Origin of the sequence: Haloechinothrix salitolerans (assembly GCF_042662605.1) — a bacterium.
Lineage (GTDB): Bacteria > Actinomycetota > Actinomycetes > Mycobacteriales > Pseudonocardiaceae > Haloechinothrix_A > Haloechinothrix_A salitolerans.
The window spans coordinates 3,818,568-3,932,239 of the sequence record NZ_JBHSXX010000001.1 but is presented as its reverse complement, the minus strand read 5'-3'; the positions used below and the strand labels follow the sequence as shown (position 1 = coordinate 3,932,239).

Here is a 113,672-nt window from a genome sequence, read left to right as displayed (position 1 = left end):
GCCGGGTGAACCATTTGCCCAACCCCTTGCCCGCCAGGATCGGTGTCGACCGGGGCAGCCTGCGGATGGTTGGCCAGTCCAGGTGGTCGTAGTGGTCGTGGCTGATCAGCACCGCGTCGACGTCGGGCAGTTCGGACCACGCGACGCCCGGTGGGGTCAACCGGGGCGGTGTGCCGAGGATCTTGTCTGACCACACCGGGTCGATGAGCACGCACGCTCCGCCGATGCGTACCACGTATGTCGCGTGTCCCACCCAGGTCCACGCTGTCGCGCCAGGCGGCACCGGAGGCAGGCCGGTTCGCAGTACCGGAATCCGGTCGCGGTTTTCCGTCGAACCTCGGAAGCCGCCTTCCAGCGCGATCCGGAGCATGTCGCGGGGGCCCGGGAGGGGCGCGGTGAGTCGGTCACGGAAATCGAACCTGCGCATAAGCCCAGTTTCCAGGTGGATGAGCGGTCGCGCACCTGACGACGTCAGAACAACGGCCAGGGAATCGCTCGGATGGTGTCGTGCGGCGCGGGAAACGCCCCTGTGTCGAGGAGGTCACGGGTGCGGGCGCGCAGCGCGTCGATCTCGGCGTCGGTCAGATGCTCGGTCAGCGTGTCGCCAAGCGAGTGGTCGAGGAGGTCGAGCAGCCGCTCTAGTTTGCGCGCCGACTCCGGCGGCACCGGCTTGCCCGCCCAGCCCCACAGCACCGTCCGCAACTTGGGGTCGGCATGCAGGCAGATGCCGTGGTCGACGCCGTAAACCTGGCCGTCGGCGCCGAGCAGTACATGCCCACCCTTGCGGTCCGTGTTGTTGACGATGACGTCCAGCAGCGCGAGTTCCGCGACATCGTGCCTGGCGGAGTGGGCCAGCACCACGGGCGTGCCGAACCGGTCGTGGGCGTGCAGCACCACGTGCCAGCCCTCTGGGACGTCATCCGGCGCGACGACGTCGACCAGTTCCGTGGGCCCTGAGTCGATCCAGAGCTGCACCATGCCCTCGCCGAGAGGGCCGTCGCGCAACACCGTCGGCGGCACCCGGCCCAGGCCACTCGCGGTCGCGATCGCGTACGTGGCCACTTCGCGTCCGGCGAGCGTTCCGTCGGGGAAATCCCACAGTGGACGCTCCCCCGCGATGGGTTTGTAGACCGCGTTGGCAGTGCGGCCGTCGAGTCGCAGCGAGCAGTACAGCGTGGCGTTGGACGCGTCGAGCAGACGCCCCTCCACCTCAAGCTCGCCGTGCGTGACGAGGTCGACGTCGGCGGTGTCCATGGCGCAACAGTAGCGGGCTCAGCCCTCGAGGAGACCCGACTCACGGCGGTAGCCGTTCTGCCTTGGGCAGATGTGGCCTTCCGGGTCGAGCGGCTCGCCGCACAGCGGGCAGGGCTTGCGGCCCGCGTTGACGACGCGCTCGGCGCGTTCGGCGAAGGCTCGCGCGTAGCCGGGCGAGAGGAACACCCGAACGGCGTCCGGCCCCTCCTCGGTGTCGTCGAGCACGACGGTCTCGTCGACCTCCTCGTCGGTGACGGCGAGCAGTTCGATCACGATGGAGCTGGACTCGGCGTCCCAGCCGAGTCCCATGGTGCCCACCCGGAACTCCTCGTCGACCGGGACCTCCAACGGGTCGTTGTCGACCATCTCGGCGGGTGCCTCGTCGGGCACCTCGGTGTCGAACCGGCTGGCCACCTCTTCCAGCAGCGAGTTCAGGCGCTCGGAGAGCACCTGCAGCTGTTGTTTTTCGAGCGTGACGCTGATCAGCCTGGGCGCCTCGCTCGCCTGCAGGTAGAACGTGCGGTCGCCAGGTTCGCCGACCGTGCCGGAGACGAACCGATCGGGATGACGGAAAACGTGAATCACACGAGCCATGACATCAACGACCCTAAGCCACGGTGTCTTGTTCCGCGCGACCGGCATGGCCGAGGTGTTTCACACTATCCTCGCCCGGGTGAGCAGCACCGCACCGTATGGCACCTGGACATCCCCGATCACGGCCGAGATCGCCGCCGCGGCGAGTGGCGCGGCCCACTGGACGGATTTCGTCGAGAGCGAAATCGTCTGGGCACAGCCGCTGACGAGCGAGGGCGGCCGAACCACGCTGATGCGCGAGACGCCGTCCGGGGTCGAGGAGCTGGTACCGACCCCATACAACGTGCGTAACCGTGTGCACGAGTACGGCGGCAGGCCATGGGTGGCCATCGGTGACACGATCGTGTTCACCAACTGGGACGACCAGCGCCTCTACCTGCGCCGATCCGACGGCAGCATCGCCCCGCTGAGCCCGGCGCCGGACCGGCCGCAGGGCCTGCGGTACGCCGACCTCACCGCGGGTCCCGGCGGCGAGGTGTGGGCGGTGCGGGAGACGATCACCGGACCGAAGCCCACGGACGTCGCCCGCGACCACGTCGCCGTCAGCCTGGATGGTCACGTTCGAGTACTCGGCGCGAGCCACCACTTCCTGACCGCGCCGAAGCCGTCGCCGGACGGGCGTAGGGCCGTGTGGCTGGGCTGGGACCATCCGGACATGCCGTGGGATACCGCCCAGCTGTGTGTCGCTGAGATCCATGCCGACGGCGCGTTCGCGGAACACAGCGTCCTGAGCGGGGGACACGACGTCGGGAAGGCGGGACACGACGTCGGGAAGGCGGGACACGACGTCGCGGTGTGCCAGGTCGAGTGGGAGTCCGACGACACCCTGCTCGCACTCGTCGATCCTGACGGCTGGTGGAACCTGTTCCGCATCGAGCTCGACGGCAGCGGCACGAACCTCGCGCCGGTCGCCCAGGAAATCGGCGGGCCGCTGTGGCAACTGGGCTACCGCTGGTTCCAACCGCTCGGGGACGGCCGCCATGCCGTGCTGCGTTCCGGAAGGCTGGCGGTGCTGGACGAACGCGACGGCAGCGTCACCGACGTCGAGGCCACGGCCGACCTGCCCGCCTGGTCGGCCACCCTGGCCGTCCGGGACGGCGTCGTCGCCGGAGTCGCCGCGGGACCCCGCACCCAGCCGACCGTGGTCGCCGTCGATCCTCGGCTCGGCACCGTGCGGGAGGTCAGTGAGCCACGCGGCGAGCAGGTGCCCACCGGGTACCTACCGGTGCCGAGCGAACGCACCTTCCGAAGCCAGGATGGCGTGGACATCCCCGCCTACGTCTATCCGCCCACGAATCCTGACTACACCGCGCCGGACGGCGAACTCCCGCCGTATGTCGTGCACGTCCACGGCGGCCCAACCAGCGGCGTCTCCCCTGCGCTGAGCATGCAGCTGGCGTACTTCACCAGCAGGGGCATCGGAATCGTGGCCGTCAACTATGGCGGCTCGACCGGCTACGGCAGGCAGTACCGGGAACGGCTGCGCGAGCAGTGGGGCGTGGTCGACGTCGCCGACTGCGCCACTGTCGCCGAGGCGCTGGCCGCCGAGGGCACGGCCGACCCGCGACGCCTCGCGATCCGGGGCGGTAGCGCGGGCGGGTACACCGGCGCGTTGTCGGCGGCCACGACGACGACCTACGCCGCCGCGACGATCATGTTCCCGGTCATCGACATGCTGACCTTCGCCAGCGGCGAGACGCACGACTTCGAGTCGCGCTACCTGGACAGCCTGGTCGGGCCGCTCCCTGAGCAGCGGCAGCGTTACATCGACCGTTCCCCGATCACCCACGTCTCGTCGCTGGCGTGCCCGGTGCTGCTGTTGCAAGGTGCCGAGGACGAGATCTGCCCGCCCGCGCAGGCGGAGAGCTTCGTCGAGCCGTTGGCCGGATCCGGCGTCGGTCACGCCTACCGGCTCTTCGACGGCGAGCAGCACGGTTTCCGCCGCGCCGAGACGATTATCGAGGCGCTGGAGTCGGAGCTGTCGTTCTACGGCCAGACGCTCGGCTTCGACCCGCCCGGTGTGCCGACGTTGCCACTGCGGCGGTGACGGCCGTGCGGCTCGACAGCGCGCGAGCGCGGCTGCTGTTCGCCGAGGCGGCGGCGGCGCGACTGGCCACCGCCGACGCCGAGGCGGTGCCGCACATCGTGCCGGTCACCTTCGCGGTGGACGGCGACGTCATCGTGTTCGCCGTGGACCACAAGCCGAAGACGACGACCGCGCTGCGTCGGCTGCGCAACATCGCGGCCAACCCAGCCGTGAGCCTGCTGGTGGATCACTACGAGGACGACTGGACCCGGCTGTGGTGGGCGCGGGCGGATGGGCACGCCGAGGTGCACGACGAGGACGCGTCCGCCGTGGCGCTGCTGACCGCGAAGTATCCGGCCTACGCCGAGCGGCCGCCAGAGGGACCGGTGGTGCGGATCGACGTCACCCGGTGGAGCGGCTGGTCGGCTGCCCCGAGTTGACCGTCACCGGCTCCGCGGGGCCGACCGGGACGTCGTTGGGGACGTCGTCGGCGGGCGCGGGTTCCTCGCGGCCGGTGAACGCACGCACGATGCCCAGCGGGTCGGGCCGCAGCAGGCACCAGGCCGCGTAGCCGCTGACCAGGAATACCGCCACCATCGACGGGTCGTGGAGCGCCTGCTCCCCTGTCGGGTAGTACACCAGCACCAGGAACACCGACACGCCGACGACGATGGCGAGGTGCCTCACCTGCCAGGCGAAGCAGGCGGCGATGACGAAACCCCAGGTGAAGTACCACGGCAGCGTGGGGGGCGCGAGCATCGCGGTCGCGATGAGCGTGACGGCGAGGTGGTAGACCGCCGTCGTCCCCCCGTTCCGGGCTTTCCACCACTGCCAGATGCCGAAGCCCGCGAGCACTACCCACCCGGCACCACGGGCGCCCGTGATGAACGGCGACTGCGTCACCGGCGTGAACAGGTTCGTGATGACGTGTGTCAGCTGGCCGATGCCGGTCGGGAAGTTCAGCCAGTTCTTGATCAGCTGCGGGCCTTCCAACCCGCCGAGCCAGCCGAGGTTGACCGAGCCGAGCGCGGCGAACGTCCCCGCCACGTAGACCGCGACGAACACCGACACGGACGCGGTGCCCGCGCGGAGGAAGTTGGCCAGTTTGCCGCGGGTCTCCGGTAGGTGGTTGGTCCAGATCCAGACGATGAACGGCAGCGCGATCGCCGCCGTCGGTTTGATCAGCATCGCCACGGTGCCGACGACGATGGCGAGTACGTGCTTGCGTTCCAGCGCCAGCAGCACGCCGAGCAGTAGCGGGCCGAGCATCAGCAGTTCGTTGTGCGGCCCGCCGATCAGGTGGATGACCGTCATCGGGCTGGCGACGGCCAGCCACATCGTGATCGCGGGATTGCCGCCGAGATGCCGCACCAGCCGGGTGAGCGCCCACACCAGCAGCGCCAGGCCCGGCAGTAGCGCGATCCGGGTGACGATGACCCCCGCGATCGGATTGTCCCCGGTCAGCGTCACGATGCCTTTCGCGAACGCCAGGAACACCGGCCCGTACGGCGACGGGGTGCTCTGCCACGCCGAGTACACGTTCTCCACGATCGTGGGGATCTCGGTGAGGACGTTGGGCGCGTTGGTGTACGGGTCGTGGTCGTAGAGCAGCGCGCCTTGGGCCAGGTACGCGAAGACGTCGCGGGTGAACAGCGGCGGCGCGAACAGTAGCGGCGCCATCCAGCAGCCTGCCGCCACCAGTACCGGCCGGACTCCGACGCGGTGCATGAGCACGTAGCGGCCTAGCCGTACCCACGCCCACACCACCAGGCCGAACCCGATGTACAGCACGGCGGTGGCGAGGTTGCGGCCGTGTCCGTAGCGAAGCCAGGACCACTGGCCGGTCCCGATCACCGGGTCGGAGACGAGGATGCCGCCCGCGCCGATCGATGCGGCGAGCATCAGCACCGCACCAATGGTGCCCAGCGCGATCGTGCGACGCGGAAACGGCGAGGACACCGCGCCATCCCCTGTCGCGAATCGCCGCCAGCGCGGTGTCGTGGCGGATGCTCGGCTCAACGGCCGAGCGGGCACGGTGTCGGGGCTGGTAGAGGTGTCCATGTCACCGACAAAGGCTACACACCCGACAGATCCACCTCAGCGCGAACCAACGCTGGACCAGCGGGTGAGGTCGAGCGTGCGCACGTACGACCGAATGCGTGACGGAAACCATGCCTACACACTCTTTCCTCCCGAGAATGGGGGGATAGCATCCTTCTCCGACGCCATCTGTCCCCGAGCAGGAGAAACGCAATGACCCACGCTCCCGTCAACGTCACCGTCACCGGCGCTGCCGGTCAGATTGGCTACGCGCTGCTGTTCCGCATCGCGTCCGGCCAGCTGCTCGGTACGGACACGCCAGTCAAGCTGCGCCTGCTGGAGATCCCACAGGCCGTCAAGGCCGCGGAGGGCACGGCGCTGGAACTGCAGGACGGCGCGTTCCCGCTGCTCGCTGGCGTTGACATCTTCGACGACGCCAAACAGGCCTTCGAGGGCACGAACGTGGCGCTGCTGGTCGGCGCACGCCCGAGGACGAAGGGCATGGAGCGCGGCGACCTGCTCGAAGCCAACGGCGGCATCTTCAAGCCGCAGGGTGAGGCGATCAACGCGGGCGCAGCGGACGACATCAAGGTTCTCGTCGTAGGCAACCCCGCCAACACCAACGCGCTCATCGCACAGGCACACGCGCCCGACGTGCCCGCCGAGCGGTTCACCGCGATGACCCGCCTGGACCACAACCGGGCGCTCGCGCAGCTCGCGGGCAAGCTCGGCGTCTCGGTCGCCGACATCAAGAAGCTCACGATCTGGGGTAACCACTCCGCCACGCAGTACCCGGACATCTTCCACGCCGAGGTCAACGGCAAGAACGCCGCCGAAGCCGTGAACGACCAGAACTGGCTGGAGAACGAGTTCATCCCGCGCGTGGCCAAGCGCGGCGCGGAGATCATCGAGGCGCGGGGCGCGTCTTCGGCGGCGTCGGCGGCGTCCGCCGCGATCGACCATGTCCACGACTGGGTCAATGGCACCCCCGCCGGGGACTGGACGTCGATGGCGATCCCGTCCGACGGTTCTTACGGGGTTCCAGAGGGCCTGATCGCGTCGTTCCCGGTCACCTGCTCGGGTGGTTCCTACGAGATCGTGCAGGGCTTGGAGATCAACGACTTCTCCCGCGCCAAGATCGACGCCTCGGTGCAGGAGCTCTCCGATGAGCGCGAGGCGGTGCGCAAGCTCGGCTTGGTCTGACCGCGTGCTCTGATCACACTGTCGGCAGGTCGTGGGACGCCGAAGGTGGCTTTTGGTATGCGTTGTGTACCGAAAGCCACCTTCGGCTCGCTGGAGCGGGGCGTTCGGCGTCGGGCGTCAGGCCCCGGTCGTGCCCCCGACGGGGTTGTCGGAGCTGGGCTTCTCCGCGCCGCTCTCCTGCTGCTTGGGCACGATCTCGCCAAGGTCTCCCCCGCTGTCGTTGAGGCGCAACAGCATCGGCCGCAGCTCCGTGTAGCGCACCACCGACATCGAGCCGGGATCGACGACGATGCGCTGGAAGGCGTCTAGATGCTGGCCGAGGGCATCCGCCAGCACGGACTTGATCACGTCGCCGTGGCTGCACAGCAACCACACCGCCGTCTCGCCGTGCTCGGCGGTGATGCGCCGGTCGTGCCTGCGCACGGCGGCGACCGCACGCGCCTGCACCTCGGCGAGCCCTTCGCCGTCAGGGAACACCGCACCAGACGGGTGTGTCTGCACCACCCGCCACAGCGGCTCGTCGACCAGCTCGCTGAGCTCCTTGCCCGTCCACGAGCCGTAGTCCACCTCGGCCAGGTCGTCTTCCACGACCGGCTCGACGCCGGTGGCGTGTACCAGCGGGGCGAGCGTCTGCTCGCAGCGCAGCAGCGGGGAGCGCACCAGCCCGGCCAGAGGTACGGCGGCAAGACGCCCCACCAGGTCGGCAGCCTGGGCCCGACCGGTCTCGTCCAGCTCGATGCCGGGCGTACGGCCCGCGAGGGTTTTCGCACCATTGGCGATCGAGCGCGCGTGCCGCAGTAAGATCACCGTTCCCACGGCCTCAGCGTAAACGCGGTACCGCCTCGCACACAGTGTGCTCGGACACGCAACCGCCGTGTCCCACACTCACGACGCCGTGTCCTGCGCTCCGAACGTTGTGTTCGTCACTCACGACGCTGTGTGGCGCGTTCCCGGCTCAGCTCGCCGGGCCTGCCTGCGGGTCGAGGACGCCCGTGAACACCAGCGCCAGCAGCACCGTGCCGAGCACGATCCGATAGATCACGAACGGCATGAAGCTGCGGCGGCGGATGTAGGACATCAGCCACGCGATGATGGCGTAGCCGACGATGAACGAGATCATCGTCGCCAGCAGCGTCGGTCCCCACGCGGGCGACGCCCCATTGCCGATGTCCTTCAGCTCGTAAATCCCGGAACCGAGCACGGCGGGCACGGCGAGCAGAAAGGCGTACTCGGCGGCGTCCGGGCGCTTGTAGCCGAGCGCGAGACCCGCGGTGATGGTGCCGCCGGAACGGGACACCCCAGGGACAAGCGCGAGGGACTGCGCGAGGCCGTAGCCGAGGCCGTGCGGCACGTTCAGGTGATCCAGATCGCGGTACTTGCGGCCGTAGTGATCCGCCAGCGCGAGCAGGATGCCGAACACGATCAGCACCGTCGCGGTCAGCCGCAGGTCGCGGAATGCCGACTTGATGTATTCCTGGAACAGCAGTCCGAGAATCACGATCGGCAGCGTGCCGACGATGATCAGCCAGCCCATGCGCGCCTCGGGGTGGTGCCGGTATTCCGGCTTGTACAGCGAGAAGAACCACGCGGTGAGGACGTTACCGATCTTCTTGCCGAAGTACAGAATCACCGCCAGCTCGGTGCCGATTTGCGTGACGGCGGTGAACGCCGCGCCCGGGTCCTCCCAACCGGCGAACGCCGCCGTGATCCGCACGTGTGCGCTCGACGAGATCGGCAGGAACTCGGTCAGCCCCTGCACGATGCCGAGTACGACGGCTTCCAGCCAGCCCATGTTCGGTGATCCCGCCCTTTCGTGTCATTACGTTGCCCACACTCGGGGCGGCTAGCATCCGGCCCCTTCGATCGGGTGACTTTATCCAGCGATGATCACGGGTTCCTGCCGGGGTCACTCCCCGCGCTGTCCGGCTCTGCCCACCGCGCGGACGTGCGACACCGTGCACCTCGTGCGGCGCTGCCGCGCGCGGCACGGGTAATCTCGGCGCCCATGGAGCAGCGACGGCTTGGGGGCTCGGGACTGCGAGTGTCCCGACTGGCGCTCGGCACGATGACCTGGGGCGAGGACACCGACGCCGAGGAGGCGGCCAACCAGCTCGTCGCGTTCATCGACGCGGGCGGCACACTGGTCGACACCGCCGACGTCTACCAGGATGGCGAGAGCGAACGGGTGCTTGGCTCGCTGCTCGGTGACTTGGTCCCCCGCGAGGACATCGTGCTCGCCACGAAGGCGGTCGCGCGGCGCACCGAGGGGCCGTTCGGCGGCGGAGCGTCGCGAGGCGCGCTGCTGACCGCGCTGGACGGCTCGCTGCGTCGGCTCGGCGTCGACCACATCGACCTGTGGCAGCTGCACGCCTGGGATGAGCGCGTACCAATCGAGGAAACACTCGCCGCGTTGGACACCGCCGTGAGCTCGGGCAAGGTGCGCTATGTCGGGGTGTCGAACTACACCGGCTGGCAGCTCGCCACCGCCGCGTCGCGGCAGCGCCACGCCTCGCCCACGAACCCGATCGTGTCCATCCAGTCGGAGTACTCGCTGCTGGAGCGCGGCATCGAACGCGAAGTCGTGCCCGCCGCCGAGCACCACGGCGTCGGCGTGCTGCCCTGGGCACCGCTCGGCAGGGGCGTGCTGACCGGCAAGTACCGCAACAGCACCCCGGCCGACTCGCGCGGTGCGTCGTCGCACTACGCGCCCTACGTCGAGCACCATCGCACCGAGCGGGCGTCGCGGATCGTGAAAGCGGTCGTCACCGCCGCCGAAGGCCTGGGCTCGTCGCCGTTGGCGGTGGCGCTGGCGTGGGTGCGCGACCAACCCGGCGTGACGGCGCCGGTCGTGGGCGCGCGCGACACCGCGCAGCTCACCGGCTCGCTAGCGGCGGAGGAGATCACGCTGCCCGCGGAGATCAAGGGTGCGTTGGACGATGTCAGCGCGCTGGAGCTGGGCTATCCGGAGCGCAGGCTCGGATGAGGGGCGCGTCCAACGCAGTGAAAGCGTCTTTCGCCGCGGCTGTCCTGCTGCTGGTCACCGCGTGCAGCGACGACGGCGCGCCGAGGGATGAACTCCAGCTCGTGGAGAACCCCACGGCCGCGTCCCCGGCCAGTTCTCCGGAGCAGGAGGACACGCCCGACGGCAGGCTGCTGGATGTCGATGGCGACGTCACCTGCGTCGCGGTCAATCAGGGCACTCTCGCGGCGGCGGTGACAGGGGACGACGGCGACACCGAGGTCCTGTTCTACCGCTTGGCCCAGCCCACCAAGGCGCCGAAACGGGTTGACGTCGACGGCCCGGTGGAGCGGCTGACGGTTAGTGACGACCAGTTCGCCGCGACCGTGCCCAGCGAGAACACGGTGTTGTACCTGACGCTGGGCGGTGTCGTCGGGAAGACGTCGATCGGCGGTGCGCCGACGTCGATCGCGGAGCTGGACGGCACGACGCTGGTCGGGCTGCGCAAGGCGAAGGCGGTCGCTGTTCTGGAGCATGAGCAGCAGACCTCGCGGACGTCGGGTGAGCTGGCGAGCGCGGATCAGGTGCTGGTCAGCAGCGGGGGTGCCGCCGTGGTGCTGGACCGGCTGCGCAGTGCGCTGTTCGAGGTGCAAACCGGCGAGGCCGATATCGGGCTCGGGCTAAGGGCTGGACAGGGTGCCACGAACGCCGTCACGGATGCCTACAACCGCGTGCTGGTGGTCGACACGCGTGAGGAGTACCTGCTGGCGTTCTCGCTCGATCCGCTGGTGTTGCGGCAGCGCTATCCGGTGCCAGGCGGTCCGTATGGCATCGCCTACGACCCGAAGCAGGACCTCGCGTGGGTGACGTTGACGGCGCGGAACGAGGTCGTGGCCTTCGACGTCGCGGGCGGCGAACCTGAAGAAGCCGCTCGATTTTCCACGGTTCGGCAGCCGAATGCGGTTACGACGGACCCAACGACCGGTACCGTAGTGGTTGCCTCTGGAGACGGTGAAGGAATACAGGTGATCGAACCGTGAACAGCACCGAGGCGGTGGCCGACGAGGATTCTCTAACCGATGGCGGGTCGGTGGTCGACGAGAAGTGGGAGTACCGCCCGCTGCGTCTTCCACCGGGTATCTCCCGGCCCTCCGCGGCCACGCAGCTCGCCATCCACGCCGAGTTTTCCGGGTGGGAACTGTCGACCGTGCGACTGTACGCCGACGGTACCCGCAGGGTGTGGCTCCGCCGACGGTACCGACCAACACCAACAGGGCTGCCCGGGGTAATCACCTAGCCTCTCGCAGCCGCCGCTGAACCGCGTGCACCACGGCGGTGACACGCGGCAAGATCAGCGCGGGCGCTTCCAGCGGCACCAGATGTCCCGTGCCCGGCAACACGAACGTCGTGGCGTCCGCGATCCCGTCCAGCAGCGCGGCGACTTGCTGCTCCGGCACGAGCCGATCCCGCTCGCCCGCCACCCCGATCACCGGTGTCCCCTCGGGTAGGGACAGCCGGGCGCGTCGCACGTAGTCGTCCAGCGCCGTCCGGAACAGCGCCATCGTCTTCGGCCAGTGGTGCCGGATCATCCGTAGCGTCAACAGGACGTCGTCCTGGCGCGGATCATCACCGAACAATGACCAGCGCATCGACGTCACCATCGCCTTGTGGGAGCGGTCGGTGACGAAGTCGACTAACGCGGGGCCGAGTAACGACTCCAGGTCCCACATCAATTTGTTGATCACGGCCGGGATGCGAGACGTCGATGACTCGACGGCGAGTCCGGTGGCCGCGCGCGCCTCTGCCGCTCGCTCCCCCGAGCCGGTGGCGAGCAGCACAAGGCCCGCGACCTTGGGCGGGACGTCGTCGGTGGGTTCGAACAGTTCCGGGTGTCGTTCCCGCAGGGCCAGCGCGGTGAGTCCGCCCATGCTGTGCCCGACGACCACGACGGAACCGACCGCGAGCTGCTCGATCAGTTCCGCGAGGTCGTCTCCCAGTTGCTCCACCGTCGCGGTGTGTGAGGTGGCCGTCGACGACGCGCCGTGTCCGCGCTGGTCGTAGGCCACGACCTGGACAGGGTGTTCGACGGCGGCGGGCAGATCAGCGACCAGGTACTGCCAGCAACGGTGGTCGAGGGCGTAGCCGTGGACGAACACGACCGTGACGTCCGCGGCGGGCGGGCCGTCGCGGACCACGTGGAGCGCGGTGCCGTCAGACAGCCGCACGGTGTCGTCGCTCAAGAGCTACGGAGGAACCGGTCGAGCACTCTGGTGCCGAACTTGAGGGCGTCGACGGGGACACGCTCGTCGACGCCGTGGAACAGGGCGGCGAAGTCCAGATCGGGTGGCAGGCGCAGCGGGCAGAAGCCGAAGCTGCGAATGCCGAGCTTGTCGAACGCCTTGGCGTCGGTGCCGCCGGAGAGCATGTACGGCAGCGTGTGCGCGTCGGGATCCTCGGCGAGCAGCGAGGTGCGCATCGCGTCCACCAAGGCGCCGTCGAAGGTGGTCTCGACGGGTGGCAACTCCAGCCACTCGCGCTCGATGTCCGGGCCGAGGATCTCGTCCAGTTCGGCGTTGAACGCCGCCATCCGGCCCGGGAGGATGCGGCAGTCGACGGTGGCCTCGGCCACCGAGGGGATGACGTTGGCCTTGTAGCCAGCGTCGAGCATCGTGGGGGTGGCGGTGTCGCGCAGGGTCGCGCCCACGAGGCGGGCGATGCCACCCAGCTTGGCGACGGCGCCGTCGAGGTCATCCTCGGGGAACTCCAGCCCGGTGAGCTCGCTCACCCCGGCGAAGAACTCCCGCACGCTGTCGGTGAGTACGAGCGGGAACTGGTGATTGCCCAGTTTGGCGACCGCCTCGGCCAACTTGGTGACGGCGTTGTCGTTGTTGATCATCGAACCGTGGCCCGCCGTGCCACGCACCCGCAGCTTCATCCAGCGGATACCCTTCTCGGCGGTCTCGATGAGGTAGGCGCGGACGTCCTCGGACAGCGCTAACGAGAAGCCGCCGACCTCGCTGATGGCCTCGGTCGCGCCCTCGAACAACTCCGGGCGGTGGGTGACGAGCCACTGCGCGCCGTACTGGCCGCCAGCCTCCTCATCGGCGAGGAACGCGAAGATCAGCTCGCGAGGCGGCATGATGTTGTTGCGTTTGTAGTGGCGCGCGAGGGCCAGGGTCATGCCGAGCATGTCCTTCATGTCGACCGCTCCCCTGCCCCAGACATAGCCGTCCCGAATGGCGCCGGAGAACGGGTGCACCGACCACTCCGAAGCGTCGGCGGGGACGACGTCGAGATGCCCGTGGATCAGCAGTGCGTCCCTGGTCGGATCGGCTCCCGGCAGCCGTGCGATGACGTTGTGCCGGTCCTTGGCACCGGACTCGACGTAGTCGATCTCGTAGCCGACCTCGGTGAGCTTCGCCGCGACGTACTCCGCGGCGGCCCGCTCGCCGACCACCGTGTCCGGGTCGCCGGTGTTGGTGGTGTCGATCTGGATCAGCTCGCTGACCAGCGTCACCGCCTCCTCGGCGACGGCGGCGATGTCCGGGCTGGGTGTGGTGTCTGGGTGCTCGGTCACAGACGTCTTCCTACCATTAAGCCGGGGCTCGATGGAGTACCTGGACGATGCTGGTGTCGGCTGGCGTTGGCGTGGGAAGGATCTTTCAACCGGCTGCGCCCAAAGTTGCGGTTACGTGTCGACGCTTACGTGCTGCACACTGATGACCTCGCGTCCTTCATGCACGGTGACCGTGTACCAGATTGTCACCGCGTCACCAGGGAGGTGCAGTTCATAGGCACCCGGCAGCGGGTCATCATCAGGAAAAGGGGTGGCGAGAGTCGGGACTGGTTCGTCCAGCAAGTGGAAGATGGTCCGCTGTACCGTCCATCGCAGCGGCTGCGGTAAGGCCTCAATCTCATCCCAAGACGCGCCGGGGAAGCGGACGAGGCGATCACTCATTGATTCCCCACGCTGACGCCAGTTCCTCACGAGTGAAGGTCGGCGCGCCATCGCCTGGACCATCATCGACGTGAGCACGGCGCTTGGCGACGCTCCGTCCGACCTCGCGCCGTAGTCTCCTGACTTCGGCCTTCAACGCATCCAGCTCGGCACGGGGGATGGTGATCATGTCAGACGATTCGATGCCCACACTTACCTCCCTCAGTTCGGTCTCGCTGGCTTCGAGTCTAGACCGCCGAGTCGAGCCGGACGGGTTCCGCCGCACCCGTGACTGCCTCAACCTCCGTTTGGCCGCCACCCCTCTGGCGCTATTACCGTCGGCGGAGTTGGCCGCAGAGCACGAACGACGGTGGGCGCCGCTGCCGTGGCAGTCAGTAAACGGGTGGCACCCCGGGTGCAAGGGGTTCTGGCGATCAGATACGCTGTGAGCCAGCAACAACAAAGCGAGTCAACAAAGCGAGTCCGAGTGGCGGAATGGCAGACGCGCTAGCTTGAGGTGCTAGTGCCCGTAAAGGGCGTGGGGGTTCAAGTCCCCCCTCGGACACCAGTTTTGGTGAACCATCACCACTTGCGTGCGCCGTCACTCCACTCCCACGAGTGACGGCGGTACTCGATCGACAGAAGCAGGGCTACGTGCCGTAGCCCTGCGCGGTGTGCGCCGACCGGGTGCGGTTGCGATGCGGCAATCGAGCGCGACGATAACGACATGGCCGACCTTCGCTCGCCCCCGCGAGAACGCTTGATCGCGGCGCTGGTGCCGGACACGGCCGCGCGGAGGCCGCCACCCGCGCGGCTGCCGACGCTGCCCGCGTCACCCCTGCCGGACCGGACGGGGCCGGAGCTGCTCATCGAGACGTCCCGCATTGATCGCGCCGGCCGGGTCCATGCCCGCGCGCTGCTGCGCGCGCTCGGCTGGCAGCCAGGTCAGCGGCTGGCGCTGGACACGGTCGGCGGCATGATCGTGCTCGCCCCCGATGAGCTGGGCTGGTACCGCATCGATGGCCGCTGCGGCGTGACGCTGCCCGCCGCGGCCCGCCGGATGTGCGGCATCGACCCCGGCCCGCCGCTGGTGCTCGCCGCCGCCGTGGCCGACCAACTGCTCGTGGTCCACCCCGTCGGGACCGTCGCACGCCTGCTGGCCGGCCACTACCGCGACCTGATCGGTGCGCGGGCGTGACCGCCGACGCGTCGCGGGTCGCCGCCGCCCGCCGAGCGCTGGCCCAGCTCGGCGTCACCGTCGCCGACCTGCACGCCACTGACGACCGTGCCCCGTGCCCGGTCCCGACGCTGGCCGACTACCTGCCGGCCGTGCGCGCCGCGGCCGGCCCTGGCGCGAACCGCACCTACGGCAGCTACTGGGACCGCATGCTCACCGTGTGGGGCACCCGCCGCCTGGATGAGATCGCCGCCAGCGACATCGAAGCGATGCAGCACGCCGTGGCCGCCACCGCACGCTTGCGGCGCAACAGCCGCCATGGCCGCCACGCCGGTGAACACGTCATCGCCGCCGCCCGCGCGATCTACACGCGCGCCATCGCCGACGAACTGCTCGCCCCGGGCACCAGCCCGGCGCACCGGGTCACCAAACCCCGCCGGCTGCCCAGCACCCGACGCGCGCTGACCCCGTTCGAACTCAACCAGATCAACACCGTCACCCGCGCCACCGGCAACGACGTCGTCCTCGACGCGCTGCTGCTGCGCCTGCACACCGAGACCGCCTGCCGCCGCGGCGGCGCCCTCGCCCTGCGCCTGGGCGGCCTCGACACCGACCACTGCCTGATCCGCCTCGAGGAGAAGGGCGGCACCGTCCGCTGGCAACCCGTCAGCCCTGTGCTGGCGACGAGCCTGGCCGAGCACGCCGCCTGCCGTGGCGCGGTCCATCCCGCCGATCCGCTGCTGCGCTACCGGGACGGGCGCGCGCTCACCAGCCGTCGCTACGATCACCTCTGGGCCCGACTCGGCCGCCACCTGCCGTGGGTCGCCGCCCAGGGCATCACGACCCACTGGCTGCGTCACACCACCCTGACCTGGGTCGAGCGCCACTTCGGCTACGGCATCGCCCGCGCCTACGCCGGCCACACCGACAAGACCGGCCCGCCCACGACCACCTACATCAAAGCCGACCTCGAAGCCGTCGCCACCGCCCTCGCGGCCCTGACCGGACACCCCCACCCACTGGCCCGCCCGTAACTGCCCTCCACCGGGCAAAGCGCCAGCCATCACTCGACCTGATGACGGACGAAACCGATGCCAGCCTGCTGCACGCACCATCGGGCTTCAGCGGCCGTTAGCCGATCTGGACCCGCATACAACACGTCGACGAGCTGATCGATGTCGGCGCACCGATCCGGCCAGGTGGACAGCTCTGGATAGCCCCCGATATCCCAATGGCGGTGACCGGAGTCGGCGAGCACGATCCGCAGCGCAGCGACGGTGCCTGGCCAGGCGGGGGTGAGCCACCACTGTTGGCTGGTTCCCGCGATCGCCTTGAGGTACAAGGCCGCACGGAGGCCGTACGTCTCGGTGACGTACGCAAACGTGTCCAGCTCCTGCGCGACGTGGTCGTCGAGCTCGTCGAAGAACTCGCCGGTTGCTTCGGCAACGGTATGCCCACACGGCAACACACGCCGAACCAGCGCCACATGCAGGGGGCCGAGCAACTCCTCGACCAACAGATCGGCGTCATCGAACTCGTCAAGATCCTCTGAGGCGAGCGCATCGGCATCGGCCACGGTGTCGTGGACGGCGAGCGGCGCACTGGACGTTGGCCGTGGAACAGAGACGTCGAGGGCGTTGGCGAGGAACGTCATGAGGAATTCCCGCACCACGCGCGTCGTCGCGGCGTTGGTGCGCATCATTTCGCCATCACTGAGCGGGCACCAATCCGAGGCATGGGCATCCTCCAACGGGCTGTTGCGCCACGCGTGCAACACGATGCCCACCGAGGCAAGGTCCAGTAACTCGGACAGGGAGCGCGCGGGCGCGGGCTGGCCCAATACCCACCGCACCGCATCCTCCAGGGTCGGTACCCTGCTGCCCACCGCGTCGCCTTCCCCGCTCGCCTTGTCCACGGCTCCCCTCCTGCTCACAGGCTTTTCGACGGTAACACGCTGCACGGCCAATGGTCTTCGTGCTAAAGGCGCGCTGCCTGGATTTTTGAGCTGTCGTGGCAGCCCAACTCCGCCCTCCCGAGTGCAATTCATAATCGACCAGGAACGAACCCTGGCAGCCGAGGGTGAACCACAGCTAACCCGAAGCGCGGGAATGACCCGCCTGCGGGGTCGCTTGAGCTGCCGTCATTCACCTGCCAGGTGGTGACGTGGATTCGCTGCGACTACGTCGGCGTCGGCGAGGAAGACCGGATGGTCAACCAGATGGCTGTAAAAGTTCGTCGAGAGCGCAGCTGGGTTGCCAAGACCGGCTTCGGCAGCGCTTTCGGTGCGGATTCACCAGATTCGCCGTTTCCTATACTGTTTAAACGTGGGTCTTGAGCGGGGATGGGCGCGTGAACGGGATGGACGTCAGCCGACGTGGCGAGCAGTTGTTCGAGCGGTACCTAAATGAGCGGGGCTACCGTTGGGAGCCTCACCCAGATCTTGGCATCGGCAAGCGGCCGGATTACCTTGTTGACGCTGCGGGTGCCCGGATCGTGTGCGAAGTGAAGTCGTTCAACAGCGATGGGCTCTTCTCCGCACCTGGGCTCAAGATCGGTAGCCGATCGATGGACGCCGTTCTCGCGCCTCACCGGGATGACATCAAGAAGGCGGCTAGCCAGTTGAAGCGCCTCAAGGACCGCGGTTGGCCGCTGATGGTGGTCCTGTCGAACCCAGCTGGATACGCCGTCCCGACGGATCCCAGCCTGGTTGCGGCGGCGATGTACGGCGATCCCATCCTGACTGCCCCAGCGTTCGATGACGGCTCCCTCGGTGAGTTCACCATGTCAGGCGGGCAGAACGGTCGGCTACGAATCCATCACACGTACATCAGCGCGGTCGCCGTGCTCCGCCAGACCTCACACGCAGCCGAATGGGCGCGGCGATGGATTGCCGAGAACCACGAACGCTACAGCGACCCGGAATGTCTTGTCGCCGACCTGCTGGCGGCAGAGAAGATCCAGGCACCTGATGGAGGCGATGTCTTCCTTGACGTCATTGAGACGATGAGCGAGTCCGCCACCCCGTTGCCACGAGATGTTTTCGACGGACCGCGGGATAGGCGGTTCGGGCCGAACGCATCTAGGACCGCGATCGTGGAACTCGCCGACTGACGACACAGGCCAAGCAACGTAGTCATCGCATGCGTTTGATGCGTGTTGTCGCCTGATGTGGTCCGATTGTGGAGTGGCGTCGGCAACGGCGGCAAACCGTCCGGTGGTGCACCGAGTTGACTCGGCAGGTCGATCAGATTCTTGCCTGCGACGGGCAAACTGGTAAGGCGCTCACGATCAAATGGTGGTTATCGTTCGGCCACACACGATGACGGGCTTCGGGTGTGCCCTGGGTGCGTAGGTGAGCCGCGATCTGATCACGAGTGGTGGTTGAACGATAGCGCCGAGATCTGGACGACGAGCCCTAAGCTCGGCGCTCGTTGCGCCACGCCGGTTCGGATGCTCGGACCTCGCCGTCCGGTTCGGGATAATGTGACCGTGACCGCCCGCGCTACCAGGCAAGAGCCTGCCGAACATCGTGCACCAACGTCGAGTACGGTTCGGCAGCTTTACGGCACCGCGTTCGCCTGCGGCAAACCAGGATGCGATGCTGACCTCTACTTGGTACACGAGGGCACCGGTCAACAAGTCCTCAACAGTCGTGTCGCGCATATCCACGCGCGTAGGAAAGGCGGTCCTCGCTGGAATCCCAAGATGAGCGAGGCGGAGAACCGCGATGCCAGCAACCTGCTTCTTCTGTGCCTGTTCCACGCCTGGGAGGTCGACGACGTACCTGAGCAGTACCCTGCGGAAGTGCTGCGGGAGTGGAAGCGCGCTCAGTTAGCCAAATACGAGAGTGCCCGCAGAGGGTGGACGATCACCGACGCTGACGCTCGGGAAGCTGTCGCCCCGCCCGATCTGCTCACTGCGATCGAGGCGATAGGCGACGTGGTGCCGTTCAACCCGCGGATGCGGAGTCGTGCGGAGGCATGGCAACTCGCCGTGCGCAGAGGCCATGCCCGGCGGGTGGCTCGCCTGACCCCGCTCGTGAGCTCAGAGCGTCGGGATTCGGTGCTGGCGTGGATGGCAGTACTCGACGCGCCCATCGTCGATGTTCCAGCGGGCCAGGTCCGGGTCCTGGTCGCTCGTCTCGGCGCCGGGAAGTCCGAACAGGCCGACCGGTGGTGGGAGCAAGGATTGTCGGCAGCCGCCCACGATCCTGATACCGATATTCCGCTGTACTTCACCGCTCGCCAGATCGTGACAACCCTGGAACAGGCGGTCGTCGCCGAACTCGGTAATGACCCGGCCCGCTACTGCCGCATAGTGATCGATGACCTCGACAGCGTGCCCACCCAGAAAGCGGATTGCCTACTCTCGGAGGCGCGCCAACTCGTCCAGGTGTGGCCCAAAGTCAGCGTGCTGGCAACCGCGCGCCCAAGGATTGCGGCAACCGCAGAGGAGAAGATCGACGTCGCCCCCTGGCCAGCCGAGCGCGGAGCGAAGCTTGTCGAAGTGGCGACGGGCGAGCAACTCTCCCCGTATTTGCGGGCCACCGAGCCAGACGACCTACTGACGAGCCCGCTCACCGCACTAGCTCTAGCACATCGCGTCCGGACCGGTCGCGACACTCAGGTCTCTCGCGCCCAACTGTTGTCCGAGCTCGCCCCCATGGTGATCCAGTCGCACCACATTGATGTGCCTGATGAAACTTGGTACGACCTGGCCCGGCTCGCCGTCGCACTCCTTGAACGGCCCGAGTCGTCGACCGCTGCCTCGTTTTCCCCGCTGCCTCGCCTGCAGCGCCTCCTCGCGACCGATCTTGTCGTCCAAGACGAGGACACGTTGGCGTTCGCCCTTCCTGTATTCGAGCACTACTTCGGGGCGGAAGCGATCAGGTTCGATTTGGTGAGCCTCAACGAAATAGCTGCGGCCAGCTCCTTTCCGCAGTGGCGGTATGCGCTTGCCTTTGCCGTCGTGCGTGCCACGGCCCCGGAGCAGGAGACGCTGCTGATCAAACTGGCGAGGATCAATCCAGCAGCTGTGTTCTGGATCCTTGACGAGACCGCCGAAACCGCAGAGCGCGAGACACTGGGTGGTCCATCCGATGAGGAACTCGCAGCGCTGATCCAGCGCCGCGCCCCACGCGGCGCCCCGACTGAACCTGACCTGGCGATCCGAGCAGGCTTGTGGCTGCGGGAGGCGGAGCAGGCGCTGCTGACCGGGCTCGGGCCGCTCGCAGAGTCGCTAGTCCGGCACCGCGACGGGAATCCGGTCCAGTGGGGCGTCTGGTTGCAAAGCGGTTATCTCACCCTTGCTCGTGCACGCCACACCGCCGCGCCACCGGACGTCGTCAAGCTGGCCGAAATCCGCCCGAGCCTTGCGGACGGATGGCACCGCGTGACGCAGTTCTGCTTTCCCACCACGGACTTCGGTCGTTGGCTTCTCGCCCAACAGGAACTGCAAGAACAACTCCAGATCGCGATCGAGCGAAAAACCCTGCTGGTGCCGCGCACGTCCTGGCTGGCGCGTGAGCGCACCTACGATCTTGCGGCCTTTGTTCAGGACTTCGCCTCCGCGCGACGTCGACGCCCTATCGTCCTCGCCGAACTTTGCGAGACGGTCGGTTCCCGGTTGGAAAGCGTGAACGCATCCCAACGGTCCACGTGGTGGTCGTCAGCAGGCCGCGACGTCGACTCCGACGACATCCGCTGGCTCTCCACGCAACTTGCTTTGGAGGACAGCGATGCGCTGGAGGCGCCGTGGCCCGATGGCGATCAACCCCACACAGGCAAGTGGATCTGGCAAGCGTACTCACCTGAGCTGACGCTGACCATAGCTACGGCCATCGTGCGCGAAGCCCTCGTCGGTTACCGCCAGCTCGTCGAGCTCAACTTTCCCGCCTTCGGCGATGTCATGGGCCTGTATAGCATGCTGCCCGTGCGCGTCGAAGGACTCGTCGGTAGACCCGCTGATCATGACGACGACACCAGCAGTGTCGAAATGCTTCTCATGCTCCATCCCGACCCGAATCAGCGCAATCCCGATAATCCCATCGTTGACCTGCGTCTTATCACCCCTGACCATGACCGTACCTTCTGGGAGTTCGGCCGGAGTCATCAGAACTCTGCCCGGACCAGGTTCGGGCCGAACCCGTTGCAAGAACTCCAGTTGCCGCTGCACGCCACCTGCCCGGCCACGAGCCTGGCGTACAGGTGGCTGGCCCGCGACCTCGCCGCAGTCGGATGGCTCGAAGACCGCCACCGTGGAGGGACCTGATCTTCAAAAGTCCAGACGGCACCGGGGCACAATGGTGGGACGAGGTGACACTGCGTGTGCCCGCGCGGCACGCTTCAACTATCCCAGCCAGCGGAAGTTCGGTCGACTCCGTGCCTCAATCGCAACTTCTTGCGGCACGTCCCAGGTTGTTGACCCTTGCGTGCAGGCCAGCGTCAAGCGTAACGGGGTACCGTCATACTCACGATGCCACGACGACGCATCCGGATTCCAGGGCGGGGCGAAGCTCGGCTCAAGGGTGTAGTACAACGCCTCGCCCCGCTTGAGCGGCACGGGTGGAACAGCCCGCCCGGTGACATCAGCGCCATCGACTCCCGGCCGAAACCGGTATGGCCCCCAGATGTGCCTGCGGATCTCTTCGATGGATGGCCCGCCCGCGATCTGCGGTCTCCTATCCACGATATCGTCCCGAATAGCGACAGCGACGCTGTCCAACTCCGATAGGCCAACTGGGCCGACAAGCTCGACCCTCAGTCGAACCGTGCCTTCTCCCTGGTGTTGATAGTTCAGATCGAACTCCGGGTTAGTTCGTCATGCCGACGCTGCTGCTCGAGATTCTGGACCGTGTCGCTCACTTCGTTGGCTGCGTTTTGCAGTCTGATCTGTCGCCAACCGACGAAGGCAGACACGAGTAACGCCAGTGCACCGATGATCAATCCGACCAAGTCCATGGCGCGAGCATAACCAGAACCACCGACAGTTCACTGTCCGTGAATCAGAGGGCGGGCATCCAGCAGTGGATTCGGGCCGCACTCGCCACCAACGCCCTTGGTCCTCCGCCGTTATTCAATGCGCGCGATTTCTGCGCACCAGGACTACTCGGACGTCGTCAGGAGCTTCTTGAACTGGTGCGCTGCCCACTGGATCTTCGGATGATCGAGTGCGCGCCGTTGCACCTCAGGACTCAGCCCGAGCTTGGACATCGCGACGAGGCACAAAAGCGCGTATGTGATTTCCAGCAGCCAGAACGCAGACGATGAGTCCGTGCTTTGTCCCGACCGCTCATTCGCATGAGCGAGGTCATGCCGAGCGTTCTTGAGCCTTGCCGCCCACTTGGCGCGGTCGGTGAGGAGCTGGTCCACAACGTCTGCATCAGGCAGGGACGCCAACTCCAACATCCGTTCGTTGTAGGTGGGATCGTTGCGCAGACCCCGCTTCACGAACTCGCGGAGGTGTACTGGTTCGTCCGGGATGGCATCCAAGAGTTTCGCCTTCAGCTCTCTGTAGGTTGCCTTAGGAAGCGGCGTCGACGTTGGGCAGAGCGCCCTGTGAATGCTCTCGGCTGCGGTAGCCACGCCGAGGAGGCGTGTGCCAACGTAGCCGGTGCTGATGTAGCGCAAGCCGAACAAAATGTTGAAACCGAGGCGCGCGCTGTCCTTGAGCGCGAGCCACCGAGGAACCAGCTCGGGGAAGTCGAGGTCGCGTAGCGTGAACAAGAAATTGCGGTGCGGACCTTCCGTTTTCTCGATATCGGATTGGAACACCTGGCGGCCGACAACTTCGGTTTCCTTAGTATCGAACGGTCCTGGATGGGCCTCGGAAGTGGGAAGGATTAAGGACCGTCCGCGCGAGCCGCAAGGCTCGTACGCGCTGAGGGTGAGAAGGTCTTGTATGTCCTTGCTGACTGTGTCGAAGGCGCCGAAGGGCACCGGCTCCGGCGCGTCAAAGTCCAGAATGGCCCGCTCGACCGTCTCCATCGAGCTCCTGTTCGCGACAGGGCTGTGGGCGATGTTGAACTCCGTGCTTCGGACTCGCAGCACAATCGTCATACCGTTATAGGTCGCGGTCACCGGTGGGACTGGATGGGTTGTGGCCTGCTGCTCGCGGATGCCGGTTCCGCCTTCACCCAATTGGACGTGCAGATCGAAGGTACTTCGGGTAGACCAGTGCAGGAGCCGCTCGAGCTGCAAACGGGCTCGAACGAACACTGGTTCGTCAAGACTCCGCAGGTGGATGCCACGCAGAACGCGGTTGGGACTGAGGTCTTGTTCGACGACGTCCTGAAACAGGCCCCCGCTCGTGTGGGTGGCATGGGTATCGATCAGGGTGAAGCGCTCGCTGCCGGAGGTGCCGTGAATTAGCGGGAAGTCGCGAGAGTCGATACTGACCGTGTAGCCGTTGCCGCCTGGTAGAGCCTGGCGAATCTCCGTGTCAAATCCGCCGACCAGCTCAAGCCTTGCACGGCCGTCATCGGCGCAATACAGAGTGCCGGGAACAACGACCTCGGGATCTTCTGGCACCCGCCAGTGGCCTCGCCAACTTCGCTCGCTCACGGAACCACGATAGCTACGCAGTTTGCATACTATGGCTCGCACCGGGAAAGCCCGTGTAGTAGGGACCACGGTCGGCCCGTTGACCATCAAGCATCGCGGTCGGAACCTCGTCCGCCAGTGTCGTAGTCGAGCAGCGTCGTCCTCGGTTCCTCGGTTTCCTTCTGGGCAGCGTCGAGCGGGATGGGCGTGGGGCAACGGCGTCGCGGTCGCCGCTGCTTGAGGCCCTGGTCGTGATGGCACGGTCGTCCGGTCGTGCCGCTTCCTTAGATTGGGACACAAACGCGTCGGCGGCGCCGCACAGGAGCGCTCCAGCCCGCCGTGCGCGGCATTGACGCTCGTTTCGTGTCAAGTCGGCACCAGCCACTCTGGGACGTCCCAGTTTTCGCAATGCCGAATGTTGCGCCACCCGTCGGATGATGCTGTTTCCGCATCTCCTTGATCGGACCGGCCTGGCAGTGTGGAGACACGGTTCGCCGACCGCGTGCGGGCCCGTGGCCGGGTCGGCGGCGAAACGATGCATGCTCGGGAAGGTTCGTCGCGGCGCGGGAAGACGACATTGTCGGTGCCGTAGGCCACACTGGACCGTGTCGATCGCGTCAGGGAGGTCGAGGTGGGGACAGGGACATCGTTTTTGTGGTTGGAGATCACCGGGCGGTGTCAGTTGGAATGCGGTCACTGCTACGCCGAAAGTGGTCCGTCCGGCACTCACGGGGTGATGACGGCCTCGGATTGGCTGCGAGTGCTGGACGAGGCATCGGAGCTCGGTGTGGGGATGGTGCAATTCATCGGCGGGGAGCCGACGCTGCACCCGGACCTGGTTCAACTGCTCAGGCACGCGGCGCGGCTTGGGCTGGAGGTCGAGGTGTTTTCCAATCTGGTGCATGTTACGTCGTCGCAGTGGGAAGCTTTCGAGCTGCCAGGGGTGCGACTGGCGTGTTCGTACTATTCGGACAGTCCCGCTGAGCATTCAGCGGTGACCGGGCGCGCAGGCAGTCACGCACGTACCAGGGCGAACATCGCGGAGGCCGTGCGGCGCTCGATCCCGCTGCGTGTTGGCGTGGTGGACACCTTCAATGGTCAGCGCGTTCAGGAGGCTGTGGCAGACCTCGCGAGCGTGGGCGTCACCGATGTCGGCCACGACCGCCTACGGCAAGTTGGTCGCGGCATTCGCGAGGCCGAACCGGGCGTGGACCAGCTGTGCGGCAATTGCGCGAATGGCGTGCTGGCTGTCTCCCCCAGTGGAGAGGCATGGCCGTGCGTGTTCTCGCGGTGGCTTCCGGTCGGCAACGTTCGGGACACATCACTGTCCGAGATTGCCTCCGGGCCGCGGCTCGCGGAAGTCCGTGAACATCTGGATGGCCGGTTCGCCACTGCCGGGATCTGCGTCCCGGAGATGTGCGACCCGCAGTGCGGACCTCGATGCGGCCCGGCATGCATGCCGCAGGGCACCCGGCACCCGTGCGCACCTCGGGGTGGCTGCCGACCGAACTACGGCCGGTAACGACGTTCACCGCTCGGCTGGGGTGCGTCGAGCGCGGCGATGTGCTCACGGAGCGGGTGTTCGAGTTCGGGGTAGTCTCCGTTCTCGATGCGCCCCAGCATCCGGGCGGCGACGGCTAGTTGCGCGATGCGACCATCGGGGCCGTCGAGCACGTCGGCGAAGGTGGAGCGGACCTGGTTCGCCACCGCCGGTACGAGCAGGCTGTGGCAGTACAGAGTCGCGGCGTCGGTACCGACGGGCCCCTGACCCCAGAGTTCCCAATCGAGGATTCCGAGCTTCGGCGACAGCAGGTTGGCCCAATGCAGGTCGCCATGCACCGTCACCCAGCGCTGGACACGCAGATCCGCGCCGAATGCCGCCGCGCTGCGCCGGGACACGATCTGTTGATCGGCGTTGATGCGCCCGGTGGGTGTGTTCCGGAGCTTCTCGAGGTTCGCTCGTAGCTGATGCCACCAGCTTTCCGGCAGGTGTACTGGGCGGTGCAGGACCTCGGTGGTCGACACCGGCGTGCCGGGTAGCAGGGTGAACAACTCGGCCCGTTGCCGCCTGCCGTCGTCGTCCCACTCACACACATCGAGCAGTTGCGGTTTGGCGATGCCGAGCAGCGCGTTGGCGTCGGCGTTCCCCGTCCAGCCATCGCCGCTGGCCCACTGCGGATAGTCGGAGACGACGCGCAACCAGCACCACGCGCCTGCCCGCGATCCCCGCACGCCGATGCTGCGCAACCGCCACCCGAACACGAGTTCGCCATCCACAGCCACATCGAAATGACGAGCGGCCGTCGCGAGGTTGGCTCGCATCCACTCAGCGAACCTCTCGTCCGAGACTTCCATCTCCAGCACGGGCACTTCCTCGCTCATCCCGTCAGGCTTCGTCCTCGTCGAGCAGGTGCCGCAGGTACCGCTGAGGGGAGGCGAGGAAATCCCTGGTCAGCCGGACCGGTAGCGCATGGTCGTAGTCGGTCGGTGAGATTTCGCCGTCGTCGTCGATCTCATAGATCGTGGCGCCAGGCAACGCGAGCAGGATCGGCGAATGCGTGGCCGCAACGACCTGGCAGCCTTGGTCGGCCAACTCGGCCAGACGAGCGAGCAAGGCCATGCAGCCGCGCACCGACAGCGCCGCCTCGGGCTCGTCCAGCACGTACAGCCCGTCGGGCCGGAACCGATGGATCACAAGATCAAGAAACGACTCGCCGTGCGAGCGTTCGTGCGGTGAGATGCCACCGTAGGCGGGCAGCAACGGGCCCGCGACCCCGTCTTCGTCCAAGCGCTCGATCTCGGTGGCCACGTTGTAGAAGGACTCTGCGCGCAAGAAGAAGCCCGAACGCGGTTTACGGCCCTCCCAGCTCAGCACCAGTTGATCCCCCAGCGAAGACTCCGAGGCCCGCGTCACGAACCGGAAGTGCTGGCTGCCGCCCTCCGGGTTGAACCCAGCGGCCACTGCGATCGCCTCGACGAGGGTGGACTTGCCGCTGCCGTTCTCGCCCACCAGGAAGGTCACCCCGGGTGCCAGCGATAGTCCGTCAGAGTGGATCAGCGACGCGACCGCAGGCAACGTGAACGGGTACCGACCCGTGTCGGCCCCGGGCGCGAGTCGAACATGACGCACGAACCGGGCCGCGGCGGTCTCCGACGCGGACGTTCCAGCTCGGTTCATCGCACACCTCGATCCATACCCGCAGTGTAGAGAAAGGCCCACCGAACGGCCGTGAGGAAGGTGGTACCTCTCGGCACTTCCGTGGCAAGGTCGTCATCCCGCCCAGCGCAACGGCGAAACGAACTGCGCGGTGAGGTATCGAACTGGTGGCATAGCACCCGCCGTTGCACCTTACCTGGCCACCTGCTCAACCAGGTCAGTGATGTCGACATCCGCCTCGCCACAAAACGATGGCGCTCGATGTAGTGATGCATCCCTCGGCCCCAGTGATTGATGAGCCATGGGCACACTCCGCGCGTGCCTTCGGTTCGACTATGCCTTGGACACCCCGGCTGGACGGCCGACATCGCCAGAGCTAGGATCTTCGGCCATGGAGTCGAATCCCCGAAACGGCGATTCCTCCCACGTGTGCGGGGCCGAATCCCCTCGGACACGTCATTACCACATGCGCTGTTGGAACAGTGCATCGTCTGGAGCGCCGAGGTCGTGGGTGCCCTGCTCGTGGGTGACGGTCGATCCTGTCGCCCGGCAGATGATCGTGATGTTGCGGTCGCGGATCTCGGCGGCGATAGCGTGCAGCGTACCCGTGAGGCTGTACCGCTCGGCGAGGTCGGCGAGCAGGTGATCCTCGCGGACATAGCGAATCTTCAGGCGGCCTGGTTCGCGTGATCGGCTGCTGGTCTGTCCGTGGCGGCAGCGGTAACCGGCGCGACGGTTGACCCAGTGGGCTTCCATTCGTCGTTCGCACACCCCGCACAGCACGAGCCCGGTGAGCAGGTAGGTGCGAGTGCTGCCGTCGGCGGTGGGTCGGGCGGCGCGGATGGCCTGGGCGGCGACGAAGTCATGCTCGGAGATCAGCGGCGGGTGCGCGACCGTCTGCGAGATCACCCACTCCCCCGCCAGTTTCTGCTGCTCGTCACCATCGAGGCTCGCCGCGCTGTTGTCGTCGGTGCCGTGGCGGTTCCACACCTGTCGTCCGGTGTAGCGCGGGTTGGCCAGGATGCACGCCACCGTGCGTAGCGTCCACGCCTCGCCGGTGCGGTGCCGGTTGCGACGCCGATCGACGCGCGACGGGCACGGTACACCGCGGTCGTTGAGTGCGCGGGCGATCCCGGCGACGCTGCGCCCAGCCAGCCGCTGGGCGAAGATCCACCGCACATGCTCGGCGGTGGCCGGGTCGGGGGCCAAGCGATGCGCCCGGCGTCCCCAGCTGGCGTGCGCGGGATTCGGGTGCGGACCCGCATCGGCCAGCCGATACCCATACGGTGGACGCCCGCCGAGATAACGGCCCTGCACGCGCGCCTGGCCGCGCATCGCGGTCAGCACACGATGGCGAGACCGCAACACCTCACGCTTCGACTGCGCGCCCAACAGCAGCATCAACGCCTGATGCGTCGCGCTGGTGAGATCAACCGGGCCGCCCGCCTCCGGCAGCCACAACCGCACCCCGTGCCGATCCAGCACCGCGGCGACCGCGGCGGCCTGGTCGTCCTGAAACGCCCGCTCGTACTCGCCGACCACCACCGCATCGACCCCACGCTCCGGCTCCGCGACCGCGGATAGCAGCGCGGCGGCTTGCGGGCGCTCCGGCCACGGCAGTCGCCGCGAGATGCCGATATCGAAGAACTCCGCCACGATCACCCCACGGCCCGCGATCACGCCCTCGGCGACCTCGCGCTGCCACCGCGACGACGACTCCCGCTCCTGATACGTCCGCGTCGACATCCGCCCGTACAGCGCGAACCGCAACCCCGCCCCGTGCGCGAGTCGTGGCTTGGTCGTCGCCCTCGACTGGCGAGACCGAGCCCGCTCGGCCCACCCCTCCAGTGAATCCTCACCGACCCGAGCCATATCAGCCGCCATGCCCTTACTCCCTTCCTCCAGACCCGGAAGGAGACGCACCACCAGGTGCGGAATGACCCCGTAGAGCCGTGAGAGCTGCCCCATTCATCGCGAGGTCGGGTCGGAGCAAGAATCCGACCGATGGTCAGGCCACGAGAGACAAGAGGCATCGCTCGGATCGACCCCATCTACGCGGTGGCGGCTGCTGGGCCCCGGACCCGGTTGGCAGGATCCCGGGCAGCCCAGGCGTCGCTGCTGGTCGCGCCTGCCGAAAGGGGTCAGACTGGGTGCATGAGCCAGCAACCGTCACGTGGGCCCGCCGACGGGGTGACGTCCTGGGAGACGCAGTGCGCCGTGCCGAGGGTGGTGTCATGAGCCGGTCTCGCCGCTCCCCCACGCCGTCTGGGGCAGTTCGTCGGGCGGGTGGGTTCGTGCGAAGCGTGTCGGTTGAGCCGGGCGCGGATACCGGCCGGTATCCGTTCACGTTGCCGGCGGTGCGGTCGGTGATCCAGGCAGATGGTCTGGAGTTGGATCCTGGGGTGACGTTGCTGGTCGGTGACAATGGCACCGGCAAGTCCACCCTGGTTGAGGCGCTGGCTGTCGCGGCGGGGTTCAACCCGGAGGGTGGGTCGCAGTCGTTCCGGTTCGCCACTCGCGCCAGCGAGTCCAGCCTGGGCGAGGCGCTCGTGCTGCGTTGGGGCACATCAAGCCGCGCACCGGGTACTTCCTGCGGGCGGAGTCGTTCTACAACGTCGCTACCGAGATTGAGAACCTCGAACGCGCCGATCCCGGCCTGCTCGCCGCCTATGGTGGCCAGTCGCTGCACGAGCGTTCGCATGGCGAGTCGTTCCTGGACCTGGTGGTGCATCGCTTCGGCCCCCACGGCTTGTATCTGCTGGACGAGCCGGAAGCGGCCTTGTCGGTGCGGGGCTGCTTGGCGATGCTGACCCGGATCACTGACCTCGTCGAGCAGGGAAGCCAGTTCGTGGTGGCGACCCACTCACCGATTCTGCTCGCCGTCCCCGGCGCCCGCATCCTGCAGATCGAGCCCGACGGCACCATCGCCCAGGTCACCTACGACGAGGCCGAACCGGTCTCTCTTACCCGCGCGTTCCTGACCGAGCCTGATCGGTTCCTGCATCACCTGTTCAGCGACGACTGAGTTCAGCAATGATCCCATCGGCCTGGTGGTGCAGCGGCACGGCCAGGTCCGGGTAGTCGCCGGCGTTGACGCGCAGCAACATCCGCCCAACCACATACAGCTGCGACAACAGGCCGTCGCGGCTGTCCAGCTCCGCGGCCAGTTCGACGCGCACCCGCTCGGCCATCTCCGGCACCAGCAGCGAGTGCAGATACAGGCAGGCCGCGTCGAACCCGGCCGGGGCCACGCCCCAGCCCTCCCAGTCCGCCAGGGCGCATTCCGGGGCCAGCAGGTTCGCCCAGTGCAGATCGGTATGCGCCGCGGCCCACTCCGAGACGCGCGTGTCGGCGACGCGATCGCCGAAAAACACCGTTAGTCGTCGGGAGATGTCCTCCTGCCGTAGATGCACGCGCATGGTGTCGACCTCGCGCAGCGCCGCCAGTGACGCACGTAGCTCGCGCCACCAGTCGTGCGGCAGCTCCAACCGGTGGCGCAGCTCCGGGGTGGACGAGCACACCCGCCCGGGCAGCAGGGTCATCAGCTCCGCACGTAGCCGCATCGTGCCGTCGTCCCAGTCCCAATGGCGCAGCACCTGTGGCTTCGCCACGCCGACGATGGCGCTGGCATCGACGTTGCCGCAGTATCGAAGAGGCCAAGCGCATGGCGCCGGATCTGGTCGCGGCGATGCTTGATGTGCCGATTGAGGACGTGGAGGTGGATGTCGACTTCCACCTGCCCGGTGGTCTCGATGACGAGATCGCCGCCGCCCGTGACGCGACGTTCAAGGCAGTGAAGGCTCAACGACTGGCCGCCGAACAGCAGCGGAGCGTGGTGCGGCAGCTAAAGCAGGTGGGGTTGAAGAACAGGGACATCGCTGCCGTGCTCAAGGTCTCGAACCAGCGTGTCAGCCAACTCGCAGCGAAGTCGACCGCCCGTAATCCGGCCAACACGGGGAAGTTGGTTACGTCGGCGGCGGCGAAAGGCCGCTCAGTGAAGGCGAAGTTCCGAACCGGGGTAAAACGGCGCGGGTAGCCCCTGTTTGGTATGGATCTAGGCCGTTCGTGAGGCTGCCGCTTCCCGGAGGGTGCCGACATCGACGGCGGTGCCTAGGGCGGCGCGCTCGAAGGCGTCGTCATACGCGCCGGTCTGACGCAATCGCCGTCTACACCGGGCTCAGGACAGCGGCAGCGACGATCGTCGCGGCGCTCGTTCCACCAATCTCACCGGCTGGCGCTTCAGTGTCGCGGTGATCTGCTGGTTTGTTGCGACGATCACGTCGCTCACCACGGTGGTGCCGAAGTACGTCATGCTTCATAATGACGCGCGCTGATTGATCTCCGTGTGCTGTCGGCTGCTTCGGCGCTCAGTCGGGAAGCGACGGTTCGTCGCCCCAGATTGCGGACACGGCGCCGTTGGCCATGGCTGATCCCGCGCGCGCCGCGCTCACGGTAGGGCTACCGATCGAGGCGCTATCGGTCGAGCGGTAGACGACGCGGTCGCCCACAATCGTCCCGAGGTAGCGTCCATTCGCGCCGTAGATCTTGTTCCCGCTGATCCGTCCGACGTAGGTGCCAGATCGCGAGTAGACGTTCGGTTCGGACACCTGAAGGGGCCGACCGTTCTTGGTGTAGAGGCTCATGAACGTATTACACCACTTGGCACCGACGATCGAACTGCAATAGCTACGGGCGGCGCATCGACGAGAGCACTGTCCAAGACAGCAGGAGGGCAGACGCACCACATTGGCAGCGTAGGGCCGCGGTCACCGAAGCTGCAGGTCAGCGCCGTAGATCAGCCTGGGCTTGGGTCCACTCCCCCAGGACACCTCATAACCACACGGCGTCAGAAGCACGCGCCGTCGCTGCCGGGAAGGTGAGCAGTTTCCTGGCGTCTGCTGAGTGTCCCGCCCGGGTACGTACCCGGCCAAGCCAGAAGCGGTGCCAGGCGGATCACGACAGCGAGGAATAGTGAACCGTCCTGTGGTTTCATGCTCTCGGGATTCTGTGAGCAGGCCTGTTGGTAGCTCACGTGTGGCGCATAGCAGTGAGCTTCGGGCTTGGATGGGTGGGACGTGGCCGAGTCGGTGCATGAGGCGATGCTGGTTGTACAACGGGTTGGTTGCCCTGCGCCGCGTTACGCGTTCGCGAGCCGCTTGGCCACCGCTGCCACCAACCGCTTCATCGCCTGCTTGCTTGCGGGACTAAGCGCCGTGAAGGACACATAGCCGTGCACGAGACCGCTCTCGTGAATCACCTCGGTGGGCACGCCAGCGTCTTTCAGGGCGGCGGCATAGGCGAGCCCGTCGTCACGCAACGGGTCGAAACCGGCGACAGCAAGGATTGTCGGCGGCAAGCCGGCAATCCTGCCTGACACAAGCGGGGAAACGCAAGAGTCTCGGCGATCCGTTCCCTCGGGCAGATAGTGGCCCATGAACCAGCGGACCTGCTTGGCCGACAGCGCCGGGGAGTCGGCGAACTCGTCCTGGGAAGGACGCCGCTCTGAGATGTCAGTCACCGGCTGAATCAGGACCTGGAGTAGCGGCTGCACCTCCTGACCGAGGACCTGCTGACAGAGCACCGCCGCGATGTTGCCACCGGCGCTCTCACCGGCGACGACGATGCGATGCGGGTCGATGCCCCACTCTGCGGCGTGCTTGACGGCGAACTCCCAGGCAGTGAGTGCGTCCTGATGCGCTGCTGGGAAGGGATGCTCAGGCGCCAGTCGGTACTCGACAGACAGGACATCAGCTCCGGTTCCGTGCGCAAGCATTCGCGCCGGGGCGGCGTAGCTGGCTCGACTTCCCAGGACGAAGCCGCCACCGTGGAAGAAGATGATCACGCCGCGCGACCGCTGACCCGAGCTGTACCTGGTCGCCATCAGCCCATCGGCGATCTTCAGCTCGTGCTCGATCGAGCACGGATCGATGCGGTCGGCGAAGAGCATCGCGTCGTCCTCGGTCACTTTTCGGGCCGAGACAGCATCCAAATCACTGTAGTCGTCTCCCGCAGCGGTGATCTTCATCAGGAGCGCGATGTCGGGGGACATGCGTTCGCCGTTGCGGTTGACCGGCGGGCGCATGAGAATCCGCAGGATCGGTGTCGGGATCCGGCTCAGCGCAATGAGGAACGCGCGCTGAGAACGCTGACCCACGGTCAGTCGCGGTCTGGTCACTTGTCTGCTCCGACCGTGGTGAGATCGGGCGCTTGAGCCGTGTGAGCGGAGAAGCGCAGGTTCTCGTCGATGAGATGACCCTTGAACAGCCTGTTGTCCTTCACGAAGGTCGTGCGCATCTGCCATGGCATCTCGGTGCCCTGGCGGGGAAGATCCTTGAGGGACCGCCGCATGTAGCCCGAAGAAAGGTCGACGAGATCCTCGGTGCCGAGACCCTTGGGGATGATCGGCACGACGATGTCGTGGCCGTTTGCGTCCATGTGCCGCAGCACATCGCTGACGAAGCGACACACGTTGGCGAGCCGGAGGGTCCAAGATGCCTTCGTGTAGCCGAGCATCATGGCCCAGTTCGGGACGCCAGACATAAGTGCACCACGGTAGAGGACCGTGTCGGCCACCTTCACCGGGTTCCCGTCGACCGTCTGCTGGATGCCACCGAGCATCTGCATGTTCAGACCTGTGGCAGTGACGACGAGATCTGCTTCCAAGGTCTTGCCGGACTTCAACAGGATGCCGTTCTCGGTGAACCGCACGATGTGGTCGGTGACCACGTCGGCGCTCCCGTCGCGCAGTGCGGCGAAGAACTCGCCGTCCGGCGTCACACAAAGGCGTTGGTCCCAAGGGGCGTACGGCGGGTTGAAGTGAACGTCCACGTCGACGTTGGCGGGGAGTTCCTTCAGCGCCCACTTGCGCAACTGCTTGCGTCCCCAGTTTGGGTACTTCGTCAGGGCGCTGACGAACAGGTAGTCAAGCCAGATGTTCTTCTGACGCGTGAGTAAGTATCCCCACTTGGCGCCGAACAACTTGGAGAGCGTGACGGCGAGCTTGTCCACGCGGGGTAGCGACACGATGTAACTCGGCGTGCGCTGGAGCATCGTCACGTGCGCCGCCGCACCGTCCCCCATCAGCATCGCCGGAATCATCGTCACGGCCGTGGCGCCGCTACCGATCACTACGACGCGCTTGCCGCTGTAGTCGTAGTCCTCGGGCCAGTGCTGAGGATGGAGAATGTCACCGCTGAACTCCTCGCGGCCATCGAAGTGGGGCGTGTAGCCCTCGTCGTAGTTGTAGTAGCCGGTCGCGCTGAACACCCAGTTGGCCTTGATCGTCTTCTCGCGCTCGACGCCCGCATCGTTGGTCACGACCACCGTGAGGGTCCATCGAGCCTCGGCGCTCGACCAGTCGGCCGCGATCACGCGGTGACCAAGCCGAAGCAGATCCTTGAGGCCGTGCTCCTCCACCGTCTCGGCGAGGTAATCACGAATGAGTGGCGCCTCGGCGATGGCGCTCTCGTGCCGCCACGGTTTGAACTCGTACCCGTAGGTGTGCAGGTCCGAGTCCGACCGGATGCCGGGGTATTTGAACAGGTCCCACGTGCCGCCAATGGAGGCACGTGACTCCAGAAGGAGGACCCTCCGGTCCGGGAAGTCGTTGATCATGTACTTCGCCGCACCGATACCGGATACACCAGCACCGATGATCACGACGTCGACAGACTCGACCTCTCTTGTGTCCTGCATGATGCACTTCCTTCATTAAGGGCGTCGTGGTGTGGGACCATCAAACGGGGAGAAGCGTGTGGCGCTCCACACACTCCTGCCCCAGAATCAGCGGGCCATCGGTGCGGTGTGCACATACCGCGGGTCTCGGGTCCCCCGCTTCGAGCGACATCTGCGTTGGCGATCCCGGCATCGATCCCGCCGAGATGGCTGCACTCCCTGGTGACGAGGGAGGCGATCCCGGCCTCGATCGCTGCGTCGCCTGGCAGGCCACGGTACCGATTTCGTCCGCAGTCGCCTTTGCGCTGTCCGGGCCGAGGTAGTTGACCGGTTGGGCGCCTCCGGTGACGAGACAGGCTGTGAGCGCGCGCCCGATCCCTCGGGCGGCGCCCGTGACGACGCCGCGTTGCCCGTTCACTCCACGCCGCCCATGAAGGCGAGGCCGCCATCGATGACCAGGGTCGGCCCGGTCACCCATCCGGAGTCCTCGACCAGGAGGAAGGCCGCCGCGCTGCCGACATCCTGCGCGGCACCGAGCCGTTTGAGCGGTACTGGGTGGCGACCTCGTCTTCGCGGCCAGCGTAGAGCGATGTGGCGAACGCTTGACCCCGGAGACCGAGGAGAGATTGACGATTGATCCGCCGTGCTCGTTCATCCAAAAGGAGTGAACCTGCTGAGTCCAGCCCAGGACAGCGAGGCAGTTGACCTCCACGATTTTCCGGGCGGCGGCGAGGTCGAGCTCGATCATGGGCCCGCTGACCGGGTTGATGTCGGCGGGGCCGCTGCGGCGCTGGCAGCAACGATCGTGTCGACGAGTCGCTCGCGACCTGCATTGGATCGCTCGAGCGAGGTGCATCATGCACCGGCGAGGGCGCCAGATGGGGGCCAGATGGCGTGGATCCAGGCATTCGACCGCGACCAGACTTCTGAGAGTCAGATCACAAGAAGAAGGCCGTACGCCTTCGACGATTCCGTTTTCTGAGGATCGCGCCGGCCGACGGGAAGGTTTCCCAGGACCCGGACGCGTCCAGACGATGAGGAGGAGTGTCACCACCATGTCCACTACGAAAGTCAGCCTTCGTCGAGTGCCGAGCTCAGCCCCGATCGCCGAGATCATGTCCGTCTTTCACGAAGACGGCGGTGTCATCATCGAAGGGTTGCTTACCCCGGAGCAGGTCGAACGGGTCAATCGAGAGATCGAGCCGGACATCCAGGCAATGCAGCCGGGTTCCAAGCACGAGAACGAGCTCGTTGCCGAGTTCCATGGACGCAACACCAAGCGATTGACGAACTTGGTGACTCGCAGCAAGACCTTCGCTACTGAGGTCATCGACCACGACCTGGTCAACGCGTTGGCTGAAGCAGTCTTCCTCGAGGAGTCGGGCACCCACGCGATGACCACCACGCAGGTCATCGAGATCGGTCCGGGTAACGCGGCGCAGATGCTGCATCGAGACCTTGAGAACTGGTTCCCCTTCGTCGGCATGGGACCGAGCGGTCCCGAGGTCATTATCAACTTCCTGATCGCGCTCACCGACTTCACGGACGAGAACGGCGCCACTCGCGTCATTCCCGGCAGCAACCACTGGCCCGACTTCGAGGACCGCGGCACGCCGGAGCAGACCGTCCCGGCAGAGATGTCGCCAGGTGATGCCCTCTTCTTCAGCGGCAAGACTGCTCACGGCGGAGGAGCGAACCAGACGACCGACTTCTACCGTCGTGCACTGGCCTTCGCCTTCAACGCTGGATACCTTGTCGGCGAGGAGGCGTACCCCTTCTTGGTCGACAGGGAGCTTGCCAAGACTCTCTCGCCGCGCGTGCAGCGCCTCATCGGCTTCCGGTCCCAGTACCCGACGGGCTCCCCCGGGCTCTGGCAGGTCGACTACAGCGAACTTGCAGACCACCTCGGTCTCTGAGAGACCACGATCCGGCTCCGGGCTTTCACAACTAGCAGGTTGGAGGCCATCTGTGGCTTGGGCGAAAACGACCGGTGCCGTCGTCGGCGCGGGGATACTTGTCGCGTTGAGCGGGTCAGTGGGCGTCGCGAACGCCCAGGAGTCGCCAGACGCCGGTTGTCCGGTCGTGGCTGCTGCGCAGGGCGTGCAGCTGATGGTGAGCAAGAGCGACGACCTGGCATTGCAGGCTCCGGCCGGGCTCTCCGTTCCGTCCGCTCAGGCGTGTGTGAACTATGCGCTGGACAAGTCGACAGCATTCGCGAGCAACCCATACCCGGGCGAGACCGTCCTGACGGCGCCCGGGCTGGTTCGCGGGCAGACCGGCGCGCCAGTTCCCGATTACCCCTGGTATGCGAGTTCGGATTATCCGTCGAGCAAGCGCGCCGGCTACCGCGAAGCGACCCTTTCTCTCAGCGCGAGCAGTACCGAGACTGGGAGCAATGCCGACGCCCGTTCCGATCAGTCAACTGAAGCATCAGCGGCCGGGTCGACCGTCGCGACGGCGACGGCCAAGGTCGATCCGGCATCTGGGGCCTCCACCTCGACGGCGGCGTCGGACACCGAACCGCTGCTGATCAACGACGTCCTGCGGCTAGGCCGGGTGCACAGCACGGCGGAGGCGCGGCTGTCCGAGGACGGAAATGTCAAACGCAGCTCGCAGCTGGAGATCGGCCACACCACGGTTGCCGGCCAGGAAGTGAAAGTCACCCCACGGGGCCTGGAGGCGGCGGGACAGACCGTCGGTTTGCCTGCCGAGGAACCGGCCGACGTACTCGAACAAGCCGGCGTCACGGTCCGCTACCTGGCGGCTGAGCGGAGCGCTTCTGGCGTGCTCTCGGCCGGCGTTGAGATTCGAGCGCGCAACGAGGATCCACAGACGGGCGCCGTGACGACCGTCCACTATGTAGTTGGCCGGTCGTTCGCAGCGGTGGCGCCGGTAGAGCGTGCAGCACCGAGCCCGCAAGTGTCGAGTGCCCCGTCGCCATCGCCAGATTCCGGTAGTTCCGGCGTGGCCACGGTGAGCGGTCCTGCTCCTCCAACCGCGGAGGCGCCAGCCGCCGGGGCGCCGGCGGCTCCGGTGGCCGCAGGCCAGGTTCCGGAGACGGCTCCAGCACCGGTGCCGGAGCCCGCCGTCGCCGCACCCGTGACGCCGGCTGGACTCCCGCTCGACATCGGGTTGAGCGGCGCCTATCTCGTGATCGTTCTCGGCGCGCTGGTGATGTTCGCCAGCGGCACGTTGCTGCGCCTGTTGGGAGTGAAGACGCGATGGATCTCATGACACGAGCGCGAACTCAGTGGGACCGCTTGCTCGCCATAATGTTCGCAATCGCCGGAGCTGTGGTACTGGCGACCGGATGGTTCGGCGTGAGTGGCACGGCGTATCCCGCTGAGCAGATGCCGTACCTCATCAGTGCCGGACTCGGCGGCTTGTTCCTGCTGGGTGTGTCGGCTGTCCTCTGGCTATCCGCTGACCTGCACGACGAGTGGCGCAAGCTGGACCGGATCGAGAACGCCGTCCTCAGCGCACGGGCGGACGCCGATCAGATCATCGACAAGACTCAGATCATCGACGAGACGCGGGAGTTGTCGGCCGTTGGGGTGGAGGCCCCGTCATGACATCGTCGAATGCTTCGCGGCTTGCCTGGCGGGATGGCGACATCATCACGGTGGCGGTAACGACGGCGATCGGGCTGTTCGTGCTGATTGGGGCGTGGTTTGGTGCGAGTGGTTCGGGTTCGGTCTCGCAGCAGATGGGTTGGCTGAACCTGGGCGTCGCCGGCGTCACCGTCTTCGCGGCCGGCAACGCGCTGTGGCTGCTGCGGGGACGTCGTGCCGTCGGTGAGCGGCGGGCGTCGTTGGTGTGGCTGGACACCGATGAGGACGAGCAGGCCGCGCCGTCGCGGGCCGTTGCGACCGAGTCATCGCACTTGGTGTGCATACCGGGCGCGGCCCGGGTGCATCGCGCTGACTGCCCGCTGGTCGCTGACAAGCACGTCGAACCAGCGGATATGGCCGGCTGCAGACCGTGTGGGGTGTGTACGCCGTGACCGAGCTGATGACCTTTGTGCTCATCGGGATCACGACCGGGTCGGTGTACGGGCTGGCTGCGATGGGGCTGGTGTTGACGTACAAGACCTCGGGCATCTTCAACTTCGGGCACGGGGCGATCGCCGCCGCGGCCGCGTTCGTGTTCTACGAGTTGCACACGGTGCGCGGGTTGCCGTGGCCAGTCGCGTTGATCGTCGCTGTGGTGGCACTACCGCCGATGATGGCGCTGGTACTCGAACGCATCACACGCGTACTGTCGCGCGGCACTCCCACCCTCAAGATCGTGGGCACCGTCGGGCTGCAGTTGGCCATCGTCGGTTCCTTGCTCGCCGTTTACGGCGGATCGATGCTGGACTTCCCGGCGTTCCTGCCCATCGACACGGTGGAATTGCTCGGTGTCCTGCTGGGTGTGGACCAGCTGATCACTGCCGGGCTCGCGGCCGCGGGTGCCGTCGGCTTCTTCGTTTTCTTCAGGATGTCGGCGATGGGGGTGCGGATGCGGGCGGTGGTGGACGATCCCGACCTGCTTTCCCTGTCTGGTACCAGCCCCTTCGTCGTGCGGAGCTGGGCGTGGCTGATCGGCACGTGGTTCGCCGCGCTGTCCGGTGCCATGCTTGCTCCGACGATCGGGCTCGACGCGATGATGCTGACGCTGCTCGTCGTGCAGGCGTTTGGGGCGGCGGCGGTTGGCCGATTCTCCAGCTTGCCGATGACCTATGTCGGCGGGCTGCTGGTTGGGGTCCTCGCGGCGCTGGCGACCAATTTCGTGTCGGGTTCGGAGATCCTGTCGGGGCTGCCGCCCGCGATCCCGTTCCTAGTGCTGTTCGTGGTCCTGCTCGTGGTGCCGCGGGGGAAGCTGGTCGAGATCGGCGGGCATCGCGTGGCACCGCTTTCGGCGCCGCTGGTCAGCACACGCACAGCGCGGATACTTGGCCTGCTGGCTATCGTGGTCGGGGCACTGGTGCCCTTCGTCGTCGGCGCGAAGCTGCCGGTGTATGCCTCCGCACTCGTCCTGGTGCTCGTGTTCTACTCGCTGAACCTCCTGGTGCGCACGTCCGGGCAGATCTCCTTGGCCCACGCCGGCCTGGTGGCCGTCGGGTCGGCCGCGTTCTCCCATCTAGCCGTCGGTGCGGGCCTGCCCTGGCTGATGGCGGTCGTGCTGGCCGGGGTCGTCGCGATCCCGGTCGGTGCGCTCGTGGCGGTTCCGTCAATCCGGCTGTCTGGTCTCTACTTGGCCCTGGCCACTTTCGGGTTCGGCCTGCTCCTGGAGAATGTCCTCTATCGATCGGAGCTGATGTTCGGACCGACCAACACGCTACCCGCACACCGCCCAGCACTGTTCGAAGGCGACACCGCCTTCTACTACGTGTTACTCGCTTTCGCCATCGGCTGCGGCGTTGTCATCTCGATGATCGGCCGCAGCCGGCTGGGCCGACTGCTCCGCGCCCTCGCCGACTCACCGACGACCCTGTCCACACTCGGACTGGGCACCAACGTCACCCGGATGACAGTGTTCGCGATCTCGGCGTTCATCGCGGGTGTGGCCGGGGCCTTGTGGGCATCAAACGGCCACTCGGCCACCGGCGCGCCGTTCACCTCGTTCGTGTCCCTCACCTGGCTGGCGATCCTCTTCCTCCACCCCGGTACTGGTGCCGCCCAGCCCATCTTCGCCGCGACAGCGCTTGGTGTGGTGCCGGCATACATCACCAACGAGACCGTCAACGAATGGACTCTGGCATTCTTCGGCATCGCCGCAGTGCTCGTAGCGATCTACGAATCCACCAGGACCGCCCATCGCAGCGCGGCGCGTCACGTCACGGCGGCGAACAGCTCACGCGCCGCGGATCGACTGGCCGGAACAGGACCCGCCGCGGAACGGCTGCGCTCGGCGCTCGGCGCCGCCAGCAAGCGATCGACACCCGACTCGACCCGGGTCAGGGTCGCCACTTCCATCTCGGCGAGGACGCGATGACCGGCAACCACCGCGACGACTCCGGCCTGCGGGTGGACGGACTGACCGTCCGCTTCGGCGGCAACACGGCCGTCGACAACGCCTCCTTCCACGCCCCCATGGGCACGATCACCGGACTGATCGGACCGAACGGCGCCGGAAAGACCACCACCTTCAACGCCTGCTCAGGCCTACTGCGGCCGACAACAGGAACAATCGGTCTCTCTGGTCAGGACATCACCCGTCAGCCACCAGCCGGACGTGCCCGCAGTGGTCTCGGGCGCACATTTCAGCGCATGGATTTGTTCGACTCGCTGACCGTCCAACAGAACGTCTCATTGGGCCTGGAAGCGCGTGTCGCGGGCAGCAATCCGCTCAAGCAACTGCTCAGCCCGCCAGCCGAACGTACCGCCGTGCGGAACGCCACCGAGGAGGTCCTCGACGTGTGCGGTCTGACCGGCCTCCGCGCCGAGCCGGCGGGATCGTTGTCGACCGGCCACCGTCGCCTGGTCGACCTCGGCCGTGTGCTGGCTGGCGGCTTCTCGCTTCTCCTGCTGGACGAGCCTTCCTCGGGACTGGATTCCGCCGAGACCCGCCGGTTCGGGGCCATCGTGCAACGCGTGGTGGCCGAGCGCGGCTGTGGGGTGCTGCTCGTCGAGCACGACATGGCCCTGGTGATGTCGATCTGTGACTACCTCTACGTACTCGACTTCGGCGAGATGATCTTCGAAGGCACCCCCGCCGAAGTGCGCGCCAGCGAGGTCGTCCGAGCCGCTTACCTGGGATCGGAGGCAGTCGATGCTTGAGTTACGCCAGATCACCGCCGGCTACGGGGGCACCGCCGTGCTGCGCGACGTCTCGCTGTGGGCGCCGCCGAACTCGGTGGTCGCGCTTCTCGGCACCAATGGTGCCGGCAAGACGACCCTGCTCCGGGTGGCGTCCGGGCTGCTCGAACCCACGGTTGGACAGCTCCTTCTGGACGGCGAGGACGTGACGGGCAGCCAACCTCACGCGCTGGCTCGCCGCGGTGTCTGCCATGTCCCAGAAGGCCGGGGCATCTTCCCTAACCTCAGCGTCCGCGACAACATCCTCGTTCAGGCGGCTGGTGGCAACGCCGATGAGGCCGTCGAGAAGGCGGTATCGGCGTTCCCCATCCTGGGCAAGAAACTGACGCAGTCGGCCGGATCGCTCAGCGGTGGACAGCAACAGATGCTCGCCCTCTGCCGGGCTTACGTGACCGATCCCGCGTACGTCCTGCTCGACGAGGTATCGATGGGCCTGGCGCCGGTCGTGGTGGACGAACTCTTCGAGTTCCTGGGCAAACTCGCCGCCCAAGGTGCCACGCTGCTCCTCGTCGAGCAGTACGTGTCCCGGGCACTGGACCTGGCCGACTACGTCTATCTCATCAATCGCGGGCACATCGAATTCGCAGGCGAGCCAACCGAACTCGACAGCGACAGCCTCATCGCACAGTACGTCGGTGCGAGTTCGGATTGAACGGAGGTATGACCGTAATGACACACCGACGCAGGCGTCGCGTGCTCGCACTCGTCGCAGCTGCCAGCCTGGTGGCGGCCAGCTGCGGGACGAGGCTGAGTCACGACGACATCGTGCGGGCAGGGGGCAGCACAGGAACGTCCAACGGCCAAGCCGCACCTGCCCCCTCGGCCCCGGCGGACGGAGTACCCGGAGTCCCGGGAGAGACCGGGCTCGCAAATGAGTCGGGTACGGCGGGCACTGGGTCAGGTACCGCCGACACTGGGTCAGGTACCGCGGGTACTGAGTCGGGTACGGCGGGCACCACCGCGGTAACGTCCGCGACCGACCGTCCGGGTGGGGGGACGCCGGGTGGACCGATTGTGATCGGTAGCGTCGCGGATTCGTCCGGACTCGGCTCGGCGGGATACGACCAAGTGGGAGACGCGCTGCGGGCGTGGGCCGCCGTCACCAACGCTAAGGGTGGCATCGACGGGCGACCAGTCAAGGTCATCATCAAGGATCCCGGAGGCGACGCTGCCAAGGCGCGCAGCCAGGCACAGGAACTGGTCGAGAAGCACAAGGTAGTCGCGCTGGTCGCCAATGACGGCTGGACCTCCTCCGTCAACGCGTGGAAGGACTATGCCGAGAAAAAGAAGGTGCCCGCGATCGGCGGGAATTGCTACGCTACGGTCTGGGAAACCAGTCCCACCTTCTTCAGCCAGTGTCCTTCCTTTGACGCGCAGCTTTACGGCTCCGTCTTCCTCGCGGCGAAGCACGGCCAGGGTACGAAGTTCGGCGGTCTGTTCTGCTCGGAGGATGCGGTCTGTACGACCGCCAAGGACCGCTGGTTCGGTCAGGGCTACGCGAAGCGTGCTGGACTCGATCCCGTTTACCAGGCAGACGTCTCGCTAAGCCAGCCGGACTACACCTCCGAGTGCATCCAGGCACGGAACGCCGGTGTTGAGATTCTTGCGCTAGCAACGGACTCGGCCACCACGAAACGGATTGCATCATCGTGTCGCAGGCAGAACTTCACCCCGGAGTACCTCATATCTACGTCCGTGGCGGAACCGGACCAGGCGAAGTTCATTGACGAGATCATCTCGGCGCAGCAGGCGATCCCGTTTTCCGGAACTTCCACGCCGGCCTACCAAGAGTTCGCGGCGGCATGGGAGAAGCATTATCAGGAACCACCTAACCCACTGGCGGTCAATTCATGGGCTGCGGCAAAAATCTTCGAGAAGGCGGTGCGTAGCGCGAAAGAGATTACTCGTTCAGGGCTGATCGATGCACTTTACCGATTCAAGAAAGAGCGGTTCGGAGGGCTGACCGTTCCGCTGAGCTACGGCCCCAAAGGCACCGACAGCGTCGACTGCGTTTTCTATATGAAGGCGTCGGGCGGCAACTGGAGCGCACCCCAGGGCGACAGGCCGGTCTGCTGGTGAGTGGGAACTCCCCCAACAAGTACTCAACACAGCTGGCCCGTTCTACCGCTTCGGTCGGGAGGTGCTGAGCGCAGCGATCGCCACGACCACGAACTACCTCGACATCTGCGACGACTGGGAGCCGACGCTGCAGATGCTCGAGCTTGACGGGGCGGCACGCGCCGCCGGCGTCACGGCAGTGATCGGCATGGGCGCGAGCCCCGGCAGTAGCAACCTGCTCGCCCTGCTCGCGATGAACCAGTGCGACACGGTCGACCGTGTCTACACGGCGTGGCGCGCCGGCGCGCTTCCGTCCCCGCCGATGGCGAGGAGCCGCAGACCAATGCGGCTCTCGAGCACTGGGTGCGCAACTGCACTGAGCCGATCAAGACCTGGCGCGGCGGACGGCTCGTTGACGCCTGGGGCCATCATTGCTCGCGGCATGACTTGCATTCCCGAGCGGTCCTTCGGAAGACCAGATGAAGGTCGACCCGCTGGTCGGCCCGACGGCGAGCAGCGCGATTGGCCGCCCACCTGACAATGTTTGGGCAGCGAGCACCACCCCGAGTCCGGCGATCGCTCCAACCGAAAGGTCCCATTGTCCGGCGATCAACGGGATGAGAGCGCCCAATGCGATCACGGCGATCACGGCCTGGCTGCCGAGCAGGACGTTTAAGGTCGCAAACGTGAGAAAGTGCTCGGAGGTCTTCGGCCAGAGACTGAGAACGCACCGACGAGTGCGCTCAACACCGGCAGCGCCAAGGCTTCGACTTAGGACGACCATCGGCGTCTGGAGTATTCGCCTGTCCGGTCGTACGAACCCGGTTGCACGTCGGAACTCGGCGCGGTGGGAGACAGTGCTGAGGGCGGCCGCGAGACTGCCCGACCTCGAGAGCTTCCGATGCCGAGCAGCGACAGCCTGACGCCGCCCTACCTCAGCTAGTCGCTGATCTCGTCGGCGACCACGTCAAAGAGCGGGCGGTCCATCGCGGGATGCACGTACAGCGGGTCCAGCGCTTCCATCAGCGGGGCGAAGGGGACCACTTCCTCGGGCGTGACCACCCCAGGTCGGGCGATCTTGCCTTGCAGCATGAGTCGCACGGCCATCGCCGCCGGAACGCAGGTCCCTCCGGCCATCAGTCCGTCGGGCCAGCGCTCGAGGCCGGCCGACACACGTGTCGGCTTGCCATCTCGCTCGCCGTGCGCCAGTGCCCACACCAACGGCATGCGCACGCTTCTCGGGGCGTCGGCGGGTCTCGGGAAACCATCCTCGACGAGTACGGCTGCCTCGTGAGCGGTGAGTTCGCCGGTGTCGACCCTGGCCATCGCGGCCTCGAGACCGTCGAACCACCATCCGGGTGCCACCATCACGTTGACGCAGGTTCGGAGATTCGGGAAGACACGGGGCAGCGTTACGGCCTCGGGATGCCCGATGGTGCGAACCTCAACCTCTCCGCGACCCGGATACATGAGTGCCAGCCGCTCGAGCGGTCGGACCAACTCAGCGCTTCCGTCCTTGAGGACCTGGACCTTGCCCGTGCACTCGTTCACGAGGTGAACGGTCGCCGCTGCCGGGCGGGGGCCGCCGGGTTCGGTTCGTGCCCCGGCCAGGTCCCACCCCGTGTACAGCTCGTCCACACGGTCGAGCTCGGACGCCGCGCGGACCGCAAGGAGGTTGGAAATCCCGGGGCTCAGACCCATCCCGACGAGTGCGGTGATGCCCGCATCGCGGGCGCGACCATCGAGATTCAGGACGCCGAGCGTCGGCTCCCAGTCATCGTTGATGTCAAGGTAGTCACACCCTGCCTCGATGGCCGCAGACAAGACCCGCCCGCCGAAGACGGTGAACGGCCCGAGTGTACTCACCACGACGCGGGCGTCGCGCAGGTACGCCGCGTAGTCATCCGCCAGCGCATCGAAGCCGACAGGCTTCACCTTTGGCCCCAGTTCCTCGGCCAGGGCGCCGAGTCGCTCCACGTCACGGTCGAGGACGGCCACTTCCGAGACCTCTTCGAAAGTGACCACCGTCTCCACCAGCTTGCGTCCCATCGCACCGGCTCCGCCGACGATCACGACCTTCACGACGCATCTTCTCCGTTCCTGTTGTTGGTTGGACCAGGATCTGGGCACTGTTAGCGACGACCTGCGCTGCCAGGCTGGTGCCACATTCCATAGGGACCTCCATGCTGGGCTGCGCGGCCGAACCCCTTCCACGGCAATCACGCTCAGAGGAGCGCCCGACCAGGTGCACTTTGCACCGGCAATGGTCGGGGTCTGGGCGACTCGACCGACGCGGCCCGAGGGGCGCGTTCGTTAGCATCGAGGCCCACCGGATGCGCCCGGAGAAGGACGTGCCGTGCGCAGCCGGTCAGGCACGAATGCGAGGAGGGCGCGGTGGAGGTGGACAGGAGACAGCCTTGGCCCCTGCCGAGCTTGGAGGTACGTGAGGCCATGAGCAAGCTGGCCATGGACCACGCAGCCGAGGTGCTCGACGTCGCCGACCAGGGGTGGAGGGCAGGCCAGGACTGGTTGAAGCACCGGACCGTTGCTGACGGCGAAATCCTGGCCGACCTGGATCGGCGTTTCAGCCGCAACGGACTGATGCACTGGGTGCAGATGACGATCGCGAATCCTGGGTCCCGAGTCGAGATTCATGAGTTCCCCGAACTGGAGAAGTACAGTCGCGACCTGGCGCTGCGCGGCATCGACCCTGAGGAGGCCGAGGCGTGGCGCGCCCTCCAACGGGTTGTCCTGCACTGGTGGATCTCCGCGTGTTTCACCACGTCCTTGGAGCCCGATGAGATGCGCGAGCTGATCGAGGTCTCGGTGAACTCGCTCAACACCTACCAAGACGACCTTGTCGACGCGATTGCGGCACATGTGGAGAAGGTCCGCGACGAGCTGGCCGGCGGGCCGCAGGTGCAGCGGCTGGCGACCGCACAGCTCATCCTTCAAGGGGCGCCGATCACCCGGGCCCGTGCCGAGGCTCAGCTCGGCTACCCACTGACCGGCCACCACGTAGCCGCGATCGTGTGGGTTGACTCTGAGGACGACGTCGGTGAGCTCGAACTGGCCGCGGAACAGGTGATGCGGGCATGCGGTGCGCAGCGACGCCTCACCCTGGTGGCCGCTGTCTCGGCGCTGTGGATCTGGCTGCCGGTGGCCGAGGTTCCCTCCCGGGCCGACCTTGAGGCCCACGTGGCCGAGACGCCCGGCGTTCGGGTCGTCCTTGGCCGACCCGGGGTCGACGTCAACGGCTTTCGACGAAGTCATATCGATGCCGTGGCCGCTCAACGCCTCCTTTCCCGGCTTGGCTCGCGTCGACGTGTTGTTCGGTTCGGCGATGTGCAGATGATCTCGCTGCTGACCAGTGACATCGCCGAGGCGGAGCAGTTCGTTGCCGACACGCTGGGGGCGTTGGCGACCGCCGATCCAGAGCTGCGCCACACGGTTCGAGTGTTCATCGCCGAGCAGTTCAACGCCTCGCGGGCCGCCGAGACGCTCTTCGCTCACCGCAACACCATTGATCGGCGTCTCGCACGCGTCGAAGAACTGTTGCCTCGCCCCCTGGGACAAGACCCGGCAGCTGTGGACGCGGCGCTGGCTCTCCTCGAGCTGAAGGAGGGCCGCTGACCCCACCGGTTGGTTGCCGGGCGGTGCGAGATGCCTACCGCCGCACCGCCCGGAGCGTGTCCACGCCGGTTCGGCGTCAGTCGCCGGTGCCCATTGCGCCCATGCCAACCATCACGTGCTTGGTGCGGGTGTAGTCCTCCAGCGCGTAGACCGAGTTGTCGCGGCCGTATCCGGACTTCCCGAAACCGACCCATGGCATCTCAGCGACAAATGTGATGTGGCTGTTGACCCATACCGACCCGAAGTTCAGGCCCTCTGTGAAGCGCAGCGCGCGACCGACGTCCCCCGTCCACACTGAAGCAGCTAGACCATATTCGACGTCATTAGCCCTGGTCAGCGCCTCGGCTTCGGTGTCGAAAGCCTCAATTGAGATCACCGGACCAAAGACCTCCTCGCGAGCCATCTCCGAGCCCGGCGCGATGTCGGTCAGGACGGTGGCTGGGTAGAAGAAGCCGGGCCCGTCCGGCACCTGGCCTCCCACGACGACCCGAGCGCCGTCAGCGCGGGCACGGTCCACCATCTGCGCGACCCGATCCCTCTGTGCCGCGCTGATGAGGGGGCCGAGGTCGAAGTCCGCGCCCGAAGCAGCGTCGGCACTGGTCAGCTGGGTGGCAGAGGCAGCCAGGACATCGACGACCTGATCCTGTATATCTGCATGGCAGAGCACCCGAGTCGCGGCACCGCAGTCCTGACCGGCGTTGCCGTACGCGGCTGCGGTGATCGTCGCTGCGAAGTGGTCAAGGTCTGCGTCCGGGAAGACGACCACGGGGGCCTTGCCGCCGAGCTCCAAGTGGACACGCTTGACCGTGGCAGCCGCGGCGTTGGCAACCAGCTGGCCAGAGCGCACGCTGCCGGTGAGCGCGACCATGTCGATGTGGGTGTGACTGCTGATCGCCTCACCCACCACTGCGCCGTCGCCGACCACGATGTTCAATACCCCATCGGGCAAGATCCCAGTCGCCAGGTCGGCCAGGACAAGTGTGCTCAATGGAGTGAGTTCCGAAGGCTTGAGCACCAACGTGTTGCCAGCCGCGAGGATCGGCGCGATCTTCCACGACGCCATAAGGAGCGGGAAGTTCCACGGGGTGATCGCGCCCACGACGCCAACCGGCTCCCGGCGTATGTAGGAGACCTGCCCGTCGGCGTACTGGCCCGCAGCCGGCGCCTGCGCCGTGCGAGCCGCTCCAGCCATGAACCTCAGTCCGTCGGAGACCAGCGGGATCTCGGACGCCGCAACGGCAAACGACTTGCCGACGTTGAGCGCCTCGAACGCCGCAAGCAGGTCGCTGTGGGCATCGATGGCGTCCGCGAATCGATTCAGGATCTCAAATCGCGTCCCGGGAGTGAGCCGCGACCAGGATGACTGCGCGGCGCGCGCGGCAGTGACGGCAGCGTCAACATCGGCGGCCGTGCCGACGGGCGCAGTCCCCAGTCGTGCTCCCGTGGCGGGCTCGACAACCTCCGCGATGTCGGTGCTCGTGCTCTCGATGAACCGGCCACCGATGTACTGCGCACACGGCAGCTCGTCGATGCGCGATCGGGCCTCGGCGAAGATGTCTTGGGAAAGAGCCATGTTCCAGTCCGGTCCTCTCAGTCGACTGTGGGTGTGGGCACGTAGGTCGATCCCATGGCCAGCACCGGCGCCAGCAGATCGTCGTCGACCATCTGGTCGGGCGTCGCCTGTGCGACAGGATTGCGCCGCTGGCCGGGATAGCCGACCGCCTCGCGAACCTCGGTGGCCATGTAGTAGGTGGAGGTGAGGAAGTACCAGGCGGCCTCGACAATCTCGGTCGGCCACTCGGCGACGTCCTTGGCAGTCAGCACATCCACGCCGCTGGCCAGCTCGGCGACCTCGACGAAGGCCTGGGCCAACTCGGGGTTGGCCCGCATCGCACGATTCAGCAGCGACTCGTAGCCCGGGAGGTCGATCATCCGGGGCGACCGCGCCGTTCCCGGAAACCAGAGGTCGGCGAGTCGGGCCGCACCGTCGCGGCAGGTGATGGTCATCGTCTCGGTCACAGCGGCATCCTTTGGTCGGCGGCGGTCTCGATCAAGTGCTCGGCACCACGCAGGGCGAAGGCAGTCACAGTCGGGGTTGGGTTCACCGAGGACGACGTCACGAAGACGCTGCCGTCGAAGATGAACAGGTTTGGGACGTCATGTGAGCGACCGAATCCATCAACCACCGAGGTGGCCGGGTCGTCACCGCAGCGGGCGGTGCCCAATAGGTGCCAGCCGCTCTCGGGCATCCACTCGACACGCTTGGTCGACAGTGCCCCCGCCGCCTCGTGCACCTCCACCAGCCGGTCCACGTTCCAGTCGATACAGCGCCTGCTCTCGTCCGACATCTTGTAGTGAACCTTGGGCGCCGGGATCCCGTCGCTGTCGACGAGATCGGGGTCGAGAGTGACCCGATTGTCGAAGACCGGGAGGTCTTCGATCGAGGCGGCCAGCTCGTAGCAGCGCCCGCTCAGACGCTCCACCAGCTCATGCCCTGCTACGCCGCTACGCTCAGAGAGGGGCAGATCGGCGAACAGCTCGAGTAGTGCGACCGGACCCTGATGTACGACCGAGCTCCACTTCGCGCCGCGGCGGAATCCACGACTCAGGTCGGTCTCGGCATAGTGCATCGACCAGATCGGGTGCGCCTCCGGGCCGACCCAGGGTTCGATGTCCCGGTCGTACTCCCCCAGGACTGAAACAACGGGATGCATCATCAAGTTGCGCCCGACGTAGCCGGAAGAGTTCGCGAGCCCATCGGGGAACCGCGACGACGTGGAGAGCTGGAGGAGTCGCGGCGTGCCGATACCGTTCGCGCAGATGATGACGACGGGCGCTGAGGTGTGCTGCTCGGTGCCTGCGCGGTCGATCCAGGTGGCACCGGTTGCCAGGCCTTGGTCGGAGACGGCGACTTCGCGCACCCGGGCGCCGGTCACGAGGTTGACCCCCGCGGCCAGTGCACCGGGCCACATGGCCACGTCGAAGGAGGCCTTGGCGCCCTCCGGACAGCCGTTGCTGCAGGTTCCCCAACGGGCGCAAGCCCCTCGGTCTCCGCTCGGTTGGGAGAGGATCGCCGAAGTGCCGGGCCACCAGCCGATGCCGAGCTTGTTGAAGGTCTCGGCCGCAAGACGGCCGGCCTTGCCGATCGGCAGGGGTGGCTGCGGCGGGCCTTGGCCCGGCGGATAGGCCGGGTAGCCGCCGAGGCCGGACACGCCGATCAGCTCGTCGACCATCTCGTAGTAGGGCTGGAGATCCTCGTAGGTGATCGGCCAGTCGTCGGCGATGCCATCCACTGACTTGACGCGGAAGTCGGAGGGGATGAACCGAGGCCACTCCGCCCAGAACAGGACACTGCTGCCGCCGACGCCGTTGTACATGAAGGGGTGGACGTCGGAGTCCTTGACGTTGATCGGGTAGTCGGACGGTCCCTTGCGACGGTTCGGGTTGGGGTTCCAGGCGCCGGCAGCCAAGAGCTCTCGCTCGAGCTTGTCGCTGGGGTAGTCGGCGACGTTGGGCCATTCGCCCTGCTCCAGAACGGTGACCTTGAAGCCGCTCTCCGCCAGCATCCTGGCTGCTGTCACGCCGGAGGGCCCGGCCCCAATGACCAAGGCATCGATCTCCGTGCGGACGCCGTTGGGCCCAATACTCATGCTTGCCCCTTTCCGGACAGCGCCCGTGCGCCGGACGTTGCCCACTCGTCTGTCGACTTCAGCCAACCTCGGTTCTCGAGAAGCTCTCGGCAGGTACTTCCCTCACGCCACTCATCACTCGCCAGCAGTGCCCGATGGAAGGGCAGCAACGTGGTGATGCCGTTGATCTCCATGCGCTCCAATGCGGTGCGCATCTTCTCGGTGGCGTCAGCGCGGCTGTCTCCCCACACAATGACCTTGGCGATCATCGGGTCGTAGTACGGCTGCACGACATCACCGTCCTCGACCCCTGCGTCGACCCGAATGCCGTCACCCTTGGGTGAGACGAAGAAGGCGACTGTGCCTGGGGCCGGGCGAAACCCCTTGGCTGCGGATTCGGCGTTCACTCGGCACTCGATCGCGTGTCCCCGTACCTGGATGTCGGACTGAGCAAAGCCGAGCCGCTCGCCGGCTGCGATCCTCAGCTGCAGTTCGACGAGATCGACGCCGGTGACCATCTCGGTCACCGGGTGCTCCACCTGGATGCGGGTGTTCATCTCGAGAAAGAAGAACTCCTCCCCGACAAGAAGACCCTCGATGGTGCCGACGGAGGTGTACTGGGCAGCACGTGCCGCGGCGATGGCGATCTCGCCGAGGCGGGCGCGCGTGTCGTCGCTAAGCGCGGGGCAGGGTGCTTCTTCGATGAGCTTCTGGTGTCGGCGCTGGATCGAGCAGTCGCGCTCGTAGAGGTGCACCACGTTGCCGTAGTTGTCCGCGACCACCTGGATCTCGACGTGGCGCGGGTCTTCGAGGTAGCGCTCGAGATATACGGTGTCGTCGGAAAAGAATCGAGCTCCCTCTCCGGCTGCGCCCTCAACAGCTTCGTCGAGGTCGTCGGGGCTGAAGGCGACCCGGAATCCCTTGCCGCCGCCGCCGCTCGCTGCCTTGACCGCGACGGGGAATCCGATCTCTGCGGCGGCGGCATGCGCGTCGGCTCCCGCGACGACAGGAGACGTGGTGCCTGGCACGACGGGAATCCCAGACGCGGCCATCGTCTGCCGGGCGCGGATCTTTGAGGCCATCATGTCCATGGACTCCGGGCTCGGCCCGACGAAGACGAGACCAGCGGCGGCGCACGCGCGGGCGAATCCGGCGTTCTCCGCCAGCAGCCCGTAACCGGGATGGATTGCTTGAGCTCCTGTTGAAATTGCTGCCTCGATGATCCGGTCGATGCGCAGGTAGCTGTCCGCGACGGGCGCGGAGCCGATCTCGACCGCCTCGTCGGCTTGACGCACGTGCATGCTGCTGGCGTCAACGTCGGAATGGACAGCTACCGACTGGACGCCGAGCCGCCGAAGACTGCGCATCACCCGGACAGCGATCTCACCGCGGTTGGCGACAAGCACCTTCTCGAACATGTCCCTACTCCCCCATCCTCACGAGGAGGTCGCCATCGTCGACTTGGGCGCCCTCGGCGACGTGGACGGAGACGACGACGCCGTCCTCTTCTGCCTCGATGGGGATTTCCATCTTCATCGACTCGAGGATGATCAGGACGTCGCCCTCGCTGACCCGGTCTCCGGGAGCGGAGAGCACCTTCCAGACCGTGCCGACGCAGTCCGCCAGGATTTCACTCACGTTGGTCGTCTCCATATCTCAAATTGCCAGTTGGGTCTGCGCCACCAGTCGGGCCGAGGCGGGCGCTGTGTTCAGGAGCGGCCGCGCCAGTCCGGTCGCGGCAGGTTGCCGCCGGCCGACATCGATCCGAGACTGGCCTCGAAGAACGTGGCCACGATCTCTCTGGTCGCCCGCGGGTCGATCATGTGCTCCACGCCGAAGGCCTCGGCCGTCCGCCAAGGATCGACCAGGGCACCCATCCGGGCTTCGATCTCCGCACGCAGCTGCTCGGGGTTCTCCGAGGCCTCGATCTCACGTCGATACGCTGCCTCCACGCCTCCCTCGATGGGCAGATCTCCCCACTCGCCGCTGGGCCACGCCAGGCGCAGCCCGAGCTTCTCCGGGTTGGACGTCGCCGAGACCGCAAGCCCATAGGACTTGCGCACCTGGATGGTGACGACGGGAACGGTCGCCGAGATGATCGATTCCATCGCTTTCAGTCCCCAGCGCAGGGTGTTGTCCTTCTCCGCCTGCGGACCCACCATGAAACCGGGGACGTCGACGAAGTAGAGGATCGGCAGGTGGAAGGTGTTGCAGAGACTGATGAGCCGCACCTGCTTGTCACAGGCTGCCGCGTCCATCGCGCCGCCCAGGCTCTGCGGGTTGTTAGCCAAGACGCCGATCGGGATGCCGTCGATCCGAGCCAGGCCGGTGGTCAGGCTCTTGCCCCAGCGCGAGCCGATCTCGAAGAACGAGTCTTGGTCGACCACTGCTTGGATGACCCGCGAAGCGCGGTAGGCCTGGCGACGGTTCTCCGGGATGATTTCGAGCAGTTCCGGCGCGCGGCGGGTGACGGGATCCGTGCACGGTGCGCGCTCCGGCAACTGCCAGGCATTCTGCGGGAGGTAGCTCAGCACCCTCCGCATCTGGTTCATCGCGTCGTCCTCGTCCTCGGCAAGGTTGTCGACCGCGCCGATGCTCGTGACCAGCTTCGCGCCGCCGAGGTCGAACTTGTCGATCTCGATCCCGAGTGCCCGTCGAACCAGGGGCGGGCCACCGGTGATGAGGACGCTGTCCTTGGTGATCACCGAGAAGTGGCTGGCAAGTGCGCGTGCCGATGCGGCTCCGACCGCGACTCCGCTGACCATGCTCAGCACCGGCACCTCGGAGAGCACTTCGAAGCAGCGGTTCCAGCTGATGGAGTTGTTGAGGTAGGCGTGGCCTTTCTCCTCCTGGCCCGCGACGTCGCCGCCGACACCCTCGACAAAGAGCATCAGCGGGATCTTGTAGTCGTGGGCCAGGTCGTCGATGAAGCCGCCGGTCCCGCCCTTCATCCGGTCAAGGTAGGTCTGGGGCGCTCCGCCGCGCACGGTGAAGTCCTCGCCGCCGAGTGCCACGTAGCGCCCGTCGACCTTCGCCAGACCGCAGACATAGCTGGACGGCAGGGTGCCGAGCTTGTTTCCGAGGGCGTCGTACTCGTGGTAGACCGCGAACTCGCCGATCTCGCTGAACGACTCGGCGATCTTCTCGATCCGCTCTCGGATCGTGTAGCGGCCCTGCTCCCGCTGACGGTTAACGCGCCGTTCGCCACCCAACTTGCGGGCGCGCTCGCGGCGCACGTCGAACTGCCGCAGTTCGGCCTCCCAGGAGAAGCCCACTGTCGATCGGCCCGGCTCCCCCGAAGAATCCCGCTCGGCGGGTCTGTTCTCGGTCATCGCTCCACCTCATAGACGTAGTCGGGATCGATATCGCGTGAGAGCAAGTGCTTTTGCACGACGCCTGTACCCGGGCTTCGCACGAACTCGCCGCCATCGGTTACTGCCACATAGCGTGGGACGGCAAAGCCAGGCAGCACGCTGCGGCAGTAGGCAATGAACTCGGCCGGATCCACATCGCGCCCGTCCTCGGGAATCACGAAGACCTTGAGCTCGTCCTCGCCTCCATGCTCATCCGGCACAGCGACAGCGATGCACTCCCGCACACCCTCGGCCGAGGACATCGTGCGCTCGAGCTCCCAGGCGGAGATGTTCTCCCCGCAACGACGGAAGCTATCGGTGCGCCGGCCGTCGAAGTAGAGGTAGCCGTCCTCATCGAGATGGCCCGAATCGCCGGTGTGGAACCACAGGTTTCGCCACGCAGTGACTGTCGCGTCCGGCCGCCGCCAGTACCCGAGGGCGCACAGGTGCGGGCGCATCGGCCGGAAGACGATCTCACCTGTCTGTCCGACCGGCAGGTCGCGGTCCCGATCGTCAACGATACGTAGGTCGATCGCAGGATGAGGCCGACCGGCAGAGCCCCGACGTCGTGCACCATCGCCGCCCATCGCGATCGCGTCGCACTCGGTTTGCCCGAACAAAGTCAGGATCGGGATGCCCAGTCGATCCTCGAAAACCTCGTACGCGATATCGGGCACCGGTGCGCAGAGCATGCGGGTGAGCGGGAGCGAGCCCGGCTCCGGCAGGTCCCCCTGAGCCAGCATCGACAGCATCGAGCCGACGCCGAGCGCCCAGGTCGCACCGAAGTGCCGGATGTCGTCGAAGAACCCCGACACGCTGAAGCGCTCTCGGAAGGCCAGCACACTGCCGGTCTGGATAGCGGCCGTGATGAGGACGTGCGCGTCGACGTGGAAGAACGGTAGCGGGAAGTAGCCAACGTCGCCTTCGTCGAACTCCATCGCGGCCGCCCAGATCTCGGCCAGGTTCGAAAAGTAGGCACGCGGGAGCATCACGCCTTTGGACGGTCCGGTGGTGCCCGACGTATAGAGAATTGTTGCGAGGTCCTCTGGCTGGAACGACACCTGAATCGCATCGAGTTCCTCGAACAACGCGGGCGCCACGGGTTCCGGCGCGACGTCCTCGATGACCAGGACGTCAATAGCGCTCGTCTCATCGACCCGCCCGACCAGGGATCGCTGACAGACGACCAGACCAGGGTCGGAATCCGTCAAGACGTGCGCCATCATCGGGCCACGGAGCTCGGTGTTGATGGACACCTCGATTGCGCCGGCCCACCAGATGCCGAACATCCAGGCCACACGCTCGAACGAGCTGCCGCACAACAGCCCGACACGATCCCCCGGATGGACGCCTCGGCGTCGCAGCACCCCGGCCGCCTCCCGGGCCTGCCGAACGAGCTCGCCGACCGTCACCTCGTGATCACGGGTACGCAAGATCGCACGACTCGGGTCCTGCCTCGCCGCACGAATGAGATCGTCAACCGGCCCGACCCGGTCGAAGACCAGGCGATCTGGGCAGTGGCGCAGGGCGACGCTCACGCTGATTCCCTTCGACGAGGGTGGACACCTGCAGTTGCTCGATGGTTCAACACCGGCATCGCCAGCCGCCACGACCAAATGAGGCGTACCGCCGCCGAGAGTGGTGCAGTGTGCACCGGACGCGGCCGCCGTTGCCTTGCTACAAATCGATGCCCGCGCCCATCGCCGCCGCATCTTGTCCGAAGGAGCAACCCATGGGTCGTGCATCGATAACCGGCAGGAAGTCGTCTAGCGGCCTGAGCAGGGCCCTAGTTCCGGCGCTGACGTTCGTGGCCGTCGGGGTTGGCGGCGCGTTCGCCACCGGCCGGGAGGTCATCGAGTTTGGAGCAGCTTACGGTGCGCTTGGCTGGGGAACGGGCGTCTCAGTGATAGTCGCCTTTGCTCTGATCGGCTACATCTTCTATGAAATGGCTCGCAGGCATCAACTTTTTGACTACCGCAGCATGCTGCGGCATTTGATCGGTAGATTCTATTGGCTCTTCGATGTCGTCTACGTCTTCCTGGCTCTCATCATCCTTGGGGTGCTGGCTTCGGGCTCGGGAAGCATCCTCGAGGTGACGCTTGGGCTCAACCACTGGATCGGCGTGGGTCTGGTAGTCGTCGCGACCGGACTTGTCGTATTCAGTGGCACGCAATTTATCGAGCGATTCAACGGCATCAATTCAACATTGCTGATATTCGGTTACGTGTTGTTCGGCCTTCTTGTGATCCCGGGGAACTGGGGCCAAGTCGTGAACATCCTTAACTCCGGCAACCATGAACTCCAGCCGGACGCCAGTATCTGGAGCGCGGCGTTGACGGGCCTCGTCTACGCTGGCTTGGCGACGGTAGTCTTTCCCGCAACACTTATCACGGTTCGACATCTGCGCTCCCGGCGCGAGGCGGTTGCGGCAGCCGGACTGACGAGCGGGTTCTTCGCCCTGCTTTGGTTCCTCACCTACTTCTCGCTGATTGGATTCTATCCACAGGAAGATGTTTTCGATGCTCCAGTCCCGTGGCTGCAGATGCTTCAAGGTCAGGGGAATTGGGTGGTTGTCGTCTACGGAATTCTGGTGGGATGGACCTTGATCGCCACCGCTGTCGGGCTGACCCATGCTGTTCTGGTGCGCGTTGACCAGAACCTACGAGATTTCGGCCGCCAGCCGCTGTCGGGGCGGGCCCGAGGCGGAGTCACGGTCGGGGTATTGGTCGTGTGCTTGGGGCTTGCTCAGATTGGCATCATTGACTTGATCGCCGTCGGTTACTTCGCGGGTGGAGTAGCACTCATTGCAGTGTTCGTCGTGCCGCTAGTCTTGCGTGGCGGGAATCTATTTCTCCCTGGGACCAACGTGGTTTACTTGCCTGACAGGTCGGATTCAAAACTCGAGACTGAGCGGACCGCAGCTCACGATTGAGTAATGTGATGCGTAGAGGCCTGGAGGTGTGTCGGAGCAGTCCTACTTGAGGTGGCGCAACCAGTTCGGGGCCTGAAAGCCGAGAACGCCATCCGGCTGAAGGAGTTGGAGACGGAGGACGCCCGGCTCAAGCGGCTGCTGGCTGACGCCGAGCTGGAGAAGGACGCGCCGCGGGAGATTGCTACGCCGCTACGCGGGCGCGCATCTGAACCCTCAGCGCCTGCGTAGCGGTCTGCACCCAGTGATCGGACTCTCGACCAAGTGAGGCGTACTGCCGCCGAGGGTGGTGCAGTGTGCACCGGACGCGACCGCCGTTGTCCTGTTACATATCGATGACCGCGCCCATCACCGCCGCATCTCGTCCGAAGGAGAACCCATGGGTCAGGGCTCGACCAGCAACCAGGTGACTCACCGGCTGGTGCCTCGCGAGATCAACGGGTTTTGGCGTGCACGGATTCACCCGTGGTCCTACGACTTCGACTACCTCGGACATCTGACGGCGGCGATCTACCCCAAGGCCTTCGAAGAGGGCCGGGTGCGATACCTCGCCGAACGCTGGGCCACGCCACGGCCGGCATATGTCGTCGCGTCGCACCGCATGGAGTACCTCGCCGAGATCCGGGAGACCACCGAGCCACTTCAGGTACTGATCCGCCCGCTTCACGTCGGCCGGTCGAGCCTGCGGCTGGAGGAGGCGCTCCTCGACCCGGACGAGCGCGTCTGCAACACCTCGGTGGTCACGCTCGTCGCTTGGGACACCACCGCCCGCCGATCGCGTCCCCTGACGATCCCCGAGCGCACGGCGCTGGAGCACGACATGGCCACGTTGACCGGAGCCGGATCCCCCCTCATCCCATGACGGCTACGGCCTTCACCACGCAAAGCACCTAAGGAGACACATGAGGACCACCCAGACCCGTACCACGGGCCCTGCACCGCAGCGCGTCCTGGTCATCGGCGGCGCCGGCGAGATGGGCACCCACACCTGTGGCGTCCTGGCCGGGGCCGACGAGATTGCCGAGGTGATCATCGCCGACCGCGACATCGACCGAGCACGGGAGCTCGCCGCCACGCTGGGTGTCAAGGCGACGCCGCTCCAACTGGACCTCACCGACTCTGGCAGCCTCAAGGAGGCTCTCGGTAAAGCCGACATCGTGCTCAACACCGCCGGGCCGTTCTACCTGTTCGGCAAGCACGTCCTGAACGCCGCGATCGAGGCCGGCACCACCTACCTCGACATCTGCGACGACTGGGAGCCGACCCTTGACATGCTCCAGCTCGACGACGCGGCCCGGGCCGCCGGTGTCACCGCGGTCATCGGCCTAGGCGCCAGCCCGGGCATCAGCAACCTCCTCGCAGCGCTCGCGATGAGCGGCTGCGACACCGTCGAGCGGGCCTACACCTGCTGGCGGGCCAACGGCTACCCGCCGGTGCCGGAGGGCACCACCCCGCCCGAGGCCACGGCCGCCGTGGTGCATTGGGTGCACAACCTTGCCGCGACCATCAAGGTGTGGCGTGGCGGCAAGCTAGCCGACGCGGAGCCGCTCGAGGAGCGCCGGCTCGCCTACCCCGGCTGGGGCGAGGAGTCGGTGTGGGTCTGTGGGCACCCCGAGCCCCTGACCCTGGGTCGAGTTCGACCCGAGCTCAAGGAGTCACTCAACGTCATGAGCTCTCGTCCGCTCCTGATGGAGGCCCTAATCAAGACCGCGGGACGGGTCCGGTCCGGCGAGCTCACCGTGCCCGAGGCGGCCAACGCACTGGTTGCGGAGCCGAACACCATGGGCCGGGCCGCGGGCACCGCTCCCAACCTACCGGTGCTGTTCGGGCTCGCCGAGGGCATCAAGGACGGCAGGCCGGTGCGCGTCGGTGCCCGGCCGCTGGCGGTCCCGAACGCGAGCATGGGCACCATGACCGGCATCCCGCTTGCCGTGGGCGCGCTGATGGCCGCGCGCGGCGAGGTCACCGCTCCTGGCGTGCATGGCCCCGAAGGCGCCATCGACCCAGCGGCGTTCTTCCAGCTGCTGGCCGAGTTCGCCGACCAGGGGACGACCGAACGCCAGGACGTCGTCGAGGTGGTCAGTGACTTCATCGGCGCCTGAGCATGGGCTGCGCCGGGCATCGAACCCGTCGAGTCGATCCAGGATGTAGCCGGGCGTGGTGAACAGTGCACCAGGTCGAGCATGCGACGAGTGGGTCCTGCAGTAGTACCCGCCCCATCGAGATGGGGAAGGTAGGACACAGTCCTTGGCCGTGAACCTCCAGCCCCTATCTAGAAGCGAACGCACCATGTCAAGCATCGAATCTGTTGCCGATCCATACGTGGACACGATCAGAAACGTCTGCTCGGCAGTCACCGCTCACGACGTCGATCGGGTTCTGGGCTACTTCGACGACGGCTGTGTCTTCGTTGACGGCACGACTGGCGAGCAGGGCGGCAAGGACAGCCTGATCGGTTTCCTCGACCAGATGTACGCGATGTTCCCCGACTATTCCCCTCGCGTCGCGGCCGCGCACGTCGACGGCGACACCATCGGGGTGGTCTATGAGCTGACCGGGACGCTGAACGGGCCAGCTGGGGCTACCACCGGCAAGCGCCTGCGCTGGATGGCGACGGCGTTCAGCACCTTCGCCCCGGGTTCGCTCGCGATCATTCGAGACGTCTACTGCTTCGATGCGGCCGCGCTGGAGCAGCAGCTCCTTGAGGCGCAGCAGGCCTGACTTGCCGTCAGTCACAGGGAGGACAGCATGGAGAACGAAGAAGTCCTCGACGTCATCGTGGTTGGCGCGGGCTTGTCTGGGCTGGTTGCTGCGCGTCGTTTGCGGCAGGCGGGGCTCACCTCGCTGCGAGTGCTTGAGGCCCGCGACCGCGTGGGGGCCGGACCAAGCAGCCCCGACTCAAGACGGGCCGCGTCGTGGAGGAAGGCGGCCAGTTGGTCGGGCCGCAGTACAAGCGGCTGATCGCTCTGGGCAAGGAACTCGACGTGCCCACTTGGCCGCACCACCAGCACGGCAAGCACGTCTTCGAGCGCAAAGGCCGGGTGCTGCGCTTCGCTAGCTATATGCCGTGGGCAAGCGATCCGCTCGGGTCTGGCGATTTCGCTCAGTCGCTGATGCGACTCGACCGGTTGGCCAACGCCGCTCCCCAAAACGACGAGCTGCACACCTCGAAGGCCGCCGAGCTCGACTCCCTGACGTTCGAGTCCTGGGTACGACGGACCACGAAGACGGCGACCGCACGGACCATGTGGTCGATCATCGGCGCCCTCACGCTTGCGGACCTACAGAAGCGCGCTGCTTCTTATCGCGCGAAGTTGGCCTGATCGGTGTCACTGATGCAGCGAGAAGACTCAAACGAAACCAGCAACTTGCGCAACGCATGGTGGACGGGCGTCGATCAACCATCCAGGACAGCACATATTGTGCCGTCAACTGACATGGAATGACACCTCGGGCCCTAGTCAGAGCGGAGAGTGACCGTGTCAACCTGAGCTGGCCCGGAGTGACGGTTCGAAGTGGCTCCCGACAGCGACTACATCTTCATCGACATGCTCAAGGGCGCGCCCTGGTCCAGGGTCGCCGACCAGGTCCCCGAGTCGGATGGCACCCGACTCAAACGCGAACTGGGACGGTACGTCGGGAGGTTTCACACTGACCCGAGCGTCCTTCGGCGCGACGACCAGCGGGTGTCCGTTCGCGTTGCACGCGGTCGTGGTGCTGCCCAGCGGGGCGATCCAGGCGTCATCGTGCATGAATAGGCCGACGTCGTCGACCACGACGGTCCAGCGCGGACCCGAACGCCAACAGCTACAAGACCGGCACGACTGTCGACGCCAACACGCCGGAGCGCCACGTGTTCGCGTACCTCGCCAGCTTCGCCTCGAACGCAAAGACAGCGCTGAAGGTCACGTGCTCGTCAGCTCCGCCGCGGCCGCCGGTTGAAGTCGCTTGCCGGTCAGTCGCATGTAGACGTCTTCGAGGCAGGCGCGTCGCACGAGCGCGGACTGACGCTGGTTCTCGTTCAGCGCCGAGACAATCGCGCATCCCGGACATGTGCGCCGAGCGTGGCGCCGCCGAGCACTTCTCACATCCTCCGATCAACGACTTTGCCGAGCACCTGGCCCACCGCGCAGCGTTAAATAGGTCATTTCCAGCCGTAACGCTTCGTTCAGCTTTTTCGGGTTCCGCGTCGTTGAGTGCCTCGCCGACGTTGCCGAGTGAGTCGACAATTATCGCGTACGAACGAACGGAGGTTCGGGAGCGCATCTCGCTTCGTACCCGTCTCAACGGCGGGCAGTGGTCTCATCCTTCAGCGAGTGGGTGCGCCCGGCGGAGGCCATCGAACCTGCTGAAGTCCTTATCCGTGGTAGCGAGCACTGCGCCCGACTCCCGCGCGACGGCCGCGATGTGCGCGTCGGTCACCAAGTTCCCGCGCGCATCGCTCTTGCGGCAGAGCGCCTTGAACAGCTCCCAGTGTCGCTCGCCTGGCTCCAGGGCGATGCAGTTGTCGTGGCCGCGGATCTCGTCGGCGAACGTCAGCGCCACGTCGAGCGGGCTTGGCGGATCGAATATCCGCGGATGGGTCACCACACGCACGAAACCGGTGAGCACCAGGCTGGTCACACCGAACAGCTCATCGCCGTTGAGGCCGGACTCCAACCATGATCGATACTCGGCGTGCCTCGGCGCATCCTCTCGATGAGCATAAACCAAGACGTTGACATCGAGGCAAATCATTCGGACTCGTCCATGAGATCTTGCAATGCTGACGAGTCGTCGAGGTCAACTCCGGGCTGGAGCCCATTGCCCCGGAACGTCGTCAACGAAACCGGACTCGCCTGCCGCTGCCGCACCCTGGCCAACGACTCGCGCACGGCATCCGCGATCACGTCGTTGAGGCTGCGATGGGTCCGTGCCGCTACCGCCTTCGCCTCGGCAAGTAGGTCATCATCCAGCCGGATCGTGGTCCTCATGCATCAAAGTGTCACGAGCATGCACAAAAATGTCAACCGCGTCGCTCCGAGGTTGCCCACGCCAGGTGCAGCCGTGTGGTTAGTGTGCAAGTCCCCCCTCGGACACCGGTGGGTGAAGTCTATTCCCGTATCTTCCAGCGTTTTCCGGTTGACGCGACGGCGTGGCGCACAGCGCCCGCCGCCGTGTCGCGTTGTGCGGCCAGCTCCGCGCAAGCGGGGTGACGGCCGTGGTTGAGACGTTCGTGCCGGTGGTCGTCCCCTGGTCCCAACCCCGTTTCTGGCCGCGGCAGAACACGTCCTGCAAACGGCATGTCGGCTGGCCGGGTCCTGCTGGCCGCGACACCAGCGCAGGGCATGCTGGTGATCTACACGATGGGTGCGCTCGAGGCGATGGTCACGGCACTGGCACGCCGCCACGGCGGCGGTGATCGAGCGTGAGTTGCGCTCACCACAGCCCAGGTGCCGCGGAGCTAGACGCGGCGCGCCTCGTGTTGGAGCGGAATGGGCGTCACACCAGCCGACCTGCTCGGCGCCACATCGCGGCGTCGCCACATACCGGCCTTCGCCGCGTACATTCCGCAGGTCGCTCGGCTGGCACCCGCCGCGTGTACTGGTCGTACTGGGGTCGCATCCAGCAGCATTGGGGCCACCGGCGGCTCGATGAGCCCACAGCGTCGGAGATCAAACTGTTGGCCGAGCACGTCCGCACGCATGTCGTGTTCCGCCGCAACGCCCGCGGCGGCCGCAGCGCTGCCGAACACCTGATCGCCGCGCTGCGGTGTCTGTACCTGCCCTCGACGCGGCGTGCGGTCGCCGATAACCGGCTGGCCGAGATCAACCACACCGCAGCTGCCACCGGCAACGACCCCGCACTGGACACCCTGACCCCCACGCTGACGAACGTGCTCGCCACGGCGCTGCAGCTGTTCTGGGTCACCACGTAGGTCATGCGGCATCTCCATCGGCGCTGTCGATCTGATCCTCCCTGACGGCTGCACCACTAGCGCGGCGCTCCCGCCGGCTGGGTTGTCTCCGGGGGAGCGTCCGGGTCCGCCGGCCGGTACTCGTCCACATACTCGACCTCGGCGGCCTCAATCAGATCGCCGAGCCAGGACCGCCATTTCTCCAGCTTTCGCTGTTGGGTGAGCTCGGTCTTGAGTCGATCGGACACCTGCTCGAAGGAGAGCTGCTGCTCCGTCTTGACCGACTGGACGTAGCCGACGTTCCATCCGTGCTTGGTCTTGACCGGGCCGAACGTCGAACCCTCCGACGCGCCGAAAGCGGCTTTGGCGAAGCCCTTGTCGAGTTGGTCGGCGGCGAGGGTCCCGAGATCTCCGCCCTTGTCCCTGGTGCTGCCGTCCATCGAGCTTTCAGCAGCGAGCACGGCGAAGTCAGCACCACTGTCAAGTTCAGCAAGGATGTCGCTGGCCTTCTCGCGGGTGTCGACAACGATGTTGCGCAGGTGTCGCCGTTCGGGCACGACCATCTCGTCGCGCCGCTTCTCAAACGTTTGGCGAACTTCCTTGTCGGTCACCTCCCCCAAGTCGGATGTGACCTCGGAGAACAGTCTCGACGTCGCAAGCTGTCGCTTGACCTCATCCAGTACGTCCCGCTCCGCTAGCCCCTGGGTGGACAGGAACTGCACGAAACCGGACCTGTTGTCATTCAGCTGGTCCTCGATGATCTTGCCCAGGGCATCCTGAGCCGCTTTGTCGGCGATGACGACGTCGCGTTGGCTGGCGGCTCGGTCGAGGATCATGCTCACCGCGATAGCCTTCGCGGCGTCTCGCCGGAACCGGTCTGCTTCGGCACCGCCTTCCGGCCGCTTTACGCCGTACAGTGCGGAGAGCGCGTCGACGCGGTGCTCGAACTCGTCCTCTGTCACGACCGTGTCGTCTAGCTGTAGTACCGCATCGTCCGGCAGGGCGGTAGCCCAGTCGATTCCAATGTGGACAAGCGAAGCCAGTAGTGTCACGGTAGCGGCGATCATCGTGGCCACCGCGGCGCGGGCACGAGGAGTCATGTCCGGCCACCGGGCCACTGCGGCGAGATTCGGCCTTCTCACGCCGTCACTTCCTTCTTTGTTGCGGGCACCCTTGTCGGGGATTCATCACAGTCGTCGTCCTGTCGCGGTGCGCGTAACCCGGTCACGAGCAGCGCTGCGAGGTAGGAGCACACAACGCCGGCGGCGAGCAGCACGCCGAACTCCCGTAGCAGCGCAAGTCCGGATAGCGCGAGCACGAGGTAGCCGGCCGTAGCCGCCAGCGCGGCGATGCCGACCCTGCGCCACGCACCGGCCGCGGAGCGTCCCCGCCCGGTCATCATGACCGCGAACTCACATCCCGTGGCGGTGGTTAGCGACCCGATGGCGACCGTGAGCGGGTTGAGCGACCCGGCAAGCAGCCAGACCAGCGCGAGCACCCACCCGATCGCGAGCAGCACCGTGAGCACCGCCCACGCGGCGTCCTTGCGTCGAGAAAGGCCGAGAGCGAGGACGAGGCCGACGAGCGCGATCCCTGTAAGATTGATCAGGGTTCGCCCGCCAGAGACGAGGTCGAGTCCGCGGGAGGTCAGCACGGGAATGCCCACTACTTCCGCGTCAATGCCCGGTGGAGGTGGTGGCATCGTGCGGCGGATGTCCTCGACGAGCTTTCGTTGTCGATCGACGTCCTTCGGCGCGACGCCGAAGGTCATCAGCGCGGCGGAGCCGTCCGGCACAGCTACCGCGGACGTGAGGTAGCTGGGCAACAGGCGAATCGCGGCCGACAGCTGCGACGCGGACGGATCAGAGCCGAGGAAGCGCAGCAGGTCCGCGATGCTGACGATCGGGTGTAGCTGGTCACCGTGCTCACGGACCAGCGCCTCTTGGGTCTGCCGGGTCCACGCCAGTGCCTGCGTCGACAGTACGTCGTCGCCTCGCAGAACGATACTCAGCTCGCTCGACGACCCGAGCACCCGCTCTGCGGTCCGGACATCGGCGAGCTCGGGAAGGCCGTCGGCGAGCTGGTCCGGCCGCGCCTCGATGCCGATCCGCGGCAGGGCCGCCCACCCCAGCCCCGCGATGAGGACCGCGAGCCCGAGCGCGACGAGCCGCGGCCACCAGCGGTGTCTCACCGGCCGTGGGGCGGCGTCCTCGCCGCTGCTGTCAAGGTCGGCGCCCGGAACGGGGCCGAACATCCGGCGCACCACCAGAGCGAGACCGAGGATCACCAGAACCCCGACCGCGAGGGCGATGCCCAGCTCGCGAACGAACGGCAAGGGCGACAGCGCGAGCGACGCGAATGCTGTGGCGCCGGCGACCGCTGTGACCACCACTCTGCGGCGGTGTCCCGGCTGCGAGAGGTAGAACGGGTAGTCGCTGCCGATGCCCATTAGGATCGGCAGGAACGCAACGACCCCGAGCGAGAGCGGGTGTTGCAGCCACCCGAACGCGGCCAGTGTCAGGGCTGTGCCGCCCAGCGCGACCGCCAACGGCCGCAACCGCGCTCGCCTACGGCGGCTCCAGGGCAGCGCCACGAACACGATCCCGACCGCAACTACCGCGACGGCGCCGAGTACTGGCATCTCCTGCTGGGCGCGGTCACTAAGCCCGGAAGCAACGACCGGGACACCGGTAACGGTCGTCTCGGCGCCGAGGCCGGCGTCGTCGACCGTCGAACGAACGGCGTCGGTCAGTCTGCCCGCCGCACCCTGGTCGAGGTTGGCCCGCGGCCGGACGAGCACCGCGACCGTCCGGGTATCGGGAACGACGGCCCGCCACTGAGGCCGGGGCTCGCTGTTGTCGCCGAACACGACTGACGCTACGAACTTCGGATTACGCAGCGTGGGAAGGCCCGCGGGCAGGCCTTTGACGAGAAGCGTGCCGTAGCGCTCGTCGAACCGGGCGACCGCATCGCCGCCTGCCTGCTCGGCCTCGGCGTCGTCGGCTCCGCGCTCCTTGGCGTTCTCCACCGCCAGATTCCGCAGCGCGTCGCGGTGGCCGCTAAGGCGAGCGAGCAGGTTCTGCGCGGAGCCTGCTGTCTGGTTCAGGATAGTCGCCGGACCGTAGACGTCGGCGACGTCCGGCAGCTGGTCGAGCTTACCCTCCAGCCGCAACAGGCGCAGCAGCTTGTCCTGCTCCAGGATGAGTTGCCGCGGCTGTTCCGACTCGAGCAGGACGACAACCGGATCGCCGCCGAACTCGCGCGCCTTCGCTTCCATCTGCTCGTACGCCGGGTCGCCTGCGGGCAGGAACGACCGCATGGAGGTATCGATGCGTACCTGGAGCAGTCCACCAACGGCGAGCACGGACAGCACTCCGATGAGCGTCGTGGCGATGACCCGGCTATGCACCGAACGTGGCGCCGGGGCCGTCATACGGTTCCGAAACCAGGCGGCGATGCCACGCACACGGTGCCTCATCCGTCGCCGCGCTCCACGCGTGGGTACTTGCCTGTGAACGGCTCCGGCGACGCCGCCGAACCGGGCTTCGGGTACGGGTTGGCCCAGGTCGTCGGATCAAGCTCGCTCAATGCCGTGAACGGGATGTTGCGCAGGCTGCCCTGGTTGAAGATCGGCGTCAGGCGCACCGCCCGAACCCCGTTGTCCATCAGCAGGTCGAATGACGAGCCGAAGTTGGGGAAGAACGCCCCAATGTCGGTGCCGTAGGGCTTGAGGTATGCCAGCATCGGGTTCACGTCCTTGAGCAGTGCCCGGGCCTCCGGGATGAGCGCGCGGGCATCCGCTCCGACGGCGGGTACGCGTTCCAGCGTCGCAGGTGCCGCGTCAAGTGCGCTGTCCAGCGAGGGAAGCAGGTCTCGCAAGTCGCGGCTGACGGCAGGCAGTTGCAGCAACGCCTTGTTCAGGGCTGGTGCGGCGTTGGTGAGGTCCTCGGCGACCGGCGCGAGCGACTGCGACAGTTCGGAGAGATCAGCCGTCGCCGTCTTCGCGTTGTCCAGCAGCGCGGGCATCGCCCGCATGGTGCTCTCGAGTGCCTCGCGCTGTCCCGACGTCGCGCGCGTGATGCGCTGGGTGTTGCGGACAACATTCGCGATCCGACCCCTGCCGGTGTCTAGTGCCCGCATGATGGTGCTGGCCTGCCTGGTCAGGGCTTTGAGGTCGTCGGTCTGGGCCGCGAGGGCGTCGAGCGCGACGTGGCCCTCCCTGCCGAGATGTCCCATGCCGGACAGCAGCTTGCTGATGTTGTCCTTGCTGCCCCTGGTCGCCGTTCCCAGCGATCGTAATGTGCCGGAAAGCGCCTTACGCGTCTCGGGATCCAGCGTCGCGATGACCTCGTCGATGTCGACTGCGGGTTCCACGGCTTTCGCCGGCAGTGTCGAGCCCGACGGCAGCTCGGCGCCGTCGCCGTCGTCGATGTCTACTTGCGACATCCCGACGACCGATTTCATCCCGACGCGAATGGTGGCACCCTCGTGCAGGGGGGCGACCTCCCGCGACAGGTCAAGCACGACTCGAGCACCCTGCGGCGTGTTCGTGCGGTCGGCCACCGAACCGACACGGACGCCCGCCATCCGGACGTCGCCGCTGTTCTCTAGGTTCTTGATGTCCTTGGCATAGAAGACGACCCGGTAGTCCGACTTGGTGATGCCAGGCAGCGATCCACCGGACTGGACCCACATGTAACCGAAACCAAGGACCGTGACCAGGATAAAGGCGAACACCGTCAACAGGCGGGCCGGCAGACGAGACAGGGAGGTCATGGGCGTCACTCGCCTTCCTTGCGTTCCGGCGGAGTGGCGCCGTCACCGCCGCCCGTCGGGTTGCTGAGATCCATCACGACATTCGCCCGTCCGTAGCCGCCGTTGACGTCGGCGAGGCTGAACGCCGACGACGTCTGGTAGACGAACGCGGCCAGGTGGTCGAGCCACGGCACGATGCGTCCGGTGGCCTTCGGGAGGTGACCAGTGACTGGAGCGAGATCACCAAGCGCACTGTTGACATCGGCCGTCAGCGGCCGAAGGTCGGCCACCACCGGCTTCGCCTTGGCCACCACCGGCGACGCCTTCTTCACCACGTCACCCGTTGTTCTCGCCGTGTCGGTGACACGGCGCAACGCCTGCGGCAGCTTGTCGGATGCGGACTCGAGCGAGTCAAGCGTGGGGTCGAGTTCATCGGTGAGCGTGCCGGTCTTGCGCATCGCTTCGTCCAGGTCGTCGACGAAGCCGGGCAGTGTCTGCAGCGCGGCGCGGAGCTCGCCGTCGCGTTGCGCAAGCACGTTCAGGGTCGAGTGCAGCGACGACGTGAGGCTGGCTAGCCGTTGCTGGTCACCTCCCGCAGCGGTGGAGATCCGGGAAACAGCGGTCACCAAGCGCTCGATGTACTCGCGACGGGTGTGCAGCTTATCGATCACCGGCTTGAAGCTGGCGATCGTGCCGTCCGTGGCGGCCAGTCCCTCGGGAAGCTGCGCTGGGGCGTCCGCCAGGGCAGTGTCGGCCTGGTTCAGAAGAGCGGTCAGCGCGCTCTGTGTGCGTTCGTCCAGCTTATCGAGCAGCTCGAACGGCTGAATCGCCCGTTCGGTCTGACCAGCGGGGATGACGCCGTCCTCAGGCAACGGCTTGCCCGGCGGACCGCCGGGGTCCAGTGTCACGTACATGACGTTGATGGGCGCCTTCATACGCCAGACCAGCCGTGCGTTGTCGTAGACCGTGTGGCCTTCCTCCAGCGACATCGTCAGGCGCGCCTTCTCGCCGGGCAACGGCTCGGCCGACTCGACCTTGCCTACCGTGACCCCGGCAATACGGACTTCTTGCACGGCATCGGTGAACACGCCGGGCGCCTTCTCCAGCTCGGCGGCGAACCTCACCCGGTCCTCCCACGGCGGCTCCCAATCGTACTGGGACAGTATGTAGCCGCCCGCGACGAGACCGAGCACGAACAGCACCGTGAAGGCGACGATGTCGTTGCCCAGACCGGGCACGTTGCGAATGCGTTCCCAGGTCCTCGACAGCTTTCTCATCACGCGCCTCCCGCGTACTTCTGGATCTGCTCGACGAGGTTGGGCAGTGTGAACGGCACTCCAGCCAACGACCTCGAGCCGAGCCCGGCCTGGAAGCCGAGCAGCGAGCCCTGCGCGTCCTGCGTCTTGGATGCGCGGTCGAGGTTCACGATCATGTAGGCGAGCTCCTCGTAGAGCTTGTGGTCGGCCTGCATGCCGCCACCGCTGTTCTCGTACGGCCCCGAGCCACGCCAGGTGTTCATCACCTTGTCGAGAATCGGGCCGCGGACCCGCTTGATCACCGGCCCCCGTATGTCCTCGAGCACCTTGGTGCCCCGTTCGGCGACCGGAACCAAGTCTTCGATCGCTGGCTCCGCGTCCTGAAGGAGCGGGTTCAGGTCGGTCAGCAGCGGCTTGGTATCTCGCAGGACCGGGTTCAGCGTGTTCAGCAACGGCGTTAGCTCCCGCGCTGCGGGTCGGAGATCGGCGGCGGTCGCCTTCAACCGGTCGAGGGTTCCGCGGAGGTCGACCATTCCGCTGCGGGTGGAGCGCAGGGTGTCGGGCAGATCCGCCACCGCGTCGGCGAGTGGGCCGCTCGCATCGCTGAGCGAGGCGGTGGTGGTGTCGAGCGACTCGATGACCTCTCCGAGTTGACCGTCGCGGCCGCGCAACGACTCCGCCGTCGCCTTGAGGTTGGTGACCAGCCGCGGAAGGTCCTGGCGAGGCTGGGTTCCCAGCGCAGATGTGAGCACGTCCGCAGCGGGGTCGAGCGTGTCCGGCGCGCTGTCCGCGAGATCGCGCAGCGCGTCACCACCGCCCTTGGCGAGGGTGGCGTGAGAGTTCGCCACCACGTCTTGCAGGCTCTCCCTGGTCTGCCCAGGCAGCGACTCCAACAACCGGTCCAGCTCGACCGGGGTGCTGGTGCGCTCCACCGGGATCGTGTCCCCGGTGAATTCTCCTGCCCCGCCTGGGCCGAGCTCGATCGCGTACTGGCCGCCCAGCACGGTTTTCGGGGTCACCCTGGCGGTGGGGCGGGAACCGAGCATCGACACGACCTCGTCGTCGACCTTCAGGGATGTCACGACGGTGTCCCTGTCGGTTTGCTCGATGTCGCTGACGACGCCGACCACGATGCCGGCGTACTTGACCTCCGTCTCATTCGGATAGAGCTTGCCGTGGTAGTTCGTCGCGAACTCCACGTCGATTGTGCTGCCCGACCGAAGCATCGTCTGCAATGTCGGCTTCACCGCCAGCAGCGCCAGCACCACGGCCGTGATCATGAGGAACACGGCGCCGAACCGGAACGTGGTTCCGCGAATGCCGAACGTGCCCTTTCGTACTCCGGCCGTGCGACTCATCATCGCTCTCCTATCGAGTCGGGCCGCTCACTAGGCGGAGTGTTCGCCCAGCCACCGCCGCCGGGACGCGGGTAGTAGTCCGTGCCGGGCCCTAGCGGATCGTCGACGCTGACGTTGTAAAGACCTGGCGAGGCGACCATGGCGCTGAAGTAGTGCTTGCCCGGCGCGATACGCCCACTGAGCAGGTCGTGGGACGCGAAGAACATCCCAATGTCGACCGAGTATGGCGCGACGTCGTCCAACAGCGTGTTGGCGTCGGAGACCGTCCGCGCCAGCTGCGGCGCGAGTGGGCGGGCATCGGCGAACGTCTTGGTCAGTTCGTCGACCGCAGGCTTGGACTTGTCACTCACGCCGGGCAGCTTTCGCAGCGGGGTCGGTGCCTCCCGGAACACTCCGCGCAGATCCTCGGTCGCTCGGCCGAGTGCCCGCGTTCCCGGCTGGACGGTATTCATGGTCGACCGGATGTCGGCCAACGGATCGTTGAGATCGGACAGTCCCGCCCGTGCGGTACGCAGCGTCCCCGGGAGCTTGCCGACGGTCTGCCGCAGTGGCTCGCCACCGTCGACAGTGATGGCTCGCAGAGTGGTGTCGGTCTGCCGCAACAGCGAGCGCAGTTCGTTCTCCCGGTCGGCGAAGCGGCTGGCTAGCTGGTTCGCATCCCGCAGCAGACCGGACACGTCCGCGTCCGGGGCGGTCAGTGCACCACTGATCTGACCGAGGTTGTCCAGCAGGTCCGGGGCAGCTTTGACGACGTCGTTGAGATCGCCGCTGTGTCCCGCGAGTCCTCCGCCCAGATTCCGCAACCCGGTGGCGAGCTTGGTGCGGGTCTTCGTGTCGAAAGCGACAAACAGGTCGTTCACCGCACCGGAGTTGCGGGTCTGACTCGAGGCGATGACCTGGTCACCGAGCGGCCCGGAGCCCTGGGTGCCAGGATCGAACTCCACGTATCGCCTGCCAAGCGCCGACTCGTTGCCGATGCGCACCCGCTTAGTCGCCAGCCCCACACTGGCATCCCGATAGACGTCGCGGTCGCCCTCGAGGCGCAGCGTCACGACGGCACGACCAGCGACGAACTCGATGTCCGACACGGTGCCGACTCGCACGCCGTTGTGCGTGACGTCCTGTCGCGTGTCGAGGGTTCCGACGTCGTCGAACGCTGCCTGGACGTAGGTGTAGGATTTACCCGGCAGTACGCCGCCACCCTGCACCTGCGCTCCGATGAGCCCGATGACCGTGAGTACGGTGAGAACGCCGAGCCCGAACAGGAACTTGCGGGCATCACGACGATGCACTGGCTTGCCCATATCAGTTCACCCCCAGTAGCTGCCCGAGCATGGACCGTTCCTGTTCCGGCGTCATACCGGTCGCGCTGTTCGAATCGGACTTTTGACCACCACCGATGAGCGGCAGCGACGGCGCCACCTTGTCAAGGGACGGTGCCTTGTCGCCCGGAGTTGGCTGCTTCGCATCGGTGGCCGTGCCCTGTTCGCTCGGACGGCCCGCTGACGGCACAAGGGACTCGGCGAGGTCCTGCAGCGTCTTCGGTGTGACGTGCACGACGCCGCGGAAGTAGTGGCTCAACGCGTCACGACCGTTGGTGCTCAACGACCACTTCCGGACGAAGTCCATCAGGTCGCCCAGGTGGGCGTGCAGCAGCTCTTCGCCGAGTGGGCGCGCCGACGCGGCGGTCCCACGAAGGTCAGGACCCGCCGTGCGAAGCCGGTCGACGACCGGCGCCGCCTGGTCTAGCAGCTTGTCGGCACGCTTGAGCACCGGCAGCAGCGAGGCCAGGGCCGGGTCGGCGGCGTCGGCGAACCGTTGGAGTTCATTGGTGATCTCGTCGAGATCACCAATAGCCGGACGCACCGACTGCAACGTCGGAGTTGTCGCGTCGGCCACGCCGGCCAGTTCCCGAAGAGTCTTGCGTGCGGTTGTCAGCGTCTCGGGTAGTTCGGCCAGGGTGGCGTCCAACGCGCGTCGGTTAGCCGCCAGCGTGGACAGCGTCTTCTCCGAAGAGCCCACGAGGAGATCCAGCGTCGTGCCCTTGTCGTCGGCGAGTGCCGCCGCGACGGGTTCCGCCTGCTCGACGAGTTTTCCGAGCACGGCGTTCTGGCTCGACAGCAGGCGGCCCATTTCCTCGGTGCGCTTCATCGACGGGGCGAGCGCCTTGATGGCCGACGCCGCGTCCTTGCCGCGCCCGGCGAGGCCTTCACCGAGTGTTGTCAGCAAGGCCGCCGTGGCGGTCGAGGTCGGGTCGTCGAAGGTGTTGATGACGTCCTGAAGCGTGACCGTTGAGTCGGTGCGCTCCTTGGGAATCACGTTGCTGTTCATGAACGGAGCGTCGGGCGACCCGGGGTCGAGCTTGACGTAATGCTCTCCGAGCAAGTTGACCGGGTCGATTTGCAGCGACGAGTCCTCATGCAGCGGCAGGACACCCTCATGCAGGTCCAGCTCGACCCGCGCGACCTCGTTCTCCAGCCTGATATCGGAGACCGAACCCACCTTGACGCCGGCGGCACGTACCACACTTCCCGTCTCGAGCGGGCTGGCGTCGGTCATGAACGCCACCAGGGTGGTGCCTGCTGCGGCATCAGTGTCATCGGTTGCGGTCATGCCGACGCCCAGCGTGGCGACCACGCCGACGCCGACCAGAACGGCAAGCGAGCGCTTCACGACCAGCTTTCTCATCGCACACCGTCCCCATTCGCGTCGACCCAGGGCTGACCCGCGATCGACCCCGGAGCTGGTCGCGGATCCTGCTTCACGCCGGGTGGTATGACACCGGGGTTGTCGGTCAGGCTCGTCGAGGACCCGGTAATCAACGCCCGCGCGATGTTGCGCCCGTTCGACGCCTGGCTCCCGAAGGCCGAGACCCAGTTGCTCAGCCATCCGGCCAGCTCCGGCGTGTAGGGTCGCAGGTAGGCGACCGCAGGCTGGACCTCGTTGATCGTGGCCGTCACGCCGGGGAGCGTCCCGTGCGCGCTGTCCAGCAGCTGCGGTGTTCGCTGCAACAGGCCATCTGCAGCACGCAATGTCGGTTTGAGGACCGACACCGTCCGCCGAAGCTCGCTCAGGACGGGGCTGAGGTTCCTGGCCGTCTCGGGCAGCTGTCGCGTCGCCGGCCGAAGATCAGCCAGCAGCGGACCGAGCGAGTCGACTGTTCCAGGAACCTTATCCAGCGTGCGGGTACCCTCCTGAACCGTCGAGGGAAGTTCATCGAGCGCCTCCTTGAGGCGACTCTGCTGCCCCGCGACCTCCGCGGTCAGCTCGTCGACGTTGCGCACCGATCGGGCAAGGTGTTCATCCCGGGATGCGAGTTCACCTGCCATCTCCCGAAGCTGCCTGATCAACTGCCGGATCGCGGGGCCGTCCTCACCAACGGCACGCAGCACCTCACCGACGCCCTGCACCGCCGGACCCGCCGTCGCGAGAGTCTCACGCAGCTGCTTCTCGCGCCCGGACAGTGTCTTGTCCAACTCTTTGACCAGTCCTTGCAACCTCGCCCGCGTCGGTTTGTCCAGCGCGGCCAGCACGTCGTCGACCTGGACGCTCTCGATATCCGACACGACTTGCTTGCCCGAGGGCAGCGCCGCGTTGCGGCCCGGACCAGGCAGCAACTCCACCACCTGGGCGCCAATGACCGACTCCCACGTGATCCTGGCTGTCGTTCCCTCGTGCAGCGGCGCCGCGCCGTCTTCGAGACTGACGGTGACCAGCGCCTTGTCGTCGACGACGCCGAGGTCGGTCACCTCGCCGACCGGCGAACCGTCGATCACGGCGCGCGCGCCGACGAAGGTCTTGCCTGCCGAAGGCATAAGGATCCGGAGTTCGTAACCGTCGTCACCATCCAACGCCATGATCCCGGCCGCGGCGACCACTACGGCCACGACGGCGCCGGCGACCCATTTCGCTCGTCGCATTGTCATTCCATTCCCAACGGGCCGTCCGGTTCGCCGGCAAGGAACTGACGGACGAACGGGTCTTCCGAGTCGAACGCGGTAGCGGCGGGGCCGTAGTGCACCATCTTTCCCTTCCACAGCATGCCGATGTAATCGCTCAGGAAATGGGCGCTCGCGATGTCGTGGGTGATGACCACATACGTCCCGCCGTGTTGCTCGTGGACCTTGCGGATGAGCCGGCAGAGCAGCTTCGTGCGCACCGGATCCAGGCCCGAGTCCGGCTCGTCGAACATCACGACGTCGGGCTGCAGCACGAGGGCGCGGGCGAACCCGGCCCGCTTGCGCATACCGCCGGAAATCTCGTTCGGTTCCTTATCCGTCGCTTGCTCGAGACCGACCTCCCTCAGGAGGTCCATCACAATCTCGCGGATCTCCGCTTCCGATTTCTCAGTGTGCTTCCGGAGCGGGAATGCCACGTTGTCGTACAGGTTCATCGACCCGAACAGCGCGCCATCCTGGAACAGCACACCGAAGCGCTTGCGGATCTCGTAGCGCGCGTCCTTCTTGAGTTTCCAGATGTCCTGGCCGAACACCCGAACCTCACCTTCGTCCGGCTCGAGTAGACCGACGACGTGCTTCAGAAGAACGCTCTTGCCGGTCCCCGACGGCCCGAGCACGGTGGTGATCGCGTCGTCAGCGAAGCCAGCGGAGAGGCCGTTGAGGACAGGGGTGCCGTTGAAGCTCTTGTACAGATCGAACAGCTCGATCGTATGCCTCCTGTCCCGCTGACCGTTCGTGGGCAACACGCCGCTCACAGACGCGTTTGCTGAGGTGGCAGGCGACATCACTGGCCTCCGTTGCAGATGCGGGAGTTGTAGGGATCCATCAGTTTCCAATAGGAGCGTTCGGGTCGTTTCCGTAGAAGAGCTGCACCAGCATCATCGCGGTGAAACTGACCAGGACGAGGTTGACAAGCATGGACTGCGCCGTGTTCCGCCCGACGCCGACCGGACCGCCTCGCGCGGTGTACCCGTAGTAGCCGGAGACCAGCATGATCAGGAGGGCGAGCACAGTGGCCCAGATCGTGGACACGATGAGGTCGTAGGTGTTCTGGAACAAGAAAAGGAAGTAGACGAAGGCTCCCTCGGATACCGTGTCGAGCAGCAGTGCGTTGAAGAGGTATCCCGCGAAGCAATTCACGCCGAAGGAGACCAGCCACAGCAACGGCATCACCATGGCACCCGCGATGAAACGGGTACCGATGAGATAGGGCACCGAGCGGACACCCATAACCTCCATGGCATCGATCTCTTCACTGATGCGCATCGCACCGACCTCGGCGACAATGCCGCACCCGACCTTCGCAGCGATAATCCACCCGAACGCCACCTGCAGGATCCCGCGCATCGAGCCGACCGCATTGACCGCTGCGATATAGCTGTCGATGCCTATAGCGATGAACAGATAGTGCGCGGTCAGGCCGAGCACCGCACCGAACACGAACACCATGGCCAGCACGACCATGGAGTTCTGCCTGATCAAGATGCCCGCGTGCCGGAAGATCTCGGACGGGTACAGCCGGACGGCGATGGGGAGTTCCCGCAGTACCTCGACGCAGAACTCGAGTACCGTGCCGGTGTTGCGCACCGCACTGGAGAATGGGCCGGGCGACGCCGCGACCGGAGCCCGCCGCCTGGCACCTGGGACGTCTTGAGCTGGAAGCGTCACCGGAGACTCCCCACGTCTGGATAGAAACCGAAATACAGTGCGTTGTACGCCAACTGCTGGACGAACACGGCAAGGAAGGCGATGACCACCGCCTGGTTCACCGCACGTCCCAGGCCGATCGCACCGCCCGCCGCGGCGAACCCCTTGTAACAGCAGACGGTGCCGATGAGCAGGCCGGCGATGGACATATTGACCATTACCGACACTACGTCGACAACGCCCACGTTGCTGAATACGTTGGAATAGAAGTGAGAGGCCGACATGTGGGCGACGAAACTCGCGCCGACCTGCATGGAAACGAGCGTCACCAGCAGCGAGGGCACCGCGAGGAGGACCGTGATCATGGTGACCGAAATGACGCGCGGGACGGCGAGGTCGCGAATGGGATCGATCCCCATTACCTCCATCGCGTCGATCTCCTCGCGCACCTTGCGAGTACCGACCTCGGTGGTGAGCGCGGCGCCGATCACGCCGGCGACGACGACAGTCAGGATCCAGACCGTGAAGCTCCGCATGCTTTGCAGATAAAGCATCGGGCCGAACAACTGAACGGCGCCGACCATACCGAAGAACTGCACCGCCAGAATCGACATGAAGACCAAAAACCCAAACAACGCCGCCGAGATCGGCAACCATGACCGGCGCAGCGTCTCGTACATGTCGTCAACGACCGCGCCCCAATACCCGTGCGGGTGCCGGACCGCGCTCCACACCACTTCGCCGAGCAAGATGGCCATGCCCGCAGCCTCGTTGATGAACCGGCGAAACGGGCCAGGCACGGCGCCCACGGCCCGTGCCAGCGCCCCGGAATAGGCGGGAGGCCGCGTGCTTTCGCGATTTCGTGTGATTGCCATGTTCACCTGCCATAGAGGCCGAAAAGTCTAGATCGGGGTGCTGTTTCAGTTCGCAGATCATCTTGGTCTTGTGGACGAACGTGCTGGCGCGCTACCGCTAACGGCAGTTCCGGTGGATCGAATACCCCACGTTTGAGATTTGGACCGACGTGAGGCCTTCCGGCGCGTGAATGCGGCCCGACGGGTGAACAAGTCACGGGCACGGGCGCTGTTCCGAACGAAACCTTGGACAACGTCGTCCGCATCAGCAACGTCGCTCTCACCGTCGCGGGTGGCGGTTGCCACTCCGAAGGCATCGAGTGTCCGCATCGCCTTGATCTCGTCGTCGTGCGGAAGCACCCGGCAGATCCGGTCGTAAGCGACGATCAGGGGTTTCGCAGCCGGCAGCAGGTACCGCAGTCGACTGTTGGCGATCTCAAGCTCGTCACAAACGTCGTCACCCGCCCAGGATCGCATCAGCCCGTAAGTCAGTCTGCGCTTCTGGTGCGGTGCGAGTCGGTTGTCGATGAAAGCAGGGAGGACCTGATACCCGTCGATCTTCTCTTCGCACATGTAGTCCGTGAGAGAAGTCATCAGTGCGCGACTGCCGTCGTCCGCAGGGTGTTCCAGAATTCTCACCATTCCCGATTTCCGGCGAAGATCAGACCAGTTGCGGAAATTGACGTCCTCCGGGAGTCCGATCACGTGACCGATATACCGCCACATCGCCGTGATGTCTTCCTTCTCGTGCTGGGTGATCTTGACGCCAGCTTTCTCGAGTGCGACCACCACGGCCTCACAGAAAGACGAGCCCATCGTGTAGATCGAGTCGACGTTACTCACGACCAATCCCCAGTCGTCCCAGTCCCAAGCGTCACTGCGCGACAGGTGATAACGGACCGCCGCATGGATCCACCGCACTTGCATCGTCAGGCGGAAGCCATCGCCGTACCGGTCCATCGCTCCTGGACGGGTCGAGGTGGCCGCCCAGCGGAGTGTTTCGATCAGGCGTCGACCCACTTGGTCACGTTCGATTAATCGTCGACTCATGACCAGCGAACGGGTTCCGCCGTAGGATCGGAATCCAGCGCCGATGGCCGCATAGGCGAGCGCCATCACGACCAGCTTGCCGTGGCGCCAGTAGGCCACGCTACCCCGACGGAGTTGTGATCGGTCGACCCAATCGGGCACGTTGTCCACCGACTCGAAGAGTGCAACCAGTTCAGCGGGGGCGTCAGAAACGCTCTCGATCCCGTGCTCAAGCGCCTGGTCGAACATCGACTTCCCGTCGCCCCCGATAGCCTTCAGCGCACGGTAGGCCGCGTAGCCAAGTTCGTCACCGGTGTTGTACTGGCTCGTGAAGAACTCCAGGTCCCGACGGCCATAAACGCTCACGGCGTGTTCGTAGTTCACTGTTCTGCCGAGCTCACGACCACGCGGCACACCGGCCGGAACGTCCAGGCCGCGCCGCTCAGACTGCTTCGGGCGCACGGGCATCCCCTTCCTTGGTCACCCAGCGCCGGATGTGGCGTGGGCCTCGTGGGTGACAGACTACAGTATTCGTCACCTGACGCAAGCCGGTCGAGCTTACCTGATTGGGCATACATGAGTGGACGGGCAGCAACCGGACGAGCCCGTGCACGTCGACGTCAAGACGCTGCGGACGATCCGGCTCGCACAAAAGCCCGCGAGCGGGATCCGGAGTTGTCGCTGAACTCGGCGGTGATCACGCTCAAGCAGCGTCCCGATCGCGACGCAGGCGGTCAGCGACGAGCGAATGGCGCGGGACAATCGATCAGTGACACGATCCCGGGTGACACAGCATATGAGGACTCGACACGTTCATCGATCATCTGCTACCGCTGAACGAGCAGCGGGCAGAGAATATAGTCACGGACGTAGACCAACAGCGTTTCGCGGTCCGGGGCCAGCACCGTGGGGTGCACAAGAATCCAGAAGGCTTGATAGGTCATCCATCGAACCGCCGCTGCGAAGTCCACGTTACTTGCAACGATCCCCGCTTCGGCATAGCGTTCAAGAACTGGAAACCACGCCTCGTTCCGCGCTTCGAATATTTCGCTCGAACTGAAGACCAGCTCGGCCATCTTGGGCGCGTGCACAGGATCGAGCGCAGCCTCGAAAAGGACGAACTCGCGCCCAGCTTCCAGCTCTTCCACGAAGAGTTGGACCAACTGGTCGATCGACGGCTCAGCCTTAGCGCGCTCGGCGAACTGGCTGGCCATCTCCTTGAGTTGCTGGACAAAGAGAGCCATGACCAGGTCGTCCCGGCCGGAGAAGTACTTGTAGACGGTTTGTCGAGCGATCCCGGCTGCCCGGGCGACGTCCTCGATGCTGAACTTGGCGACCGTGAATCGCTCCACGACCGGGCGCGCTGCCTCAAGGATTCGCGCTCGCGTCACTGCGTCTGCACTCGAAGCCACGTGTTGTCCCATCGTTTCGAATCGCCGGCCGACTACGACAGATTCTGTCACTTGTCCGATGGCTGCCTTCATGTAGGCCAACCGCGAGGGAATGATCGGTGCATCCGAGGCCGTTCTCGCCACACTCCGGGCTGTCCCCAACCCGCAACCGACTCGCCCTCCAACGGCGCGCGACGCTAAAAGAGCCTGCGCAGGATCCACCCCTTCAACTTGCTGACCGGCGGGTAGAGCAGAGGGAGGTCTGGGCGGGTCCTTGTCGCTAGCACCGCTTTGCGGTGGCTGAAGGTGTCGAAGCCCCATTTCCCATGGTAGGCGCCCATTCCAGAGTTACCGACACCACCAAACGGGAGCGCTGGGGTCATGCAGTGCAGGCCCATGTGGTTGACAACCACTCCCCCTGAACTCGACTCGCCGACGACACGCGCCGCCTCCGCCTGCGACGAACTGAACAGATACAGCGCCAGCGGCTTCTCTCGGGCTCGCACGAAGCCTAGCGCGGCATCGAGGTCCCCCACTTGAACGATCGGCAAGATCGGTCCGAAGATCTCGTCGCGCATGACCGGCGCGTCGAGGTCGGGGTCGAGGATGATAGTTGGTTCGAAGGTCAGCGCGTCTGAGTCGGAGCCTCCACCACAGATCACCTGCCCACCGTGATCTTTCATAAGCAACGCGATCCGGTCGAACTGCCGACGATCGACAATGGGCAGTCCCCCGGCCTCATTGGCGCGAAATTCGGCCAGCGTGCCAACGATTGCTTCTACCAACTGCGACGTGACCGACCTGGAGACCAAGATATGGTCCGGCGCGATACAAGTCTGACCAGAGTTCATCAGCTTCGCCCACACGATACGTCTCGCGGCGACCTCGATATCAGCTTCCGCCGTTACGATCACGGGACTTTTGCCACCGAGTTCGAGCGTTACCGGCGTGAGATGTGCCGCCGCGGCGGCCATGACCTTCCTTCCGGCCGTCGGTCCGCCGGTGAAGATGATGTGGTCCACCCTCTGCTCGATGATCGACGATACCTCGACGGCGCCGCCCTCCACGACGGCGACCGCGTCGCTGTCGAGATGACGCGGGAGCAGGTCGGCCAGCAACCTCGATGAGGCTGGGGCGAGCTCGGATGGCTTGATGACAGCGCAGTTCCCGGCCGCCAGGACGCCCACGAGTGGGCCAAGGGCCAGGTAGAAGGGGTAGTTCCAAGGCCCGATGATCACTACCAGGCCGAGGGGTTCGCGGTGGACCCGCCCCTTCGCCGGCCATTGCGTCCACGGCATGCGGACCTTCTTGTCTGCCATCCATTTCTTCACGTTGCGCTTGGCAGTCGTGATCTCCACTTGAACGGCGGCGATGTCCGCGAGCCAAGCGTCAGCGGCAGGTCGACCGAGGTCGCGCTGGAGAGCGGCTGCGATCTCCCGCTCGTGGCGCGAAAGCAGCCCCGACAGCGCCTCAAGCTGCCGGACCCGCCAGCCCACCGAACGCGTGCGACCGCCATCGAAGGTGCGCCGCAGGCGAGCGACGTCCGAACCGATCTGGTCTCTCTCGTTGACGGAACCCATCGCAACTCCTGACTCGCCGGTACGCGTACGCACAGCGCCCTGCCGACCTTGACGCCACTCAAACACGATAAATGACAGTTTACGACACCTGTCGTCTGTATGCTAGCGTGGCGGCATCGCGCCGGCGGGCGCGCCCAGGTCGGCATCAACCCGGCGCGAACGCCGCTCCGTTCGTAAAGGAAGGCCAGCCCCGAAATGAAGCAGCAGTCCACCGCGTCAAATCTTCTGATCGAGGACGACGTGACGACCGTCGACGCACCACTCCGGTATCGAGCCGAACGTCCGGAACTGGCATTGATCGAACGACGCGTCAACGGCGCGTGGGTCACCGTCACCGCAAAAGCGTTCGCCGACGAGGTCGACGCCACAGCGAAGGGGTTGATCGCCTCGGGCGTGACCGCAGGAGACCGGGTCGCGATCCTCTGCTCCACCCGCTACGAGTGGACCGTTCTGGACTACGCGATCTGGCGCGCCGGAGCAACCACCGTCGCGGTGTACGAGAGCACCGCACCCGCCCAACTCGAGTGGATCTTGGCAGATTCAGGCACTTCCCTACTCATCCTCGAAACGTCGGCGCATTACGCACGTCACGAGGCGGTGATCAAGAACGTCGCAGACCTCCGGGAGACATTGGTCATCGACGACAAAGCCCTCGCAGCACTGACCGCGCGCGGCACATCGGTGGGGGATCAGGTTCTGGATCAGCGGCACGCGCACTCGCGATCGTCTGACATCGCGACCCTGATCTACACCTCTGGCACAACCGGCCAACCTAAGGGAGTCGCCCTTACGCATGCCAACTTCCTCGCCGAATGCGACGCAGCCCGTCGAGCGGTCGGGGTCGGCATGGAAGAAGGAAGGTCCACGCTGCTGTTCCTCCCCCTGGCGCACGTGTTCGCACGAGTCGTTTCCGTCGGCTGCATCGAGAACCGGGTAAGACTCGGCCATACCAACGACTTGCCGAACCTGATCCCCGACTTGATGGCATTCAAGCCCGAGTACGTTCTCTCGGTCCCGCGCATCTTCGAGAAGATCTACAACGCGACCGAGCAACGAGCCCAGGACGGCGGCAATGGGGAGGTCTTCGCAGAGGCCGCCCGTACCGCTGTCGAGTACAGCAAAGCTCTGCAGTCGGGAAACCTGGCTCCAGCGCTGGCCGAACGACGATCTTCGTTCGACCCACTTGTCTACGCCCCACTCCGTGCCGCGTTGGGTGGACGATGCGAAGGCGTCATCTCCGGCGGCGCACCGCTCGGCGAGCGGTTGGGGCACTTCTTCAACGGTGCCGGGATCCCCGTATACGAGGGCTACGGGCTGACCGAGACCACCGGGGCCGTAACGGCCAACAGTAACGTCGAACGGCGGATTGGTTCCGTCGGCAGACCGCTTCCAGGCGTGACCGTCGGCGTCGCAGAGGACGGCGAGATCCTCCTGAAGGGGCCCACGGTCTTCTCCCACTACTGGGAGAACCCGGAGGCCACCGTAGAAGCGATCCGCGACGGCTGGTTTCATTCGGGTGACATCGGGCGGCTCGAGGACGGATTCCTTTTCATCACCGGCAGGAAGAAGGAAATCATCATCACTGCTGGCGGAAAGAATGTCGCTCCGGCACAGCTTGAAGACACCATCCGGGCGCACCCTCTGGTGAGTCAATGTCTGGTTGTCGGCGACCAGAAGCCCTATATCGCCGCCTTGATCACACTCGATCCTGAGGCTGTTCCAGGCTGGCTGGAGCGGCATCAACTGCCGGCCACCACGCCCATACATGTGGTCGCCATGCACCACGAACTCCTTGCTGACATCGACGAAGTCGTTCAGATGGCCAACAGCACGGTGTCCAACGCGGAAGCGATCAAGCGGTTCGCGGTCCTCGATTCGGACTTCTCGATCGAATCTGACGAGCTCACTCCGACACTCAAGGTGAAACGTTCCGTAGTCGGATCCACCCGGTCGGACGCGATCGCTGCGCTGTACCGCTAGTCGGTGATGCTTGGCGAATCCGAAGCTGTCCGGCGACGCGCGCGAGCTTGCCGCACGAACGGCTGGGACGACATCTCGGCCGTTGATGACTGCCCCGCTGGGGTGACTTCACCAAGTAGGTGGTGCCAACGGAAGCTCCCGCGCGTTCGGCGAGAAGCGTCCGCTGGGCCGATCGGCGAGACGAAAGGATTTTCGATGCAGCGCAGTCTGTACACCGCCGACCACAAGGCGTACCGCGAAATGGTGCGCGAGTTCATCGCACGGGAGGTGTCCCCGCACCTGGAGCGGTGGGACGACGAATGCAACACGGGCCGGGAGGTCTGGCGGGCCGCAGGCAAGCAAGGCGTGATCGGACTCGGCGTCCCCGAGGAGTTCGGTGGGGCGGGTCAGCCCGACTTTCGCTACCGGATGGTGGTGTGCGAGGAGCTCGCCCAGGCCGGGGCGGCGTCGCTGTCGTCGAGCTTCGGGCTGCAGGACGACATCGTGATTCCGTATGTCGCGGACCTGGGCACCGACGACCAGAAGCGCCGGTGGCTGCCCGGGTTGGCCTCAGGCGAGCTCATCGGCGCGATCGCCATGACTGAACCCGGCGCGGGCAGTGATCTGCAGGGCGTGCGCACCACCGCCGTGCAGAAGGGTGACGAATGGGTGATCAATGGGCAGAAAACGTTCATCACCAGTGGTGTCAATGCCGACTTTGTCATCGTCGTCGCCCGAACCGCCGACGCGGGGTCGAGGAGCTTCAGCCTCATCGTGGTGGAGACCGGCACCTGTGGGTTCACCCGGGGACGGCAGTTGCACAAGATCGGTTTGCGTGCCCAGGACACCGCCGAACTGTACTTCGACAACGTGCGAGTGCCCGAAGTCAACCTCCTCGGCACCGAGGGCCGCGGCTTCTTCCACTTGATGGAGCATTTGCCTCAGGAACGCATAGGCATCGCGGCGTTCGCGCTCGCGGCCGCCGAGGCCGTGCTCGCCGAAACCATCCGCTACTGCTTCGACCGCACCGCGTTCGGGCAGCCCATCGGCGACTTTCAGAACACCCGGTTCCAGCTCGCCGAGATGACCACGGAATGCCACGTCACTCGTTCGTTTGTGGACGATTGTGTGCGCGCACTGAACACCGGCGACCTGTCATCGGTGGATGCCGCCAAGGCGAAATGGTGGACCACCGAGCTTCAGCAGCGCGTCATTACGCGTTGCCTGCAATTGCACGGCGGTTACGGCTACATGATCGAGTATGCGGTCGCCCGTGCCTTTCTCGACGCCCGTATCCAGACCATCTACGGCGGCACTACCGAGATCATGAAGGAGATTATCGGCAGGGCCATCGCCAGTCACCACGGGCGAAGCAAGGCTTCACCCAATCGTACGTTCTACGAATGATATGACGCGCGCATGGTTAACGTTCCCGCACGTCAGGCCGACCGGCTGTACCACCAGTGCCACGAATGGCTGGCGGATCGACGGCCACAAGCGATGGGTCATCGCACGCCAGGTTTTCGGCCGCGACATGACCGGCTAGCTGCCGGCACTAGAGAGAGGAACCAACGCATGACACGCACCCTCGCCGCGAAAACGATCCTGATGTCCGGTGGCAGCCGAGGAATCGGCCTGACCATCGCATTACGGGCGGCCCGAGATGGCGCCAACATCGCCCTGCTAGCCAAGACCGCCGAGCCACACGCCACGCTCGAAGGTACCGTCTACACCGCCGCCCGCGACGTCGAGGCCGCCGGTGGTCAGGCCCTGCCGCTCGTCGGCGACGTGCGCTCCGACGAGGACGTCATGAGCGCGGCGAGCAAAGCCGCCGAGCAGTTCGGCGGTATCGACGTCGTGCTCAACAACGCCAGCGCGATCGATCTGTCCACCACAGAACAGCTCGAGATGAAGCGCTACGACCTCATGCAGGACATCAACACGCGGGGAACGGTGCTGCTCAGCAAAGCGGCGCTGCCGTACCTGCGCCAGGCCGCGAACCCGCACGTCCTCACCCTGTCGCCGCCACTGAACCTCTCCCCTGCCTGGGTCGGCGCGCATCTGGGCTACACGCTGTCGAAATACGGGATGAGCCTGTGCACCATCGGATTCGCCGAGGAGTGGAAGGTCGACGGCATCGCCGCGAACTCACTCTGGCCACGCACCCTGATCGACACCGCCGCCGTACGCAACGTCATCGGCGGCGCGAACCGGGCCCGCACACCACAGATCGTCGCCGACGCCGCGCACGCGATCCTCACCCGCCACGCGCGATACTGCACCGGCAACCACTTCATCGACGACGAGGTGCTCGCCGAAGAAGGCATCACCGACCTGTCGGCCTACCAACCCGCCGATGGTGAACCGGCGCTGGACCTCTTCGTCGATCCCGCGTGATCGCGAACTCGGTCGAACTCGGCGGGCAGTGTTGCCCCCTCGCTCAACCGCTCCAACTGCTTGTGCAACGAAGCGTGTGACCGCTGCGGAACATCGCTAAGCACCTGCCCGTCGCGGCACTTACCGATCTCGAATCTCCACATATTGCAGTTCTTGAGGCCATGACCCGCAGTGCGGTCCCTCCTGAGTCGACGTGGTCGGTGACAACCGAACCCCGCGGCTGGGAGGCGACTGGCCCCCGTAGGAACACTTGCAAGAAGTCGATCATCGCGAATTATGGGGAGTGTATACGGGCTTTTAGTCGAAGTTTCTTCCGCCCAGCACGGCAGCCCATCCCAGAACAATGGCCTATATAACACCGAAACATTGTTGCCTACCAGGTCTGCCCGATAGTGTGGCGCCCAGCTCGAAAACTAGACACCGCGCTCACACGAGTCATCGCGCCCACAGATCGCCGGCGCGGCGCGGCTCGACACGTTGATCCGTGTGGTTAGTGTGCAAGTCCCCCCTCGGACACACATGTTAGCCACACGGGGTGCGGCGCAACTTCATTGCGTACACCTCAGCCTTGGTCAGCGACTCTGGCGCTGACGTGCCGTCCAGGTGGGCTCGCGCGGACGCTCGCCGCTTTTGAGTCCCGAGAGCCAGCGGTCGAACTTGGGCAGCACGTCGGCTTCGGCCAGGTACACGTTGCGCGGGTGCGGCGCCCTGTTCGCCAGCCGGTATTCAGTGAGGAACCCGCATCGGTAGTACGGGCGCTCGTTGCTGCACTGTCCGTGCATCCGGCGCCCGCAGACACCACAAGTACATCAGGCCGTAACACGTAAGTCTGACGGAGACGGTGGCGTTGGCCGATTGGTGCGTGCCGCGGCACCTGGCGGTCAGGTTACGGACTGCCCGCGGGACCGCGCCACAGACTCCTGGAACTGTTCGAGCCTGCGCGTCCGGCGCCGCTCGAATTCGTCCATCTCGGCGTGGCTGAGTACGTGGGCATCTGGGCCGGGAAACACCAGCGCGGTGTGGTCGTCGTCGGTCCATCGCACCATGTACGGTGGTCCGCCGTCCTCGGAGCGGACCTCGGTGATCAAACCCCGCAGCGGCTCTTGCCCTACCGTGGCGCGATCAACGACGAGCCAGTCACCTTCGTGTGCACGCATCGCTCCTCCAAACCACCAAGCTTCGCTATTGGGATCGCACACCCCCGACCGGTGTGCGATCCGTATTCGACGCTAGGGAACCCGTCACGCCCTCTGGCAGGGCCGGAGGTCCCCGGTGAAGCGGTCCTTGTGGCCCTTCGTCCGCCGCCCAGGCCGGGGCAGGCTCGGAACCGTTCCATGGACATACGGCAGCGATGGAGGAGCGATGACAACAGCACGAGACATCATGCACGCGGGCGCTGAATGCATTGGCGCGCACGAGACCCTGGACGCGGCGGCGCGCAAGATGCGGGAACTGGACGTCGGATCGCTGCCGATCTGCGGCGACGACGACCGGCTGCACGGCATCATCACCGACCGCGACATCGTCGTGAAATGCCTCGCCGCTGGCGGTGACCCGGCCACCATGACGGCCAGTGAGTTGGCGCAGGGCAGCGTCTGGACCACCGACGCCGACACTGAGATCGCCGACGTGCTGCGCGAGATGGAACAGCACCAGATCCGCCGGATCCCGGTGCTCGACGAGCACCGGCTAGTCGGTGTGATCAGTGAGGCCGACGTGGCGCGAAATCTGCCGGATGCCACCGTTGCCCATTTCGTCGAGCAGATCTGCGCCAAGTCCTGACGTCGCGGCTATCGACGTCTGGGGTGCGAGTACATGGCAGCGCCGTATCCGGAGCCGGAACCGGGGTGGGCGATCACCTGGCACTCCGGTGATCGGCTCCCCCGGGCGGTCGCCGATGCCGTGCTGACGATCGGCGCGCACGGACTCGCCACCCGAGGAGTTGCCGAGGAGGCTCCTGCCGACGCGCGTCCGGTGGTGCTGGCCTCAGGGGTGTACGACCGGAGCGTGCCGGGCGAGCGACTGCTGCCGCTGCCGTCCTGGACGGGTCTCGACATCGACCCGGCACCGGCGGCGTGGCGGCAGACGCTCGACCTGCGAACCGGGGTGCTGACCCGCACCGAGGCACCGGTTGATCACCAGCGTCCACTGCGGACGGTGCGGTTCGTCTCGGCGGTACGGCCAGGGATCGTGGTGCTACGGGCCGAGGCCACGCCGGGCAGGGTCAAGCCGGGCGACGCCCTGCGGGCGTATCCGGGCACACCGCAGGCCCATCGGACTTTCGACGGCCAGTACTGGCTCGCCTCGGCGCCAGGCATCGCCGTCGCGGCCACCCACATTCAGCGTGACCACGACGGGGTTGAGGTGACCGAGCGTATCGCGGCCTACGACACCGACGGCACCGCACGCGCCGAGGATCTCATCGCGGCGGTGCGCCGAGCCAGCGAGGCGGGTTTCGACAGGCTGCTCACCGAGCACCGCACCGCGTGGGCTGCCCGCTGGACGGACGCCGGCGTCGAGATCGACGGCGACACCGATGCGGAGCTGGCGCTGCGCTATGCGTTGTTCCAGCTGTGGTGCAACGTCGGCGGGACCACTGAAGCCGCGGTCGGTGCACGCGGCCTGTCCGGCGGCGGCTACGACGGACACGTGTTCTGGGACGCCGACGTGTTCATACTGCCCGCCGTCGCGAGCATGGCGCCCGACCTCGCGCGGGCGATGGTCAGCTACCGGCTTCACCGCCTGCCCGCGGCGAAGTCGGCGGCGGCCGAACGCGGCTATGCCGGGGCCCGGTTTCCGTGGGAATCGGCCTCGCTCGGCGTGGACGTGACCCCAGTGACGGGCGATCTTGGCGGGGAGACCGTCGCGATCAAGACCGGTCTGTGGGAGGAGCACATCACCGCCGACGTCGCCTGGAGCGCGTGGCACTACGCCCGTTGGAGCGACGACACCGCGTTCCTGCGCGGGCCGGGGCGGCAGCTGCTGGTGGCGACGGCCCGGTACTGGACGTCCCGATGCCGGCTCGCCGCCGACGGCACCGCCCACATCGACACCGTGATCGGCCCGGACGAGTACCACGAGGGCGTCTCGGACAACGCCTTCACCAACATCATGGCGCGCTGGAACCTGCGTACGGCCGCCGAACTGGTCGAACGCGCCACCGGAAGCTCTCCGGAGACCCGCCGGTGGCGACGGGTCGCCGCCACCCTGGTCGACGGGTACCAGCCGGGCACCGGCCGCTACGAGCAGTTCGCCGGATACTTCGCGCTGGACCCGCTGCGCATCGACGCGGTCGCCACCCCGCCGGTGGCCGCCGACGTGCTGCTCGGCAGGCAGCGGGTGGCCCGCTCGCAGCTCATCAAACAACCCGACGTGCTGATGGCGCATCATCTGCTGCCCGACGAACCCGCGCCGGGATCGCTGGTGAGCAACCTCGACTTCTACGGCCCGCGCACCGCGCACGGGTCGTCGCTGTCGCCCGCGATCGGCGCGTCTCTGTTGGCTCGCGCGGGCAGGCCGGATGACGCGCTCGCCGAGCTGCGCACCGCACTGCGCCTCGACCTGGACGATGTCACCGGCACCACCGCTGGCGGGCTGCACCTCGGCGCGATAGGTGGCTGCTGGCAGGCCGTGCTGTTCGGTTTCGCAGGCGCCAGAGTCGCCGACGGCGTGCTGTGGCTCGACCCGGTACTACCGAGCGCATGGTCCCGGCTCGGCCTCCGCTTCGGTTGCCTCGGCAGGCGGGTGCGCCTCGACATCGACCACGACGACGTCGCGATCGAGACGGACGGCCCGCTGCGAGTACGCCTGCCCGGCCACGCCGACATCACGGTGACCACGCGCGCCCGCGTGGCGCTACGCACCAGTCAACCAAGGAGCACGCGATGAGCCAGATACTGGCGGCCGCGCCGGATGAAGCCTCGGCGGTGTTCGACGTCGCCGCAGCGATGGCCAGCATCACCCACTCCGATGTACACACGCTGGCGGCGAACCCCGCCGACTACCCCGACGCCGACTCGTTCCTCGCCGAACTATCCCGGCCGGGCACCCTGCTCGGTGTACTCGTGCCCCACCCCACCGACTTGTGGCAGGTCATCCAACGCAGCGACAAACCGCTGATCGTGGTGCCACGGCACTTCATAGTCCGCTCCTCCCCCGCGATCTCGCGGGTACTGGTGCCCCTCGACGGCAGCACCGAAGCCGCGCTCACCGTGCGCGACACCATGCGGCTGCTCGCCGACGCCGACGTCGAACTCATCGTGCTGCACGTCTTCGACGCCGCGCACACCCCAATGTTCTGGGACCAGGCCGCCCACGCCCGCGACGGCTGGGAGCAGGAGTTCCGCGAGACCTGCTGCATCCCACCCGCTACCAAGGTGGAGCTGCGCCGGGGCACCCCCGGGCAGCGAGTCGTCGAAGTCGCCGCCGAACTGCACCCCGACCTGGTCGCACTCGGCTGGTCACAGAACCTCGCCCCCGGCAGGGCACGCACCGTGCTCACCACCGTCCGCGACGCCAAGCTCCCCGTCATGCTCGTACCCGTCACATGACCAGCAACCGCTCGGGACGGTCATTCGCCCGACAGGTGCTCCATCCGGTCACGGCCGGTGGGCGAAGGTCCGCCAACCCTGGGCATTTCGACCCTGCCGCCACCTTCGCTTCCGGGATTTGCTCGATGCTAGGTGCCGCACGGCGAAATAGGGCACCTTCCGCCAAGTATCCGCGTCGGGAAGGAGCGCCATCATGGCACCGATGCTGCGTCGACCCGCCTTCCGGTTCGCCCGTCCGGAGCAGTCGTGGCCGTTCCGCAAGAAGGAACGCGCGATCCGCATCGAAGAGTCCATTGAGGACGACATGTATCGGGTGCGGGCCGAGCTGCCCGGGTTCGACCCGAAGAAGGACATCCACGTCACCACCGACCGCGACACGCTGACCATCAGTGCGACGCGCGAATCCCACACAAAGCGCAACGGCCGCAGCGAGTTCCGATACGGCTCATTTACCCGGAGCAGGACACTCCCGGCAGGCGCCGATACCAACAACATCAACGCGCAGTACACCCACGGCGTCCTCGAAGTCACGATGCCGCGCCGCAGCACCCACGACAGCGCGGAAATCCCGATCACCAAGCACTGACGCCCCGCTCGCGAACGCGCGCCACCCTGGCGCGTCTGCGGGAACCTGCCCGCCATTGCCACCCCGTCGAAAGAGGCCCGTGATGCGGATCGGTCTGATCGCCCCGCCATGGATACCCGTCCCACCGCCCGCGTACGGCGGCACCGAAGCCGTCGTCGACAACCTCGCGCGCGGGCTGGCCACACTCGGGCACGACGTCCGGCTGTTCACGGTCGGCGACTCCACCTGCCCAGTGCCTCGCTCGTGGCTCTATCGGCATCCGGTCGCGGACATGGGCGCCGGTGAGCAGGAAGCCGCCCACGTGCTCGCCGCCTACGAGGAACTGGCCGACGTCGACGTCATCCACGACCACACCGCGCTCGGCCCGCTACTCGCCGCCGGATCACCGGACCCGCTGCCGCCGGTGATTACCACCGCCCACGGCGCGTTCGACGCGATGCGGCTGCGCACCTACACGCGCATCGCCGAGACGGCATCGATCGTGGCGATATCCCACGCCCAACGACGCTACGCCCGCCACATCCCGATCAGCACGGTCATCCACCACGGCATCGACCTCGACACCTACGTCGAAGGTCCCGGTGGCGGCGGGTACCTCCTCTTCGTCGGCCGCATGTGCGCCGACAAGGGCGTGCACCGCGCCGTGCGGATCGCCAAACAAGCGGGCCGGATGCTGGTCATCGCCACCAAGATCCGCGAACCCGCCGAACACCGCTACTACGAAGAACACGTGCTGCCCCTGCTCGCCCCCGACGACCCCCGCCCCATCGAAGCGCCGCTCGCCCAGCGCGTCGAGCTGATGCGCCACGCCGACGCTCTGCTCAACCCGATCACCTGGCCCGAGCCGTTCGGACTGGTCATGGCCGAGTCACTCGCCTGCGGCACCCCCGTGCTCGCCTACCCCTACGGCGCCGCACCCGAGATCGTCCAGCACGGCACAACGGGGTTCCTCTGCACCGACGAGGACGACATGGTCGGCGCGCTCGACCGGCTGCCCGACATCTCCCGCGCCGCCTGCCGCGACGCCGCCGTCACCCGCTTTTCGACCGAACGCATGGCCCGCGACCACGAACACCTCTACCACCGCATCACCGCGACCACCGCGTGGACCATGCCCGGCGAGCAGAACGCCGACCTGCCCTCGGCGTGAGCCGATCAGGCCACGTTGACGGCATCATTGTCACGGTCGGCGACGTCACGCACCCCATAGAGTCGTCAGTGCCTGCGGCCGAACCGTCAGCGAAGGTCCGCTCTCGTGGGGTATTTCGGCCCTGCTCCGCGCCCACGGGGTCGTTTACGTTCGGAACCGTCGTGGGGTGCCGTCCGGCGCCTCGCCGTGGAATCCCTCTTCACCACGAAGGAGCATGACATGACATCGCTGATCCATCGGCCCAAGTTCACCTTCGCCGACCCCTTCGAGTGGTTGGAGCAGTCCTGGCCGTTCGCCACGACCGAGCACGCCATCCGCATCGAGGAGTCGATGAAGGACGACGTCTACCACGTGCGCGCCGAACTGCCCGGCTTCGACCCGGACAAGGACATCCATGTCACCGCCGACAACGGGATGTTGACCATCAGTGCGCAGCGGGAATCTCGCGAGACCGGCGAAGGCCACAGCGAGTTCCGGTACGGCTCGTTCACTCGCACCAGGACGCTGCCGGTCGGCGCGGACACTGGCAAGATCAGCGCCACCTACACCGACGGCATCCTCGAAGTGACCGTGCCATGCCCCGCCAAGCAGCAGGCCAGCACCGAGGTCCCCATCAAGGTCGCCAAAGGCTGACCCCGCCACCGGTGGGCGTGATGGTGATGATCGCCGGCTCGTCCTTGTCTCATTGGCGCTGCCGGGCGCCGTCATCGACGAGTGGATGACGGCGGCGGCCGGCGTCGTGGCGTTCGCCGCCCCGTGGGTGTTCTCGTACGCCCACAGCAATAGACCTGTTGTGAACTGAACACGAGCGGGCCACTAATGACGCTCAACCCGGTGGCCGAGGCCGTGCACGACGGTTTCGTCCTCGGTGACGCGGATGGTCAGCTCCGACGCGCCGATGCGCAGCCCGCTGATCTCCAGCGGCAGGTAGCGCGCGGGGACGGCGGGATCGACGGCGACGTGGCCCTGCGGGAGCTGCGGGTCGAGCCGCAACAACGTCCGCAGCATCAGCAGCGGGGCCGCCGCCGACCATGCCTGCGGCGCGCACGACGTCGGATACGGCACCGGTTCGGTGAAGTCGTCACGGGAGAAGCCGCAGAACAGCTCCGGCAGCCGGTGCCCGAACTCCCGCGCCGCCGCCAGAATCGCGACCGCCACCCGCTGCGCCTCCGGCACGAACCCGTACCGCATCAACCCCGCCGCGCAGATGGCGTTGTCGTGTGGCCACACCGAGCCGTTGTGGTAGCTCATAGGGTTGTACGCGCCCATCGACGTCGCCAGCGTGCGGATGCCCCAGCCGCTGAACAGCTCCGGAGACAGCAACCACCGCGCGACCTCCGGTGCCTTGTCGTCGTCAACGATGCCGGTCCACAGGCAGTGCCCCATGTTCGACGCCAGCGCGTCGATCGGGCGCTTGTCGGCGTCGAGGCCCAGCGCGAACCAGCCGCGTTCCGGCAGCCAGAACGTCTCGTTGAACGTCCCCTTGAGCGCGGCGGCCCGGTCCGACCAGTGCCGACGCGCCTCCTCGTCGCCCTGCTCGCCCGCGAGGTACGCCCGCGCGCGGTACGCCCCGTAGCTGTACGCCTGCACCTCCGCGAGCGCGATCGGCGAGGCCGCGAGCTCGCCTGACGCGAATGTCACGCCGTCCCATGAGTCCTTCCAACCCTGGTTGACCAGGCCGTTCTCGCTCGCGCGGTGGTACTCCACGAAGCCGTCGCCGTCGATGTCGCCGTGCTGGGTCAGCCACGCCATCGCGCGGTCGATGTGCGGCAGCAGCTCCTCGAACTGCTCGTCGTCCAGGCCCCACCGGCGCAGCTCACCGACCAGCATCACGAACAACGCCGTGGCGTCGACGGTCCCGTAGTAGGCGGTACCGCCGCCGAGCGCGAGCGCCGCCGCCTGCCCGAAGCGCATCTCGTGCAGGATGCGTCCCGGCTGTTCCTCGGTGACCGGGTCCGTGACGACGCCCTGATGCGCGGCGAGCGTCTGCGCGGTACCGATGGCGAGGCGCTGGTCGATCGGCAGCAGCATCCACGACGTCAGCAGCGAGTCCCGCCCGAACAACGCCATGAACCACGGCATCCCCGCCGCGACGACCGCGCGCCGCGGGTGCTTCGGGTCGAACATCCGCAACGCACCCAGATCCTCGACGCTCTGCCGCAAGACGGCGGCCAGATCGACGTCCGCGGTGCTGACGCGGGGTCCGCGCTGGCGCCACTCGCGCAGGCTGCGAGCGGGTTCGGTGTGCTCGACCGGGTGACCATGCGGGTGCCGCAGCGGCAGCGGGACGTCGTGCTCGAACGGCTGCGTCGACACCGTCACCGACCACGTGTCACGCGCGGGGATCGTCGCGACCCACCGCAGCGTGCGGCCGGTCGCCTCGGCGGCTGCGAGCGACTCCACTCGCACCGCCTGGCCGAGTGGGGTGTGCTCGTGGCGGAGGTCGATCGCACTGTCGCCGTTCGCGACCGCGACCGTGCCGCGCGCGCCGCCCCTGCCCGCCTTGACCTCGAACAGATCCGCGAAGTCGGCATCGAGGTCCAGCGTGACGACGCAGGTCACCGGCTCGCTGGCGAGGTTGCGCAGCTCGACGTCCTCCCGCATCCCGTTGCCGACGTAGCGATGGACGAGCACCAGGAGCCAACTGTCGGCGTGCCCCGCTGGCGGCGGCATCCTGCCGATGAATGTCGCGCCGAACGGTTCCCCCCGATGGGTGATCAACGGCTCGGGCAGCACGCCGTCGAGGCGCAGCTCCCATCGGGACAGATACCGGCTGTCCCGCACGAACAGCCCCTGCGCCTGCCCGACGCGCACCCGGCCGTCGCGCTCGCTGATACAGAACGTCGAGCCGTCGATGAGCGTAACCCGGTCCTCGCCGAGCGCGCCGTGGTCCGGCCTGCCGGTCGCGGCCCATGGCTCGGTCACGGCTTGTGCCTCCCGGGGCTGGTCGGATGCGGCGAGCCTAACGAGGTTCCGGCACGGCGCGCCGCGTCGTCACCCGCACGATTCGCCCCATGTCGATACCCCACGTCGTGTGGCAGTCCTCGCAGATGAAGTACGTCTTGTCCCCGGCGTCGTGGGCGGTGAGCCGGGGCGAGCCGCAGTCGGGGCACGCGCTCGGCGACGCGAACGCGGTCCCGAAATCCAGCTCGGCACAGTGTGATGCCTCCATGCTGCTCATCAAACTGTGTGAGGTCGGAAGGCGCTAGAGCACAACGTCCCTGGATTGCCGAAGTCCTTGGCGATCGGGGCCATCGTCCCCTGCCGGACAACACCCTCGCGCCGCCAAACTCACCGCAACGGGGAAACCACGTTGAGATCGTGAGGAGATCGCCATGCGAGACGTGTATCAGCACGATATCGCTGAGTTCGCCGCTCGCCTTGACGATCTGGCCGAGATGGCGCGCTGGGAGATGCGCAAGGCGACGTGCGCGCTATTTGAGGAGGACCTAACGCTGGCTCGTGCTGACCGGATGGCGCAGCGGGGTCTGCTCGGCGCCCGCCGCTACTCGACGGCCGCTTCGGGGTGAATCACACAGGAGGGCGAGCATGGTATATCAAGATCGCGCGGACGCGGGACGCATCCTGGCTGAGTGGGTGCTGTACCTGCGCGGCCACGATCCCGTCGTCGTCGGCGTCGCTGCCGGGGGTGTGGCCGTCGCCAGGGAGATCGCCGTCAAGCTCGACGCGCCACTGGACGCGTTGGTGGTGCGCAAGCTCGACGTTCCCGGCTATCAGGACCTGACGATGGGCGCCGTCGGCGAGGGCGCGGTGATCGTCAGCAACCACGACGTGTTGCGCGAATGCCGGATCTCGCCGCACCAGCTGGCCGACGCCGCGCACCACGAACATGGCGTCGTGGCGCGGCAGATGGCGATGCTGCGTCGCGCCATGCCGCCCGTCGACCTGACCGGCCGCAACGTTGTGCTCGTTGACGACGGCATCTCTACCGGCGCGACCATTCGGGTCGCGATCCGGGTCCTGCGCGCGAAGGGCGCGCGACGGGTGATCCTCGCGGTGCCCGTCGCCCCCGCCCCGGTGCTCGAACAGGTCAACCGCATGGTGGACCAGGTGATCTGCCCCAAGGCGATGCGCTGGGTGCGGAACCTGCGCTCTTGGTACGTCGACTTCCCCGACGTCGACGGCAACGACATCGCCGCGATGCTGCGCGAACACACTAGTCTCGTCACCGCACCGGCCGACACCGACCGCGCGCTGCCAGCGCAGTTTTAGTTATTGGAGGCCGCAATGGTGTCGCCGATCGTCTTCGACGTCATGGCGACGCCGTTGCAGGAGATCGGGCCGGACGCGCCACTCGCGCTCGCTGCGCGCAGGCTCGTGAACGAGAAGGTGCGGCGGCTACTCGCCCACGCCAGCGACGTCGATGGCGCGAGCCACACCGGCGAGCGTGTCGTAGGTGTCGACCAGGAACACCGTGTCCTCGGGGTAGTCCTCGGTTAACGCGACGAATGCCTCCCTCCCGTCAATGGTCAGCCACGACGCGATGCGGGCACGACCGGTTCCGGCGCGGCCAAGGGTTCCCAGCGGTCGGCCATGTCGTGTTCGAGTTGGCGCATGGTGGTGTACTCGAGGTCCTCCAGCGGCAGCCGGTGCGGCTCGAACGGGCCGTGGCGGCGCAGGTAGTCCATGACCTCATTGGCCTGCGACCGTGCCCGGTCGAATGACGGGTCCGCGAACAGGTCCCGAGGCCCGATCAGTTTGCCGTCGTGGATCTGGAAGCCGAGCGCGACCACCCTCGGCGGGCCGTCGAACCGGGCCGGGTGTGCCTGGTCAAGCCCGACCGGCATGAACGGTGCGTGGTGCGAACCCCGCATACACCCCGCCACCGTGTAGGGGAACGCGAACGGTTCCAGCACCTCACCGACGGCGGGCAGCCCCGACTGGCACCGCACGATCATCACCGGGTCGTCCTTGCCGACATACTTGCCCGCGATCAACGACAACCGCTGCGTCGACGTCGCCGCCGCCTGAATGCCGAGCGTGGCCGACTCGACCGCGTGCACCACATAACGGGCCGGGGCGCCGATGTACATCAGCAGGTCGTGCAGGTCGCGCGGTGTGTCGAACCAGATCCGCTTCTCCTCGTACAGGTCGTAGACCTCGAACCGGAACCCGGCGTGCATTACCTGGTCGATCACCAGCCCCGCGGTGTTGAACGGGTCGGCGAACATCTTGTAGAGCGGCAGGTTCCACGCACCCGGCTCGGTCTTGTCGGCCAAGAAGCAGATCACTGGCTCGCTCGGCCGCTCGGTGTACTCCAGCTCGGCATAGCCGGGCCCCATCCCCCGCAGGTTCCCGGAGAACGCATCCGACAGCAGATCCTGCCCCGCGCCATACAGCCCCAGTCGCTTGGCGACTTCGGTGGTGCGCAAGAACGTGTCCCAAGCGAACGAGTGCACCGCCTCGGCGTCCGCGCCATGCTCGTGCGTCATGATCAGCGAGACGTCGTCACCGCAGTACGACACCGTGCCGTCCATCAGCAATCCGTCGCCCACCGCGTCCCTAACCGCCTTACGCGCGACAGCCAGCATGTCTGGGTGCACCGAGGAATGACCGACGAACCCGCCAGTGTCGGCCTTGATTATCGACAACGTCGTCATGACACAACCTCCAACGTCATTGGTTCTGGACACGTCACGGCAGATGGATGGTGCGCCGCTCATCCGCGATCGCCCGCGCCAGCGCGGCGCGGGACAGACTGCGGGGACCGCAGTCGCACCACGCGGGCACCTCGTCGTCGGCGTACGGCTCCGCTTCGAGCAGGTCGACGTACTCCTTGCCTCGGGTGGCCGCGTGATGCGGCGTGTCAACGAAATCGCGTGACCCGTGCGCATGCGGACCGGTGATCGCCCAATACACCAGACCAGACGGCGTGTCGTAGACGAACGCGAGGTGATGGCCGTGCTGACACCGCACCGCTAGCCGCTGGTGATCGCTGCGATGCGAGCCGTACTCGGCCAGCGCGGCGGCCGCCTTGCGATAGCGGGCCTTGGATCTGCTGAGCATGACCACGACGGTAAGGCGGCTGCCGAGTTAACCGAGCCTTTCCAAGGTCCCGAAACCACGGCACCAAAGTCCACAGCCGAGGGCCTCCAGTCAGGAGGTGCTGGTTTCGGTGGGGTGGCCCGCGCGGTACTCCTCGCGCGGGCGGACGTCGATGACGGTGACGGTACCGGTCTTGACTCGCCGCAGCAGCTCCTCGGACGTGACCGCGTCGCTGTCCTCGCCGCCAACGTCCTGCTCGTCGCCGTCCGCATGTACGAAACCCGGTTCCGTTCCGGCGAAACTCGCCACGAGTAGGAGCGCGGCGGACGCGCTGCCGTGGGAAGACCGGACCGGAGGTCCCTGGTTCTCAGGTCCTCGTTCCCTTCCCGACCATCTTGCGGTGGGGAAACGTCGCCTGCGTGCTACCTGATATTCCGCAGCCCGGCGACGCGCCGGTCATCCAAGTCCACGTTCGCGCTGATGCCGTGACACCGCATGTTGGCTACGCACTCGAGCGTTTGCACGAGGCGGCGTCCGAGTCACCCGTAGACGTCGATGAGGTCGAGGTGTGGCTGTCGCAGCCTGGTCATCCCGCCATGCCGACAGCGTTCCTCGCTACCGGCATCGCCCGCGTCGGCTCGCAGCTGATCCGCTGCCGAGGTGTGGCGGCCGACCCCTGCGACAGCATCGACGCGCTGTGCCGACGCATCCTCGCCCAGGTGGGCACCGTTCCCCGCCAACGTGACAATGCAGCCAGCTAGCCAGCCGGGTATGACACAAAATCATGTGCACATCATCGCGGACAGGACGCGGCCAGACCGCGCCGCGCTGTGCGGTATCGGTCTCGGTTTCCGCGTGGGTGCGACAACAGCCGCTCACCCGGCCGGCACCATGTCACCGGAGTTCGAGCGCGTCTCGTGCCCAGAGTGCCAACGCCTCTACCGCGATCAGCATTACGGCGTGGCCAACGGTCGATGCGGCACCCCCGGATGCGGCGGTATCGCGCGGTGGCCATCGCTGTTCGATACCACGGGAGACCACCACTATCGCTGCGTCGACTGCTGCAAACGTATCGCCGCAGCGCTGGCCGGTGACTACACCGACATGAACCGACATCGCGTACTCGGATTGACTCGCGACGAACTGACACGCGAGTCTTCGAATCGCACGTGACGATCATCGCGGACTTTGACCTGTTCCCGCTGGGACTGCTCGACCAGCAGCGTGAATGCCTCGTCGGCGCTGATGGCGTGGATGGCCATCAGGATTCCTTTGGCTTGGTCGATCACCGCGCGCGATCCGAGTGCGTACTCAAGCTGCGCGGCCAGCTCGCGGGCGCGTTCATACCGCCGGTACACCCGCAGCGCGGTCGCCACCGCCGACATGTAGAGATCCAACAAACGCTCGTCGACCTCGTTCAACGACTGTCTGGGTACTCCGCCGCGCGCGGCGTGTACGCACAGGAGACTCGACACCGCGAGGACGCGATGCACGACAACGACGACCATTCGGGCCACAGGCCACGAGGATGGCGCGCGCTCGACGCGGAGTCGTTTCGGGCGATCTTCGAGCACAGCATCGACGGTGTGCGACCGACTCACGATGGGCAGACGCGGTCGCCGAGCGGGAACGCGCCGGTCACGTGCGTACCCAGGTGCGCATGCGCCGGGGCGATGGATCGGTGTTCACCGTTGATCTGGCTTCAGCGAACTTCCACGACGCCTCGGGTGAACGCCGTGCCTGTGTGATCTTCCGCGGCCTTTCCGAGCAGGTGGCCACGGCAGACAACGGCCGCGGGCTCGGCGCACCCACCCGCCGCAGCGGACTGGCCAACATGCGTCACCGCGCTACTCGCCACAACGGCGCTTTCGATATCAGCAGCCCCACCAGCGGAACGGGCACCGTGTTGACCTGGAGCGTCCCCTACCCGCGACATAGGTCGACAAACGCCGGTCGGGACGTAACGGGGTGCGAGTCGGCGACACGGGGCAGGACCAAGGTCCTGAGGAGGATTGCTTTTCGGCTCTGTTGGCAGCCCGTTGCAGCAGGCAAAGCTGGGCGCGTGAACATGCCCGGCCACGTCAAGCCGGGGACAGCTGCGAGGTGACGTCGGTATGGAGTTGGGCATCGATCAGGCGCTGGCGCACGGGCTACGCCAGTACGTGGAGCAGACCGTTGAGGCGCTCGCGCTCACCGGCCGTCCCTACTGTCTCGACGTCGCTCACCCGATGAACGCCTACGTGGCCCTCAACGCGCGGCTACCGAACTTCCCCGACTGCGATACCGCACTGCTGTGGGACGAGCGCTACGGATGGGCCGGCGCACTCGAAACCGACACATCCAGTCAGCTGACCGTGCTCAGCTATTGCGGTAGCGCCCTGCTGCCCCGTCCCGCCACGGTCGCCCAGTTCGCGCACGAGTTCCTCGCTGGCCTCGTGTCACCGAGCACCGCGTCGCCCGTGTTCAGCATCGACGATCGCGACCAGCTGACAACAGGCCTGATCTCCTACTCGCTGCTCACTCCGGTTGGCGCCGCTTTGCCGTAGTACGGCATGCGGTGGCGGCCGTGAGTTCGGCGAGGTCCGGCGATCCGCAATACCGGCACGCGGGCGTGGCGGCCGACTTCAAGGCCAAGACCGCGGCCGGGACACCGAGCACGGTCCAGGCCGTCACGGTGAGGGCAACGTTGGCGATAGCGGGTTCGACACCGAGAACGATCGTCAGCGTGACCGTGAGCACCGGGATGAGCACGAAAGCGGCGATGGCTCGACGCAGCGCATTGGTCTTCAACTCGCGCATGCTGTTGGAGGTGCCGCACCACGTGCACGTCGCATCCGCTGCGCGTGCCGCTCTCACGCGGCGTGACTCGGCAAGCACCATGCGCGGTATCTCCTCATCATCATGGGTAGTGTCGTGATCGAGCGCGGATCATCACCGCGCCGTGACCTGTGTCAGCGTGGACGACGAATCGGCGGTGTCGTAGAGCGGGAAGTCCCTGAACACAGGGGCCAGATGGCAACCCTGCCGCCACCGCAGGGCAACCCCGTCGGCGCGGCCAACGTCGATCACGAGCTGTGGATGACATCGCGGACACACCAGGTGTCCGCGATGCAATGCCACGATCGTCGCTTCCCGTTGTTGCTGGCAGGCGAAGCAGGGGAACGCGATGGCGCGCTCCACGCTATGCAGGGTGAGCGCGACACCGGTCGAGTAGGTGGCAAGGATCGGCACGGGAGTTCCGCACGCCAGAACCAGTCGGGCTGGCGCGTCGATCAACGACGCTCGACAGCATGCGGTCCGGGTGGGTGCTATCTCGACCACGCCCGGCGGTGCGGTGTTGCTCGGCTGCCGTGTCATCACACCCCCATGGCTGGTGTCGTGATCGTGGAGTGTCAGTGGACACGGTCAGTAGGAGCGCCAACCGTGCCGAAGCGTCCGGGCTGGACGCCGTCGAGTTGGTGCGGCCGGACGACCGCGACCGGGCAGTCGGCGTGACGCAGCAACGACTGGCCGACCGAGCTGGCCAGCATGCCGTGCGATACGCCCAGGCCCCGGGAACCGACGATGAGCAGCTGCGCGGCAGGCCCGTCGGGTGGGTTCGTGATAGCGAGCAAGCCGCGCACCGGCCGATCGTGCGTAACGTGTTCGGTGACCGCGATCTCGGGGTATGCCGCGCGCAGTGGAGCCAGCCAGGTGGCGAGCTGTCGTTGCTTCGCTGCCTGAATCTCTGCGGGACCGCCCGGCAAGATCGTCCACTCGTGGTGGCTGAGCGCGACCTCGGTCCAGGCGTGGGCAGCGACAATGGGAGCACCGCTGCTGCGCGCGAACTCGAACCCGAAGCGCAGCGCGGCAGTACCGGACGGCGAGCCATCCACCCCAATCACGACCGGGCCGAAACGGGATGGCGCCGTGCCACGACCTCGCACCATCACCACCGGACAACCGCCGTAGTGAGACACGGCACTGGCGACCGCGCCGGGCCCGTCCTCCACGCGGTCGCTGGTCCCGCGCACGCCCACCACGATCAGCCGCGCCCGTATCGACGCGTCGATCAGCGCGTCCTGCGGCGCATTGTACTGCGCCGACAAGGCGATCGGCACCTCCGGAGCGAGCGCACGCACCGCTTCAACGGCGGTGGTAAGCGGGCGCGAACCAGCCGCCGAACCGGTACCGGCCGCCTTGGCGTGAACCAGCCGTAGCGGCGCGTTCCATGCCCGCGCCCTCACCGCTGCCCAACGAGCGGCAGCCAGCGCCGAGGCGGAACCGTCAATACCGACAACAATGTCGTTGCCGTCGTCGTCGGCAGCACGATCCATGCCGTCTGCCACCGTCCACAGAAATGATGTCATCGCCGCGGACGCTACGAACACCACAACGCCGCCGCGAGGTCCATAAGTCACCGACACCAAGGTCATAGGACCGGGCTGGGCATTCATTCAGTCCGCATTCGGGACCAAGTGCCCTGGGCACGCCGCCGACGTCACGGTGAGTGTTGCCGGTGAGGTGATCAAGCATGACGGAACCAACCGAGCCCACCGAACAGGGCCGGCCTGACGAGCCGGATGGACCATCGGACGAGACACGTCGAGCGCGCCGGTGGGCGTGGATCGCGTCCGCTCTCGCCGCGACCGTGGCGCTCGTGGCCACCGTCGTCATCGTGCTTGCGCTACGCGGCGACGACGACAAGGGCGGCGTGGCGACCGAACCGACCACGACACCCCCCACCACCAGCGTGACCACCACTACGACGACGACGTCGTCCGAGCCGGTGCCCGCGTTCGGCTACCAGCCGTTGTGGCCGTTCGCCAGCGTCGCGGACGCGGCAGAGTGGCAGCGCGCGTACCGCGAAGGCGGCCACCAACCGTGGCACCTCGACGCCGAGTTCACCGCGCGCCAGTTCGCCCAGTCCTACCTCGGCTACGACAACATCGACCGGGTCGTGAGCACCCGCATTCGAGGCGACGAAGCCTGGGTCGGTGTGGGCTTCGAATTACCCAACGGTGAGGACACCACCGCCGCCGTGGTCCATCTGGCCAAGGTCGGCGGTGGCGCGGACGCGCCCTGGGAAATCGTCGGCACGAAGGACACCACGCTGACCCTGACCAGCCCGCCGTACGGGGCGAGCGTGACGTCGCCAGTCACCGTAGGCGGGTCGATCACCGGCGTGGACGAGAACCTGCGCGTGACCGTCTGGCAGCTCGGCACCGGCAAGATAGCGGAGTCCGACGGCATCCCGGCAGGTGGCCAAAACAGCCGGTGGTCCACGAAGGTGTCCTTCACCGCGCCATCAGGCAGCGTGCTCACCATCGCCGTCGCCACCGGCGGACACGTCGCCGAGGTCGAACGGTTCGCCATCACCGGCGTCCGCGTCGGCGGCTGACGCCACAAGACTGGAGGTACACATGTCTAGCCGCCATGATCCGGGAACCCGGACTGTGCGACCCGCGCGTCGTGATGTGCGCGCAGCCTGGATTTCGCTCGCGTTCCTGCCCGTGTCGTTCGTCTTGGCGATGCTGGTTGGCGAGTGGCTGCTGTCGGTACAGGGTTACGAGAGCGGCGCCGAGGATCGCCCGCTGATCGGAGCGGCGTTGCTGGCCGGGATTCCCGCCGTGGTTGTACTCGTCGCTCCAGCCACCACAGCGGCGTTTTTCGGCTGGCGCGCCCGGCAACGCGGAGATCGAGGCGGTGTGGCACCCGCCGTCGTGGGTATGGTCGTGGCCGTCGCGTTGATCGCGTTGAACATCGTGGCCGCCATCGTCGGCGACTGACTCTGCCGCGGCAGGTCGCTACCGCGCCCTGATGACCTTGTACGCGGTGTCGGCGAACCACACCGCCGGGATGACGAGCAGGGCGAGTAGCCAGCCGAGGGCGTTCGGGATGGTGCCGCCCAGTAGCCCTGGTAGCGGCGGGAGCAGCAGGAACACCGCAAGCATGACCAGCTCGAAGCCGATCGCGACCAGCAGCAGCGGGTTGCCCAACACACCGACTCGGCCGATCCAACGAGCCTCGCTTCGGCAGGCGAAGGCGTTGGCGAGCTGGCCGAGCACAATCACCGTGAACGCGGTGCCGGACGCCGTGGCCAGGAGCTCCGGGTCGGCGTCGGCACCGAACGTCCAGCCCCCTGCGACGAGCACCAGCAGGAACGCAGTCATCGTCATGACCGCTTCGGCGGGGCCGAGCACCCCGAACGCGCGGGTCAGCACGCGCCGGTCGAGCAGGCCGCCGGTGCGGGCGGGGCCGCGCATGGTGCGCGGGTTGGGTGGTTCGGCGCCCAGCGCGAGTGCGGGCAACAAGTCGGTGCCGATGTCGAGAGCCAGGATCTGGAGCACGCCGATGGCCAGCGGGATCTCCCCTGCGAGCAGCGCCCACACCAGAAACGGCGTCAGCTGGGCGACGTTGTCGGTGAGGTGGTAGGTCAGAAACCGGCGGATGTTGGCGAACGTCGCCCTGCCCAGCTCGATAGCCGCGACGATGGTGCCGAAGTGGTCATCGAGCAGCACCAGGTCAGCGGCCTCGCGTGCCACGTCCGTGCCGGAGGCACCCATCGCGACGCCGATGTCGGCGGTGCGCAGGGCGGGTCCGTCGTTGACGCCGTCGCCGGTCATGGCGACGACGTGGCCATGCTGCTGCAACACGTGCGCGATCCGCAGCTTCTGCTCCGGTGTCACCCTGGCGACGACGACACCATCGCGGTCGAGTAGGTCGCCCAACGCAGCGTCGTCGTCCGGCAGGTCGGCGCCGGTGACAACGAACCGGTGGTCGCCGAGCAGCCCGACCTCCGCCGCGACCGCTGCCGCCGTGCCGGGATGGTCGCCGGTCACCATGGCCAACTTGATCCCGGCGCGGCGACACGACGTGATGGCGTCGGCGACATCGGGCCGGGGCGGGTCCTCCATCCCCGCCACGCCGCACAACCGCAGCCCTCGTTCGGTGTCGTGCCCTTGGTCGGGTGCCGCCGGGCGGTGTGCGACGGCAATGACGCGCATCCCGCGCCGCGTCAAGTCGTCGACGGCCGCGGCGGTACCAGGTGGCACGTCCACGCAGGCGTCCAACACAGTCTCGGCGGCCCCGGTGACGTGCACGCCGTCGACGTCGACCACCGACGCGCGGCGACGGCGCGGATCGAATGGGTGTCGCCGCAGGGGCCTCGGCGGCACCCTGACCCCGGCTCTGGTGGCCAGCACATGCAGCGCCACCTCCATCGGGTCACCCACTGGATGCCAGTGGTTACCCTCGTGTGCCGAGTGAGCGTCCGGGGAACAGCGGGCGGCACTGTCAGCGAGCGCAGCCGTGGCCCTGATCGCATCCGCCGGGCCGGTCAACGTGCCGTCGGGGCGGTAGCCCTCACCGGACACCATGACTACACCCTGCGGTGTCCACACCTCGACCACCGACATCTCGTTGCGGGTGAGGGTGCCGGTCTTGTCGGTGCAGACGAACGTCGTCGCGCCGAGGGTCTCGACCGCTTCCAGCCTGCGCACCAGCGCATCGTGGCGCGCCATCCGCTGCCCGGCCCTGGCCAGCGACAGCGTGACCGTCGGCAACAACCCCTCCGGCACCAGCGCCACCGTCACCCCGAGCGCGAACAGCAGGCTCTCGGCACCCGTCCGCCCGAGGCCGAGCAGCACCAGGAAGAACGCACCGCCCACACCGATCGCGATCAGCGCGATCAGCCGCACCACCCGGTGAAGCTGACGGGCCAGTGGACTGCGGGGACGGCTGGCCCGTCCGGTCACCGCCGCGATACCGGCCAACCGCGTCCTGGCGCCGGTCGCGACAACGATGGCATCGCCGTGGCCCTCCACCACATACGTAGCCGCGTGCACGACGTCGCCCGCCGACCATCGCGCCGGAACGCTCTCCCCAGTCAGCGGTGACTCGTCCACCGACAACCGGGCGCCCTCGCCGACGCGCAGGTCCGCGCACACCCGGTCCCCCGCCTCCAACAGCACCACGTCGTCAACGACCAACTCGGTCGCGGCCACGACGTGCGCGACGCCGTCGCGGCGCACGGTCGCACGTGTCGGCAGCAGGTCCCGCAGCCGCTCAGCCGCCCGATCCGCCCGATACTCCTGCACGAACGAGAACACGCCGTTAAGGACAACCACGACGGCGATCGCCACCGCGAGCACCGGCATGCCGCCCAGCAGAGCGAGCCCCGCCGCCACCCACAACATCACCGCGAAGAAATGCACCAACTGGCTGCCGAACACCAGCAACGGGTGCGCCCGAGGCGGACTCGGCAACGCGTTCGGACCATCCCGCCGCAGCCGCAGGGCGGCCTCCTCCGCGCTGAGACCGGAACGCCAGCCAGCCGATACCTCGGTCATCGATCCACTCCGGCGCATATCTCCGGACCACCGGCGCAGCTCCCACCCCGGAACAAACCAGCTACGACGTCAGCTAGCCCAGTCCTTCGGCGAGTTGCTGAAGCAGCAAAGCGGTCACCAGCACCCCGACCGTCGTTGCCACAACCACCGCCCACGAGCGGTCGCGGCGGACGAGAGCCACCGCGCCCACCACCGCGGCAGCGAGGCCGCCAGCCAGGATGACAGCGCCCGCGACGGTGAGCAGCCAGTTGTCTGTGAATGTCTCCGCCGGTTCCATACCGAGCGCGAAGCCGACCGCGAGAAGAATCGTCCCGCACAGGACTAGTGCTGCGAGTCCGACGGCCACCGTGCCGGGCCGCGAGTCAGGTAGCCATGCCCACTCGCGGCGAGTGTTTGAGGTTGTCTTCATGCCGCGAGCGTGGGCGCGCCTCACCCGGTTACCCAGGGTCCTTGGACCCCTGAACCGGGGCACTCCGGTACACGCGGTCCACACGGGATTTCCGGAACTGCTGCTTCGACCATGTCCCTGGATTGCCGAAGTCCTTGGCGATCGGGGCCATCGTCCTCTGCCGGACAACACCCTCGCGCCGCCAGAGTCACCGCAACGGGGAAACCACGTTGAGATCGTGAGGAGATCGCCATGCGAGACGTGTATCAGCACGATATCGCTGAGTTCGCCGCTCGCCTTGACGATCTGGCCGAGATGGCGCGCTGGGAGATGCGCAAGGCGACGTGCGCGCTGCTTGAGGACGACGTGGCGCTGGCGCGTGCCGTGAACGCGGACCGGAGAGCCGTCACCGAGCTGCATCACCGCATTGACGAGCATGCCATCGCGCTGCTCGCGCGGCAGCAACCGGTCGCGAGCGACCTCCGCACGATCGTCGCTGGCCTGCGGATGAGCGCCGATCTGGAGCGTATGGGTGTCCTCGCCGACCACGTCGCCGCGCTCGCGCTGGTAGACGGTCCGCGTCCCATCGTTCCGGCCGAGCTGCGGCCGACGGTGCAGGCCATGGCGCGGGTGGCCGACCGGATGGCGCAGCGCGTGTGCTCGGCACTGGTCAACCGCAGCGTGGCGGACGCCGAGCAGGTCATCGCCTACGACGACGAGATGGACCGGCTGCTCACCGACCTGCACAGGCACCTGCTGTCCGGGGAGTTGCCAAGCGCCACCGCGATGAACCTGACACTGCTCGGCCGCTACTACGAACGGTTCGCCGACCACACCGTCTCCCTCGCCAAGCGGGTGGCGTTCCTGATCGGCGCCCGCCGCTACTCGACGGCCGCCACCACTGGGGCACTGGGATGAGGACGAGACCGACCTGGCCGGGTTCATCGGCTGGCGCGCCGAGCCCGACGGCTGAACCGCCCGGGCACCACAGTCGGAGGTCGCGTGTGCGACGGGTCTTTCGTCTCTAGCCGCCTGTCTCCCGGCGCAGTGTGCTGGGCACATCAGACCGCTCGACTCGAGGAGGACGGTATGACCGTCACCGAACCGGCGCAGGGCCTCGACACGTCGGTCCGGACCGAGCTCTATCGCACGATGGTGCTCATCCGGACCTTCGAGGAAGCGATCCTGCGCGACTACCACGCGGACAAGAAACCCGTCTTCGACATCGGCGCCGGATTGATCCCCGGCGAGATGCACCTGTCGGCGGGGCAGGAACCGGTCGCCGCCGGGGTGTGTGCCCACCTGACGACCGACGACGCCATCACCGCCACCCACCGCCCGCACCACCTGGCGATCGCGCATGGCGTCGACCTGCGCACCCTGGCCGCGGAGATCTTCGGCCGCGAGACCGGCCTCGGCCGGGGACGCGGCGGGCACATGCACCTGTTCGACCCCACGACGCACTTCTCGTGCTCCGGGATCATCGCCGAGGGCTACCCGCCCGCGCTCGGGCAGGCCTTTGCCTTCACACGCCAAGGCACCGGCCGGATCGCGGTCGCGGTGACCGGCGAAGGAGCGGTCAACCAGGGTGCCTTCCACGAGTCGCTCAACCTCGCCGCGCAGTGGCGGCTGCCGGTGGTCTTCGTCGTCGAGGACAACGACTGGGCTATCTCGGTACCCCGGCGTGCCTCGACACCGATCGCGTCCAACGCCGACCGCGCCGCCGCGTACGGCATCCCCGGCGAGCGGGTTGAGGACAACGCCGTCGAGGCCGTGTACGCGGCAGCGGGCCGTGCGGTCGCGCGGGCACGCGCGGGCGAGGGGCCGTCGCTCATCGAGGTACACACCCTCCGGTTGTGGGGGCACTTCGAAGGCGACCCGCAGACCTACCGCGACGACCTCGCGACGGTCGCCGAACACGACCCGATCCCGGCCTACGAACAGACCCTGCGCGACGCGGGGCTGCTCGACGACGTCGAAGTGGCTCGCATCCGCGAGGACGCGACCGCCCGGGTCGACGACGGCATCACCTACGCCAAGAACAGCCCGTCACCAGACCCGGCGACGGCGCTGTCCGCCGTGTTCGCCTGAGGAGGCCCACTGTGACCACGACCCAGCTCACCACCGTCGAGACCACCTCGACGCGAAAGCTCACCACCGCTAAAGCGATGGCCGAAGGCATCGCGCAGGAGATGGAGCGCGACCCGTCGGTGTTCTACCTCGGCGAAGATGTCGGCAGCTACGGCGGCATCTTCGGCTCCACCGGCGGCCTGCTCGACACGTTCGGGCCGGAGCGGGTGCTCGACACCCCGATCTCGGAGACCGCGTACATCGGGCTCGCGACCGGCGCCGCCGTCGAAGGAATGCGGCCGATCGCCGAGCTGATGTTCGTCGACTTCTTCGGCGTGTGCATGGATCAGATCTACAACCACATGGCCAAGATCCACTACGAGTCCGGCGGCAACGTCACCGTGCCGATGGTGCTCACCACCGCCGTCGGTGGCGGCTACTCGGACGGCGCGCAGCACTCGCAGTGCCTGTGGGGCACGTTCGCGCATCTGCCTGGCATGAAGGTCGTCGTCCCCAGCACCCCGTACGACGCCAAGGGCCTGATGATCTCCGCCATCCGCGACGACAACCCCGTGGTGTACATGTTCCACAAGGGCGTCATGGGGCTGCCGTGGATGAAGAAGAATCCACACGCGACCGACGTCGTGCCGGAGGAACCCTACGAAGTCCCGATCGGCAAGGCCAGGATCGCCAGGGAAGGCGCCGATGTCACCGTCGTGACGGTGTCGCGGTCGGTGCACGACACGCTCGACGTCGCCGAGCGGCTGGCGGCCGACGGCGTGCTCGACGCCGAGGTGATCGACCTGCGCAGCCTGAAGCCACTGGACCGCGACGCGATCCTCACCTCGGTCGCCAAAACCGGGCGCCTCGTCGTGGTCGACGAGGACTACCTGTCCTTCGGGCTCTCCGGCGAGGTGGCCGCCACCGTGGCCGACGCCGACCCCGGGATGCTGCGGGCACCGGTGGCCCGGGTGGCCGTGCCGGACGTGCCGATCCCTTACGCGCGATCGCTGGAGTACGCGGTGCTGCCCACCCAGGACCGCATCGAACAGGCCCTGCACCGGGTGACCAAGGCGTGATGAAGGAGTGATCGAGGTCCCGTTCCCCGCGTTGTCGGACACGCCAGACACCGAAGGTGTCGTCGCCACCTGGTTCGTCACCGACGGCCAGACCGTGACCAAGGATCAGCTCATCGCCGAGGTCCAGGTCGACAAGGCATCCGCAGAGGTGCCCGCCCCCGCGGCGGGCACCGTCCACCTTTTCGTGCCAGAAGAAGCCGTCGTGCCACAGGGAAAAGTCATCGCGCGGATCGACACCTGAACCACGGATCGTCACACCCTGGCGATCGCCAGCAGAGCCACACCGCCGGTGGGCTGGAAGGAGCTGAGGCATGGAACGTCCCTGGATCAACTCCAGTCAGCGGCTTCACCGGGAATCCGCCGACCAAGGTAAGCGATGCCCGGGTGCGAGCGTGCAGCCGCCGGTCTCCGCCGACGACGTCGTGGGATCGGCTCTGCCCACGATGCGGCGCGCGGAAGACCGGTTGCGTGACCCCATACTGGCTCCCGAGGCGCGGCGGCTCCTGGAAATCGCGCTGATCGAAACACGGCGCGCCATCCTGGCTGCCGAGCCTGGTTTAACCCTCAAACGCGCTGAGGTCATTCAGCTCGCGCTCGAAGACCTCGATGCCGCAGCGCCACCCGGCCAGGCCAGTTCCCGGTAATTAACCGCCAGTGCGGTCAGGCCAGCCGTCGACGTCGTGATCTCACCAGGGAAACCCGGTGACCCGCCCGAAGGGATGACCGGTCGCATCCGTGGGCGGCGATCGGTTGCACGGCACCGTAGGTCGTGGGTCACCGCAGGTCGGGACCTAGTGCTCACGCCAGGCACGCCCGTCGCGCATGAGACTCGCGATGTGGAAACCGCGAAGACCCACAATGCCGACGTCGAGGTCCAGGTCGTCCGCCACGGGCAGCTACCAGGGGCCGACGACTACGCCCGCGAGAAGATCGGCGCGCTGCTGCACCTCGCGCCAACACCAGTGCTGTTCGCGCGGGTACGACTGAGCAAACACCCCGACCCGGCCGTGTCCCAGCCGGTGATCGCACAGGCCAACCTGGACGTCAACGGACGGCTGGTGCGCGCCCAAGTCACCGGCCCGACCGCCCGCGAGGCGATCGACCGGCTCGAAGCGCGGCTACGGCACCGGCTGGAACGCATCGCCGAACACTGGGAAGCCCGCCGTGGCCGGATGCCTTCGACTGAGCCGCACGAGTGGCGACACGCCTCCGAGCCCAACCACCGCCCGAGCTACTTCCCGCGCCCGGAAGACGAACGCGAGATCATCCGACACAAGACGTTCACCTTCAGCCGCAGCACCATCGACGACGCCGCAGCCGACCTCGAGTTGATGGACTACGACTTCTGCCTGTTCACCGAGACCGCCACCGGCAAGGACAGCGTCCTCTACCCCACCGGATCCACCGGCTACCGGCTCGCCCAGATCACCCCATCGGCACCGGACGAGCTCGCCCCACACCACGTGCCGGTCAGCCTCAGCGAACAACCCGCGCCGGTGCTCACCGTCGCCGAAGCCATCACCCGGCTGGCCCTCACCGGTCTGCGGTTCCTGTTCTTCCTCGACGCCGAACGCGGGCGCGGCAGCGTGCTCTACCACCGCTACGACGGCCACTACGGCCTGATCTCCCCCAACGACACGCCGTGACATCCAGGAGGCAGCACATGGCCGCACAGTCCGATCCCCTCTTCCACGCCGAGAACACCGCGCGCGACTGGCTAGCCAAGATCAGCACCTCGCTCACGCCGAGGGACTGTCCCTCGGCCATGAGCTTGGTTTCATCGTGGCCGGCGCGGCGGCTGATGCGCAGGCCGGCCACAAGAGTCGGACGTCATTCCACCCCAGTAACTTGGACCAGCAGCCGATGGCCGGGCGTTTCAGGGGCTCGCCGCCGGGAACGACTAGCGTGAGCATCGTCGTCGCCTTGGCCAGGAGAGTGGGGTGCATCGGCGGTCATGGACGGTCTGACGGTCACGCTGCTCCTGTTGGCTGTGCTGGTGGCGTTGAACGCTGTCTTCGCGGGCAGCGAGATCGCGCTGATCTCGTTGCGGGAGGGGCAGCTGCGGCAGGTAGAGCGCGCCGGGAGCGGCGGTGGCCGTGCGCTGGTGCGGCTGGCGCGGGATCCGAACCGGTTCCTCGCGACGATCCAGATCGGGATCACGCTGGCCGGGTTCCTGGCGTCGGCCACGGCGGCCGTGACGATCGCCGAGCCGCTCGTGGCGCTGCTGGGCTTCCTCGGTAGCGCGGCGGGGCCGGTGGCAATCGCGCTGGTCACGCTGGTGCTGGTGTTCATCACGCTGGTGCTGGGCGAGCTGGCACCGAAGCGGCTCGCGATGCAACACGCGCTGCGATGGGCGCTGGTGGTGGCGCGGCCACTGGACTGGCTGGCGACCTTGTCGCGCCCGGCGGTGTGGGTGTTGAGCACGGCCACCGACGTCACCGTGCGGCTGTTCGGCGGCGACCCTCATGCGGCGAAGGAACCGCTGTCGCCAGACGAGCTGCGCGACCTCGTCGCCACGCATCGTGGCCTGAGCGCCGAGCAACGCACGATTATCACCGGGGCTTTGGAGATCCACGAACGGCCGTTGCGGCGAGTGCTGCGACCGCGCGGGACGGTGTTCACCCTGCCCGGCGACCTGCCGCTGGACCAGGCGCGCGAACAGCTCGCCCACGCCGGGCATACCCGCGCCCCGGTAGCCGGACCGTCGGGACAGCTAGACGACGCGATCGGGGTGGTGAACCTGCGAGACCTCATCGGCGGGAAGGGCGCTGCGGTCTCGGCCAGCAATGCCACTCGCGGGGATACCACCGCCGGAGATGGCGCTGCCGGGGAGGGCGCTCCGGCTACCAGCGGACTCACCGTCGCGCGGGTGGCGCAACCGCCGCTGTTGTTCCCCGACAGTCTGCGCGTGTCGGAGGCATTGCGGCGGTTCAAGGCGGAGCGGCAGCAGTTCGCGCTGGTGGTGGGTGAGCACGGCGCGGTCGACGGGATCGTGACGCTGGAGGATCTGCTCGAAGAGATCGTGGGGGAGATCTACGACGAGACCGACACCGACGTCATCGAAGCCCGCAGGGGCGACGACGGCACCATCACCATCCCCGGCACCTTCCCGGTGCACGACCTGACCGACATCGGCGTCAGCATCACCAACCTGCCGCCCGGCGACTACACGACGATCGCCGGGATGCTGTTGGTCGTGCTCGGCGAGATCCCCAAAGCACCCGGCGACCGCGTCGAGCTGCCCGGCTGGACCGCCGACGTCACCGGCGTCGAGGGCCACGCCATCACCGAAGTGCGGTTACGGCAGCGCTGACGCCGTTCCGGGCCGTCCCCTGGACGCGGCCGCATGGGTGGGTCACCCTCGGTGTATGCGCGCCGCGGACTCGCGCGAGTTCACCCTCTACGGCCCCTCGCACCTGACGGTGCTGGCGGTGTTTGTCGTGGTCGCCGCCGTGCTCGACGTCCTCGGGCCGTGGCCGGTGTACCTGCTGCCGGAGATCGCTCTCGTGCTCACCGTGTGGGCGCTCATGACCTGGCCCTGGACTCGCTCCCGGACGCGCGACGCGCCAGCGCGCTGACCAGCCGGACGCCACCACCGGCGCCGAAGGACCATCCGGCGGCGCGACAGTCGTGAGACCCGCACCAGCGGGGACGTTCGCCCCTGTCCGAACGCGACGTAATCGGGTGGCCTTGACCTGAGATCGCCGAAGCCATCGTGAGGAGTGTGAGATGGCGGCTGCGGTACCGATGCCGACCACCGGCCAGGAGGACCGGTTGTTGGCGGTCGTCCATGCACTGGTGGCCGAACGACATTCGGCCGAACGCGCGGCGAGTGTCACGCTGGACAGTACCTTCGACCGCGACCTTGGCCTGGACAGCCTGAGCGTGACCGAGCTGGTGACGCGCCTGGAGGACGCCTTCGGTGTGGACCTGCCCCACGAGGTGATCGCCAGGGCCGCGACCCCGCGAGACCTGCTGGATGCCGTGCGGGCCGCACCGAGCCGGGAACGCCATCACACCAGCGTCGAGCGGCATCCCGCCCCGCCACCTGTCGCACGGGTTCCGGACGCGACGACCACACTCGTCGAAGCGCTGCGATGGCATACCCGCATCCACCCCGACCGCGTGCATCTGCGGATACTGTCCGACAGCAGCCAGCAGCTGGTCACCTATGCCGACCTGTGGCGGGACGCCACCGCCACAGCGGCGGGTCTGCTCGCCCACGACCTGCGTCCGGGCGATGCGGCCGCGATCATGCTGCCCACCGGGCGGGAGTACTTCACCACGTTCGCCGGGGTGTTGCTCGCCGGGGGCGTCCCGCTGCCGGTTTACCCGCCCGCTCGGCCCGCGCAGTTGGCGGCGCATCTGCGCAGACAGGTCGGCATCCTGGCCAACGCGCAAGCGCGAGTCCTCGTCAGCGATCCGCAGGCCGTCCGGCTGGCCCGGCTGGTCCGCGGCCAGGTCGAGCC

General features: G+C 66.7%; 110 protein-coding genes, 1 tRNA gene and 4 pseudogenes (2 of these 115 cut by a window edge). 59 read left to right on the top strand and 56 right to left on the bottom strand.

What is annotated here, in order from left to right; all coding sequences use genetic code 11:
* The 3 genes in view from ACFQGD_RS18650 to ACFQGD_RS18640 are tightly spaced (at most 44 nt apart) and all read right to left on the bottom strand, a layout consistent with a single transcriptional unit that may run on beyond the window.
* Positions 1–427 carry the 5' portion of an MBL fold metallo-hydrolase gene (locus ACFQGD_RS18650; RefSeq protein WP_345393337.1) on the bottom strand. Its footprint begins 494 nt before the window's first position, so only the first 427 of its 921 coding nucleotides appear in the window; it begins with the start codon at positions 425–427; its stop codon lies off the left edge, out of view.
* A gap of 44 nt (positions 428–471) precedes the next feature.
* Positions 472–1,254: an SCO1664 family protein gene (locus ACFQGD_RS18645; protein WP_345393340.1), complete on the bottom strand. Its 783-nt coding sequence runs from the start codon at positions 1,252–1,254 to the stop codon at positions 472–474.
* Positions 1,255–1,272: 18 nt separating this feature from the next.
* A complete protein-coding gene (locus tag ACFQGD_RS18640) occupies positions 1,273–1,848 on the bottom strand; it encodes a DUF3090 domain-containing protein (RefSeq protein WP_345393343.1) in 576 nt (191 codons plus the stop codon).
* 79 nt (positions 1,849–1,927) lie between these two features.
* Here ACFQGD_RS18640 and ACFQGD_RS18635 point away from each other — a divergent pair, with 79 nt between their 5' ends.
* Together ACFQGD_RS18635 and ACFQGD_RS18630 are read left to right on the top strand one after the other, a co-directional pair.
* The gene (locus ACFQGD_RS18635) at positions 1,928–3,895 is read left to right on the top strand and encodes a prolyl oligopeptidase family serine peptidase (RefSeq protein WP_345393346.1); all 1,968 of its coding nucleotides are present in this window, start codon (positions 1,928–1,930) and stop codon (positions 3,893–3,895) included.
* 5 nt (positions 3,896–3,900) lie between these two features.
* Positions 3,901–4,314 carry a TIGR03668 family PPOX class F420-dependent oxidoreductase gene (locus tag ACFQGD_RS18630; RefSeq protein WP_345393349.1) on the top strand — a complete coding sequence of 138 codons (414 nt, stop codon included), beginning with the start codon at positions 3,901–3,903 and terminating at the stop codon, positions 4,312–4,314.
* On the opposite strand, the gene mptB is transcribed toward ACFQGD_RS18630, so the two are convergent.
* Complete coding sequence (gene mptB / locus ACFQGD_RS18625) at positions 4,277–5,935, bottom strand: polyprenol phosphomannose-dependent alpha 1,6 mannosyltransferase MptB (RefSeq protein ID WP_345393352.1); 1,659 nt, start codon at positions 5,933–5,935, stop codon at positions 4,277–4,279. The two genes, ACFQGD_RS18630 and mptB, sit on opposite strands and share 38 nt — an antisense overlap.
* 192 nt (positions 5,936–6,127) lie before the next feature.
* Between mptB and ACFQGD_RS18620 the strand changes: the two genes are divergently transcribed.
* Entirely contained in the window at positions 6,128–7,117 is a 990-nt protein-coding gene (locus ACFQGD_RS18620; protein WP_345393355.1) for a malate dehydrogenase, read from the top strand.
* 117 nt (positions 7,118–7,234) lie between these two features.
* On the opposite strand, the gene ACFQGD_RS18615 is transcribed toward ACFQGD_RS18620, so the two are convergent.
* Together ACFQGD_RS18615 and ACFQGD_RS18610 are read right to left on the bottom strand one after the other, a co-directional pair.
* Complete coding sequence (locus ACFQGD_RS18615; protein ID WP_345393358.1) at positions 7,235–7,933, bottom strand: histidine phosphatase family protein; 699 nt, start codon at positions 7,931–7,933, stop codon at positions 7,235–7,237.
* Positions 7,934–8,072: 139 nt separating this feature from the next.
* A complete protein-coding gene (locus ACFQGD_RS18610) occupies positions 8,073–8,909 on the bottom strand; it encodes an undecaprenyl-diphosphate phosphatase (protein WP_345393361.1) in 837 nt (278 codons plus the stop codon).
* A 213-nt stretch (positions 8,910–9,122) separates the two neighbouring features.
* Here ACFQGD_RS18610 and ACFQGD_RS18605 point away from each other — a divergent pair, with 213 nt between their 5' ends.
* Genes ACFQGD_RS18605 through ACFQGD_RS18595 form a run of 3 tightly spaced genes read left to right on the top strand, consistent with a single transcriptional unit; the run spans position 9,123 to position 11,373 of the window.
* Complete coding sequence (locus tag ACFQGD_RS18605; RefSeq protein WP_345393364.1) at positions 9,123–10,100, top strand: aldo/keto reductase; 978 nt, start codon at positions 9,123–9,125, stop codon at positions 10,098–10,100.
* A gap of 17 nt (positions 10,101–10,117) precedes the next feature.
* Complete coding sequence (locus tag ACFQGD_RS18600) at positions 10,118–11,116, top strand: YncE family protein (protein ID WP_345393367.1); 999 nt, start codon at positions 10,118–10,120, stop codon at positions 11,114–11,116.
* Positions 11,113–11,373, top strand: a complete 261-nt coding sequence (locus ACFQGD_RS18595) for a DUF5703 family protein (RefSeq protein ID WP_231104717.1) — start codon at positions 11,113–11,115, stop codon at positions 11,371–11,373. Before ACFQGD_RS18600 ends, ACFQGD_RS18595 begins: the two co-directional genes overlap by 4 nt.
* Here ACFQGD_RS18595 and ACFQGD_RS18590 read toward each other — a convergent pair.
* The 3 genes from ACFQGD_RS18590 to ACFQGD_RS18580 all read right to left on the bottom strand — a co-directional run bounded on the left by ACFQGD_RS18590 (position 11,366) and on the right by ACFQGD_RS18580 (position 14,224).
* A complete protein-coding gene (locus ACFQGD_RS18590) occupies positions 11,366–12,316 on the bottom strand; it encodes an alpha/beta fold hydrolase (protein ID WP_345393370.1) in 951 nt (316 codons plus the stop codon). The genes ACFQGD_RS18595 and ACFQGD_RS18590 overlap by 8 nt on opposite strands.
* Positions 12,313–13,653 carry a M20/M25/M40 family metallo-hydrolase gene (locus ACFQGD_RS18585; RefSeq protein WP_345393373.1) on the bottom strand — a complete coding sequence of 447 codons (1,341 nt, stop codon included), beginning with the start codon at positions 13,651–13,653 and terminating at the stop codon, positions 12,313–12,315. The genes ACFQGD_RS18590 and ACFQGD_RS18585 overlap by 4 nt, the downstream gene beginning before the upstream one ends.
* Before the next feature lie 373 nt (positions 13,654–14,026).
* Entirely contained in the window at positions 14,027–14,224 is a 198-nt protein-coding gene (locus tag ACFQGD_RS18580; protein ID WP_345393379.1) for a hypothetical protein, read from the bottom strand.
* A gap of 270 nt (positions 14,225–14,494) precedes the next feature.
* On the opposite strand from ACFQGD_RS18580, the gene ACFQGD_RS18575 reads away from it, so the two are divergent.
* From ACFQGD_RS18575 to ACFQGD_RS18565, 3 genes are all read left to right on the top strand, one after another.
* Positions 14,495–14,581 (top strand) — tRNA-Leu (locus tag ACFQGD_RS18575).
* A gap of 159 nt (positions 14,582–14,740) precedes the next feature.
* Positions 14,741–15,211, top strand: a complete 471-nt coding sequence (locus ACFQGD_RS18570) for a hypothetical protein (protein ID WP_345393381.1) — start codon at positions 14,741–14,743, stop codon at positions 15,209–15,211.
* Positions 15,208–16,224, top strand: coding sequence for a tyrosine-type recombinase/integrase (locus ACFQGD_RS18565; protein ID WP_345393384.1), 1,017 nt, complete (start codon positions 15,208–15,210; stop codon positions 16,222–16,224). Before ACFQGD_RS18570 ends, ACFQGD_RS18565 begins: the two co-directional genes overlap by 4 nt.
* Positions 16,225–16,253: 29 nt before the next feature.
* On the opposite strand, the gene ACFQGD_RS18560 is transcribed toward ACFQGD_RS18565, so the two are convergent.
* Entirely contained in the window at positions 16,254–17,105 is an 852-nt protein-coding gene (locus tag ACFQGD_RS18560) for a hypothetical protein (RefSeq protein WP_345393387.1), read from the bottom strand.
* Positions 17,106–17,539: 434 nt separating this feature from the next.
* Here ACFQGD_RS18560 and ACFQGD_RS18555 point away from each other — a divergent pair, with 434 nt between their 5' ends.
* Together ACFQGD_RS18555 and ACFQGD_RS18550 are read left to right on the top strand one after the other, a co-directional pair.
* Entirely contained in the window at positions 17,540–18,301 is a 762-nt protein-coding gene (locus ACFQGD_RS18555; protein ID WP_345393390.1) for a hypothetical protein, read from the top strand.
* A gap of 594 nt (positions 18,302–18,895) precedes the next feature.
* Positions 18,896–21,460 (top strand): NACHT domain-containing protein, encoded by a 2,565-nt coding sequence (locus ACFQGD_RS18550; protein WP_345393393.1) that lies wholly within the window; start codon positions 18,896–18,898, stop codon positions 21,458–21,460.
* Between the two features lie 833 nt (positions 21,461–22,293).
* Here ACFQGD_RS18550 and ACFQGD_RS18545 read toward each other — a convergent pair.
* Complete coding sequence (locus tag ACFQGD_RS18545) at positions 22,294–23,751, bottom strand: ApeA N-terminal domain 1-containing protein (protein WP_345393396.1); 1,458 nt, start codon at positions 23,749–23,751, stop codon at positions 22,294–22,296.
* 610 nt (positions 23,752–24,361) lie between these two features.
* Here ACFQGD_RS18545 and ACFQGD_RS18540 point away from each other — a divergent pair.
* The gene (locus tag ACFQGD_RS18540; protein WP_345393399.1) at positions 24,362–25,252 is read left to right on the top strand and encodes a radical SAM/SPASM domain-containing protein; all 891 of its coding nucleotides are present in this window, start codon (positions 24,362–24,364) and stop codon (positions 25,250–25,252) included.
* Here the strand turns inward: ACFQGD_RS18540 and ACFQGD_RS18535 are convergent.
* The 3 genes from ACFQGD_RS18535 to ACFQGD_RS18525 all read right to left on the bottom strand — a co-directional run bounded on the left by ACFQGD_RS18535 (position 25,240) and on the right by ACFQGD_RS18525 (position 28,771).
* The gene (locus tag ACFQGD_RS18535; RefSeq protein WP_345393402.1) at positions 25,240–26,112 is read right to left on the bottom strand and encodes a phosphotransferase; all 873 of its coding nucleotides are present in this window, start codon (positions 26,110–26,112) and stop codon (positions 25,240–25,242) included. The genes ACFQGD_RS18540 and ACFQGD_RS18535 overlap by 13 nt on opposite strands.
* A gap of 4 nt (positions 26,113–26,116) precedes the next feature.
* Positions 26,117–26,908 carry an AAA family ATPase gene (locus ACFQGD_RS18530; RefSeq protein WP_345393405.1) on the bottom strand — a complete coding sequence of 264 codons (792 nt, stop codon included), beginning with the start codon at positions 26,906–26,908 and terminating at the stop codon, positions 26,117–26,119.
* A gap of 438 nt (positions 26,909–27,346) precedes the next feature.
* Positions 27,347–28,771: a recombinase family protein gene (locus ACFQGD_RS18525; protein WP_345393408.1), complete on the bottom strand. Its 1,425-nt coding sequence runs from the start codon at positions 28,769–28,771 to the stop codon at positions 27,347–27,349.
* A 350-nt stretch (positions 28,772–29,121) separates the two neighbouring features.
* On the opposite strand from ACFQGD_RS18525, the pseudogene ACFQGD_RS18520 reads away from it, so the two are divergent.
* Positions 29,122–29,319, top strand: a pseudogene (locus ACFQGD_RS18520) (hypothetical protein); the annotation flags it as partial.
* Between the two features lie 125 nt (positions 29,320–29,444).
* Entirely contained in the window at positions 29,445–29,912 is a 468-nt protein-coding gene (locus tag ACFQGD_RS18515) for an AAA family ATPase (protein ID WP_345393555.1), read from the top strand.
* Here ACFQGD_RS18515 and ACFQGD_RS18510 read toward each other — a convergent pair.
* Positions 29,899–30,498 (bottom strand): hypothetical protein, encoded by a 600-nt coding sequence (locus ACFQGD_RS18510; protein ID WP_345393411.1) that lies wholly within the window; start codon positions 30,496–30,498, stop codon positions 29,899–29,901. The genes ACFQGD_RS18515 and ACFQGD_RS18510 overlap by 14 nt on opposite strands.
* A gap of 53 nt (positions 30,499–30,551) precedes the next feature.
* Here ACFQGD_RS18510 and ACFQGD_RS18505 point away from each other — a divergent pair, with 53 nt between their 5' ends.
* Positions 30,552–30,923, top strand: a complete 372-nt coding sequence (locus tag ACFQGD_RS18505) for a hypothetical protein (RefSeq protein ID WP_345393414.1) — start codon at positions 30,552–30,554, stop codon at positions 30,921–30,923.
* 331 nt (positions 30,924–31,254) lie between these two features.
* Here the strand turns inward: ACFQGD_RS18505 and ACFQGD_RS18500 are convergent, their stop codons facing one another.
* The 5 genes and pseudogenes from ACFQGD_RS18500 to ACFQGD_RS18480 all read right to left on the bottom strand — a co-directional run.
* The gene (locus tag ACFQGD_RS18500; protein WP_345393417.1) at positions 31,255–31,530 is read right to left on the bottom strand and encodes a 4-fold beta flower protein; all 276 of its coding nucleotides are present in this window, start codon (positions 31,528–31,530) and stop codon (positions 31,255–31,257) included.
* Positions 31,531–32,024: 494 nt separating this feature from the next.
* On the bottom strand, positions 32,025–33,062 hold the full coding sequence (locus ACFQGD_RS18495; protein ID WP_345393420.1) for an alpha/beta hydrolase: 1,038 nt from the start codon (positions 33,060–33,062) through the stop codon (positions 32,025–32,027).
* Complete coding sequence (locus ACFQGD_RS18490; RefSeq protein ID WP_345393423.1) at positions 33,059–34,582, bottom strand: flavin-containing monooxygenase; 1,524 nt, start codon at positions 34,580–34,582, stop codon at positions 33,059–33,061. Before ACFQGD_RS18490 ends, ACFQGD_RS18495 begins: the two co-directional genes overlap by 4 nt.
* A gap of 393 nt (positions 34,583–34,975) precedes the next feature.
* Positions 34,976–35,152: an SDR family oxidoreductase gene (locus ACFQGD_RS18485; protein WP_390183670.1), complete on the bottom strand. Its 177-nt coding sequence runs from the start codon at positions 35,150–35,152 to the stop codon at positions 34,976–34,978.
* Positions 35,153–35,201: 49 nt separating this feature from the next.
* Positions 35,202–35,309, bottom strand: a pseudogene (locus ACFQGD_RS18480) (3-oxoacyl-ACP reductase); the annotation flags it as partial.
* Between the two features lie 307 nt (positions 35,310–35,616).
* On the opposite strand from ACFQGD_RS18480, the gene ACFQGD_RS18475 reads away from it, so the two are divergent.
* From ACFQGD_RS18475 to ACFQGD_RS18435, 9 genes are all read left to right on the top strand, one after another.
* Positions 35,617–36,477 (top strand): phytanoyl-CoA dioxygenase family protein, encoded by an 861-nt coding sequence (locus ACFQGD_RS18475; protein WP_345393427.1) that lies wholly within the window; start codon positions 35,617–35,619, stop codon positions 36,475–36,477.
* Positions 36,478–36,529: 52 nt separating this feature from the next.
* Positions 36,530–37,795, top strand: a complete 1,266-nt coding sequence (locus tag ACFQGD_RS18470) for a hypothetical protein (RefSeq protein WP_345393429.1) — start codon at positions 36,530–36,532, stop codon at positions 37,793–37,795.
* A gap of 38 nt (positions 37,796–37,833) precedes the next feature.
* A complete protein-coding gene (locus ACFQGD_RS18465; RefSeq protein WP_390221076.1) occupies positions 37,834–38,133 on the top strand; it encodes a hypothetical protein in 300 nt (99 codons plus the stop codon).
* Positions 38,130–38,564 carry a hypothetical protein gene (locus ACFQGD_RS18460; protein WP_345393432.1) on the top strand — a complete coding sequence of 145 codons (435 nt, stop codon included), beginning with the start codon at positions 38,130–38,132 and terminating at the stop codon, positions 38,562–38,564. Before ACFQGD_RS18465 ends, ACFQGD_RS18460 begins: the two co-directional genes overlap by 4 nt.
* Positions 38,561–40,537 (top strand): branched-chain amino acid ABC transporter permease, encoded by a 1,977-nt coding sequence (locus ACFQGD_RS18455; protein ID WP_345393434.1) that lies wholly within the window; start codon positions 38,561–38,563, stop codon positions 40,535–40,537. Before ACFQGD_RS18460 ends, ACFQGD_RS18455 begins: the two co-directional genes overlap by 4 nt.
* Positions 40,534–41,322, top strand: coding sequence for an ABC transporter ATP-binding protein (locus ACFQGD_RS18450; protein ID WP_345393436.1), 789 nt, complete (start codon positions 40,534–40,536; stop codon positions 41,320–41,322). Before ACFQGD_RS18455 ends, ACFQGD_RS18450 begins: the two co-directional genes overlap by 4 nt.
* Positions 41,315–42,013, top strand: coding sequence for an ABC transporter ATP-binding protein (locus ACFQGD_RS18445; protein ID WP_345393438.1), 699 nt, complete (start codon positions 41,315–41,317; stop codon positions 42,011–42,013). The genes ACFQGD_RS18450 and ACFQGD_RS18445 overlap by 8 nt, the downstream gene beginning before the upstream one ends.
* A 362-nt stretch (positions 42,014–42,375) precedes the next feature.
* A complete protein-coding gene (locus ACFQGD_RS18440) occupies positions 42,376–43,440 on the top strand; it encodes an ABC transporter substrate-binding protein (protein WP_345393440.1) in 1,065 nt (354 codons plus the stop codon).
* Positions 43,441–43,501: 61 nt separating this feature from the next.
* A complete protein-coding gene (locus ACFQGD_RS18435) occupies positions 43,502–43,957 on the top strand; it encodes a saccharopine dehydrogenase family protein (RefSeq protein ID WP_345393443.1) in 456 nt (151 codons plus the stop codon).
* Between the two features lie 401 nt (positions 43,958–44,358).
* Here ACFQGD_RS18435 and ACFQGD_RS18430 read toward each other — a convergent pair whose 3' ends face one another.
* Positions 44,359–45,501: a saccharopine dehydrogenase family protein gene (locus ACFQGD_RS18430; RefSeq protein WP_345393446.1), complete on the bottom strand. Its 1,143-nt coding sequence runs from the start codon at positions 45,499–45,501 to the stop codon at positions 44,359–44,361.
* A gap of 369 nt (positions 45,502–45,870) precedes the next feature.
* Here ACFQGD_RS18430 and ACFQGD_RS18425 point away from each other — a divergent pair, with 369 nt between their 5' ends.
* A complete protein-coding gene (locus ACFQGD_RS18425) occupies positions 45,871–47,052 on the top strand; it encodes a PucR family transcriptional regulator (RefSeq protein WP_345393449.1) in 1,182 nt (393 codons plus the stop codon).
* Positions 47,053–47,128: 76 nt separating this feature from the next.
* On the opposite strand, the gene ACFQGD_RS18420 is transcribed toward ACFQGD_RS18425, so the two are convergent.
* From ACFQGD_RS18420 to ACFQGD_RS18390, 7 genes are all read right to left on the bottom strand, one after another.
* Positions 47,129–48,625 (bottom strand): aldehyde dehydrogenase family protein, encoded by a 1,497-nt coding sequence (locus ACFQGD_RS18420; protein WP_345393452.1) that lies wholly within the window; start codon positions 48,623–48,625, stop codon positions 47,129–47,131.
* 17 nt (positions 48,626–48,642) lie between these two features.
* A complete protein-coding gene (locus ACFQGD_RS18415; protein WP_345393455.1) occupies positions 48,643–49,071 on the bottom strand; it encodes a hypothetical protein in 429 nt (142 codons plus the stop codon).
* Positions 49,068–50,702: a GMC family oxidoreductase gene (locus ACFQGD_RS18410; protein WP_345393552.1), complete on the bottom strand. Its 1,635-nt coding sequence runs from the start codon at positions 50,700–50,702 to the stop codon at positions 49,068–49,070. Before ACFQGD_RS18410 ends, ACFQGD_RS18415 begins: the two co-directional genes overlap by 4 nt.
* A complete protein-coding gene (locus tag ACFQGD_RS18405; protein WP_345393458.1) occupies positions 50,699–52,099 on the bottom strand; it encodes an acetyl-CoA carboxylase biotin carboxylase subunit in 1,401 nt (466 codons plus the stop codon). The genes ACFQGD_RS18410 and ACFQGD_RS18405 overlap by 4 nt, the downstream gene beginning before the upstream one ends.
* 4 nt (positions 52,100–52,103) lie before the next feature.
* On the bottom strand, positions 52,104–52,319 hold the full coding sequence (locus ACFQGD_RS18400) for a biotin/lipoyl-binding carrier protein (RefSeq protein ID WP_345393461.1): 216 nt from the start codon (positions 52,317–52,319) through the stop codon (positions 52,104–52,106).
* A 71-nt stretch (positions 52,320–52,390) separates the two neighbouring features.
* Complete coding sequence (locus tag ACFQGD_RS18395; protein ID WP_345393464.1) at positions 52,391–54,013, bottom strand: acyl-CoA carboxylase subunit beta; 1,623 nt, start codon at positions 54,011–54,013, stop codon at positions 52,391–52,393.
* Positions 54,010–55,572, bottom strand: a complete 1,563-nt coding sequence (locus tag ACFQGD_RS18390; protein WP_345393467.1) for an AMP-binding protein — start codon at positions 55,570–55,572, stop codon at positions 54,010–54,012. Before ACFQGD_RS18390 ends, ACFQGD_RS18395 begins: the two co-directional genes overlap by 4 nt.
* 194 nt (positions 55,573–55,766) lie before the next feature.
* Between ACFQGD_RS18390 and ACFQGD_RS18385 the strand changes: the two genes are divergently transcribed.
* From ACFQGD_RS18385 to ACFQGD_RS18355, 7 genes and pseudogenes are all read left to right on the top strand, one after another.
* Complete coding sequence (locus tag ACFQGD_RS18385; RefSeq protein WP_345393470.1) at positions 55,767–56,966, top strand: YkvI family membrane protein; 1,200 nt, start codon at positions 55,767–55,769, stop codon at positions 56,964–56,966.
* 25 nt (positions 56,967–56,991) lie between these two features.
* Positions 56,992–57,149: pseudogene (locus ACFQGD_RS18380) on the top strand (transposase); the annotation flags it as partial.
* Positions 57,150–57,342: 193 nt separating this feature from the next.
* Positions 57,343–57,825, top strand: coding sequence for an acyl-CoA thioesterase (locus ACFQGD_RS18375; protein ID WP_345393473.1), 483 nt, complete (start codon positions 57,343–57,345; stop codon positions 57,823–57,825).
* 40 nt (positions 57,826–57,865) lie between these two features.
* A complete protein-coding gene (locus ACFQGD_RS18370; protein ID WP_345393476.1) occupies positions 57,866–59,065 on the top strand; it encodes a saccharopine dehydrogenase family protein in 1,200 nt (399 codons plus the stop codon).
* A gap of 220 nt (positions 59,066–59,285) precedes the next feature.
* Positions 59,286–59,684, top strand: coding sequence for an ester cyclase (locus ACFQGD_RS18365; RefSeq protein WP_345393479.1), 399 nt, complete (start codon positions 59,286–59,288; stop codon positions 59,682–59,684).
* A 27-nt stretch (positions 59,685–59,711) separates the two neighbouring features.
* Positions 59,712–59,924 carry an FAD-dependent oxidoreductase gene (locus tag ACFQGD_RS18360; protein ID WP_345393482.1) on the top strand — a complete coding sequence of 71 codons (213 nt, stop codon included), beginning with the start codon at positions 59,712–59,714 and terminating at the stop codon, positions 59,922–59,924.
* Positions 59,855–60,286 (top strand): annotated as a pseudogene (locus ACFQGD_RS18355) (FAD-dependent oxidoreductase); the annotation flags it as partial. The gene ACFQGD_RS18360 and the pseudogene ACFQGD_RS18355, both read left to right, overlap by 70 nt.
* Before the next feature lie 979 nt (positions 60,287–61,265).
* On the opposite strand, the gene ACFQGD_RS18350 reads toward ACFQGD_RS18355, so the two are convergent.
* Positions 61,266–61,700: a type II toxin-antitoxin system VapC family toxin gene (locus ACFQGD_RS18350; RefSeq protein ID WP_345393489.1), complete on the bottom strand. Its 435-nt coding sequence runs from the start codon at positions 61,698–61,700 to the stop codon at positions 61,266–61,268.
* Positions 61,697–61,936, bottom strand: a complete 240-nt coding sequence (locus ACFQGD_RS18345) for a CopG family ribbon-helix-helix protein (RefSeq protein ID WP_345393492.1) — start codon at positions 61,934–61,936, stop codon at positions 61,697–61,699. The genes ACFQGD_RS18350 and ACFQGD_RS18345 overlap by 4 nt, the downstream gene beginning before the upstream one ends.
* A 309-nt stretch (positions 61,937–62,245) precedes the next feature.
* Here ACFQGD_RS18345 and ACFQGD_RS18340 point away from each other — a divergent pair, with 309 nt between their 5' ends.
* Together ACFQGD_RS18340 and ACFQGD_RS18335 are read left to right on the top strand one after the other, a co-directional pair.
* Positions 62,246–62,374, top strand: a complete 129-nt coding sequence (locus ACFQGD_RS18340; protein WP_345393495.1) for a hypothetical protein — start codon at positions 62,246–62,248, stop codon at positions 62,372–62,374.
* A gap of 167 nt (positions 62,375–62,541) precedes the next feature.
* Complete coding sequence (locus tag ACFQGD_RS18335) at positions 62,542–62,880, top strand: hypothetical protein (protein WP_345393498.1); 339 nt, start codon at positions 62,542–62,544, stop codon at positions 62,878–62,880.
* Between the two features lie 56 nt (positions 62,881–62,936).
* On the opposite strand, the gene ACFQGD_RS18330 is transcribed toward ACFQGD_RS18335, so the two are convergent.
* From ACFQGD_RS18330 to ACFQGD_RS18265, 14 genes are all read right to left on the bottom strand, one after another.
* Positions 62,937–64,001 (bottom strand): peptidyl-prolyl cis-trans isomerase, encoded by a 1,065-nt coding sequence (locus ACFQGD_RS18330; protein ID WP_345393501.1) that lies wholly within the window; start codon positions 63,999–64,001, stop codon positions 62,937–62,939.
* The gene (locus tag ACFQGD_RS18325) at positions 63,998–66,292 is read right to left on the bottom strand and encodes an MMPL family transporter (RefSeq protein WP_345393504.1); all 2,295 of its coding nucleotides are present in this window, start codon (positions 66,290–66,292) and stop codon (positions 63,998–64,000) included. Before ACFQGD_RS18325 ends, ACFQGD_RS18330 begins: the two co-directional genes overlap by 4 nt.
* Positions 66,293–66,333: 41 nt before the next feature.
* Entirely contained in the window at positions 66,334–67,635 is a 1,302-nt protein-coding gene (locus ACFQGD_RS18320) for an MlaD family protein (protein WP_345393507.1), read from the bottom strand.
* A gap of 5 nt (positions 67,636–67,640) precedes the next feature.
* Complete coding sequence (locus tag ACFQGD_RS18315) at positions 67,641–68,891, bottom strand: MlaD family protein (protein ID WP_345393510.1); 1,251 nt, start codon at positions 68,889–68,891, stop codon at positions 67,641–67,643.
* Complete coding sequence (locus tag ACFQGD_RS18310) at positions 68,891–70,228, bottom strand: MlaD family protein (RefSeq protein ID WP_345393513.1); 1,338 nt, start codon at positions 70,226–70,228, stop codon at positions 68,891–68,893. The genes ACFQGD_RS18315 and ACFQGD_RS18310 overlap by 1 nt, the downstream gene beginning before the upstream one ends.
* Positions 70,228–71,532 carry an MlaD family protein gene (locus ACFQGD_RS18305; RefSeq protein WP_345393516.1) on the bottom strand — a complete coding sequence of 435 codons (1,305 nt, stop codon included), beginning with the start codon at positions 71,530–71,532 and terminating at the stop codon, positions 70,228–70,230. The genes ACFQGD_RS18310 and ACFQGD_RS18305 overlap by 1 nt, the downstream gene beginning before the upstream one ends.
* 1 nt (position 71,533) lies before the next feature.
* Positions 71,534–72,916 (bottom strand): MlaD family protein, encoded by a 1,383-nt coding sequence (locus ACFQGD_RS18300; RefSeq protein ID WP_345393519.1) that lies wholly within the window; start codon positions 72,914–72,916, stop codon positions 71,534–71,536.
* Complete coding sequence (locus tag ACFQGD_RS18295; protein WP_345393522.1) at positions 72,913–74,148, bottom strand: MlaD family protein; 1,236 nt, start codon at positions 74,146–74,148, stop codon at positions 72,913–72,915. Before ACFQGD_RS18295 ends, ACFQGD_RS18300 begins: the two co-directional genes overlap by 4 nt.
* Positions 74,149–74,150: 2 nt before the next feature.
* Positions 74,151–74,942: an ABC transporter ATP-binding protein gene (locus ACFQGD_RS18290; RefSeq protein WP_345393525.1), complete on the bottom strand. Its 792-nt coding sequence runs from the start codon at positions 74,940–74,942 to the stop codon at positions 74,151–74,153.
* Between the two features lie 70 nt (positions 74,943–75,012).
* The gene (locus tag ACFQGD_RS18285) at positions 75,013–75,855 is read right to left on the bottom strand and encodes an ABC transporter permease (protein ID WP_345393528.1); all 843 of its coding nucleotides are present in this window, start codon (positions 75,853–75,855) and stop codon (positions 75,013–75,015) included.
* The gene (locus ACFQGD_RS18280; RefSeq protein WP_345393531.1) at positions 75,852–76,709 is read right to left on the bottom strand and encodes an MlaE family ABC transporter permease; all 858 of its coding nucleotides are present in this window, start codon (positions 76,707–76,709) and stop codon (positions 75,852–75,854) included. Before ACFQGD_RS18280 ends, ACFQGD_RS18285 begins: the two co-directional genes overlap by 4 nt.
* Positions 76,710–76,766: 57 nt before the next feature.
* Positions 76,767–78,101 (bottom strand): oxygenase MpaB family protein, encoded by a 1,335-nt coding sequence (locus ACFQGD_RS18275; RefSeq protein WP_390221075.1) that lies wholly within the window; start codon positions 78,099–78,101, stop codon positions 76,767–76,769.
* 443 nt (positions 78,102–78,544) lie between these two features.
* On the bottom strand, positions 78,545–79,141 hold the full coding sequence (locus ACFQGD_RS18270; protein WP_390183669.1) for a TetR/AcrR family transcriptional regulator: 597 nt from the start codon (positions 79,139–79,141) through the stop codon (positions 78,545–78,547).
* A 164-nt stretch (positions 79,142–79,305) separates the two neighbouring features.
* Complete coding sequence (locus ACFQGD_RS18265) at positions 79,306–80,688, bottom strand: aldehyde dehydrogenase family protein (RefSeq protein WP_345393540.1); 1,383 nt, start codon at positions 80,686–80,688, stop codon at positions 79,306–79,308.
* 195 nt (positions 80,689–80,883) lie between these two features.
* Between ACFQGD_RS18265 and ACFQGD_RS18260 the strand changes: the two genes are divergently transcribed.
* From ACFQGD_RS18260 to ACFQGD_RS18250, 3 genes are all read left to right on the top strand, one after another.
* Positions 80,884–82,668 carry an AMP-dependent synthetase/ligase gene (locus tag ACFQGD_RS18260; protein ID WP_345393543.1) on the top strand — a complete coding sequence of 595 codons (1,785 nt, stop codon included), beginning with the start codon at positions 80,884–80,886 and terminating at the stop codon, positions 82,666–82,668.
* Between the two features lie 195 nt (positions 82,669–82,863).
* Positions 82,864–84,054, top strand: a complete 1,191-nt coding sequence (locus tag ACFQGD_RS18255) for an acyl-CoA dehydrogenase family protein (RefSeq protein ID WP_345393546.1) — start codon at positions 82,864–82,866, stop codon at positions 84,052–84,054.
* A gap of 168 nt (positions 84,055–84,222) precedes the next feature.
* A complete protein-coding gene (locus tag ACFQGD_RS18250) occupies positions 84,223–85,044 on the top strand; it encodes an SDR family oxidoreductase (RefSeq protein WP_390221074.1) in 822 nt (273 codons plus the stop codon).
* Positions 85,045–85,925: 881 nt separating this feature from the next.
* On the opposite strand, the gene ACFQGD_RS18245 is transcribed toward ACFQGD_RS18250, so the two are convergent.
* The gene (locus tag ACFQGD_RS18245; RefSeq protein ID WP_345393161.1) at positions 85,926–86,201 is read right to left on the bottom strand and encodes a DUF1918 domain-containing protein; all 276 of its coding nucleotides are present in this window, start codon (positions 86,199–86,201) and stop codon (positions 85,926–85,928) included.
* Positions 86,202–86,406: 205 nt separating this feature from the next.
* Between ACFQGD_RS18245 and ACFQGD_RS18240 the strand changes: the two genes are divergently transcribed.
* The 6 genes from ACFQGD_RS18240 (at position 86,407) to ACFQGD_RS18215 (ending at position 91,963) form a co-directional block, all read left to right on the top strand.
* Positions 86,407–86,826 carry a CBS domain-containing protein gene (locus tag ACFQGD_RS18240; RefSeq protein WP_345393164.1) on the top strand — a complete coding sequence of 140 codons (420 nt, stop codon included), beginning with the start codon at positions 86,407–86,409 and terminating at the stop codon, positions 86,824–86,826.
* A gap of 33 nt (positions 86,827–86,859) precedes the next feature.
* Positions 86,860–88,932 carry a glycosyl hydrolase family 65 domain-containing protein gene (locus tag ACFQGD_RS18235; RefSeq protein WP_345393167.1) on the top strand — a complete coding sequence of 691 codons (2,073 nt, stop codon included), beginning with the start codon at positions 86,860–86,862 and terminating at the stop codon, positions 88,930–88,932.
* The gene (locus ACFQGD_RS18230) at positions 88,929–89,594 is read left to right on the top strand and encodes a universal stress protein (protein ID WP_345393170.1); all 666 of its coding nucleotides are present in this window, start codon (positions 88,929–88,931) and stop codon (positions 89,592–89,594) included. The genes ACFQGD_RS18235 and ACFQGD_RS18230 overlap by 4 nt, the downstream gene beginning before the upstream one ends.
* A gap of 193 nt (positions 89,595–89,787) precedes the next feature.
* Positions 89,788–90,180: an Hsp20/alpha crystallin family protein gene (locus ACFQGD_RS18225; protein WP_345393173.1), complete on the top strand. Its 393-nt coding sequence runs from the start codon at positions 89,788–89,790 to the stop codon at positions 90,178–90,180.
* Between the two features lie 82 nt (positions 90,181–90,262).
* The gene (locus ACFQGD_RS18220; protein WP_345393176.1) at positions 90,263–91,330 is read left to right on the top strand and encodes a glycosyltransferase family 4 protein; all 1,068 of its coding nucleotides are present in this window, start codon (positions 90,263–90,265) and stop codon (positions 91,328–91,330) included.
* A gap of 219 nt (positions 91,331–91,549) precedes the next feature.
* Positions 91,550–91,963 carry an Hsp20/alpha crystallin family protein gene (locus tag ACFQGD_RS18215; protein WP_345393179.1) on the top strand — a complete coding sequence of 138 codons (414 nt, stop codon included), beginning with the start codon at positions 91,550–91,552 and terminating at the stop codon, positions 91,961–91,963.
* Positions 91,964–92,146: 183 nt separating this feature from the next.
* Here ACFQGD_RS18215 and ACFQGD_RS18210 read toward each other — a convergent pair whose 3' ends face one another.
* Both ACFQGD_RS18210 and ACFQGD_RS18205 read right to left on the bottom strand, forming a co-directional pair.
* On the bottom strand, positions 92,147–94,255 hold the full coding sequence (locus ACFQGD_RS18210; protein ID WP_345393182.1) for an amylo-alpha-1,6-glucosidase: 2,109 nt from the start codon (positions 94,253–94,255) through the stop codon (positions 92,147–92,149).
* A 37-nt stretch (positions 94,256–94,292) separates the two neighbouring features.
* Positions 94,293–94,502 (bottom strand): hypothetical protein, encoded by a 210-nt coding sequence (locus ACFQGD_RS18205; RefSeq protein ID WP_345393185.1) that lies wholly within the window; start codon positions 94,500–94,502, stop codon positions 94,293–94,295.
* 163 nt (positions 94,503–94,665) lie between these two features.
* Here ACFQGD_RS18205 and ACFQGD_RS18200 point away from each other — a divergent pair, with 163 nt between their 5' ends.
* The 3 genes from ACFQGD_RS18200 to ACFQGD_RS18190 are packed head-to-tail and all read left to right on the top strand — an operon-like array spanning position 94,666 to position 95,791.
* Complete coding sequence (locus ACFQGD_RS18200; RefSeq protein ID WP_345393188.1) at positions 94,666–94,860, top strand: hypothetical protein; 195 nt, start codon at positions 94,666–94,668, stop codon at positions 94,858–94,860.
* A 19-nt stretch (positions 94,861–94,879) separates the two neighbouring features.
* Positions 94,880–95,563 (top strand): phosphoribosyltransferase, encoded by a 684-nt coding sequence (locus ACFQGD_RS18195; RefSeq protein ID WP_345393191.1) that lies wholly within the window; start codon positions 94,880–94,882, stop codon positions 95,561–95,563.
* A gap of 15 nt (positions 95,564–95,578) precedes the next feature.
* Positions 95,579–95,791 (top strand): hypothetical protein, encoded by a 213-nt coding sequence (locus ACFQGD_RS18190; RefSeq protein WP_345393194.1) that lies wholly within the window; start codon positions 95,579–95,581, stop codon positions 95,789–95,791.
* 29 nt (positions 95,792–95,820) lie between these two features.
* Here ACFQGD_RS18190 and fbp read toward each other — a convergent pair whose 3' ends face one another.
* The 3 genes from fbp to ACFQGD_RS18175 all read right to left on the bottom strand — a co-directional run bounded on the left by fbp (position 95,821) and on the right by ACFQGD_RS18175 (position 97,645).
* The gene (gene fbp, locus ACFQGD_RS18185) at positions 95,821–96,951 is read right to left on the bottom strand and encodes a fructose-1,6-bisphosphate aldolase/phosphatase (protein ID WP_345393197.1); all 1,131 of its coding nucleotides are present in this window, start codon (positions 96,949–96,951) and stop codon (positions 95,821–95,823) included.
* A 34-nt stretch (positions 96,952–96,985) separates the two neighbouring features.
* A complete protein-coding gene (locus ACFQGD_RS18180; RefSeq protein ID WP_345393200.1) occupies positions 96,986–97,357 on the bottom strand; it encodes a hypothetical protein in 372 nt (123 codons plus the stop codon).
* Positions 97,358–97,447: 90 nt separating this feature from the next.
* Complete coding sequence (locus ACFQGD_RS18175; RefSeq protein ID WP_345393203.1) at positions 97,448–97,645, bottom strand: rhodanese-like domain-containing protein; 198 nt, start codon at positions 97,643–97,645, stop codon at positions 97,448–97,450.
* A gap of 176 nt (positions 97,646–97,821) precedes the next feature.
* Here ACFQGD_RS18175 and ACFQGD_RS18170 point away from each other — a divergent pair, with 176 nt between their 5' ends.
* Positions 97,822–98,097 (top strand): hypothetical protein, encoded by a 276-nt coding sequence (locus tag ACFQGD_RS18170; RefSeq protein ID WP_345393206.1) that lies wholly within the window; start codon positions 97,822–97,824, stop codon positions 98,095–98,097.
* A gap of 333 nt (positions 98,098–98,430) precedes the next feature.
* On the opposite strand, the gene ACFQGD_RS18165 is transcribed toward ACFQGD_RS18170, so the two are convergent.
* On the bottom strand, positions 98,431–98,844 hold the full coding sequence (locus ACFQGD_RS18165) for an ANTAR domain-containing protein (RefSeq protein WP_390183623.1): 414 nt from the start codon (positions 98,842–98,844) through the stop codon (positions 98,431–98,433).
* 606 nt (positions 98,845–99,450) lie between these two features.
* Between ACFQGD_RS18165 and ACFQGD_RS18160 the strand changes: the two genes are divergently transcribed.
* Positions 99,451–99,882 carry a DUF6292 family protein gene (locus tag ACFQGD_RS18160; RefSeq protein ID WP_345393209.1) on the top strand — a complete coding sequence of 144 codons (432 nt, stop codon included), beginning with the start codon at positions 99,451–99,453 and terminating at the stop codon, positions 99,880–99,882.
* Here ACFQGD_RS18160 and ACFQGD_RS18155 read toward each other — a convergent pair.
* From ACFQGD_RS18155 to ACFQGD_RS18145, 3 genes are all read right to left on the bottom strand, one after another.
* On the bottom strand, positions 99,854–100,135 hold the full coding sequence (locus tag ACFQGD_RS18155) for a hypothetical protein (RefSeq protein WP_345393212.1): 282 nt from the start codon (positions 100,133–100,135) through the stop codon (positions 99,854–99,856). The two genes, ACFQGD_RS18160 and ACFQGD_RS18155, sit on opposite strands and share 29 nt — an antisense overlap.
* A 132-nt stretch (positions 100,136–100,267) precedes the next feature.
* Complete coding sequence (locus ACFQGD_RS18150; protein ID WP_390221073.1) at positions 100,268–100,567, bottom strand: hypothetical protein; 300 nt, start codon at positions 100,565–100,567, stop codon at positions 100,268–100,270.
* A 161-nt stretch (positions 100,568–100,728) separates the two neighbouring features.
* Entirely contained in the window at positions 100,729–101,685 is a 957-nt protein-coding gene (locus ACFQGD_RS18145; protein ID WP_345393218.1) for a universal stress protein, read from the bottom strand.
* 164 nt (positions 101,686–101,849) lie between these two features.
* Between ACFQGD_RS18145 and ACFQGD_RS18140 the strand changes: the two genes are divergently transcribed.
* Together ACFQGD_RS18140 and ACFQGD_RS18135 are read left to right on the top strand one after the other, a co-directional pair.
* Positions 101,850–102,716 (top strand): hypothetical protein, encoded by an 867-nt coding sequence (locus ACFQGD_RS18140; RefSeq protein WP_345393221.1) that lies wholly within the window; start codon positions 101,850–101,852, stop codon positions 102,714–102,716.
* 76 nt (positions 102,717–102,792) lie between these two features.
* Positions 102,793–103,104, top strand: coding sequence for a hypothetical protein (locus tag ACFQGD_RS18135; RefSeq protein WP_345393224.1), 312 nt, complete (start codon positions 102,793–102,795; stop codon positions 103,102–103,104).
* An 18-nt stretch (positions 103,105–103,122) separates the two neighbouring features.
* Here ACFQGD_RS18135 and ACFQGD_RS18130 read toward each other — a convergent pair whose 3' ends face one another.
* A complete protein-coding gene (locus tag ACFQGD_RS18130) occupies positions 103,123–105,666 on the bottom strand; it encodes a cation-translocating P-type ATPase (RefSeq protein ID WP_345393227.1) in 2,544 nt (847 codons plus the stop codon).
* 73 nt (positions 105,667–105,739) lie between these two features.
* Positions 105,740–106,075: a hypothetical protein gene (locus ACFQGD_RS18125; protein ID WP_345393230.1), complete on the bottom strand. Its 336-nt coding sequence runs from the start codon at positions 106,073–106,075 to the stop codon at positions 105,740–105,742.
* Between the two features lie 231 nt (positions 106,076–106,306).
* Here ACFQGD_RS18125 and phoU point away from each other — a divergent pair, with 231 nt between their 5' ends.
* The 9 genes from phoU to ACFQGD_RS18080 all read left to right on the top strand — a co-directional run.
* Positions 106,307–106,972: a phosphate signaling complex protein PhoU gene (gene phoU / locus ACFQGD_RS18120; RefSeq protein WP_345393233.1), complete on the top strand. Its 666-nt coding sequence runs from the start codon at positions 106,307–106,309 to the stop codon at positions 106,970–106,972.
* A gap of 171 nt (positions 106,973–107,143) precedes the next feature.
* Positions 107,144–108,145 (top strand): thiamine pyrophosphate-dependent dehydrogenase E1 component subunit alpha, encoded by a 1,002-nt coding sequence (locus ACFQGD_RS18115; protein WP_345393236.1) that lies wholly within the window; start codon positions 107,144–107,146, stop codon positions 108,143–108,145.
* Between the two features lie 11 nt (positions 108,146–108,156).
* Positions 108,157–109,203: an alpha-ketoacid dehydrogenase subunit beta gene (locus ACFQGD_RS18110; protein ID WP_345393239.1), complete on the top strand. Its 1,047-nt coding sequence runs from the start codon at positions 108,157–108,159 to the stop codon at positions 109,201–109,203.
* Between the two features lie 7 nt (positions 109,204–109,210).
* Positions 109,211–109,444, top strand: a complete 234-nt coding sequence (locus tag ACFQGD_RS18105; protein WP_345393241.1) for a lipoyl domain-containing protein — start codon at positions 109,211–109,213, stop codon at positions 109,442–109,444.
* Between the two features lie 70 nt (positions 109,445–109,514).
* A complete protein-coding gene (locus tag ACFQGD_RS18100; RefSeq protein ID WP_345393244.1) occupies positions 109,515–109,847 on the top strand; it encodes a hypothetical protein in 333 nt (110 codons plus the stop codon).
* Positions 109,848–110,039: 192 nt separating this feature from the next.
* Positions 110,040–110,849 carry a ribosome hibernation promotion factor gene (locus ACFQGD_RS18095; RefSeq protein ID WP_345393247.1) on the top strand — a complete coding sequence of 270 codons (810 nt, stop codon included), beginning with the start codon at positions 110,040–110,042 and terminating at the stop codon, positions 110,847–110,849.
* Between the two features lie 308 nt (positions 110,850–111,157).
* Positions 111,158–112,516: a hemolysin family protein gene (locus tag ACFQGD_RS18090; protein ID WP_345393250.1), complete on the top strand. Its 1,359-nt coding sequence runs from the start codon at positions 111,158–111,160 to the stop codon at positions 112,514–112,516.
* Positions 112,517–112,571: 55 nt separating this feature from the next.
* Complete coding sequence (locus tag ACFQGD_RS18085; protein ID WP_345393254.1) at positions 112,572–112,781, top strand: hypothetical protein; 210 nt, start codon at positions 112,572–112,574, stop codon at positions 112,779–112,781.
* A 151-nt stretch (positions 112,782–112,932) separates the two neighbouring features.
* Positions 112,933–113,672, top strand: the beginning of a protein-coding gene (locus ACFQGD_RS18080) for an AMP-binding protein (protein WP_345393257.1). Its footprint extends 2,056 nt past the window's final position; 740 of the gene's 2,796 nt are visible here — the first part of the coding sequence; it begins with the start codon at positions 112,933–112,935; its stop codon lies off the right edge, out of view.

Excerpts from the sequence above, each read along its gene's own strand:
- ACFQGD_RS18645 (WP_345393340.1), bottom strand. The coding sequence starts at position 1,254 with ATGGACACCGCCGACGTCGACCTCGTCACGCACGGCGAGCTTGAGGTG.
- ACFQGD_RS18640 (WP_345393343.1), bottom strand. The coding sequence starts at position 1,848 with ATGGCTCGTGTGATTCACGTTTTCCGTCATCCCGATCGGTTCGTCTCC.
- mptB (WP_345393352.1), bottom strand. The coding sequence starts at position 5,935 with ATGGACACCTCTACCAGCCCCGACACCGTGCCCGCTCGGCCGTTGAGC.
- ACFQGD_RS18620 (WP_345393355.1), top strand. The coding sequence starts at position 6,128 with ATGACCCACGCTCCCGTCAACGTCACCGTCACCGGCGCTGCCGGTCAG.
- ACFQGD_RS18610 (WP_345393361.1), bottom strand. The coding sequence starts at position 8,909 with ATGGGCTGGCTGGAAGCCGTCGTACTCGGCATCGTGCAGGGGCTGACC.
- ACFQGD_RS18605 (WP_345393364.1), top strand. The coding sequence starts at position 9,123 with ATGGAGCAGCGACGGCTTGGGGGCTCGGGACTGCGAGTGTCCCGACTG.
- ACFQGD_RS18570 (WP_345393381.1), top strand. The coding sequence starts at position 14,741 with ATGGCCGACCTTCGCTCGCCCCCGCGAGAACGCTTGATCGCGGCGCTG.
- ACFQGD_RS18550 (WP_345393393.1), top strand. The coding sequence starts at position 18,896 with ATGAGCGAGGCGGAGAACCGCGATGCCAGCAACCTGCTTCTTCTGTGC.
- ACFQGD_RS18535 (WP_345393402.1), bottom strand. The coding sequence starts at position 26,112 with ATGAGCGAGGAAGTGCCCGTGCTGGAGATGGAAGTCTCGGACGAGAGG.
- ACFQGD_RS18530 (WP_345393405.1), bottom strand. The coding sequence starts at position 26,908 with ATGAACCGAGCTGGAACGTCCGCGTCGGAGACCGCCGCGGCCCGGTTC.
- ACFQGD_RS18525 (WP_345393408.1), bottom strand. The coding sequence starts at position 28,771 with ATGGCGGCTGATATGGCTCGGGTCGGTGAGGATTCACTGGAGGGGTGG.
- ACFQGD_RS18505 (WP_345393414.1), top strand. The coding sequence starts at position 30,552 with ATGGCGCCGGATCTGGTCGCGGCGATGCTTGATGTGCCGATTGAGGAC.
- ACFQGD_RS18500 (WP_345393417.1), bottom strand. The coding sequence starts at position 31,530 with ATGAGCCTCTACACCAAGAACGGTCGGCCCCTTCAGGTGTCCGAACCG.
- ACFQGD_RS18490 (WP_345393423.1), bottom strand. The coding sequence starts at position 34,582 with ATGCAGGACACAAGAGAGGTCGAGTCTGTCGACGTCGTGATCATCGGT.
- ACFQGD_RS18475 (WP_345393427.1), top strand. The coding sequence starts at position 35,617 with ATGTCCACTACGAAAGTCAGCCTTCGTCGAGTGCCGAGCTCAGCCCCG.
- ACFQGD_RS18465 (WP_390221076.1), top strand. The coding sequence starts at position 37,834 with ATGTTCGCAATCGCCGGAGCTGTGGTACTGGCGACCGGATGGTTCGGC.
- ACFQGD_RS18460 (WP_345393432.1), top strand. The coding sequence starts at position 38,130 with ATGACATCGTCGAATGCTTCGCGGCTTGCCTGGCGGGATGGCGACATC.
- ACFQGD_RS18450 (WP_345393436.1), top strand. The coding sequence starts at position 40,534 with ATGACCGGCAACCACCGCGACGACTCCGGCCTGCGGGTGGACGGACTG.
- ACFQGD_RS18445 (WP_345393438.1), top strand. The coding sequence starts at position 41,315 with ATGCTTGAGTTACGCCAGATCACCGCCGGCTACGGGGGCACCGCCGTG.
- ACFQGD_RS18425 (WP_345393449.1), top strand. The coding sequence starts at position 45,871 with ATGAGCAAGCTGGCCATGGACCACGCAGCCGAGGTGCTCGACGTCGCC.
- ACFQGD_RS18420 (WP_345393452.1), bottom strand. The coding sequence starts at position 48,625 with ATGGCTCTTTCCCAAGACATCTTCGCCGAGGCCCGATCGCGCATCGAC.
- ACFQGD_RS18410 (WP_345393552.1), bottom strand. The coding sequence starts at position 50,702 with ATGAGTATTGGGCCCAACGGCGTCCGCACGGAGATCGATGCCTTGGTC.
- ACFQGD_RS18405 (WP_345393458.1), bottom strand. The coding sequence starts at position 52,099 with ATGTTCGAGAAGGTGCTTGTCGCCAACCGCGGTGAGATCGCTGTCCGG.
- ACFQGD_RS18395 (WP_345393464.1), bottom strand. The coding sequence starts at position 54,013 with ATGACCGAGAACAGACCCGCCGAGCGGGATTCTTCGGGGGAGCCGGGC.
- ACFQGD_RS18385 (WP_345393470.1), top strand. The coding sequence starts at position 55,767 with ATGGGTCGTGCATCGATAACCGGCAGGAAGTCGTCTAGCGGCCTGAGC.
- ACFQGD_RS18375 (WP_345393473.1), top strand. The coding sequence starts at position 57,343 with ATGGGTCAGGGCTCGACCAGCAACCAGGTGACTCACCGGCTGGTGCCT.
- ACFQGD_RS18370 (WP_345393476.1), top strand. The coding sequence starts at position 57,866 with ATGAGGACCACCCAGACCCGTACCACGGGCCCTGCACCGCAGCGCGTC.
- ACFQGD_RS18360 (WP_345393482.1), top strand. The coding sequence starts at position 59,712 with ATGGAGAACGAAGAAGTCCTCGACGTCATCGTGGTTGGCGCGGGCTTG.
- ACFQGD_RS18350 (WP_345393489.1), bottom strand. The coding sequence starts at position 61,700 with ATGATTTGCCTCGATGTCAACGTCTTGGTTTATGCTCATCGAGAGGAT.
- ACFQGD_RS18345 (WP_345393492.1), bottom strand. The coding sequence starts at position 61,936 with ATGAGGACCACGATCCGGCTGGATGATGACCTACTTGCCGAGGCGAAG.
- ACFQGD_RS18340 (WP_345393495.1), top strand. The coding sequence starts at position 62,246 with ATGTCGGCTGGCCGGGTCCTGCTGGCCGCGACACCAGCGCAGGGCATG.
- ACFQGD_RS18325 (WP_345393504.1), bottom strand. The coding sequence starts at position 66,292 with ATGACGGCCCCGGCGCCACGTTCGGTGCATAGCCGGGTCATCGCCACG.
- ACFQGD_RS18320 (WP_345393507.1), bottom strand. The coding sequence starts at position 67,635 with ATGACCTCCCTGTCTCGTCTGCCGGCCCGCCTGTTGACGGTGTTCGCC.
- ACFQGD_RS18315 (WP_345393510.1), bottom strand. The coding sequence starts at position 68,891 with ATGAGAAAGCTGTCGAGGACCTGGGAACGCATTCGCAACGTGCCCGGT.
- ACFQGD_RS18310 (WP_345393513.1), bottom strand. The coding sequence starts at position 70,228 with ATGAGTCGCACGGCCGGAGTACGAAAGGGCACGTTCGGCATTCGCGGA.
- ACFQGD_RS18305 (WP_345393516.1), bottom strand. The coding sequence starts at position 71,532 with ATGGGCAAGCCAGTGCATCGTCGTGATGCCCGCAAGTTCCTGTTCGGG.
- ACFQGD_RS18300 (WP_345393519.1), bottom strand. The coding sequence starts at position 72,916 with ATGAGAAAGCTGGTCGTGAAGCGCTCGCTTGCCGTTCTGGTCGGCGTC.
- ACFQGD_RS18295 (WP_345393522.1), bottom strand. The coding sequence starts at position 74,148 with ATGCGACGAGCGAAATGGGTCGCCGGCGCCGTCGTGGCCGTAGTGGTC.
- ACFQGD_RS18280 (WP_345393531.1), bottom strand. The coding sequence starts at position 76,709 with ATGGCAATCACACGAAATCGCGAAAGCACGCGGCCTCCCGCCTATTCC.
- ACFQGD_RS18270 (WP_390183669.1), bottom strand. The coding sequence starts at position 79,141 with ATGGGACAACACGTGGCTTCGAGTGCAGACGCAGTGACGCGAGCGCGA.
- ACFQGD_RS18265 (WP_345393540.1), bottom strand. The coding sequence starts at position 80,688 with ATGGGTTCCGTCAACGAGAGAGACCAGATCGGTTCGGACGTCGCTCGC.
- ACFQGD_RS18260 (WP_345393543.1), top strand. The coding sequence starts at position 80,884 with ATGAAGCAGCAGTCCACCGCGTCAAATCTTCTGATCGAGGACGACGTG.
- ACFQGD_RS18255 (WP_345393546.1), top strand. The coding sequence starts at position 82,864 with ATGCAGCGCAGTCTGTACACCGCCGACCACAAGGCGTACCGCGAAATG.
- ACFQGD_RS18250 (WP_390221074.1), top strand. The coding sequence starts at position 84,223 with ATGACACGCACCCTCGCCGCGAAAACGATCCTGATGTCCGGTGGCAGC.
- ACFQGD_RS18245 (WP_345393161.1), bottom strand. The coding sequence starts at position 86,201 with ATGCGTGCACACGAAGGTGACTGGCTCGTCGTTGATCGCGCCACGGTA.
- ACFQGD_RS18240 (WP_345393164.1), top strand. The coding sequence starts at position 86,407 with ATGACAACAGCACGAGACATCATGCACGCGGGCGCTGAATGCATTGGC.
- ACFQGD_RS18235 (WP_345393167.1), top strand. The coding sequence starts at position 86,860 with ATGGCAGCGCCGTATCCGGAGCCGGAACCGGGGTGGGCGATCACCTGG.
- ACFQGD_RS18230 (WP_345393170.1), top strand. The coding sequence starts at position 88,929 with ATGAGCCAGATACTGGCGGCCGCGCCGGATGAAGCCTCGGCGGTGTTC.
- ACFQGD_RS18225 (WP_345393173.1), top strand. The coding sequence starts at position 89,788 with ATGGCACCGATGCTGCGTCGACCCGCCTTCCGGTTCGCCCGTCCGGAG.
- ACFQGD_RS18220 (WP_345393176.1), top strand. The coding sequence starts at position 90,263 with ATGCGGATCGGTCTGATCGCCCCGCCATGGATACCCGTCCCACCGCCC.
- ACFQGD_RS18215 (WP_345393179.1), top strand. The coding sequence starts at position 91,550 with ATGACATCGCTGATCCATCGGCCCAAGTTCACCTTCGCCGACCCCTTC.
- ACFQGD_RS18205 (WP_345393185.1), bottom strand. The coding sequence starts at position 94,502 with ATGGAGGCATCACACTGTGCCGAGCTGGATTTCGGGACCGCGTTCGCG.
- ACFQGD_RS18200 (WP_345393188.1), top strand. The coding sequence starts at position 94,666 with ATGCGAGACGTGTATCAGCACGATATCGCTGAGTTCGCCGCTCGCCTT.
- ACFQGD_RS18195 (WP_345393191.1), top strand. The coding sequence starts at position 94,880 with ATGGTATATCAAGATCGCGCGGACGCGGGACGCATCCTGGCTGAGTGG.
- ACFQGD_RS18190 (WP_345393194.1), top strand. The coding sequence starts at position 95,579 with ATGGTGTCGCCGATCGTCTTCGACGTCATGGCGACGCCGTTGCAGGAG.
- fbp (WP_345393197.1), bottom strand. The coding sequence starts at position 96,951 with ATGACGACGTTGTCGATAATCAAGGCCGACACTGGCGGGTTCGTCGGT.
- ACFQGD_RS18180 (WP_345393200.1), bottom strand. The coding sequence starts at position 97,357 with ATGCTCAGCAGATCCAAGGCCCGCTATCGCAAGGCGGCCGCCGCGCTG.
- ACFQGD_RS18165 (WP_390183623.1), bottom strand. The coding sequence starts at position 98,844 with ATGGTCGTCGTTGTCGTGCATCGCGTCCTCGCGGTGTCGAGTCTCCTG.
- ACFQGD_RS18160 (WP_345393209.1), top strand. The coding sequence starts at position 99,451 with ATGGAGTTGGGCATCGATCAGGCGCTGGCGCACGGGCTACGCCAGTAC.
- ACFQGD_RS18155 (WP_345393212.1), bottom strand. The coding sequence starts at position 100,135 with ATGCGCGAGTTGAAGACCAATGCGCTGCGTCGAGCCATCGCCGCTTTC.
- ACFQGD_RS18145 (WP_345393218.1), bottom strand. The coding sequence starts at position 101,685 with ATGACATCATTTCTGTGGACGGTGGCAGACGGCATGGATCGTGCTGCC.
- ACFQGD_RS18140 (WP_345393221.1), top strand. The coding sequence starts at position 101,850 with ATGACGGAACCAACCGAGCCCACCGAACAGGGCCGGCCTGACGAGCCG.
- ACFQGD_RS18130 (WP_345393227.1), bottom strand. The coding sequence starts at position 105,666 with ATGACCGAGGTATCGGCTGGCTGGCGTTCCGGTCTCAGCGCGGAGGAG.
- ACFQGD_RS18125 (WP_345393230.1), bottom strand. The coding sequence starts at position 106,075 with ATGAAGACAACCTCAAACACTCGCCGCGAGTGGGCATGGCTACCTGAC.
- phoU (WP_345393233.1), top strand. The coding sequence starts at position 106,307 with ATGCGAGACGTGTATCAGCACGATATCGCTGAGTTCGCCGCTCGCCTT.
- ACFQGD_RS18115 (WP_345393236.1), top strand. The coding sequence starts at position 107,144 with ATGACCGTCACCGAACCGGCGCAGGGCCTCGACACGTCGGTCCGGACC.
- ACFQGD_RS18100 (WP_345393244.1), top strand. The coding sequence starts at position 109,515 with ATGGAACGTCCCTGGATCAACTCCAGTCAGCGGCTTCACCGGGAATCC.
- ACFQGD_RS18090 (WP_345393250.1), top strand. The coding sequence starts at position 111,158 with ATGGACGGTCTGACGGTCACGCTGCTCCTGTTGGCTGTGCTGGTGGCG.
- ACFQGD_RS18085 (WP_345393254.1), top strand. The coding sequence starts at position 112,572 with ATGCGCGCCGCGGACTCGCGCGAGTTCACCCTCTACGGCCCCTCGCAC.